The organism is Providencia heimbachae ATCC 35613 (assembly GCF_001655055.1).
Lineage (GTDB): Bacteria > Pseudomonadota > Gammaproteobacteria > Enterobacterales > Enterobacteriaceae > Providencia > Providencia heimbachae.
Window position 1 is genome coordinate 1 of record NZ_LXEW01000024.1, and the last position, 113,542, is coordinate 113,542.

Below are 113,542 nucleotides of genomic sequence, written 5' to 3' on the forward strand. Positions count from 1 at the left end.
ATTAATTTTAGGCTTATGGAAGAAAGGGCTAGTACTGTTAGGCGTTTCAATTGGTTTCGGTATTGTTCTTGCTATCATCGACACGATCATTGGTGGTATGCCTAATGGTGCATACACGGGGTTATCAGTCGGTGTGTCAGTTTTATGGGCGATGGTGGCAAACTATGCTTACTACTTAAAAGAGACCAACGGTTTAGATGGTTGGAACCCATTCGAAGGGATCCGAATGGTTTAAGCCTAACTACGATATTCAATTGGCGTTTTTCCATAAAATTTACGAAAAGCTTGGCTAAACGCTGAATGAGAATCATAGCCAACAGACAGGGCGATTTGTTCAACCGTGCTGTTGGTTAATAATAAACTTCCCGCCGCTTCCATTCGTTTTTGCAATAAAAATTGCATTGCAGTTAATTGCGTTTCTGACTTAATTTTTCGCTGTAACGTGCTCACTGATATGCAAAATGCGGTGGCGATATCTTCACAGCTGATTGGCAAGTGCAATCGAAGCTCAAGCCATTGCGTTAAGCTATCAAGCCATCGGTTTTCAGGCTTCAATTGTGCGAGTAATAAGCGAGTGACGGTGAAGTTTTGTTCCGGTGCTTGAGGGAAATTTTTCAACCAATTTAATAACCCTATTGCTGCCGGCGTTAACGAAAAATGCCCCATTTTCTCATTTAATGCCCATTGCGCAGTCGCTGGCATTTCGAGCACATAGTTTTGATTACCTGTTTGGCCACTAAACGCATGGCTAACACTCGGTGGGATCACCACGCCATTTCCTGCATTTAATCGAAAATGTTGCCGATGCATATTGATTTCCATCTCACCCGATAACGCAAAAACGACTTGCCACTGCCCATCATGTTGATGAGAAATAACTTCGTCAGAATATTGGCGAAAATGAAGTTCAGGTAATAGCAAGGGGGGACTCCTACTTATATCAATGATAGAAGTATACCCATTTTACTGATGAAAGGCAGCGAGGATATCTTGGGGAGCATACACAAGTATGTAACTAAGGCGAATACGCACAACCAATAACCTTGCGGCTTGAAATAGAATGAGTCACAAAATATACCGAGCGATACCCTGAATACTCTAAATAGTTCAAGTTGCAGCTAGGCGGCAAGTAAATGAGATCCTAGGAGCATACATAAGTATGTGACTAGGGCGAATGCACGCAGCCAACAACGCTGCGGCTTGAAATAGAATGAGTCACAAAATATACCGAGCGATACTCTAAATACTCTAAATACTCTAAATACTCTAAATAGTTCAAGTTGCAGCTAGGCGGCAAGTAAATGAGATCCTAGGAGCATACATAAGTATGTGACTAGGGCGAATGCACGCAGCCAACAACGCTGCGGCTTGAAATATGACGAGTATTTTTTAGGCTAAGCGGGAACCATTAGGTAATGGCAAACTAAACTCGGCTAAAACAATATCTCCGTTATCATCGGGTGCTCCAGTAATTAACACTTCTGATTTTACCCCTGCTATCCGCTTTGCTTCAAAATTACAAACGCATAGCACCTGTTTCCCGATTAACTGCTCTGGCGTATAGTTCACTGTAATTTGAGCACTTGAACGTTTAATCCCTAATTCACCTAAATCGACGTCCATTATATAAGCGGGTTTTTTCGCTTTGCTATTCACTTCTGCACTGACGATGGTTCCAACACGCATTTCTACACGGGTAAAATCATCCCACTCAATAATTTGCATACATAATTTCCTAAATTAAGCGTTTATACCCAAAATAATTCGAGTTAATTAGTTATTACGTTAGCATAGAAAGCATTGAAGCCTTTATCTTCAAACCTGCATTTTGTGTCGCCAAACAATCAATTTTTTTAATACGAAACATAATATAAAAAACCCTTAATAAAACATTAAGGGCATTGAATAAGATAAAGAGTGATCGATTAATAAGTTACATCGTTGAAAACGCATTCATAATGATACCGCCTGAAATAATCAGCCCCATAGCAAATACCGCTGGAAAATCTGGTTTTTGTTTATAGAGGATCATCGACACTAAGGTGACACCGACAATACCAAATCCACACCATAATGAATAAGCAACGCCGACGGGGATATACCCCATGGCACGAGTGAGTGCGAAGTAACACAGACAATATGCAAAGATAACTAATATTGATGGCGCTAATTTACTAAAGCTATTGGTTTTTTTAATCATTGATGTGCCCGTTATTTCAGAACCAATAGATAGTGCGAGCCATAAAAATCCAGTAAACATAATATTCCCCTTAACCTTTAAAATTAGTGAGCGGCTTTATTATTAATTGATGGTATGGCCGTTTGAATTTCTTTTTCCGGCTGTTCAACTTCTTCTGATTCCTCAGCGCCCATTTTGGAAAATAGATTCATAATAACAATTCCGCTGGCAATAACCGCCATACCAATCATTGCCGCAGTATCAGGATGCTGACCATAAAAAATCATTCCCAATGTCGAAACCATTAATATGCCAGTGCCTGACCATGTCGCGTAAGCGAGGCCAACAGGAATATATTTAACCGCACGTGAAAGTGAGTAATAGCAAATAATATAAAGTACAACGATTAATGCTAATAATAATGATTTAGTGGTTCCTACGCTGTTATCAAACATTTTTAATGTTGATGTTGCTGAGGTTTCGGAAATAATAACCGCCAGCATCCACAGCCAGGCCTTAGCTTTAGGGGACATAATTAGTGCTCCTACTCTATTAAGAATATATATACCTTTCATATTTCAAGTTGTAGGAATATTGAATTATTTTAGGTATAGATTGGATTGTTTCTATTTTTTTAAAGACTTCAAATAATCAGTTGCTGAATCAGTTAATTTATTTTTACTTGTGGAATATCCTCCAGGATCATTCATTACTTCATTTAAAGTAATATAGCGACTCGAGTTTATTTGGTTTGTTTTAGACTTTATATTTAATTCATTACTTTCTAATAACAATTTATTTTCAATATCATTAAATGAATCAAAGTTAATGCCTAATGATATTGCCTTATTTATATTATCTTTAATAAGGTTGTTATAGTGTTTATTTTTATTCAAACCTAAAACCTGACTTAATTCACTTTCAGGACAACAATGATATTTCAATGCCATAACAGGCATCGCTAACGCTAAAGCAGCTAAAGTAATCTGGCTTTCTTCACTGGTAAATAGACCATTTGCAACTTCCCCTACTGTCTTCGCATCAATAAAGGGAAGAAAAACAGCCTGATATTGCATCAACATATTTGTTTCAAATGTGCTCTTCGTGAGTATATTCCCCAGAGAACTCCACTTATCAGAACAAGGGTTAGCCAGCATCTCATTGGTGACATATACAGAAAAAGAAACGGTAGAAAGCTGCATTAAACGCTGGTAAATAGCCTGCTCATACCCCTGAGCGGGGGATAGCACCACTAAAACTTTCTTTTTGAGCGATTGTAAAACCTGCGCCACTATCTGCTCGATACGTTTTTCATTCATCTTGCCACCTTCCTATCAGCTAACAATAAACACGCTATCGCTATTACGTAAACCCGCCGCATTGGCTTCATCAGTATCGATATGAAACTCAAGGGAAAATCGCTCATCAATCCGCACCACAACTTCGTCAAAAATTAAGCTACGTTCCCCTTCAGTACGGATATGCACTTTTTGCCCATTCACCACATTGAGTGCTCTCGCATCCATGATGCTCATATGAATATGACGCTGAGCACAAATGACTTGCTCTTCAAGGTTTACATGGCCTGCGGGACCAATTAGCAGCGCACTACCCGAGGTACTCAAATCACCAGATTCACGTACCGGCGCTTTGATACCTAATGCAAAACAATCTGCTTTTGAGACTTCAAGTTGGCTTTGAGGACGTACAGGGCCAAGCACTCTTACCTTGCTAATTGACCCTTTCGGCCCAACCACCATGACACACTCTTTGGCCGCAAATTGCCCTGGTTGTTTTAAGTCTTTAAACGGTGTTAGCTGATAACCCTGACCGAATAAGGCTTCTACATCCTTTTGAGAAAGATGAACATGGCGGTTCGATATTCCCACAGGAATGGCGATATTACTTTCCAAACCCAGCGCAGGATTATGCGCTGATAGACGAGAAAGAATTTTGCCCATCAGTTGCTGATTAATCATTATTTCTTACCTTTATTCAGTAAGTTTTTAGGCTCTTTTATCACGTCAGTTTTTATTACCGTATCCATTTTTGTTGAATTTTCAGCTTTTATTTCGACAAGTTTATCTTCAATAGCAACTTGCGCCTTAGCTTCAACTTTATCGATACTTTTTTCTAATTCACCTTTTTGGCTTTTTACCGCTAATAACTTAGTAATAACACAAGGTTCTGGGCGTGCTATCACCAAAGAACCCACCAGCAATTGTTGATTAGCAATCACCTCAATGCCGTGATCGACCGCCGTACGCACGGCACTAATCTCCCCTTGAAAATAGACAGAAACTAATCCAGAGCCTATTTTCCGATAACCGACAATTTCAACACTTGCCGCTTTACATGCAGCATCAGCGGCTTGAATTGCCGATGTCAGCCCCCGAGTTTCAATCACACCTAAACTTTGCATTTGTCTCTCCTACTTAATGACGAACAAGTCGAATATCAAAATCGAATGTCTTAAAGAAAGCCTCGAGCTGGTCTAACTCTTCTGCACTGTAAGTTGGGTCTTTCTTCATGGGATAAATCATGTCGAGCTTGTCATATTTGCCTCGACCGAGTTGGTGGTATGGCAGGATATCAATTCGCTTCACATTGCCTTTTTTCGATAATTCGATTGCGTATTCAATAGCCCCCGTGATGGCATCAAATGAGTCGTTATAACCACGAACTAAAGGCATTCTCACCACCACGTTGGCACCAAGATCCACTAATCTTTCCAGATTACGGCGTACATTTTCATTACCAATACCAAATAAATTTTTGTGCTGGTGAGTATCAATATGTTTAATGTCGTACAAAAACAGGTCGACAACTTGCGCTAATTTTTCATAATTGGCTAACGATGTAGTGCCTTGAGTTTCTACTGCCGTGTTAATCATCATCTTTTTACATTCACGTAGCAGCTCTACCGCGAAATCAGTTTGTAGGCTCATTTCGCCACCACCAATTGTCACGCCACCACCAGAGGAAATATAAAAATCATAATCTTGCATAATGATTTCCATCATTTCGGCAACGGTCACATCTTTACCCATGATGTCTAATGCACCACCAATACAGACCTCTTCACACTTGCGGCAGCCAATACAATCGATATTACGATTCACTCGATGAACCTGTTCACCCTGCTCATTAGCGGTCATGTAATGAATACCCGTAGGGCACACATCCACACATTTGCCACAACTGACACATTTATCGTGGGAAAACATCACTTGAAACTGGCTACTCAATCCTTCAGGGTTGGCACACCAAGGGCAGCGAATGTTGCATCCTTTAAGAAAAATCAGTGTACGAATGCCATCGCCATCATAAATGGAGTATTTCTGGATATTGAATATCCGACCTTTTATTTCTGCCGCCGTACCCATCATCGCATCTCCAAAACTCACTAAAATTTATTATATTTATCTTGAAATGGCAGGCATGGGTCTCACACCTGCCAAGCTTGACTTAGAATTTCTCAATTACGGTACGGCTGATAATTTCATCCTGAACTTCTTTACACAGTTCAACGAAGTAGGCACTGTAGCCAGCAACTCGGACGATTAAATCACGATACTTTTCAGGCTCTTGTTGCGCTTTTTTCAGCATTTCATTATCAACATAACTAAACTGCATTTGACCGTTACCCAAGATGGATGCGGTTCTCAGCAAGGTAATCAGGCCATGGCAACCTTCAGGTGTATCTAATAACCCTTTCAGGAATTTGAAGTTATGCACCATACCGATATTCATGGTTTCAACATTCATTTTACTGATTGATTTAATGATGGCGGTTGGGCCTTGTTTATCCGCACCTTGTGTTGGGCTAATACCATCAGATAGCGGCATCCAAGCTAAACGACCGTTTGGTGTCGCCGCCGTTAGCTCACCAATTGGCGTGTTGTTTGAGATAGATAAGGTGCCGTGGCTCAATGTTGAATAAAGCATTTTGTATTGGCGACACTCACGCTCTGTCCATTCGGTAATATCCAATGCATATTGGTCAACATAATTGTCGTCATTACCAAATTTCGGCGCATTCAAGCAGTCACGACGTAGCTCTTCATAGCCTTCAAAGTTAGCTAATAAGCCATCACGAACCTGCTCAAGGGTATAGCGGCCTTCTTCGTAAACTAATTTTCGAATAGCGGCGATAGAATCTACATAAGTTGCTAACCCAGAGAAAATCAAACCTGGGCCGTGGTTAACCATTGCGCCACCTGCGGCAACGTCTTTACCTTGCTCCATGCAACCTTCAACAAACAGAGACATTAATGGTTTTGGTGCAACATCACGGTGAACACGCTGGCTGATTACCGTACCAATCGCGGATAAGCGAACAATATGCGCAATCTGTGCTTTCACTGCGTTATCAAAGTCTTCAAAGGTTTTTAAATCACGTAAATCACCGGTATCTAAGCCTTGATAGCTATCGAATAACACCATGCGACCACGATTTAAGACAAATTCAATAGCGATAGGCCATTGGGTATAACCTGTTGAAGTCCACTGATAAATACGACCTGATTTTTGTGGTTCAACACAACCCATCAAGCAATAGTCACGCGCATCTTCAAAATCAAAACCTTTGCGTAGCATCATTTTGATGTGTGAATCATCGAAGTGACAGGCCGGGAACCCCATACCGGCTTTGACCACTTCCACAATTTTTTCCATGTATTTTTGTGGGGATTGGTTGTGAATACGACAAGCCAGTGAGGGTTGGTACACTTTAACAAAGCGTACTGCATCCATAATCAGGTAAGTCAGCTCATTACAGGCGTCACCACCTGAACGTTTTTGCCCACCGACAGTTAGGTTGATAAATGGCTGATATCCTGCGAAATATTTCGCCCCTAATTCACTCGACATCCACATTAATTCGGCACATTTGATAATGAACGCCTGCATCATTTCCAATGCTTGGTCTTGGGTTAGGCGGCCTGTTTTAATGTCGTTTTCATACATAGGCAAACAATATTGGTCGACGCGTCCTAATGACAAACCCGTTTGGTTTTCTTCAATTTCAAACAGTGACTCGATTGTCCAAATACTTTGCAATGCTTCTTGTAACGTCGTTGGCGGATTAGCCGGTACATTTTGGTTAACTTCGGCAATCGTCAACAGTTCTTCACGACGTTTTTGATCGGTTTCTTTTGCCGCTAATTCACGAGCACGTTCCGCAATACGGTGCGCGTAAGCCACGACACCTTCACAAGTTTCAATAGAAGCCTTGTAGAAATAAATGCGGTCGATATCTTCTGGATTTTCCATGCTGAGGTTAGCCAAATGGGCTTGGGCATCCGCTTTAATACCATTCATCCCTTTGGTGAACAATAATACGTCGTAACCCGGACAAGTATCACCACCGCCATTAATTTGGTGATAAGACAAATCACTGACAAAGGTTTCGCCACTAAATTCCCATACTCCTGCTTCACGATATTGCGCTTCGCAGATTTCATCCAATGAGCGGTTTTCCCAGAATGGCGCTATCTCTTCGCGGATGACTTTTTTGTCTTCTTCAGAAACATAAAACGGATCTTGTGGCCGCGTCCCCATGGTATCGAGTTCTTCGACGACCCAGCGCCATGCAATATCAGGGGAGAATGCGCCTGCACGTGGCTTACCACATGGGTGACCAACAATTAACTCTTCTGCTTGAATCAAAATAGGCGCAGTTTCACATGCACGGCGAAACGCTTTGGCACGTAATAAAATTGTCGGTAAACCGGGGTTACTTTTCGCCACTTCAGTAAAAGCTAAAGCGCGATAAATTGAAACACTTGGGCGAGCCTCTAAATAACGGCTACGTAAACGCTGTAAACGAGGCGTTAAGCCTTCCATCACTTTAACGTCATTATCTTGCGCGACTGAAGGGGTAACATAGCCGGCTTGTGGTGCTGCATACTGGGGTTGAGTACTGGCTTGCCCACTGTATAAACGCACTTTTAACCCGCCGTTTAACGCAGATATATTTTCATTTGCTGACAGCAACATGGCGGATAGCTCATTGATGCAAAGACGCGGGTCATTGATATACACCCCTTGCGTCAATGCATCGAACATTGGGTAACCGTCAATCACTTTTGTCGAACGCACTTCGGATAATTCAGCCAGTTTTAACCATAAGCTTTCAACAATTTCATAAGCTTGTGATTGTGTTAAGCGACCTTGTTCAATATCACGTTGATAGAACGGATAAACCGCCTTATCAAATCCCATTGGGTTAACGGCATAACTGCCATTTTCCAGATGTAAGATAAGCTGCAATAAATAGAATGCTTGGCAGGCTTCTTTAAAAGTTTGCGCAGGGTTTGCTGGCACATTACGTAAAACCGCAGCACTGTCTAATAACTCTGCACGACGATATTGGTTACTCTCACTGGCTGCCATACTTTCAGCTTTAGCAGATAGCGATTGTGCAAAGCTGATTGCAGCATCACATGCATAAATTGCAGAGCGACAATTATTTGCCTCATCAATACTGTTACGGCTCACCGCACTGCCGATATTTCTGACTCTATTTTCTAACTGGCCTTTAATCGCGACAAAGCCCACGTTTAAAACCGTTAAATAATCAGGCGCAGCGATTGCGCTATCTCCGGCTAAAAATTCATAAATACTGCCGCTATGTATTTCATTTTCGGTATGGAAAATGGCACCGCGAGGTGTGGAAGATTGACTACCGATGATCAATTCATCTTGCCCGATAAATGCAGGAAAATTACGGATGAATTCATAAAAGCGTTGAGCTGGTTTAATCGCTTGTGGAACACCGGTTAATTGATTTCCCAGTGCTTCAAGAATATTTGCACGTTCAGTAATGATTGAGCTATTGCGGGCACTTAAACGTTCAGCCAGCATTTTTACGCGTGGGGTCAAAGCATATTTGGCCATGTTAGCCTCTCCTGATGTTCGTTATGTTTTTTAGTTCGTTGTTCATCACATAAAAGCGTTAACTACATAAAACCTTTATTTAAAAAGCGTTTCGATAGAGCGTTTCCAGTTGCTTCTCGTTAACATCCCGTGGATTAGTCGGGGTGCAACTGTCACGCAATGCCTGCCCAACCATTTCCCCTAAACGGGTATTAAAATCTATTTCACTGACACCTGTAGCCTGAATGCCTTTTGGCATATTCATTTCATCCTTCAACACATTGATTGCCACAATCAGGCTTTCAACACCTTCACGGACAGAAGACGAAGGTAAGCTCAAGTTTTTGGCGAGTGATGCGTAGCGTTTTGCCGCTTCAGTATCACAATGCCCTTCTAAATCCGCATTAAAAGCAACGACTTGCGCCATCAACAATGCATTAGCACGACCATGGGGAACATGGAATACCCCCCCTAATGCATGCGCTAAGCTATGGGTTATCCCTAAAGAGGCATTGGTAAAAGCCATACCTGCGATGCAAGATGCGTTATGCATTTTTTCACGAGCAAATACGTTGCTACCTTCACGATGACAATCAATTAGATACCCAAAAACTAACTGCACTGCTTTCTCTGCTAACGCGTCTGAAAAATCAGATGCTGTGCGCGAAACATAAGCTTCCAAGGCATGGCATAGCACGTCCATTCCAGTATCAGCTGTGATAGAAGCAGGCACTGACTTCACCAAAACTGGGTCAAGGATTGCCACGTCCGGTAACATAAACTCATCAACCAAAACTAATTTTTCTGATTGTGATTTAATCACCGAAAATGCGGTCACTTCTGAACCTGTACCACTGGTTGTCGGTATTGCAATAAACTGTGGTTTAGCTCTGTTTACGTCTTTGCGGGTATGCCAGAGGGAGTAGATAACAGCCTTAGCAGCATCGATAACCGATCCACCACCGAGTGCAATGACCAAATCTGGGTAATGCATATCCATGATTTTCATGCCATTAACAATGGCTGAAATATCGGGATCTGGCGCAACATCATCATAGATAGAAAATGCAATACCACGTTGCGATAACCGACGAGTCACTTCGTCCGCCAGCCCAAATTTCACCATGGCTTTGTCCGTCACGATAAACGCGTGTCGGGCACTCACTTGTGAGAGGTAATCCAATGCATTCGCACCAAATTGCACCCTCGGTTTGATCAGAAACTGATTCATACTGTTTTTACTCCCAAGGAGCTGTTAATCTTTGATGGTTCATTTTTGTTCGAATTAAAAGCATTTTAGTCAAGGCGGGAGACTCGCCGCCTAGTAACCTAGGCAAGAGGCTCTCAACGCAGAGAAAAATAAGTGAAACGCCTTTTAATCGAACCCGTAGGGCTACCGTCCTTTGTTGTTTTGCTTGAAATGACAATTTCATCGACAATTCAAAGCGCACAACAATTTCTTTACTTTGATTTTTATTCATAAATTACTGCAAAAATCATCAGCAAAGATCATCAGCTCCTGTTATTCCGATAAACCTTTTCCACAATGGCAACCACTGACATGGCCTTGTACTTATCTTTATTCAAAGCGAAGTACTCTTCGACTAAGACAATGTCATTAATACCTGCACCTACACTGTCCATTGCCACATACGTTTTGTCTTTCAACGGCTCAAGATCATCACCAAGGGCTGTAACCATCAGCAAATTACTTCCGCTGAGCTCTTGGCACTTCTGCGTTGCGACAACATGTCCGATTACCTTTGCAAGGATCATGGTTTATACCGCCTTATTTCAATGAGTTACTTATTGAGGCGTCCGAGAACCGCCTTGATAATTTGCTCGACATTCTCTTCAGTGATATCCCCTTGCGCGACAACCGCTTCGGCAATAGATGCGGTGTTAATTGCATGACCAAATCTGTCATCACTTTGCTGATAAGCTGCAGGTGCAGCAGCTGCCGGTACAACGGATGGGCGATGGAATCTATCATCATCAAGAATACTAACTTGTGGATGGCTTGCCGTTGCCGTCACCGGCTGAGCAGAACAAGTCGGCGCAGATACCTGTGCTGGCTGTTTGAGGTCATCAATCGAGCGCACGCCATATCCCACTTTACGTACATTCAATAAGTTCATTGGACCGACGTTATCAGAGCTCGAACCGCCACCTACTGCGCCACAACCTAGTGTCAGTGCAGGAGTAAGATTAGTGGTTGCACCAATACCGCCAAGTGCTGCTGGTGTATTAATCAGAATACGGTTAACTGGTTTTTCTAACGAGAATTGACGAATAACATCTTCGTTTTGTGTGTGGATCACCAACGTATGACCTAGGCCTTCGTTAGTCAGCAAATCAACCACTCGATGGCAGGCTGATTTCCAATCTTCTTCGATATACATGCCTAAGATTGGGCACAGTTTTTCACGTGAATACGGGTTTTTTGGCGAAACCGTCTCTTGTAGCGCGATCAATACGCTGGTATTGGCTGGAACAGTAAAACCAGCGCGTTGGCTTAGATAAATCGCGTCTTTTCCGACCACTTCAGGGTTGATAGTGCCGTTGGCTCGCAATAGCATGGATGCCATGCGTTTTGCTTCGTCTTCATTCATGAAGTAAGCGCCTTGGGCTAACAACTCACGATGTACTTCGTTGTAAATACAGCGTTCAACGATAATTGACTGCTCAGATGCGCAGATAACGCCATTATCAAACGTTTTACTGGTAATGATGTCACTAACGGCTTTCTTGATATCGGCACTACGTTCGATAAAGGCAGGACCATTACCCGGGCCACCACTGATCGTTGGTGTACCTGATGCATAAGCGGCACGCACCATCGCTTCACCCCCCGTCGCCAGAATCAAAGACACATCTTTGCTATGCATTAATTCTTTGGTCGCCTCTAATGTCAGCATAGTGACACCATCAACAATACCGGCTGGTGCACCCGCTTCTAAAGCGGCTTTCTTAACAATTTCTAAGGTGCGGAAACTACAAGCTTTTGCATTTGGGTGCGGGGAAAAGACGATTGCATTACCTGCCTTCAAGGCAATCAATGTCTTATAGATAATGGTCGATGTTGGGTTAGTTGAAGGTACTAATGCCGTAATAACCCCTAATGGAACGCCCACATCCATCACTTTATTGATTTTGTCATCATTGATGATGCCAACGGTTTTCAGATCTTTAATGTGTTCATAGACACGCAATGAAGCAAACGTATTTTTCAGGACTTTATCTTGCCATTTCCCGAAACCTGTCTCTTCATTGGCCATTTTCGCCAACTCTTCTGCATGAAGGGCGGATTCAATAGCAATGTGTTTAACGATACTGTCGATTTTTTCCTGCGAAAAAGTAGCAAAAACTTTCTGTGCTTGTTTCGCGTTTCTAACTAGCTCTCTTGCTAGTTGTCTGGATTGCAAATCTTTGTCTAATGCAACCATGTCTTCCCCCGTATCGGAGTCAAAAAATTAACTAAATAAACTGATTGTTTTTCTGCTAACAACTCAAGCTTTGTGTTGCTGTGCAATTTTGCCGATATCGTTATGCGGCCTTGCGATAACACGTGAAGTCACGACTGTGCCAACGCGTTTTGCAGCTTCAACGCCAGATTCAACCGCTGCATTGACCGCACCAACATCGCCTTTTACCATCGCAGTCACTAAGCCAGAACCTACATTTTCATAGCCAATTAACTCAACATTGGCGGCTTTACACATCGCGTCAGCAGCTTCAATACATGCTACTAAACCTTTCGTTTCGATTAGACCAAGTGCTTCTTTCATAATTAATTTCCTGTTTTATTCCGCAACTTTATACTGTGTGATTATTTTTTGGACATCGCTGTGAGGGCGAGCAATAACCAAAGAAGTCACCACAGTGCCAACGCGTGATGCAGATTCAACACCAGATTCAACAGCGGCCTTAACTGCGCCGACATCGCCTTTTACCATTGCAGTCACTAAACCTGACCCAACATTTTCATAACCAATCAGCACAACATTGGCGGCTTTACACATAGAGTCAGCCGCTTCAATGCACGCAACCAACCCTTGTGTTTCGATAAGACCTAATGCGTCACCCATATTTTTCCTCCAGGAAAAGTTATGCCTTATGTTTAATTACGATTTTGTTGATATCATTGTGCGGTCGAGCAATAACAAGAGATGTCACCACTTCACCAACACGTTGGGCAGACTCAACACCTGAATCGACAGCGGCTTTTACGGCACCAACATCGCCTTTAACCATCGCAGTCACTAGGCCTGAGCCCACATTTTCATAGCCAATCAATTCGACGTTTGCGGCTTTGCACATTGCATCCGCTGCTTCAATACAAGCCACTAAACCTTTAGTTTCAATAAGACCTAATGCATCACCCATTGTTATTTCCTCCGAGAAGCCGGTTTACGGTTTTCTTACTCTTAATCTCTCTATACCCAAAATAATTCAGGTTGCTTGTAAGCGCTGAGCGAAAGCTACGCCCAAGCAACTTGATGTATGACAGGTATAACTCGAGCCAATGTGCTTGCGTGGTGATTTATTGAACGCAGACCTTGGCTTCAAATTCACTATATCCCTCAAAAAACAAAACAAAATATAAATCCACAACACATAACTATTTAGAATTATCATCTGTTAATTAGACTGACAAACGCTACTTTCACATAACAATGCTGAATAATGAAAAAATTCACGTATCTGTATGGTGAGTAAAAATTAAGGGGTTTTAGATTTAGCGTTAAACAGTGGAATTGTTAACAAGATATTATTGAGCTGGAAAGGGTTGGTGATTTAGTCAATTCAAAGTGTGGAAGCGGTCACTCGTCTATAAGCTCTCTGGCATTTTATCGATGCACTGACTTCACTCAATAACACGAACCACATGCTTAGTGATCGGCTCATCGGGAGAGTTTAATTTGTTAGTAGTAACTAAGAAGGGCTGATGAGTGGATTATTGATTAAGATTCATGTTGCAGGTAGGCGACAAGCGAAGATAGCCCGATGAGCATAGGTTAGCTATGCGATTCGGGTAGCTAAGTACAGTCAACACCCCTGCAACTTGAAGTATGACCCATGGCGGGTATATGCCCAAAATAATTCATGTTGCAGGTAGGCGACAAGCGAAGATAGCCCGGTGAGCATAGGTTAACTATGCGATTCGGGTAGCTGAGTGCGGTCAACACCCCTGCAACTTGAAGTATGACGGGTATATCAATCAAACTTACTGCCGGGTTTAAGAGTGCAAATATAAAGAGGAGAATTGAGAGAGCTTAATAATATCGCTTTGTCATTAAGCTTTTGTGCATTTAAAAATAAGCCATCGTGGCTGTCTGACATCTCTCGCATAAAGTAAGCGAAAATAACATCGGGAGATTCATCAATAGAAGAGGCACTTGATTCCCATTGGCTCACATTATAATGTCGCTCAGTGGGCGAAACACGTTTAGTGGTGTAATTAAATTTCACATAGCGCTGCAAATAAAGCCATCCGGCTTTGGAATCGGTATATCCTTCAACCACGATAGAACCTTGTCCATTTGCGCTAAAATTAAAGTGAATATTGGCATTGACGTTCTCATCCGTCATATTTTCGAAACGCATAATGCCTTTCGTTGAGCAAACCATCATCCCATCATTTTTATTCGCAAATATCACTGATTGTGTATAAATTGCCACAATAATAAACAGTAAAGCACTTATTATACACAATACTTTTCCTGTCATTTTCATGATGGTTTCCAAGAATAATAAAAATAGTTATCACAGTAACTAAATGGATTATCTTCATTAACGGCACAGTGCGCTAAAAATACTCTACCTAATCCATTGGTTTGTAGCTTATCGCCATAAAAGAAAACAAAGCGTTCCTTATCAACACACTCTAGACTCAAATTATTTCGTACCGTATCAAAATTCTGTACATATTTAAGTGCAACGGTGCCATTGATCATCTTTTCATTTGACAAGACGTCACACTTATTGTGTTCCAATACAGTTAAACTAATCGGTTGTGATGGCTGATTTGATAAATAAGCCATCACCGCAAGTAAAACAGAGCAGAGAAGAAAAGTGGCGCTAGCTAAATACCAACAAATTTCTTTTTTCTCTTTGGTTAACGGGATGGCTTTTTCAGGAGTGACTATCGGGGAAGGCGTGAGCACAATATTAGGGGATGAAACCACCGTTGCTTCTTGTATCTCACTTAAATTACTAATATGTGCAATTGGGTCAAGTCCCTTTTTATCAATAAGCTCAACCGAAACTTCCGGGTTAAACTCTAAACGCCCCCGAGCAACAGTAACAATAATATTTTCAATACCATACTGGCGAAATGCTTTTCTCAATAAACTTAAATATTGGTTTAAATTACTATTGGATGAAACCAATCCGTTATCATCCCACACCGCGGTTAAAACATCATCACGAGAAATAACACCACGATTTTTCATAAAATAGACTAATAATGCGTTGGCAGTAATAGACAGCTGAGTATCCACCTGATCTTCCTTCAAAGATAAAGTGCCATCCGCTGGATCATAAATAATTAAGGCATTTATTTTGTATTTCACTGCCGCCCCATTCTATTTTTAGATTGATTTTATTTCGAGTATTACTGAATTTTTTCAAACGAAATTTGTGTTAGCCGGCTAACAATCGCATCTCGCTCTTGCTTGGAGAGAGTTTGCCCCTCCGTTAATGCAGAGAGCCATAGCCCATCAGCTGAATAGCGAACTAATGCACCCAAGTGGCTATTATCGAATTCATCCCCTTTCGCTAAATGCCCGATCACCCAGTCTCGCCAACATTTGCGTAATACCGGCTCTGTCGGCATGGCTAATGATAAAAAAGCGAGCTGAAAGCTCTCATCTGAGTCTTGTAATTCACCAATATAATGCAGATAAGCGCGAGAAAATCGGCCATAAGAATTCGGGTCATTCATCATGATGCCACTAATACGGTCATCCATAATGTTTAGTAATTGAATAAATAACGCATAGATAAGCGCTTGCTTACTTGGAAAGTGGTGTAATAATCCACCTTTACTCACACCGGCTTCACGAGCAACCGCATTGAGAGACAAAGAAGCGATGCCTTCTCTACCCGCAATCATACGTGCAGCTTTGAGTAAGTCCTCTTGCAGTTTTACTGGGTCTTTTTTTCTAGGTGGAGTAAGTCTATTCATGGGATGGATAATACCGACCAGTCGGTATGTTTCCTTTTGACTAAAATCAAGTAACCTTAATTTGTTAGTGGTTAAATCTAAATAGTGTAATTCACTTCACAATATCAATTTATGAATATCCATAAACACGTGATTTATTTAAAAAATAAAATAATTTTTACGGACTATATAATATTTATTCATTTAACTTAGTTTTGCAGACTTGAACATAATGATGTTTAATTATTAAAGTAGAGCGATATGTTCAGTTGTGATGAAAAATCTTCATAACCTGAATTTAAATCATCTGAAAAGGAGTTTGTACTATGTCCAGTCAATATAGTATTGGTGTTGTTGTTGGTAGCCTACGTGCCGATTCATACAATTTGAAAGTGGCTAAAGCTATCATTAAATTATTTCCTGCTAATTTCTCGTTCAAATTTATCAGAATCGACCAACTACCATTATATAGCCAAGATGCTGACCAAAATGTTCCTGCCGTTGTTGCTGATTTTAAAGATCAAATTAAAACTTGCGATGGTATTATTTTTGCCACACCAGAATATAACCGTTCAATTCCTGGTGTATTAAAAAATGCTATTGACCAAGGTTCTCGCCCTTGGGGGGATAACTCTTGGGAAGGTATTCCAGCAGGTCTACTAGGGGTTTCTATCGGTAATATCAGTACGGCCATTGCACAACAGCATCTGCGTAATAGCCTGACATTCTTGAATATGCCAACCATGAATCAACCAGAGTGTTTCTTAAAATGGTATGACGGTATGGTGGATGAACAAGATAATTTAGCGGCTAAAAGTAAAGATTTCCTCCAACCTTGGGCTGATACTTTTGCAAAGTTTGTTGCTCATAACGCAAAACGTTAATAACCGAAACAAGATGTTCTTTTAATAAAAAGGCACCGCAGAATATAATGCGATGCCTTTGGTTTGAAAAAACAGAATTAATTAACGTCCAGCTTTAAGCTTTTGAAAATACTCTTCATAAATGATATTCGTATTCCCCACGTCGCTTTGCCACTCACCTTTTTTCAGAACATCTTCACTTGGATAAAGAGAAGGGTCATTCGCAATTTCAGCCGGCAATAATTTTTTAGCTTCTAAATTTGGTGTCGGATAACCTATCGATTCCGCCACTTGAGCGGCAATTTCAGGGCGTAATAAGAAATTAATTAGTTTATGTGCGCCCTCGACATTTTTTGCGTTCGCGGGTATTGCTAGGCTATCCATCCAAAAAATACCGCCTTCTTTTGGCCAAATAACTTCAATAGGTAAGCCGGCTTGCCTTGCAACAAACGCTGAGCCATTCCACAACATCCCCACATCAACCTCACCTTCAATAAAGGGTGTCGCCGGGTTATCTGAGTTGAATGCTAAAATATTCGGGCGTAATTTTTGTAACTCATTATAGGCTTCTTCGATTTCTTTAGGATCTGTTGTATTACCGGAGTAACCCAGCTTATTCAGCGCCACCTGAAAAACTTCACGCGCATCATCCATCATCAATAAGCTATTTTTATATTCAGGTTTCCAAAAATCTGCCCATGAAGTCACCGTATCTGGCGCAATCGCTTCACCATTAATACCAATACCCGTCGCGCCCCAAATATAAGGAACTGAATAATCATTTTTTGGGTCGAATTCTTTATGGATCAGGTTTGGGTCAAGGTTTTTAAAGTTGCTAAGCTGGTTTTTATCAATCTTTTGCAACATGCCTTCTTTACTCATTTTAGAAATAAAATAAGTCGATGGAACCACCAAGTCATAAGCCCCTTCTTTATAGGTCTTCAATTTGGTGTACATGCTTTCATTTGATTCATAGGTGGAGTAGATCACCTTGATACCCGTTTCTTTAGTAAATTGCTCTAATAAACCGGGGGGAACATATTCTGTCCAGTTATAGAAATACAGTACGTTTTTATTATCGTCATCGGCAGTTGCTGTACCAATACTTGCCGCCATTAAGCCTGCGGCTAACAGATAGGACCATTTTTTCATGACTGAGTTTCCCTCAACAAAGTGTTTTGTTATCCCGTAACGATGACAGGTATATATCTTATAGACTCAATTGGAGCCCACCCTCGCGCCTAATGGCATTGGAAAAGAAGCTGCAATCCACAGCTTCTATAATTTATTGTGTTACTTACTGCGCTTTGAATACTTATCTCTCATCACCCATTGGCTCAGGCAGACTAAGATAAGCGACATCAATAATAATACCGTTGCTAATGCATTCACTTCAGGGGAAACCCCCACTTTTACCATTGAGTATATTTTCAACGGTAAAATTTCATAACTTGGCCCTGTTACAAAGGAAGAAACAACAACATCATCCATTGATAACGTGAAGCTAAGTAACCACCCTGCGACAACCGCAGGCAAGGCGAGTGGCAAAATAATTTTGCGTAAAATGGTAAATTCACCTGCGCCAAGGTCACGTGCAGCCTCAAGCATTTTCACATCAAAATCTTTTAATCTTGCATAGACCGTGACCACCACAAAAGGTAAACAGAAGGTGATATGTGAAAATAATAATGACCAAAATCCAAGGGAAACCCCAAGGATCATAAATAAAACTAACAAGGATATCGCCATGACAATATCGGGGGACATCATGACGACAAACAGCATTCCACCCACAAAAGGTTTCCCTCTAAAGCGATATCGAAATAGTGCTACTGCCGTTAATGTGCCGATAACCGTAGCAAACGTCGCGGAAAGAACTGCCATTGTCAATGAATGCCCCGCGGCCTCTAACAAACTATCGTTATGACTTAATAGTTCATACCATTTAGTTGAAAACCCTTGCCACTGAATACCAAAACGCGACTCATTGAATGAATTAACAATCAATATAATGATTGGGATATAAAGATAAGCGTAGATGATGGCCATAAAGCCACCACGCAATGTACGTCCGATCATTCTTCATACGCCTTTTTATTCAAAAGCTTAGCAGCTCGATAATACACATACAGCAAGAGCCCCATCATCACCGTTAAGAAAATACTTGTTGCGGCTCCAAATGGCCAGTCACGGATATTCAGGAACTGACTTTTAATGACGTTACCTATCAGGAGATTTTTAGCGCCTCCCATTAAATCAGCAACATAGAATAGCCCCATCGCAGGCAGTAAAACCAATAAACAGCCTGCAATAATCCCCGGCATGGTTAACGGAATAATGATCTTTATAAACGTTTGTAACTTGTTAGCACCAAGATCGCGAGCAGCCTCTAAATAAGATTTATCAAGCTTCTCGATGCTCGAATACAGAGGCATCACCATAAATGGCAGTAAAATATAAATCAGCCCTAAGATTACCGCTTCTTGCGTATACATAAGCCGAATGGGTTTATCGATAAGGCCAATCCACAGTAAAAAATCATTCATATACCCCTTGGTACTCAGAAACACTTTTAAACCGTAAATACGGATCAGCGAGTTAGTCCAAAATGGCACTATCAGTAAAAATAACATCAAGGGTTGTATACGTTTAGGCAGCTTTGCCAATATAAAAGCGAATGGGTAACCAATCACCAGACAAAAAAATGTCGCAATGAATGCCATTTTCAGTGAATGCAGCATCACCTCTGCATACATAGGATCAGATAAACGAATGTAGTTATCCCATGTAAAAACCAGATCAACTAAATTGGTATCGCTACGGGTGAGAAAGCTGGCCCCAATAATCATAATATTAGGCAAAAAAACAAACAGTATCAGCCAAGCAACAACACCGGTGATGATGACATTTTGCAAGATTTTATGTTTACGAATGATCATCCAGAACTACCTCCCAGCTTTCAACCCAAGTTACTGCAACCTTTTGGTTAAGTGAGTGGTCGACATCAGGATCATCTTCATTGAAGAATTCGCTAACCATAATAATTTTGCCATCTTCCATCTCAACCACGGAATCTAAAGTCATTCCCTTATAGTTACGTTCGCGAACATAACCAATCAAGCCAGGGTAATTATCGGCATCATTGACTTCTTCAACGCGCAAATCTTCAGGGCGTAGCAAAACATTCACATGTTGCCCTTCTTTGACGGAAAGTTCAGTGAAAATATCACATTCATGCCCTTCAACATTGGCACGAATACGTTTTTCATCAATGCGATATAAAACTTTCGCATCAAAAATATTAATTTCACCGATAAATTGAGCAACAAACAGGTTTTTAGGCTCCTCGTAAATTTCACGCGGTGTACCATCTTGCTCAATTTTGCCCTCTCGCATCACAATGATACGGTCGGACATGGCTAAAGCCTCTTCTTGGTCGTGTGTTACAAAAATAAAGGTAATACCTAATTTTCGTTGAAGGGCTTTGAGTTCATTTTGCATTTGTTTGCGTAATTTATAATCTAACGCAGATAAAGACTCATCCAGCAATAACACTTTTGGACGATTCACTACCGCACGGGCAATCGCAACTCGCTGCTGTTGCCCACCCGATAGCTGGTTAGGCTGGCGAGTGGCAAAGTCTTCAAGCTGTACCATACGCAAAGCTTGATCCACACGCTTTTGAATTTCAGCCGTGGGTGTTTTTTGCATGCGTAAGCCAAAAGCAACATTATCGAATACGGTCATATGCGGGAATAAAGCATAGCTTTGGAATACAGTATTCACAAAACGCTGTTCCGCAGGGATATCTGTAATATCCTGACCATCAAGAATAATTTGACCATCATCCACATCTTCGAGACCTGCAATAAGACGTAAAACCGTCGTTTTGCCACAGCCCGAAGGACCCAAAATAGTTAAAAACTCACCATTTCGGATGGTTAAGTCAAGATCGGAAATAATTTGTTTGCCATCAAAACCTTTGTTTAAAGATTTTAATTCGACGAGTGGTGTCAGAGAGGTTGTCTCAGTCATTTATAATACACTCTATCCCTAAGAATAATGCAGATAGAACCGCCACCGTTAAAGACTGTATAAGCTTGTCGGAGATATATTCTTCATACTTCAAGCTGCAGGGTTGTTAGCTTTTCTCTGCTACCCAAGTCACATACTTATGTATGTTCGTCGGGATATCATCGGTTGCTGTCTACATGCAACTAGAATTATCTTGAGTATATAAATTCGTCCCCAGCAAAGCCCAAACCAGTAGCGCCATTTATCGTTCAATAAGGGAATCATGATAAACACTGTTCCCCTAAATTGAAAGCCATTTTCGCCATTTCGTTTGGCTTTCATTATGAATTATCTATAAATAAAACTGCTTTTTAATAAAAACAAGCCTCATAGCAACTGAACTAATCAACACATCATTATGTATAGGTTTTCTCTATCTATAATATAAAGTAAAATAATTTAAATTATCTACAATTCATATGGTTATCATAATAATGGAATGACGCATCATAAAAAACAAATAAATATTTAATTTAATACAACGCGATTTTCAAATAGAAAAATTGACCTTTTGATTACACTCTATTTTGATTATCAACTCATGTTAATGAATAAATCAAAAATAACATAACAAGGAAAATACACATCGATAAATATGATAATTAACTATAAAAATACAAGTAGTTAAATAACATTTATAACAAATAATCAGAACCACAATTCACTCGATTATTTTGTGATTTATCTCAAATTTTTTGTTTCATAACCCTTTTTATCCCTATAAGTTTAACCAATATCATATTATCCCATGCATCCCTTTGAATATAATAGCCAAATTGGTATGATTTTAAGACTATGGCGTATTATGTAAATATTGCCACATAAACCAATCATTCGAACTATTTTGGGATAATTTTACATCCCTTTATTATTTTATTTTTGCTTCATTATTACACCTATAAATTTTTCTAAGCACTGAAATCGATTAAGAATAAACATAAACCTACGGGCAATTATTTTTTGGATATTCCACTGAAATTAATATGTGAGTGAACAAAATGGCTAATAAAGAGTTTTTCTATCAAGAACCTTATCCGTTATCTGAGGATAAAACCGAATATTACCAAGTCTCTGATAAATATGTTTCTGTAGAGCAATTTGCTGGAAAGCAAATGTTAAAAATTGAACCTGAAGCTTTAACGCTTCTTGCAGAGCATGCTATTTATGAATCCCAATTTTTTCTAAGAGCCGCTCACCAAAAACAAGTTGCCGCTATATTGCATGACCCAGAATCGAGCGAAAACGACAAATATGTCGCATTGCAATTATTACGTAATGCTGAAATTTCAGCCAAAGGCGTTTTACCAAACTGCCAAGATACGGGAACCGTTGCTGTAGTTGGCAAAAAAGGCCAGCAAGTTTGGACGGGCTGCGATGACGAAGAATATCTTTCTCGAGGGATTTATAACGTCTTCCAACACGAAAACCTGCGTTTTTCTCAAAATGCCCCGCTTGATATGTTCAATGAAGTTAATACTGGTACGAACCTGCCTGCACAGTTTGACATTTTTGCAACTACGGGGGATGAATACCACTTTCTACTAGTCAATAAAGGTGGCGGCTCCGCAAATAAATCAGCCCTTTATCAAGAAACAAAAGCGACACTAACCCCTGGCAAGTTAAAAAACTTCTTAATTGATAAAATGAAGAATTTGGGAACAACAGCTTGCCCGCCTTATCATATCGCCTTCGTTATCGGCGGAACTTCTGCGGAAACAACTCTGAAAACAGCCAAATTGGCTTCTGCAAAATACTATGACAATCTGCCAACCACAGGTAATGAATTCGGTCGTGCTTTTCGTGATATCGAGTTGGAAAATGAGTTACTAGAAGCTTCTCGTCATCTTGGTTTTGGTGCTCAATTTGGTGGTAAATATTTTGCTCACGATGTCAGAGTTATTCGTTTACCTCGCCATGGAGCCTCTTGCCCAATCGGTTTAGCCATTTCTTGCTCTGCTGACCGAAATATCAAAGCAAAAATCACTAAGGACGGATTATGGTTGGAGAAAATGGAACATAATCCAGCGCAATATATCCCTGAATCTCTGCGTCACCAAACAGAAGGGAAAGTGGTTCATATTGACCTCAATCGCCCAATGAAAGACATTTTGTCCGAGTTGAGTAAACACCCTGTATCAACACGAGTTTCCCTCAGTGGCCCACTGATCATCGCTCGTGATATCGCCCATACCAAGCTTAAAGAACGCTTAGATAAAGGCGAGGATCTACCGCAATATTTTAAAGATCACATGGTCTATTACGCAGGACCCGCGAAAAAACCAGAAGATATGGTTTCAGGTTCTTTAGGGCCCACAACGGGCAACCGAATGGATCCTTATGTGGACTTGTTCCAGTCCCATGGCGGTAGCATGATCATGCTCGCTAAAGGTAATCGCACCCAATTAGTCACCGATGCCTGTAAAAAGCATGGTGGCTTCTATTTAGGTAGTATTGGCGGTTCGGCGGCAATATTAGCGCAAGAATATGTGAAAAGCCTCAATTGCTTGGAATATCCAGAGCTGGGCATGGAAGCGATTTGGAAAATGGAAGTTGAAGGATTACCCGCCTTTATTCTTGTCGATGACAAAGGCAATAATTTCTTTGAACAAGTCCAAGATGAAAGCTGTAAGAAATGTATTAAATAGTAACTAAAATAAAGAAAAAGAATAAAATCACCCCAATCGTTGGATAACCAATTATTGGGGTGATTTGGACAGAATCTGATTTTTATAAGCACGAATAACTCAACTTAATTAAAAATTAGATATATTCAAAAACAAGTACACCACCACCATTAATATTACCAGCTGAAGGGTTAGCGACTTTCTTACCTAAATTCACATCAATTTGGACATTTTGACTCGTCATATTATTAAATGTCATTGTTGTGCGCTTACTTCCATTCATGGCGAGTTCACCATACCATCCTAGTCCCAAATCTGTACGAGTAGGATTTGCTGCATCATAGGCATTAGAGGGTTGGTAAGTGACTTTAATGTTACCCGGAGAAACACAACTTACATTCATACTTAAGCTTTTTGATGCAGTATCCGCAACAGACATAGGCAATGCACCAAAATTAAAGTTTAATTCATTCGTATTCACGCTACAGGTATTAGTCACTGTAACATAAAATGTTAATCGACTTGAATTTTTAGGGCTAATTTTCCCAAGCTGCGGCATCCAAACATTAGTTCCAGCCCAATCAGGATTTCGAACGCCAAATAATGTGGTATAGGCATCAATAACATGAGGTACATTTCTAATAGGTAAATTGGTTCGACTAATTAAGGTAATAGGAATACTGCCACCAAAAGCTTGTGGTCGATAAGGCGTTGAATTACAACTCGCTCCACCAACATTTGTGCTTGTACTTATTTTCGCATATTGAGAATTGGGAAAATCCGCAGTATTTAATGTTTGCCCTGAAGGTAGGTACAATTCAAACTGATAACGCTGACGCGTCTGTGGGTCTATATAATCTACTGTATTAGGAACAATAATATATTGGCTATTTGTCGAACCTCTAGTCCCACCAGAACCACCACAAGTACTGGATCCCCAAGCATACTCTGTCATTAATCCGCCTGAACTCCCTAACTGTGCAGTTAATGTTAAATTAACACCGTTAAAGTTAGCTCCCGTCCAAGTTGTGTTACCGCTAAATTGCGTATTTTGATAGCCCATAACACTCCAGTCATTCGGGTTATAGGCATTACTTAATTCTGAAAATAATAATACAGGTAATAGACATAAAACTTTTTTCATAACAGTGCCTTAATAAAAATTATAGATAGCTCATTAAGATCGCCACTGAACTGTCAAAATTACCTTCACTAAGAAGTGACTTATCAGGTGTGATTAATGTGGCTCGAAGAATGAATGTTCCTCGAATGTCATTCGACCCAAATGGAATCCATTTATTTAAATCGAGATTTATATTATCTTTTTTTAATGATATCCCTAATCCTCTCATAGAAGTATTTAATACATTACTGCCTAATTGAGTATAAGTCCCATATTTTGTTGGATATAAATATAGATTCATAACTTTATTTGCGGGAACTTGGTTTCCTTCACAACTATATTTTATGAGAATATCATTGTATGCGCTACCAGATTCAACCTGAGAAAAATCAACATTATTAAAATTAACAAATAGTGTTGTTTCATTATTTTGTCCGACCAGATTACAGACTGGAGCTACTATTGTTGCTGTAATATTAACCTTAACATCTGCACGTCCATTATTAATATCGGCAGAAAGACTAGAAAATGAAACACACAACAATAACAAGAGCATATTCTTTATTAATACCACCACAAACCTCTCTTATTAATTGTAGTTAACAATAATACTTGCAGTTCCATACAGAGACCCAGGTCTGGCAAAATCACCTTTTGTTAAATAAGCATTTAATGCTAAAACTGCTGTATTATCACTTTCTACCTGAACTTCCAGTGGTTTATTAAATGAAACCAATTCCCCATGGGTATTCTCTAGACCAACAATAAGACCCGTTCCGCCCTGTGTGTTTAAATAATCAATGTTATTTTTTTTATAAACATTAGTTGAATTCAATGATATAGATATCATTTTATTTAAAAGTGTTGGTGTACAATTATCAAACTCAACTTTAAACAGTTGCTTATCCGATATATTCCCACTAACTTCAATATAACCCAATGAATATGGTATAAATTGAACTGTAATATCAGACCGTTTAATATCACATTTTTTATCAACTAAATTACCATTGAAATTTACAAGTAAATCAGCGGAGTATGCAGGTATCATTACAAAGATACTCAATATGAATGGAAACACAAATTTAATCATATTCTAACTCCATAACAAGTGAATTTCCTTTAAACTTACTCTGTGGAATATATATATCATTGCTTCCAGAGGTTAATTTATAATCCATTTTTAATCCGCTTAGATAACGTTTGTCACTATAAATTAATTTAATCTTCGCCTGTAATGGAATTTTCATATCGTTAGTGTTAACTAGGCACTGATTCAGTTTAATAACCATTGAAGGGAAAATGTATTCTTCCGATGAAATAATACAAGGTGAATACATAATCCCTATTTTGAAATTTATTTTCCCACTAAGTTCTTTCATTTTGTTTGCTGAGGTTGCATCATGTAATGGAAAATAATGATTCTCTTCATATTCTGCTGACAACCCACTCAGCGGAAACAATAATATAAAGAACAAGAAAGAAAAATATTTCATCGTACCCTCGTTATTTTTAGTAACTACTTGTCCGCTTTACATAAAGAGGCATTACAACTAAATGAAATTGTTGGCCTTCCACCATAATCATTGATATAGGTTAAATATGGTTTTTTGAAGTGTGCTGTTTTTATTTCATGTGAACTAAATGGTTCAATCATCACCGCATCAAAAGCACCATTTTCAGACTTATTCTGATCGCCAGCCAAACCTATAACTGTCAAATAAAATGGTGATGTATTCTTAATGATATATCCATTATTTTTAACCTCTAACTCTAAATCTAATGCCCAATTAGTCTTAGATTTATCTAAGATAGAATCTGGTCGATAAAATAATTTAATCCTAGATTGTAATGCCACTTGCATAACATTCGGTTTATCACTTTTCGGTGGGATCTCTCTTAAATTAAAATAATAAATAGATTCTCGGTCAGTAGGTAATTTAGATATATCCGTTGTCGATATTCTAATCATGCTTTTTATTTTTGGCTCAAGTCGCTGTACTAATGGTGTTGCGATTAGTGGTTCTGTTGTTAATTTATTGCCATTTTTATCATCAATCCAAGCTTGAGCCAAATAAGGCAATGTATCACTTTGATTTTCAATATTAATAACGACAGGATTTGAACTCCCTTCAACAATCGCTCTCGTTCTATCCAAAGATACTGCTGCTATGCTGTTTTGTGCTACAAATAATAAGGAAACCAATAATAATTTATATTTCATAATAACTCTCTATTTTTCACAAATTAAGATAATCTGGGTAGCACCATCCAAAACAGGTAATGTAGTGCTACACTGGATTTTATTAGACCAATTAATATTTAATTGTTCTTCCGATTGAACAGCGGTTAACCAGACTAATCCATTGTCACTGACTATCCCGACTTCTCTTCCTTTTTCATTTAATACTTGAGCACCAAATGGAGGCGAATCTGAATTATCAGCCATTTTTATAATCGCGAATAATTTAAATCCTTTATCAGCACTAATTTTTCTATATCCAATAGCACCTTCTGTTAAAGCTATATCATAAATGTTATTTGATGATTCAATATTATTAGGGAGCTTACTCATATCAACGTTATAATTATTTTTATAGTAACTTGTTAAATTTGGAATAACGCCAATACCGTACCTATTAGTCACCGTTGTTCCATTATTTAACGGAACACCTTCAACATTGTTTGTATCAATCACTAAGCGAGCTGCTGATGAATATGAGGAACTATGCAAAGCTACGCCATGCTGAGTTAGTGTTACCCCACCATTCAGCCCCATTCCTAAACTTGTATCACCTCTATCAGAAATAGAAATATTACTATTAATAGAAGCATAACGTGTTGGTAAATCATACATACCAGCAAGGGTGCTCTGCGTTTTCTCACCTTTTCCGTAACTTGTTGATGCGCTTAAATTATAATAATCATTGTCTTCTGTTAAACTTGATACAGATACTCGGCTATTATAAGTATCATTATATTTTAGCGTATCAAAAGTATAAAACTGCTTACCAAATGGAACCGATAACATTAAACTAATTTGATCGTCATACTTTCCTTGGTAATAACTTCTATTAGCCGAAAGTGTTAAACTCCCACCCTGTAAATTTAAATATGGGATATTAATACTTTTCCCAACGTTCAAACCATATTGGTGTGTTTGCCCTCTATCCCAATATTGTTGTAATTGATAATTCAAATTTACACTGTATTCACCTAAGCGCTTAGAAAGGCTAATTTGATAACGTTCTTTTTCATTATCAATAGTCTTATAGTCCCTTAAATCTAAATATTGGGACATCGTTAAGTATTTTTTATCCGTAAAGCGATATCCTGCAAAGGTTAAATCCATATCATATTCATCAAAAGTTTTTGAATAATTTATACTATATGAATTACCTGATGGACTATCATTGTCTAACTGAGCAAAAGAGCGGGTGATATTAACCGATAAAGCGCCGAAGCGGTTCATAAAGCGTCCGATACCAAGAGAGACTTGCTGATAGCCTTGGCTAATATCACTCGCAGCATTTATTGACCAATCGTTATTCAAACCGTGAGCCGCTTCTCCCCTAAAGAAAAAGACGCCACCATATACAGAATGATCATTCTTAATCGGTTGCCCAACAGAAGCATTAAAACGCGTAAATCCAGGCCGAGTCAAATAAGGAACATTTGAACTATTAACCGTAAATTCTTGCTCAGTACCATCTTGCTCAATGACTTTTACATGTAATTCACCACGAGTCCCACTATTTAAAGATTGTATTTTAAATGGGCCTGATGGTACATTTCCGTCATATAAAACACGACCTAATTGTGTCACTACAACACGTGCATTTGTTTTTGCAATTCCTGTAATTTCAGGTGCATATCCACGTAATCTAGGCGGTAACATTGAATCATTAGTAAATAATGATAGCCCTGTAAATTTAATGGGTTCTAATATTTGCGAGGGCGTTGTACTCTCACCAATAACCAATTTTGCATCTAATTTTTTTATATTTCTATATGCATAAATTGAGTTAATTAAAAAATTACGGATTATAGAGGTTTCACCGTTAGATTGCTGTTTCTGATAATTACCATAATACTCTGCACGTAAACGCCAACTATTAATATTGGCTCCAAGGTATCCACTGACAGATGCAATCTGATTTTTTATACTATCTTGATCACTATATTGATAATTAGCATTATAATCGATTAATAAACCGCCAATACCTTCATCCCAAAGTGTCTTAGGTAACCAATTGACATCCATATATTCTAAATAAACTTGTGGTATATTTAAAGTAACTGTACCTTCTGATAAATTAGGAACAACACTCACACCTTCTAACTTTGAAAAATCAATACATTGGTTATTGTTCCAGTATAAAATTTCGCTGATATACTTTTCTTTTAAACCTAAACTATTAATATATGATTTATCAATACATACATTACTAGCAGAGGGCTCAGGACCTTCCTCTAAGATTTCTATCGGTGAAGGAGATTGTGTTAGTTGAGTATTATTAATTATGATATTAAAAAAATAGTTTCCTGGTAAAATAAAATTTGGATTTTTAAATCTTGATACATCTATATTAGTTTTATCATCACTATCAAGTATATCCGTATTAAATTCTACAGAATATGATACCTTGGCATAACAAAGTATCGAAACTATTATTATAGTAAATTTTTCTTTTATTGTTAACATCATAAATACTCATTAAATTAATAGTAATCAATGTCAAAAGTAATGATACTTGAAAACTCTCCAACTTGAGGTTTGACCCTATCATCAACAACAATTTCAGATATAAAATCCAATTGTTGCTCATTGATTGATTTCGTTTTTCCTGATGTTCTTTTTAGGTTAAAAATAGGATAATATATATTTGGTTTAATAACCGAAGTTCCATTTGATATATATATAGCTAAACCATCTGCGTTATCGAACTTAAATCCATTAGCATTATTTGTTGTAGCACCTGAAAATTTTATTCTTATTGGTGATTTATTATCATCAAAATAAGAATTTGATAATTGACAGTCTTTTAAAAAAATTTTGAATGCTTTTATTATTTTATTATCTTCTATTCTACCTAATGAGTGCTCACCAAAATCAATAATTTGATCTTTACTCGTTAATTGAATGGAGCAGCCTGATGCTAATATTTCACCTTTTACTGTCGCCTGTCCCCATGACATTGATGGCTCAGAAAAAGCCTGTGTGAGAGCAATTTTTGATAGCAAAATAGCAATAATTAACAAATTTTTCATAGTATTAGCTTTTTATTAGGTTATATGCTTCTTCATAAGGAAGGAGCATATAAAAAAACTACTGGTATGATATTTCGAAAGTAGAAATAGTCGTAAAATCACCAGCAGTCACAGCAGCTGCGCCAGCTTTTTTAACAAAAGCAGAATAAGTTAGAGTATTGTCACCATCACGAAGATTCAATGGAGATGCAGTACCGAACGTTATATTTTGGATACCAACAGCTACGTTAGCCGCGCTACCTGTAGTAGCTAATAAATTTTGACCTGCAACTTTATTAACGCCATCAAAAGTAATTGACGCTGTTTTTGTTACAGTTACTGGGTTTGCTGGATCGCTATTATCAACAGAAGTTAATTGGCAACCTTTTAAGTTCAGATCAAAATTCTTATATTTAGAATCACCATCGTTCAATTGGCTTAAAGATAATTGACCAAAATCAACAACTGTTGCAGTGCCGCCTTGACCTGCATCTAAGTTACATGGAGTATCGCGAACTTCACCTTTAAAAGTAACGGTTCCTACGTTTACATCTGCAAGTGAAGCAAAAGAAGTTGCTAAAAGAGCAGCACCGAGAACACTCATGCATTTATTCAATTTCATAAAAATATCCTTTCAATAATTTTTTATTTTAAAAATGGGCCAATAAATAATAATTTTACAATACAAATAATCTTATCTGTATTAATTTGAGCTATCATAAAAATAGTCTCAAATTAATTAAGATATAATTAATGGGTTAAATTAATTTAAAAAACAATATGACAATAATAAAAAACAAAAAACAGAATTAAATGCAATAAAAAATCAATAACTGCATTAATTATAGATGGAACAAGACCTGTAAATAACTACTTTAGTTATTAGACTTAAATTACATCCTTTTCATTTTTTAAATTTCAATATTTATCTTTACTTTCAAAAATATCATCTTTAAAGAAACTTATCATGTCAGTATTAAGAGCATCAGCAAGTACATGTAAATTTTCGAGGTTTATATTACACTCTCCTCTTTCATAGCGTGAAATTTGTTGCTGACTTACACCTATAAGATTAGCCAGCTCCATACCAGAAAGCCCTAAACGCTTTCTTCTTTTTCTTATTTCACTTCCTACTATTTGGTTTACATTTAACATTTACGATAACCTAAGGTAAATTTAAAGGAATATAATTTAATTATACTGCACAACATAAATATTTATTGTAAATCTTATATCTATTTAATTAATTATTTAATTATTTTTTATTGCTGTTTAAATTTAGGTTAATTATAGATTCCAATATTTAAAAGTAAAACTGTTTATAACTAATGATCCCTTAGATTAAGTTAAGTAATACCTATCAAAAAATGGATATTCATAAAAATGCACTATAATAATTTAGTTTACTCGCAATTTTCTAGTTATCCCAATACCTGAGCTGAAGTGAAAACTCCATTATCCATTTGATTTACAAAGAATTAGAAAACAAACAACTCTAAGTGGTAACACTTAAAAATGACCTAAACACAAACTAAAACTCATAAAACGAGTAAATGCAGCAATGAAACATCTTTCCCTTTGATTTGTATATAAATTATCAGAAATCAAGTTATAATATATAGATTAAATCTAAATTTTTATATTATTTTAATTTTACCATTAAAAATTGTTTTTTTGTTGGCATTAGTTTTTAGAAAACAATATAAAGAAGATGTGCAATACTCCAATTAGGAGTACGAAATATAAAAAATTTTGACATACCTTAAAAAAATTGTTTAATGAAGATAAAAACTATAAATTACATGCACTAAGAGAACAAAAAATATCAAATCACCTATATAGTTAAGTTTTAATGTTTTTCAAAACTAAAAATAATTTAGATTTATATTATTTTTCAATAGCTTATATTTAATACAAAATGTAACAAAATAATATTTAATATTAATTATAAAACATTAAAAACAATTAGTTACAAATTATAGATGCATTAAAAAAGACATAAACACACCTAATTAGATAAAACCATGATTATTCGTCATTGCAATTATCTTAAATGATAAATAATGAAACAAAGTCATAACAAAAAATCTTTATATTCAGAAGGATTTATGTCTTATTTCAAAAGGTACTTTATAAGACTATCTTTTATGGAGCACTATTTATATAGAGTTCGCTCTATATAAATAGATCTAGTTTCAGCCCAATAAATACTCACATTTGATAACCATAAGTTATTGAAGTGGAAAATTACTCATTATATTTAATAAAAATTTCATGTTGTTATCTCTTTAATACCAAAGGAGAACCCATGAAAACTTCGCATTCACTTCGTGTTGCAACCGTCCAATTTCAGCATAAGCCTGGGGACAAAGAATATAATCTTAAGCAAATTCATCACTTTATAGACAAAGCGGCACAGCAAAACATTCAAGTATTAGTCCTACCTGAAATGTGTATTACCGGTTACTGGCATGTCCCTAAGCTACCTGATGAGCAAGTCTATCTACTCAGTGAAACATTGCATGACAGCCCCTCATTGGCACTTATACGGCAACGAGCTATAGAACTAAATATGCTTATTGGCGTTGGGCTTATCGAAAAAGGCCTTGATGGTAAATGCTACAATACTTGGGTTGCTTGCATGCCTAGTGGGCAGTTCCATGCGCACCGTAAACTCCATGCGTTTGAACATCAATCCATATGCAGTGGTGATGAATATACGGTATTTGATACCCCGTGGGGCGTTAAAATGGGGATCCTTATTTGCTGGGATAATAATTTAGTTGAAAATCCTCGAGCCAATGCATTATTAGGGGCTGATATTATTTTAGCGCCACACCAAACAGGGGGAACACGTTCTAGTAGCCCACACAGCATGAAACCTCTCCCCCTTTCTTTATGGGAAAATAGGCATAAAGATCCCGAGAGCTTACGGGCGGCATTTCAAGGGGAACATGGTCGAGGCTGGTTATTACGCTGGTTACCTTCTCGAGCCCATGATAACGGTGTATTTTACCTATTCAGTAATGGCGTCGGCCTTGATGACGATGAAATTCGGACAGGGAATGCGATGGTTATTGACCCTTACGGCCGAATTATTGCAGAAAGTAATGCAATTGAAGATGACATGGTCATTGCTAATCTTGATTTAGACCTGCTTCCCATGTCTACAGGCCGCCGATGGCTTACCGGTAGGCGACCTGAATTATACCGAATATTGACTCAGACTATGGGTTATGAGAGAGATGCCCGTAGTGTCCGTTTCGCAACACAAGCCGTCAATATCACACAAAAAAGATAAAACAAGAAAATCTAGATTCAATCGACCTATCACCTATAATGAAAGATTATCAGTCATTGAACTGTCTTTTATAGTTAACTGAATAATGAGGCGATAATGGATACTCGGTTACTCCGTGCTTTTATTACATTGGCAGAAACAGAGAATTACCATGAGGCCTCATTGCGTCTGTTTATCACTCAGCCAGCACTCACAAAACAAATTAAGCAACTAGAAAAACAGCTTAATTTAACACTTTTTGAACGCGGCAGGCACGGGGCGAAATTAACGACTAAGGGGCAATTATTACTGCCAAAAGCAACACAGCTTTTAACTCAAACAACCGGCTTTCTAAGTTATGCTTCCGAGCTCAGTGAGCAATTACCTCAATCATTAAGTGTCGGTTTTGGAATTTCAACCTTCCATGAAGCTTCCTTTTTCGTTGCTCAACTACGTCAACAACTTGAAAAAATTAATATTTCTCTTGATGATATGCCATCATCAGAGATGGAAAAAAAACTCAACCTTTGCCAACTAGACATTGCATTTATCCGTAGGTCTAATCAACAACTCCCATCCAATCTTATCTCTAAAGCATTAACCTCAGAAGTACTCGCATTAGCTGTCGCCACCAAAGAGATAAAAAATCACACCATCGCCGATTATTTAACACAAAATCCGCTATTATTTTTACGTAAAGAAAGAGGCCCTGGCCTTAATGAGCAGATTAATCGCCTATTAAACCAAATGAATATCTCTGTAAAGCCGGCTCAAGAAGCTAATGATATACAAACATTAATTGCCCTTGTTGCTGCCGGTGTTGGCATCAGCCTTGTTCCTTATAGTGCACGACTTATTAGTCGAGAAGATGTGACGTTTATCCCTATCAATAATATTCCAGAGGCTATGTGGCATATCGATGTCATTTGGCTGGCATCATTACCGCAAGAATGGCAAAAACTCATCCCTAAATTAATACAAGAAACCCAACAACATTTTGCGAAGGATAGAGAAAATGAATAACTTCTCTATTCCTATATATTAACCCGTAGATCTCTGATATTTATTGTGACCATCTATGTTAGATAGGCTAAGCCACACATGTCCGAGAACAGGTCAATTGCACCGTTAAAAATTATCGCTTCAGGAATTGCACTGCCTGAAAATAAAATTTATTCATCTATGTTGGATGAAAAATTAAATAAAACCAAAGGGTTCGTCGAAAAACATTCAGGGATTGAATATCGTTTTCACGCAAATAACCATGATTCCCAAGCAAAACTTGCGGCTGATGCTATCCATCAAGCCCTAGCATCAAAACAGCTCGCAGCACAAAGTATCGATATGCTGATTAATGCATCCGCTATTCCTGTGCAAGCCTTGCCTTGCTCTGCCGCACATATTCTTGCTGAATCGAACTTAAGTGAAGGGATTGCTTGTTTTGATGTTAATGCGAGTTGTATTAGCTTTATTACGGCACTACAAGTTGCCGCTGGGTTACTTGCTACAAGCCAATATCAAAGGATCGCGATTGTTTCAGCGGACTTAGCTTCGCGCGGTATTGATTGGAACGATAAAGAATCTTCCCTCATTTTTGGTGATGGCGCGGCTTGCGTGATTGTCGAAAAAGGTGATGGGAAAAGCGGTATTGTGTCATATACCCATACCACGCATTCTAAAGGTCTTGATTTTTGTGAAATCCGTGCTGGTGGAACAAGACGAAACCCTCGCTCAGGCATGACTGATGATGATTTCCTCTTCCATATGCAAGGTAAAAAACTATTTCGTCTGGCTTCATCGCTTATTGAAGACTTTATGAAGAGAGTCTTTGACGAATCAGGCCTACAGCTTAACCAAATTGGTACCGTTGTGCCTCATCAGGCCAGTCATCTCTCCCTTGAGCATATGCGTCAACGTGTCGGGGTCAGTACTGAACAGCTTATTGATATCTATCGATATCACGGTAACCAAGTCGCTGCATCAATCCCTACGGCTTTACATGAAGCCATCATCAGTGGTCGTTTTTATGAAAAACCGAACGTGATGCTCATCGGTACGGCGGCGGGTCTTGCACTGTGTGCCATGGTACTTATTCCATGAAGGTATTGGTGACAGGCGCAACCAGTGGGCTTGGACGTAATGCAGTAAATTACCTTTTACCGCAAGGTATTCAAGTCGTCGCTTGTGGCCGTAATAAAATTGAAGGGGAAATACTGACTCAATTAGGCGCTAAATTTTACGCCATTGAGCTTGCTGATTTATCCCTTGCTGATGCAAAAAAAATGATGAGCGGGTGTGATGCTGTTTGGCACTGCGCTGCGCTGTCATCCCCTTGGGGAAAACGCCAAGATTTTGAAAATATTAATCACCATGCAACGAAAACCCTTGCCGATGCTGCCGGTGAATTACAAATTTCACGTTTTGTTCATATCTCTACCCCGGCGATTTATTTTAATTTTACCCACCAGCAAAATATTGTTGAATCGACCATAAACCGGCGGTTTGCCAATCAATATGCGCGAACAAAGTATTTAGCGGAAATAGCGATTGAACAAGCCGTTACCCGCTACCCATTGACTCAATATATTATTTTGCGCCCTCGTGGGTTATTTGGCCCCCATGATCGCGTGTTACTGCCACGTTTACTCGCACAAATTAAATCTCGTCAGGGTAAATTAGTTCTTCCCGCTGGAGGACAAAATACCTTTGACCTGACCTATGTGGGAAATGTTGTTCATAGTATGCAACTGGCGACAACAAAAGAAAATTTAACCAGCGGTGCTGTTTATAATATTACCAATCAGCAACCTCTCCCGTTAAAACAAACGCTACAACAACTTTTTAATCAATTAGGGATGAATTACCAAATTCGATCAGCGCCTTACCCTGTGCTGTATTCGGTGGCAGCCATGATGGAAGGAATTGCATACTTAACCGGTAAAGAACCGTTGCTGACGCGCTATAGTTTAGGTGCCGCTTATTTCACCATGACCCTTGATAATCAAAAAGCACAACAAGAGTTGGGTTACTATCCTATCTATAATATGGAACAAGCGATTCATTTAACTGCCCAATGGCTGAAACAACAGGAGAGCGCATGTTAACCATTCATCAGTTTGAAGTAGGTTACTGTACCCATCCAGGCTGTGTGGCACTAAAAGGCGCCAGTTTTAAGGCATGTAAATTCCCGGCAAGAGCTTGGTTGATTGAAGATGAAGGACAGCGCTGGTTATTTGATACTGGCTATGCAAACCATTTTTATGACCATACTCGCCGTGGCATCATGCGCTTATACCGTTCAGTTACGCCAGTTTACTTTGAAAGTAAAGACGCGTTAGTCAATCAGCTGGCTAACGATGGCATTAAACCTGCTGATATTAACGGCATTATTCTCTCTCACTTTCATGGTGATCATATCGCCGGATTACGTGATTTCCCTGATGTGCCGATTATTTGCTCTGGTGATGGTTGGGCTAAAACGCGTGGATTAACAGGCTTTTCCGCTTTAAAAAATGCCTTTGTGCGGGGATTAATTCCTGACGATTTTGAACAACGAACGGTTTTCTATGAAGGTTTCGAGCAAACAAGTTTACCTGCTGAGCTACAGGTTTTAGGTAATGGCTATGCCGTTAATTCACAAAAAACCTTATTGGTTGTCCCGCTTCCAGGACATGCTGCAGGCCATATCGGCCTGTGTGTTTTAACCAATAAAGGCTGGATTTTATTAGCGGGGGATGCAGCATGGTCTCCGACTAATTACCGTGAGTTACGCGGACCAATGGCAATTGCCAACATCATCATGGATGATAAGCAGGCTTATTATCAAACCCTTAATAAGCTTCATCAGATTGATAAACAAAACATTGAAATTCAGTTATGCCATGAAGGGGATCTGGTGTGATCCTCTCTATGTTGTGGCACTACTGGCGTGCCCGCCGTTTACATTTTAAAAACAGGGCTGAACTGGAAGCTTACCAGCTGCGCTGTTTAGCTAAATTTAAGCGTAACACACTCATAAATAGCGCCTATTTTCGTCCGTTTATCAATAAACCATTAGCCGATTTTCCGCTCATGAATAAGCAAATTATGATGGATAATTTCGATGCGATGAATACCGCAGGGCTATCGAGCAAAACCTTGCTTGATTGTGCACAAAAAAGTGAACAATCTCGTGATTTTACCCCCAAAGTCGGTAGGTTTAGCGTTGGGTTATCATCAGGAACTTCGCGTCGCCGCGGGTTATTTGTCGTCAGCCCACAGGAACAAGATATCTGGTCAGGCAGTATGCTAGCGAAAATGCTACCGAATGGTTTATTAGGAGGCGAGCGTGTTGCACTCTTTTTGCGCGCTAACAATAACCTTTATGAAAGCGTTAATAACCGCTCAATTTCACTGCGATTTTATGACCTTTACACCGATTTTAAAATGCAGCTAAAAGCCCTTGAGGATTATCAGCCCTCGATTATTGTTGCACCGGCTCAAGTCCTTTGCGCCATTGCTGACGCCATGAATCAGCAAAAAATTCACCTTAAAACACAAAAAGTGATTTCTGTTGCTGAAGTACTAGAGCAGCATGACAAAAAAAAGCTCCAACACTGTTTCCCGAATGTCGGTGAAGTGTATCAAGCAACTGAAGGTTTTTTAGGCTGCACTTGCGCCCACGGAACCTTACATCTTAATGAAGCCTTTTTACATATTGAAAAAAATTGGCTTGATGATGCACGATTTATGCCGATAATCACCGATTTCACACGTAAAACCCAGCCTATTGTTCGCTACCAGCTTGATGATATTTTAGTGGTTAAAAAAGAGCCTTGCCCCTGTGGTGACCCGCAACTTGCGATTGAACGTATTGAAGGCCGGTGTGATGATTTACTCCAGTTGCCTGATATAGAAGGTAATACTGTGACTATCTTTGCTGACCCTTGTGCTAGAGTGATCATTAATCACTTACCGGTTACCGCCGATTTTCGCCTCACTCAGCAAGGAAACCATCTCAGTTTACAGGGCGAATGTACTGATGCGGAATTGGCTCAATGTCATTACCAGCTTGAGCAATATTTTTCACGCCAACAGGTTGATATCAAATCACTGAGCTGGACGCTTATTCCTGCACCTATCGACCAACCGCTCTCAACCAAAAAGCGCCGAATTACGCGAAAGGAAGCTATATGAATAGTAAGGCGCTAATGAAACGGCTGCTATGTTGCTTAATCGGTTGGGGAACCGTGGGCATCGTGTATAGCTACACAGGGCAACTCACTGAAAAAGCGGCCTTATTAACACCAAGCATGGTTGATAATGCGTTTCACTTTTCAGTGCATGGCATTTGGCTGTACCTATCATTTTTTATTTTTATTCCGTTGGGCTATCTTTTTTGTCCACTCGAACGGTTATGCCCTTTAATGTATTCAATGCAGCTCTGTGCGCTTATTTCAGGAGCGATTTATTTGTTATTTCCCACCACGATGATTTATTCAAGCTATGACATGATTTCTGTTTCTGGCCGCTTATTATCCGCGCTTATCGATATCGATAGCCCACAAAATTTATTACCTTCTCTTCATGTCTCATTGACGCTTGTCGTGCTCAATGCATTATGGTCAAAACAACAAAAATATCGTACCGCGCTCTATTTATTTTGGGCGATCGCTATCTGCTTATCTGTATTAGTGCTGAAACGACATCTCTTTATTGATGTTGTGACCGGCGCAATAACCGCATTTGCCGCACTGTATCTCGTTCACCTCACTCGATACCGTGTCTGGAGTAAAGTTTTATGAATGAATTAACATTCCCGATTATTTTTATGCTTATTGTGGTGATTGGCGAAGGCCTTGTCATCGCTAAAACGCAAAAAGGGACGGTCAGTTGGCAAGAACTGGTCTTTAATCTCAATTCTGGCCACATTATGTTATGGCTATTTAGAGGGTTAGAGATTTTTTGCTATGGCTTTGTTGTCACGCATTACTCATTTAATTTAGTGGAAAATTGGCCAACGGCATTGGTTTGGATTTTTACTATTTTAGCGTGGGATTTTGGCTTTTATTGGTTACACCGTTTACACCATAAATATCGTGTATTATGGGCAGTTCACGTTGTTCATCACCAAGGGGAACACTACAACCTCTCTCTAGGCGTACGCAATTCTTGGTATTCATCGCTTACATCTATCCCTTTCTTTATGCTGCTAGCGCTGATGGGTGTACCACTGGAAATATTTTTGACCGTCTCTATTTTGCACTACAGTATTCAATTTTTTAACCACAGCGCGTTAATTCCTCGCCTTGGTTGGTTCGAAAAGTTCATGGTAACGCCACAGCACCATCGCGTTCACCATGTTAAAGAGGGGCATTATTCAAATCGTAACTTTGCGGGTAGTTTTATTTTTTGGGATAAACTATTTGGCACTTTTTCAAAATTGCCTGAAACAGAGCACCATTTTGGTATTAAAGGGGCGGCAGCCTCTGAAAATCCGTTTATTGATAGTAATTTACCATTTTGGCGAATAATCAAACGTAGCAAAACGTCATCAATCAAACCCACCCCATCCTATCGTGTTAACCAATTGGCTTTGGTAATGGGAACATTGTTATTATTCTCTCTCGTGATTGGTTATGTATTTCTGTATGGCTACGGTTACCAAGGAACCACCTATCAACAGGTTGTTTTATTTATTCTTCTAGCGCTAGGTACCGTGGCGTTATCAGCCATTTCTGATGGGCGAAAAGCGGGGCTTTGGAGCTGGTTTGTGATTGCCTCTATTTTGCTTATCTGCCTATTCTTGATTTGGCAGTGGGTAAATGCATTTTGGATTATCTTTGCTGGCGGATTATGGTTACATAGCCTATTGATGCTGCTAGGCTTTGGCAGGCAAACCATACAGGTGCAAAATGTCTCCTGAACCACTAAGACCCCTAGGCTATCAACACCGCCATGACCAAGACTTTCGCCGCGCACTCAATAATGCTGCGCAACAGTACCTTAATGACAAAAATGACCATCGGTTTGCTGATGTCCGCTTTTACTTGAAGAGCCTTATATTGCTACTGTGCTGCCTAGGCAGCTACCTGTTGGCTATTTTGGCACCAGTGCTAGGGTATTTCTTCGTTTTTTATCCACTGTTTATTTGCTTTGCACTCTTACTTGCCATCAATCTTGTGCATGATGCCTCCCATAATGCCATTTTTAAAAGTGCGAGAGCTAACGACTGGCTAAATTTTTGGGTGACCATTCCGCTTGGGTTAGACCCCGAATGTTGGCGAGTCAGGCATATTATTTTTCATCATGCCCATACTAATATTCGCCACTATGACTTGGATATCGAAGAAAACCATGTGCTCCGACAGACCCCTTATCAACGCTGGTATCCCTTTATGCGAGCCCAGCACCTTTATTGGCCACTGGTTGCCGCCATGACTTTCCCTGCACTCATTTGGTTTTTTGATTGGTTAGACAGGTTCCATTTCACTCGAGTAGCGCCGCATTTACGTCATCAAGGCAATCAGGGGGTGGTTTCATTTATCTTTGCCAAGTTATTACATCTTTTTGTGGCGATTGTTCTTCCTGCCTTTATGCTCGCTGACACTGGAATTGGTATTGGAACATTATTACTAACTTATCTACTCAGCCAAATGTTTGCTTCTTTGATATTCGTTGTACTGATACTTGGTACACACTGGGCAAAAGCCACTTTTTATACCCCACCGAAAGAAGGCAATATGCCACATGGCTTTTATACTCATACATTTTCAACTACTTACGATTGGAAAACAAAACCCTATTGGCTAACTTATTGGTTAGGTGGTTTAAATTTACATCTAACGCATCACTTATTTCCAAATTGGAACCACCGTCACTACCCTGCTCTTGCCAAAATTATTGAACGAACTGCCAAGCAATTTTCGATGGATTATCACTGTATTGATGCAAAAGCGTTGTTTACCTACCAACAACGCTTTTTGAAGGAAATGGGCTCAGGTAAGAAAGTCGATTAGTTATCAACGATAATATTTTGATTAAAGACACTTTTTTCGCTATTACCCACCATTTGTTCGAACTTACTCATCGGGTCTGTACGATAAGCATATAGCCGTTTTAACGCAAATGGGTTATCCCCTACTCGTACCTTTCCCTGAATTGTCGTCAAACCGAGATGTAGACCCGCTTGTTTTGCTGCATCCATTGCCGGTTGATTATAAGCCCCGAAAGGATAAGCCAAGTATCGTTGTTCAGGTTCAAACTGATTTAAAATAGCCATTGAGCGTTTGAAATCTAACATGATGGTATGTTCTTTTCGGCTAAAAACAACCGGGGTACTTCGCTTATCTAAACGATGCAAAAAGTGAGTATGTGACTGTATATTAAAAACACTTTGGCTATCTTTAATTTCCTGCTTACTCATAAATTGCAATGAATCTGCTGACCATTTTTGTGGGTGTATTTTAATTCGAGATGAAATCACAAACAGCGTTGCTTGTTGCTCATTATGTTTCAAAATAGGCAATGCATAGCGATACACCGATTTCAATCCATCATCAAAGGTAAGTACTACCGCTTTTCCCGGAAGGTTTGCAGATTTATTTAGGTAATCTTCAATATCTGCTAGAGACAGCGTTTGATAACCCTCTGTTTTTAAATAATTCATCTGGTTACGAAAGGCTTCAACGGACGTCGTAGTTGAGGTATCACGAAAATGTTTATTTTCACTATTTTTTAAAAGGTGATGATACGTGAGGATCGGGATCCCTCTATCGAGTGAAACATCATCCGAGCGAATATAGCCAAGCCTATCGCCAATACGTACGGTTAGCCATGCGGTTTTTTCCCCCGATTTATTGGTATTAATCATTCTTGCTAATACTGGATAGCGCAAATTTTCCCATAAAGAAGCAATCTGTTTCCCATTACTTTTTGTCGAATTATATACAGGGGTTTTTTGTGAGGTAATCAAGTAATCATAGATTGGATTTTGCAAGTCATTCAACCTATCTGCCTCGGGAACATAGCGTGGCTTTTTATTTGATAATTCTGTGGTCTTAACAAAGGCATAGTCATTGCCAAATTGCATTGCACAGTAATCCCCAGAAGGTGCATAAGCATAGAAGCCGTGATTGGCATTTAATTCAGCAACGGCACGCATTTCCCCAGCAATAGGGGCAAAAATAACTTCAGCATCTTTGGTTTGGACTAATTTAGGCTGAACATCAGCAAGCTTCCAATCTTTAGTATTGGTATCAACCTCGATGGCAAGAGATTGAGGCACATAAGTCATTAACAGTACAAGGAACATTAGAAATAATCGATTACACATATTTCATCCACTATGAGCCATAATTTAAACCAGCTTATTCTAAACCTACTCAATAATGAACCCTATACCCAGATATAAATTTTTATTTATTAATAAATTCAACTGATTAATATCATCAATACACTTTGGATCTTTTCAGACTGAAATTTATCCCGATCACGCGGTGTTCGAGATAAAAAACCAACACAAAGTTATTATACCAATTTGCATGTATTCCCCTGAGCTATCATACAAAATAAAGAGATCTAGCTCATAGTTATCATTAAAAAGCGTTTTCTAGACACAATCTGTAAATCATTTGACAGTTAATTCAGATCCTCACTGCTAGATTGACTCGAAATCAATTTTTAACACCAGGGGATCACAATGAAAATAAAAGAAATTAGTACCTTTATTATGCATGTACCGGTAACTAATGATCTAATCGGGGATTCGACTCATAACATTACACATTGGGGAATGCCCGGTGTGATGATCAAAACAGAGTGTGGATTAGTGGGTTATGGTCATACAGGGACACATGCTGATATCACGACAGACCGCTTAATCACCACCATTATGGAAGATGTTTTTGGTCCAATGTTGTTAGGTGAAGACCCAACTGAAGTGCGTTATTTACACAGAAAACTCAGCCGTAGCTCCACCAATATCTGGGTTGGCCGGGGTGGATTAATGCAAATGGCGTTATCTGCCATTGACATCGCATTGTGGGATTTAAAAGCCAAGGCCGCTGAGCAGCCTTTATGGCAACTGTTTGGTGGTTCTAAGCATAACAAAGTTAATGCGTATAATACTGACTGTGGTTGGCTGGTTCGTAGCCAACAAGATCTGGTCGATGATTGCAAAAAAATGATCTTCGAAGAAGGCTTCAAAGCCATCAAAATGAAAATTGGTAAACCCGATCCACGTGAAGACTTACAACGCATTGAAGCGGTGCGTAACGCTATCGGTGATGATATTGACCTAATGGTTGATGCAAATGGTAAGTGGGATATCAGTATTGCTAAGCAATATGGCCACCGCTTGAATGATTTCAATATCAAATGGTTTGAAGAGCCGCTTTGGCATGATGACGTTGCTAGCCATAAGCAACTTGCTGCCTATATGGATACGCCAATTGCCTTGGGTGAATTGCTTTATCACAATGATTCATTTAAAGAATTTGTACTTGCTGGCGCAGTCGATTACTTACAACCCGATGCAACCCGTTGCGGTGGCTTAACTGCGGTCTGGGAGATTGCTGATTTAGGTATGGCGTTTAATTTACCCGTCACCCCACATCATGGTGACATGATGCAAGCACAATTACATTTAGTCATGGCACACCCAGCCTGTTCTTTATTGGAGTTTATTCCATGGACACTGGATTGTTTTGTTGATCCTGTCGCAGTGGTTGATGGTATTTACACCACACCAACAGCACCAGGAGCAGGTACCACGTTAAAACCTGAAGCATTAGCTAAATTTAACGTTAAATAAAAATCATTCCCTTTTCTTTTATTTAATAAATATTCAAGAAAGGGGAAATAAATAAAAAATAGAATTATTCATTTTAATTTACGTATTCAATATCATTATTTTAGGTATATTGAATAAAAATAAAAAATAATAATGAATAAATATACTCAAAATAATTCAAAGTGCATGCCAGCAACCGACACAGATATCCGAGTCGTCACTATAAACAATGTGATGCGGGTAGCTGAGCGTGGTTGGCAACAAAGCAATTTGAAGTACCGCGGGTATAGCATCATTACCTTACAAAAATACTGGGGTGAACCATGTCCACCAATACTGACCATTTATCATCGGCTACCAGCAAAGCAATACGAAAAATAATACCAATGGTAGTATTAATGTTCATATTAGCTTACTTAGATCGTTCAAATATTGGGTTTGCTAAACAAGCATTTCAATCCTCAACTGGTTTAAGCGATGCCGCTTACGCATTTGGTGCAGGGATCTTTTTTATTGGTTATGCACTTTTTGAAGTACCCAGCAATATTCTACTTTATCGAATAGGCGCCCGTGTTTGGTTATCACGCATCATGGTAACGTGGGGATTAGTTTCGGCCTCAATGATGTTTGCTCATGATGAAACCACATTTATTGTCTTACGTTTCTTATTAGGTGTGAGTGAAGCGGGCTTTTTTCCGGGTGTTATTTTATATCTAACCTTCTGGTTCCCACAAAATATCCGTGCTCGTGTAACTGGCTATTTTCTATTTGGTGCACCACTTGCCTTTATTATTGGTGGCCCACTGTCAGGTTCATTATTATCACTGGAAGGCTCGTCCTTTGCATTGGGCTTATATGGTTGGCAATTAATGTTTGTCGTCGAAGGTTTACTGGCTTCCATTGTCGGTATTTGGGTTTTCTTCTACCTTGATGACCGACCAGAAAAAGCGAAATGGCTGACTGATGATGAAAAAAATGCCTTATCGGCGAAATTAGCGCTAGAAGAGGATGCGAAAAAAGGCCATAGCCCGAAAGGTGCGCTCAGTGCACTACTGGATATGCGTGTACTTTATCTGTGCTTAATTTGGTTCACTGTACAGGTTTGTGGGTACGGTATTTATTTCTTCTTACCAACCCAAATTGCTACTTTACTAGGTACAAAAGTGGGCATCTTGGTTGGGTTTGTCACTGCCATTCCTCCACTGTGCGCTGCGATTGCAGTTTACTATGTACCGCGTCTCTCTGAACGCTTAAGAGAAAGACGTAAAGTCGCATCCATTACCTTTATGTTAGGTGCCGCAGGTATCGCCGTATCAGGGCTATTCGACAGCATTCCGGTTATTGCCATTATCGCGCTTTGTGTTGCCGCCGCAGGTCACTTAGCCATGCAGCCCCTGTATTGGAGCTTCCCATCCGCTTATTTAGGCGGTACCGCAGCCGCTTCAGGTATCGCATTAATTAACTCCGTCGGTAACTTAGGTGGCTTTGTCGCACCTAACTTAAGAGTTTGGGCTGATGCAACATTTGAATCAGCCCGCGCTGGGTTATATTTCATTGCCTTAGTTGCTTTTATCGGTGGATTATTAATCCTGACGTTAAAACGATTGGGTATTGAAAAACGTTTTGAAGATTAAATGTGATTAAATAAATAAAACGCCTGAATATTCTGTATTCGGGCATTTTTATTTAAAGAGACTCCGCACTTTGAATTATTTTGTGTATAGATAAGTTCAACATTGAACATCACACAACCTGATGTCATGATGAGTCAATCGATTCATGCAGGGAGCATTCAGATGAATATATCAGTCCAAAATAGTAATCTCGTGCTAACTCATGGGAGTATTCTTGATGTATTACGAACAAATAGCTGGTTTAGTAATTTACCTGACTATTTAATTGATATTCTAATGCAATGTGGAACATTTCGTTTTTATAATGACAGCGATATGGTTCATTACCAAGGCGATCCTGCCCGAGGGCTTTACGCTGTTATTCAAGGTTCCGTCAAAGTGAGCTCCATTTCATCTGATGGCAAAGAGTCTGTCTTTCGCTATTTATCACCCGGAAATTGGTTTGGCGAAATTGCAATGTTAGATAAATCTGCTCGTACTCATGATGCAAAAGCGATCAGCCCCACTATTTTGCTAACCATATCCCCTAAAGATTTAACGCTTATCTTAGATAAATATCCGGTTTTTTATCAATCGTTGAATATTCTTTTATGCAAAGTTATTCGTAATGCTTTTACCATTATTAATGATTCTGCTTTGCTTTCTGTTTCTGCACGCTTAGCTAAACGCTTACTTAGCCTTGCTGAGGGCTATGGGGAACCTCATGAAAAAGGAACTCAATTAAGCTTATATTTAACACAAGATGATTTAGCCACCATAATCAATACCACACGACAAACCATTAATAAGCGTCTTGTGGCGTGGGAAAAATTAGGCTGGATAGATGCTAAATACGGGAAGATTGTGTTAGTAAATCTTCCCGCATTAAAGCAAATTTCTGAAGACGATGAAGAATGATTAGCCGTGAATATCAACGTTAGTCATTATTATCAATACTCGGACTATCTGCAAAAATATAGCGATCCATATTAAATTCAAAATCATCGCTGGTCGCGTTAAATAACATTTTCTTGGTATTTTCTAAATGCTGCCACATTGCTTGTCGTGCGCCTTTCGGATCTCGACGAGCCAAAGCTTGCAGAATTTTATCATGCTCATCACACCAACTTTCAATCGACCGATTGTCGATATGCTCGTGCAGTTTTATCCAATAAGGATTGCGTAATCGTTGACTCCACATTTGCTCGACAATCACCACCATCGCACTGTTGTGAGTCGATGCCGCAATCTGCATATGAAATTTAAGATCCCATAAGGAGTCCCTAAACCGATCTTCTTTCCGCGCATTCTTTTGAATTTCAAGCAATTTTAAAATATCTTCCTTGGTTGCTTGGGTAGCAGCAAATTCAGCGATATGGCTTTCGATAAGCTGCCTAGCTTGCAGTAATTCAAAAGGGCCACAATGACTAAATTCTAACTGATTTTCAGTTTTCATCGCGTTATTCGACACATTGCTAATAACATGTATACCAGAACCTTTTCTCACATCCACATAGCCTTCAACTTCCAGCATAATAATCGCTTCACGGATCACGGTTCGACTGACATTCATTTCATCCGCTAATAATCGTTCGGCAGGAAGTTTAGTCCCGACAGGGTATTCACTATTTTCAATTCGCTCCTTAACGATGGCAGCAACTTGTTGATATAGGCGTTGTTCGCTGTCTTGGGAGATCATTTATTTTTCCTTTCGCAATGTAAGTCCGCTAATACAACCCGATTATAACGAAATTTATCACGCATATCATAAATAACGCATGACAAAAATAGCGGATTACATTAAATTGGTATAACATCTTTCAAAGATATAAACCAAAGCCGATAATGATCGAAGCGCTATATCACCTATTTCTTTGTACCTAATTTTAACTAGGGATTAAAAAATGATAAAAGACATAATAAAAATACACCCTAATGACAATGTCATCGTTACCTTGATAGACCGTTCTGAAGGGGATCACATCACCATTGACTCGCAAACTATTACCTTAAAACAAGATGTGAACCGAGGCCATAAAATTGCAATCGCACCGATTGAAGTGGGTAAAAACATTCTTAAATATGGCTCTCCGATTGGCCATGCGACTCAACCGATTCAAATTGGTGAACATATTCACACCCACAATATCGCCACCAATCTCAGTGCATTAAATGAATATGAATACCACCCTGAGCACAATAGCCTTGATGCCACGCGAGTTGATCCTGATGTACAGATTTATCGTCGTGATAATGGTGATATCGCCATTCGCAATGAGATCTGGGTGATCCCAACGGTTGGATGCGTCAACGCACTCGCCAGAAAAATGATAGATCAGTTCAACAAGCAACATAGTGATGCATTAGATATTGATGGCGTTTATCTGTATAACCACACTTTGGGCTGTTCCCAATTAGGTGACGATCACCTAACAACCCGGACGATTTTGCAAGATCTGGTCAAACACCCGAATGCAGGTGGCGTACTGGTTATCGGTTTGGGCTGTGAAAATAATCAGGTCGCCGCATTTAAAGAGACTCTGGGCGAGCATGATAGTGAACGTGTTAAGTTTATGGTCTGCCAACAACTTGATGATGAAATCCAAGTTGGCATTGAACATTTAAACGAACTTTATCAAGTTGTTAAACAAGATAAACGTGTTGCAGGAAAGCTCAGTGAAGTCAAATTTGGCCTTGAATGTGGCGGTTCTGATGGTTTATCCGGTATCACTGCAAACCCATTACTCGGTGGTTTCTCTGACTTTTTAGTGAGTCATAATGGCACAACAGTATTAACCGAAGTACCGGAAATGTTTGGTGCAGAACAAATTCTGATGAATCACTGCCATGACACACAAACATTCGAAAAAACAGTCGATATGATCAATGACTTTAAGCAGTATTTTATTGAGCATGACCAGCCTATTTATGAGAACCCATCACCGGGTAATAAAGCTGGAGGCATCTCAACATTAGAAGAAAAATCATTAGGTTGTACGCAAAAAGCCGGCACAAGTCAGGTCATGGATGTACTCAAATATGGGGAACGCTTAACAACCACAGGCTTCAATCTATTAAGTGCGCCGGGTAATGATGCCATCGCCACCAGCGCCCTTGGTGCCGCGGGCTGCCACATGGTGTTATTCACAACGGGTCGCGGAACCCCTTATGGCGGGTTCGTGCCGACCTTAAAAATTGCCACCAATAATGAACTGGCTGCGAAAAAGCCACATTGGATTGATTTTAATGCTGGTGCATTATTAGCAGGTAAAACCATGGATCAATTATTGAATGATTTTATTCAGCATGTTGTGAAAATCGTCAATGGTGAACCCACAAAAAATGAAATTAATGATTTTCGCGAATTAGCTATTTTTAAAATGGGTGTCACTCTTTAAATTAAATTCTCAAGATAGCGTGAGGCTACTTGCGCTATCTTGAGTTTTAAATACACAGTAGTAAGCATAGATAATAAAAAGTCCCCATTTCGCTACCCCTGATATATGGTAGGATTACTTCCAGTATGACTATTCTCAACTTATTAGCAGGGTAAACGATGATAGATCTAAAACTTCGAGAATCTAGAGATAGCCTCTCAACGAAAGAAAGCCAAGTTGCAGAGTATATTCTTGCTAATAAACGGGATATTCAAAGTATGAGTATCCAATCTCTTGCGCAAGCAAATAAAGTGAGTACTACAACCATACTGCGTTTATGTCATAAACTCGGCTACCAAGGCTTTAGCGAGCTTAAAATTGATTTAATTTCCTCAATTAATAACAAATCTTATGGAACCCTTCTCCAGGAGGATATTGATATTAATGACCCAATAGAAACCATTAACTATAAAGTTAGCCAAATTGAGAAATCATCGATAGAAGAAACTTGCGCTTTGGTTAATTTAAATACCTTTATGCAAGCTAACGAACTGATTAGTAAAAGCCAAAAAATTGTTATTTATGGGGCAGGAAGTAGCGGGCTTGTCGCAAAAGAGTTTGAATATCAGCTAATTAAAATTAAAAAAGATATTAACTGTCATCTTGACTACAGTATTCAGTTTAGCATCGTCAATACATTAAATGAAAATGACCTTGTAATTGTCATTTCCCATTCAGGTGAAAACCATGAATGTATAAAGCTGCTAACGCTCGCCCGTGAGTTAAATGTTCCGACCATTGCGATTACCAAAATGGGGCAAAGCTCAGTCTCTGCTCTTGCAGAAATTATTTTACATACGACTTCCACGGAGAATATTTCACGTATTATTCCTATCCGCTCAAAAATATCACAATTAACTGTGATTAATATGCTTATCACTAACTTATTTGTTGGGCAATATGATGAAAGAATTTCAAAGCAAATCAATACACGAGCAGAACGTTTCTCTCGCCTAAATAGTAATAATTAAACCGCCTCTTCAACTTCTTAACGCTCTTCACCCGCTGACTTATTTAGGTGGCACGCCATAGCCACCTCGATCTTGCTCACAAAAATGATCCTTTCTTCTTACCTAAGACTATTCACAATATATTTTTGTGATATTGTTACCTTGAATTAAACATAAAAAAGTAATTTTATTACTTAGAATGAAAAGGGAAAAAAATGAGCTCAGAAATTCCAATCATATTGGCCAGCCATGGCCAATTTGCTCAAGGGTTACTCGATTGCGCCGAGATGCTTATCGGTGAACAAGAAGACATTACCGTCATTTCAATTGATCGAGAAAGTAATATTAATGATGTTAGAGAACATCTGATTAATACGTACCAAAAAATGAACAAAGGGCAAGGCGTTCTTATTCTGGTTGATTTACTCGGAGGTTCTCCTTGCAACTTAGCCAGTGAGTTAGTGCTGACACAACATGATGGTGCCCTTTATTGCGGTATCAACGTTCCTACATTACTCGAGATTTTAAGTAATCGTGACTTACCGTTAGATAAGCTTCACTCTGTCATTATTGACGTATTTCCTGACAGTTGCTTTAACGTAGGGGAAAAACTCAAGCCAGTACAACAACACGATAGTGAACTTTAGGGGATCATAATATGCCAATTAATGTTGCTCGAATCGACGATAGACTTATCCACGGCCAAGTCATTACTACTTGGGTTAAAAATTTCGATATAGAACAAGTCATTATCATTAATGACAAGGTTGCTAATGACACCGTTCAACAGTCTGTACTAACTATGGCTGCGCCACCCGATCTGAAAATTGTCGTTTTTGGTGTTGATAAATTCATTGATGTACTAAAAAAAGCTGAAATTAAACGACGTACCATGCTGCTATTTACCAACAGTATTGACGTAAATAAATTAGTAGAAAATGGATTAAAACTAGAAAAATTGAATGTTGGTGGCATGCGCATGCAAGAAGGTCGCCGCAATCTATCTCGAGCCGTTGCTGTCACACCAGAAGAAGAACAAGCCTTTAAATCACTTATCAATAATAACATCCTCATTGAAATTCAAATGGTTCCTAAAGATCCAATTGTTGAATTGAAAACATTACTCAATTAATCCATTTGCTAAAACTTATTTTAATAATAAGCGAGGAGTTCATTATGTTAGTTGAGGCCATTTTAATCGCTATATGGGCGGGAATATGCTCATTGGATGATGTCGGTCCACAAATGTTAAGGCGTCCATTATTAACCGGAACGGTAGCGGGTATTATTATGGGGGATATGGTTCAAGGGTTAGCGATCAGCGCAACTTTAGAACTTATGTGGATGGGTATTGGTAACGTAGGTGCTTACTCCGCACCTGATATAATTGCTGGTTCAATCATTGGTGTTGCTCTTGGGATCGCTTCCAATGGTGGAATTGCCGCCGGTATTGCGCTTGCGGTTCCTGTCTCAATACTCTGTCAGCAATTGCTTATTATCTGGCGCTCATTTGCTAGCTTCCTGAACGTATGGGCCAGTAAATCAATTCTGGATGGTAATTATAGCGGTTTAACGAAAGTACATTATTTCTCAACCCCTCTGTGGTTTTTTATTCGTGCAATTCCCTGCTTTATTGCGGTGTATTTCGGTAGTGATCTTGTCAATAGTATTTTAAATGCCGTTCCTGAAAGTATTTTAACGGGAATGGGTGTGGCATCTAAATTAATTCCCGCAGTCGGTATCTGTATCTTATTATTGATGTTGTTAAAAGGAAGAATGTGGTTTTTCTTTTTACTCGGCTTCATGCTCACCACTTATCTAAAACTACCCATTATTCCTATTACCTTTATTGCCCTCGCATTTGCGGTTCTCTATGACATGGCATTTGCCAATAGCATGCGCCAGCAATCAGATGAAAAAGAACAACCAGCTTCCCGTAATAATGAAGAAGAGGAGTATGACCTATGAATGATGTCACCCCATCCGAGACTAAAAAACTCACCAAGAAAGAGTTAAATGGTATTTTTTGGCGAATTCAAACAATGTCATTTTCATATAACTATGAAAAGCTACAAACCATTGGTTTTGCTCATTGTATGGTGCCTGTGCTTGATAAGCTTTACGAAAAAGCAGACAAAGAAACTCGAATTAAAGCCATGCAAAGACACTTTGAGTTCTTTAATACACAAATAAATGCAGGGGCATTAATTCTTGGCGTCACCGCAGCACTCGAAGAAAAAACAACTGAAGAAGAAAAAGAAGCGGTTATTTCTGTTAAAGCAGGGTTAATGGGGCCATTTGCAGGGCTCGGCGATAGCCTATTAAAGTTTACTTGGCTACCGATATGCGGAAGTATAGGTGCAGCATTTGCACTACAAGGCAACATTATTGGCCCAATATTAATGTTTATCTTATTTAATATCGTCAATATCGGGACTAAATATTTCTTTATTCATTATGGCTATAACAAAGGCGTAGATTTAATCGAACAATCTAAAAAATCTAATATTATTCAACGTATTACTAATATGGCAAACGTCGTCGGGGTGATGGTCCTCGGGTCTTTAATTGCCACAACGGTCAAGCTATCGACACCTTTAACCATTTCGGTTGGAGAGCAGTCGATTAAAGTTCAAGAGATGTTTGACAAGGTTATCCCTAATTTACTTACCCTACTCTTTGCTTTGGGTATCTTTTTTCTTGTACGCAAATTTCAAGGAAAACACACTGTCGCGCTTATTGTGGCCATGATGGTTCTTGGTGTTATCTGTTCAATGTTCGGAATTTTAGGATGAAAAAGGAAAATATATGGAAATCGTTATAAATAGAATTAATGAATCCACACTAGAACTTAAATTTGATGAAATACCAAAAGGTGAAATCGCATTATATTGGTCAGATAAACCTGATACTGAAATTATCCCAAGTCACTTTATTACCGATCGCCTTGAAAATAATTTAACCGTGCAGGATCCATTTTCTGCAAAACAACGCGTCTATTTTATTCTACAGCAAGGAAATAACCGGCTTCTCTTTGCGGAAAGAACATTACCCATCGAAGGAATGAATAATTTTCGCGATTTTGGTGGTTACTTTACCGCCGATAATAAGCAAATAAAGTGGGGTGTTCTGTATCGTTCAAACCACTTATTTAATCTCAGTGATAAGGCAATTCAATATCTGTCTCATTTAGGGATCAACAGTATTATCGATTACCGCACACAAAATGAGATTGATAAATCACCTAATTGCTATATTGGTGAAAAAAGAACTTATCACCTTGATGCAACAGCACAAACCGCAGAGCTAGCGGCACAATTTGCCGCATCTCCTAGCGATGAAGACAAAGCGTTAATTGAAGGAGTACTAAATAATATTCCTAAACAATTTATTAATGGTGAAGGCCTGCAAATTTTAGAGCAATATCGACAGTTTGTCGTCAGTAAGAAATCTAAAATCGCATTTCGTCAAATGATAAAGACCTTACTCGATAGCAAAAATAGTCCAAGTATTCAACATTGCCGGGGAGGGAAAGATAGAACCGGTTATGGAGCATTATTAATTTTAGCAATGCTTGGCGTTCCTAAAGAAACGATTGTACAAGATTATATGTTAACTCATCATAATCGTTTGGCTCGTAATGAAATTAAAATGAGGTCTTATCGAAAAATCACTCAAGACCAAAACGTTCTTGATTATTTACTTTCATTAATTGATACCAAAGAAATATTTATCATTGAAGTTTTTAAAGCCATGGAAGACACTTCAGGCTCTGTTATTAATTATATTAAAAATGAGCTTAATTTCACTGATGAAGATTTCAGTAAACTGAGAGAAATTTATTTAATTTAAGTTCATCATCCCAATAAATTAAAAAACAAAGTAGGTTTACCTCGATAATACCTAATGATTTCTATTGCAAAAATAGCCACATTCATGATTTGTGGCTATTTCATTGATATGTATAAAAATAAATATCAGAATTAAAAACTGAAAATATTTATATTAAATTTAATTAAAATCGGTGACTAGCGCGAATGAACTTAGTCACCTTAACAAAGCACTGCAACTTGAAGTATGACGAGTATATTAGTTTTGCCCGTAATAAGCGTCCTTACCATGCTTGCGCAAATAATGCTTATCCAATAATTCTTGCTGCATGGCATCCACTTGTGGCACTAATTGGCGGGTATGCAAATTCATATAAGCAATTTCTTCAAGCACTACCGCATTATGTACCGCATTATCTGGGCTTGTTCCCCATGCAAAAGGGCCGTGGCTATTCACGAGTACCGCGGGAATATCTTTGGCTGAAATGCCTTTTTCTTTAAAAGTTTCAATAATGACATTACCGGTTTCCTTTTCGTAATCTGACGCGATTTCGCTGTCGGTCATTTTACGTGTGCAAGGGATCTCACCATAAAAGTAGTCTGCATGGGTTGTACCTAGTGCGCTTAAAGGTAAACCGGCTTGTGCCCAAATAGTGGCATGACGTGAGTGAGTATGTACTATTCCACCAATTTCTGGGAATGCTAGGTAAAGCGCAATATGCGTATCAGTGTCAGATGATGGTTTATATTTCCCTTCGACCACTTCCCCTGTGCTCAGCGAAACCACCACCATATCCTCTGCTTGCATGGTTTCATACTCAACACCTGATGGTTTAATCACCATCAAGCCACTTTCTCTATCGATACCGCTAACGTTACCCCAGGTAAAGGTAACAAGGTTATGTTTTGGTAATGCAAGGTTTGCATCGAATACTTGCTGTTTGAGTTTTTCGAGCATTTCAGCCCCCTGATTTTAAAATTTTCTTAAATATCAACAACAAAAATTCATTCAATTACGCCGTTTCTGTTTATTGACTACCGATGTCTTAGCATTAAGGTAAACAGATTTTGCTTATTTAAAAAGCGTGCACCTTTACAAATTAATAACAAATAGCCAAACTCGGTCATATTCAGGCATTAACGGTCATAAAACATCAACTTTGATACGTAAAATAGTGACCGAATAAGACCGATGTTTTTTATCTAATCAGAATACGGTGACTTAATAACAACATTAAGGTGACTTAAATCACTTTAATTGATGTTATGGATTAGTTTGTTGCTTTAAATAAGTGATCATCATCACCATAAAAACCTTTGTTTTTTTGTAGCGAGTATTACTTGAATCTAATCACGACAATAAAAAAGGAATACAGGCAGAATAAATATCGTGGAAAGAATAGGAGTTAAATATGTTACAAGCCGAACGCCATAAATTAATTTGTTCTCATGTATCCAAAAATGGTTCGGCATTAGTGCGTGATTTATCTCAGTTATGCCAAGTTTCACAAGAAACAATTCGCCGAGACTTAACCACACTTGAGCGTAAAAATAGAATTATTCGTAGCTTTGGCGGCGCAGTGGCCATTGACCAAGAAGATATCCCAACACTGAATGTGATGCCATCTTCGGTCAAACTCAGTCAAATGGTGGATGGTGCAGAATCATTTCGTAAAAGAACGGAAGAGCACCCGGATGCGAAAATGAAAATTTCCAAGGCCGCGCTTAAGCTTATTCAGCCGGGCGACTGCATCATGTTAGATAACAGCAGCACTTGCTGGTTTTTAGCAAGACAAATACCAGATATTGATATTACTGTCGTAACAAATTCAGTCAAAATCATTCAGGCCTTGGCTTGTCGTGATAGAGTTCGAGTTATCGGTATCGGTGGAGAATATTCAGAGCGTCATGATGACTTTCATGGTCCTATCGCCGAAAGTATTATTCGTAGCTTTCAGATAAAAACATTATTTTTATCTTGCCAAGGATTTAATATTGAAAATGGTATTCGTGATGGTAGCGAAATAAACTCAAAACTAAAAAACATTATGTTACAGGTATCTGAGAATACCGTTTTACTCGCAGATAATAGTAAATTAGGAAAGTATGCCTTTAGCCAAGTTTGTACTTTTGATGATATTAATGTGTTAATTACCAATAAACTTAATGATAAAGAATTTAACACTCAATTTCCTAATTTAAATATTATTGAATGCGATAAATAATTTAAAAAATGTTATCAATAAAACAATGACATTGTAGTCACTATTATTAAATAGCTTTATTAATTAACTGTATTAAAGAAATGCAGGGATATTCGCTATTTTAAATTACTCTGCAGCTAACCACTTAAACCTAAAATAATACTGTATTGATGAGATAGATTTAGTCTCCGCCTACACTAAGGAATACAACATGAACATGAAGAAATTAGTTTTACCTTGTTTAATGAGCGTTGCATTATTTTCAAATGTCGCGATGGCTGAATCACAAAAAGCACAGAAACCTTTTACCATGGGTGTTGTTGTAAAAGTGGGTGGTATTCCTTGGTTTAATGTAATGGAACAAGGTATCACTGAAGAAGGTAAAAAATTGGGCGTGAACGCATTTCAAGTTGGCCCAACAACCGCAGATCCTGCCGAGCAAGTTCGTGCTATTGAAGATTTAATTGCCAAAAAAGTCGATGTGATCGGTGTGGTTCCTAATGATGCAAAAGTACTTGAACCTGTACTAAAACGCGCTCAAGAAGCCGGTATTAAAGTAATTACCCACGAATCACCGAATCAGCAAAATGCAGATTGGGATTTCGAATTACTGGATACCCAAAGCATGGGTGCTAACCATATGAAAGATATGGCGGCATGTATGGGAGAAGAAGGTAAATATGCCATGTTCGTGGGCAGTTTAACGGTGCCTTTAGTTAATGAGTGGGCTGACGCGGCAATCGCTTATCAAAAAGCCAATTACCCAAAAATGCAAATGGTTGATGACCGTTTTGGCGTCGCTGAATCGGTTGATGATTCAATGCGTACCGCTAACGATCTGTTATCAAAACATAAAGATCTGAAAGGTATCATGTCATTTGGTTCACAAGGCCCTATCGGCGCGGGTCGTGCCATCGACAAACGTCGTAAAAACGATACCACTTGCGTGTTTGGTACTTTTACCCCAGGCCAAGGTATTAAGTTACTTGAAAAAGGCGCCATTGATGGCGGTTATATTTCCAACCCGAAAGTAGCTGGACAGGTTTTCGTTCAAGTTGCTACCGCGATGATGAACGGTGAAGAAATTAAAGACGGCGTGTCTATCGGTGATATGGGCCAAATCAAAGTCAGCGGCAACACCATTTTAAGCGATAACCCAGTTGAATTGAATGTCGAAAACACCAAAAAATTAGTCGAAGTCGGTTTGTAATTACTCACTATAAAAATGAAATTTAGAATAAAAACTTATAAATTTTTTTGAAACTTTCAGCCCTAAATAATTTGCATTTTAGCAAGGCGGCAAGCGAGGTTGCCCCAAGGAGCATACATAAGTATGTAACTTGGGTGACTGAGTGAAGCCAACGCAGATAAAACGCGAAGTATGACGGGCTAGCCAATACCAGTTTTTATTATCGCCGCAGGAACTGCATTATGACAAACACCTCCAAAGCTGACAAATCTGACCCCCTAATCACTTTGCGCGATCTCTCCAAAAGTTTTGGTGGTCACCGTGCATTGCGCAATATCGATTTGACACTCAATAAAGGTGAAGTGCACTGCTTAGCAGGCACCAATGGGTGCGGAAAAAGTACACTAATTAAAACGATTAGCGGCGTTTATGCGCCTGATGAAGGAAGTAAAATTGAAATTGATGGTAAAAGCTATAACCGTTTAACACCTGATAAAGCGCGTGAATTAGGTGTACAGGTTATCTACCAAGACCTCTCTTTATTTCCTAATCTAACCGTTGCTGAAAATATCGCTTTTGAATTAAATCTCAAAGGCTATTTTGGTTGGTTTCGCAAAAATCAACTCAGAGAAAAAGCACTGCAAATTCTAAAAGAATTATCTTTCAATATTAACCCTGATACACCCGTTCAATTTTTACCGATTGCACAACGCCAACAAGTGGCTATTTGCCGTGCATTGGTGGCAGATGCCCGTTTGGTTATTATGGATGAACCCACAGCATCCCTTACCAGAACAGAAGTTAATCAACTTCTATCTACGGTTAATTACCTCAAAGATAAAGGCATTACGGTTGTTTTTGTCAGTCATCGCCTCGAAGAAGTCAAAGAAATCTCTGACCGTATTACGGTTATCCGTGATGGACAAAAAATTGGCACTTGGCCCGCTGAAGGGTTAACAACGCGTAAAATCACCGAACTCATGACAGGCTTAGATATCGTCCATGAGCGTAAACCGCCTAATAATGCAGAAGACCGTCGTACGGTACTTGAGTTAAAAAACCTGACTCGAGCAGGCCAATACCATGATGTTTCGTTAACGCTAAAACGCGGAGAAGTCCTTGGTCTCTGTGGTTTATTAGGTTCAGGGCGCACTGAGCTGGCGCTGTCTCTTTTTGGTATTACTCGCCCGGATAGCGGTGAGCTATATATTGAAGATAAACCTATCAAGCTAAAAAATAATACTCATGCAATAAAGCAAGGTATTGGCTATGTTTCCGAAGATAGATTGACCCTCGGCGCCATTTTACCGCAGTCCATTGCCGACAATATGGTGATCTCCATTTTAGATCGCTTAAAAACACCCCTGCATTTAATTGATGAACAAAAATGCCAAGAGATCGTTCAAGAGTGGATCGCCGATTTAGATATTAAAGTAACTGACCCTAACAATGCCCTTTCCACCCTATCAGGCGGGAATCAGCAAAAAGTGGTATTAGCAAAATGGATATTGACCCGTCCTAAAGTGTTGATTTTGGACTCCCCGACCGTCGGCGTCGATGTTGGTGCAAAAGACAGTATCTATAAGTTAATCCATCGTTTATCTGGTGTAGGAATTTCCATCCTACTCATTACCGATGAAGCCTCTGAAGCCTATTATAATTGCGACCGTATTTTACATATGAAACAAGGGTCTATCGTCAAAGAAATTGTGACGGATTCCATGACTGAGCAACAATTGGAGGAAATCATCAATGGTTAATTGGCAAAAGCTTAGACCACAATCTGTCGAAGGCTGGTTGGTATGGGTCATTTTTATTATGGTGGTTTTCTTCACCACAATGAGCCCACAATTTCTCACCATTCAAAACCTGCTTGATTTAAGTGAAAGCTATGCGGTGACAGGTATTTTTGCGCTGGGACTTTTTGTTGTCTTAGTCACTGGCGGTATCGATATTTCCTTTGCAGCCGTTGCATCAGTGGTGCAATACGCTATTGCGACTTGGCTATTACAAGGTTTTATTGCCAGCCCAACATTAAGTATTACCCTTGCGATTCTGATTGGTATTACTTTTGGCCTCATCAATGCAATTTTAATTTATTCACTGAATGTCGTTTCGATCATTATCACCATCAGTATGCAATCACTGCTATTCGGTATGTTGATGTGGCTGACCAATGGGCACAGTATCTATGATCTTCCTGACTGGTGGGTCGATCCTGTCACGATTCTCCCCTTTGAAGTTGATGGGGAGTCTTACCAAATTGGTTTACCGCTTATTGTGATGCTTGGGATCGCCCTATTGACCTGGGTTTTAATGAATAAAACCCACATTGGTCGCCAACTTTATGCGGTTGGAGGCAGCCAAGAATCCGCATCTCGTATTGGTATTCGTGTTTCGGTTATCTACCTGTTTGCTTACGGTTATCTCGGTGCAATGGCGGCTATTGGCGGTATGTTACAGACCTATCGCATGAGTGAAGTGGTACCAAGTGCATTAGTGGGCGGTGAACTGGATGTTCTTGCGGCAGCCGTGCTGGGTGGTGCAAGTTTATCTGGTGGGCGCGGTTCCGTTATCGGCACACTGATGGGCGTTTTCCTGATTGGTATCTTAAAAAATGGCCTTAACCTAATTGGTGTCTCTAACTACTTTGTCAACATCGTCATCGGTATGGTCATCCTCGTTGCGATTTGTATTACCCACTACAAAAAACGCAAAGAGACGGATGTCGGTTTTGTTTAACAGGAATATCACCATGAAAAAACAAGCTTTTTTTAAAATTGATGGCGCTGTTATCGGACTGCTTTCAATCTTTTTATTGGCCATTGCCGCTTTTAGCATCGCCATGCCGGGGCACTTTTTTACCCAGAATACATTTTTAAGTATCACCTTCCAGTTACCTGAACTGGGTTTACTGACGTTTGCCATGTTTGTTCCCATGTTAAGTGGCGGCTTAAACCTTGCGATTATCAGTACCGCCAACCTAACTGGTTTGTTTATGGCTTGGGTATTTATCAATTATTTACCTGTTGATGCGGGCACTGGAACACAATTAATGTGGCTATTTTTCGCCCTTATCGGTGCCACCGTGATAGCCGTGATTATCGGCTGCCTAACAGGCTTGATGATCTCCCATATTGGTGCTCACCCGATTCTAGTCACCTTAGGAACAATGACGATTATCAGTGGTATTGGGGTTTATCTCACCAAAGGTGCGGCACTCAGCGGTATGCCACCCATTGTGAGAGCCATCGGCTCAGACACTTTATTTGGTATACCGATTGCCATGATTATTTTTATTGCTGCCGCCATCGTGTTAGCCCTCTTTTTAGGATGCACGCGATTAGGCAAAAACATCTATATGAGTGGCAGCAACATTAATGCGACTTGGTTTAGTGGCATACGGACTGACCGTGTGATGATAGCGATTTATACCATTTCAAGTCTGCTATGTGTACTTGCTGGCTTGATCATGATGGCGCGTTTTAACTCTGCACGAATGGGCTATGGTGACTCCTATTTATTGCTCACTATTTTAGCCATCGTACTGGGTGGAACTAACCCGTTTGGCGGTGTTGGTAAAGTAAGCCGCGTCTTCTGTGCCTTGCTTGTTTTACAAGTTATTGCAACCGGCCTGAGCCTACTTGGTGTGAGCTTGCACTTTAATCTAGCCGTTTGGGGGATCACCCTAATATTGGCATTAGCATTCAAATTCTTTAAAGAAAAATGGAGTGCAAAACGCGCCATGAATCGCAATCAACGACTTAACAAAGCCTCATCACAAGCTTAAATTTTCAGGGAGAATAAAATGCGCAAACACCCGATAGGTATCTACGAAAAAGCCTTACCAAAAGAGAGTCGCTGGTCTGAAAAACTCGCCATAGCTAAAGCCGCAGGCTTTGATTTTGTTGAAATGTCGATTGATGAAACAGATGAACGTCTTGCACGATTGGATTGGACACAAGCGGAACGCTTAGCACTGGTAGATGCTATTCAACAAAGTGGCGTTCGTATCCCAACAATGTGCTTATCGGGTCATCGGCGCTTCCCTTTTGGTAGTCATGATGCTGATACCCGAAAAATGGCTCACCAGCTCATGGAAAAAGCCATTAAATTGGCACAAGATTTAGGTATTCGCACCATCCAATTAGCCGGATACGATGTCTATTATGAGCAACAAGATGCCGAAACGATTAAACGTTTCGAAGAGGCAATGCTTTGGGTTTCTGAATTAGCGGCGGCTTCACAAGTTATGTGTGCCGTCGAAATTATGGATACCCCCTTTATGAATTCCATCACAAAATGGCAAGCGCTATCCGGTAAAATTCGTTCGCCATGGTTTACTGTTTATCCTGACGTTGGGAACTTAACCGCATGGGGTAATGATGTCGAAAATGAATTCTTACAAGGTATTGAGCATGTCGTTGCGCTGCATCTAAAAGATACTTATGCCGTGACCGAAACCTGTAAGGGTCAATTCCGTGACGTGCCTTTTGGCGAAGGGTGTGTGGACTTTGTCAATCTATTCAAATTATTAAAACGTTTAAATTATCGTGGCACTTTCCTGATTGAAATGTGGACCGAAAAAGCAGATGAACCCCTTGTCGAAATCATCAAAGCACGCCATTGGATAGAAGATAAAATGCAACAGGCGGGTTGGCATAACGCCTAAAGGAGCAGGTAATGAATGCATTTTTTATGGGAGTTGATCTTGGCGGTACGGTTATCAAAGCCGGGATCTACTCACCTGAAGGCCAAGAAATTATTGTTGCTGAGCACCCTTTCCCGACAGAAAGCCCTGAGGCAGGTTTCAGTGAACGGAATATGGAAGCGTTGTGCCAAGCTACCTGTGGCGTCATCCGTGAAGCCATTAATAAAAGCCGTTTGAATGCCTCACAAATTACCGGGATTAGCTTCTCATCTCACGGTAAGGGGCTATATTTACTCGATAAACACGGTAAGCCTGTCAGAAACGGTATCGTTTCATCAGACTCCCGAGCACAATCGATTGTTGATGAGTGGCATCAAGACGGCACCGCAGAAAAAGCTTATCCATTAAGTCTACAGCAGCTGTGGCCTTCTCACCCGGTGTCATTACTGCGCTGGCTCAAACAACATGAGCCAGAGAGCTACCACAACACCCGCTATGTATTGATGGTGCATGACTATATTCGTTATCGATTGACTGACCAAATCACTTGCGAAGAAACCAATATCTCCGGCAGCCAGTTGTATAACCCGACCACCTCAAGCTATGACCCAAAACTATGTCAACTCTTTGGTATTGATGAGGTCAATGACAAGCTAGCGCCGGTGATTAACTCTGCACAATTAGCCGGAACCGTAACAACTCAAGCCGCTGCGGAATCTGGTCTTGTGGAAGGGACCCCTGTTTTTGGCGGGTTCTTTGATGTCGTCGGTGCCGCATTGGCTTCGGGTGTTAGTCAAAAAGATAAACTCAGTGCCGTTGCAGGAACTTGGACTATCTCTACTCGAGTTTTTGATGAAATCGTTCCTTCAGACTACCCTTATGTGTGGAGTAAATACTGCATTCCAGGGACTTATTTTGTACATGAAGGCAGCCCAACTTCTGCCAGTAATTTGGCATGGTTTACACGTCATTTCTTTAATCAACGCTTCCAAGACTATGATGTGCTTAATCACTGCGTTGCAGAAGGGGCGACAAGACAAAACGATATCCTGTTTTTCCCATGGTTATATGGCTCTAACTACCACAGTAACTTGCAAGGTGGGTTACTTGGACTAAGTTCCCACCATACAGATGCGGATATTATTTATGCTATTTATGAAGGCATTGTCTTTTCGCATCTATTACATCAAGACCGTATTATCGGTATTGATAACAACACAAAAGCCATTCGCTTTACCGGGGGGCCAACGCAGTCCCCACTGTGGATGCAGATGTTTTGTGATGCCAGTAATCTCCCTTTAGAAGTGGTTGATGTGCAGCAATCTGGCTGCCAAGCCGCCGCTTTATGCGCCGCAGTTGGCACGGGTTATTACGCTGGCTTTGATGTAGCCATCGCCGCAAGTACTCCGAAAATCATTCGTTATCAACCTAATGAAATAGCTCACCAGCAATTGCGTAAAAAGTTTGCCCGCTTTAAATCCGTTGCAGATGCATTAAGCCAATAGCCACCCTTTTTAAGATCAAATAAAAGCAGAATTCACATTGATTGAATTCTGTTTTTTTTTTGCCTCGGTAATTCTCCCATACATCACTTACATTTAAGTTGTGATAGAGATCGGTTATTAAGTCTTTGATCGATCTTGATTAGTGATATAGCTCTAATTTTCATCCTTCATCTCTAGAAATCAAAATGGAACCGGTTCCATAATGAGTTATTAGAAATAATAAGGGCATTGACCCGATAAATTTTAGACCGAGGAAATCATGAGCAAAGAGATCATAAGTAAAGAAATAATTGTCGTGACCGCCGCTTTTGGCGCCAACACCGTCAAACAAATGGGTGGGCAGCAAGCCTTGCTGGATATCATTCATAGCGCTAAAGCTGATGGAGTTGAAATTCGTCAAGAACTGTTATTAGCAGGCGATAAGCTTGATGAAATTTCAGCAAAGCTGCAATCACGTCAGCTTAGTGCGGTTTATTCCGTCCCTGACACCCTGTTTCATGAGGGGGCGCCAATTAATGCATCAAAAATACAACGCTACTTAGACGATGCCAAGCAATTAAAAGCACGCTTTCTTAAGCTCTCCTTGGGCGATTTACCCAAAAACTATGATCTCAGCGCAATAATTGAAATTCTAAATGCTTATTCTGTACAGCTCGTCATTGAAAATGACCAAACAGAAGCTGGCGGGCACATTGAGCCACTGAAACGTTTTTTTGCTGATGTCTCCGCCAAAAAAATGCCCATTAAGATGGCATTCGATATGGCAAATTGGTATTGGCTCAATGAGGATCCTCTTAGCGCAGCACAATATTTTGCCCCCTTCGTTGCTTATATTCATGTAAAAACCTGCCAATCTCGCGCTGGAAAAATGGCTGCTATTGCACTCGATAATAGCGATGGATCTTGGAAAAAAGTGATACAAGCACTGCCAGCCGATGTGCCTCGTGGCATTGAGTTTCCTTTAGAAGGCGATGATTTGCGTGCAGTCACTGAACACTATGTTTCTCTGCTCAAGGAGATTTAACACCATGAATAATAAACTCGATGTGGTCACGTTAGGTGAAGCAATGATGATGTTTGTCGCAACACAAACAGGGGAATTGCATGAAGTTGAACAGTTTGTTCGTCGAGCCGCCGGTGCAGAACTCAATGTCGCTATTGGTTTATCCCGTGTTGGATTGAGAAGTGGCTGGGTCAGCCGCATTGGTAATGATTCTTTTGGTCGCTTCATCCAAGCAACCTTAGAAAAAGAACATGTTGATTACGAATGTGTTTTGATTGATTCAGAGCATGCAACGGGTTTTCAATTGAAATCTAAAGCCGAAAATGGAACCGATCCCAACGTGGAGTATTTTCGTAAAGGCTCCGCTGCAAGCCATTTAGATTTAACCGATTTTAACGAAGACTATTTTTATGGTGCTCGCCACTTGCATCTTAGTGGCGTAGCCGCCGCACTGTCATCCACCAGCTATCAACTTTCATTATATGCGGCGAAATGGATGCGAAATGCCGGAAAAACACTGTCATTTGATCCAAATTTACGCCCTTCCCTCTGGAAGAATGAAGCTGAAATGGTGACACAATTAAATCAGCTCGCCTTTCATGCTAATTGGGTACTCCCAGGGCTAAAAGAAGGCAAAATTCTAACCGGTTATGATAAGCCAGAAGACATTGCCGATTTTTATCTCTCCCAAGGCGTAGAAGTGGTTGTTATTAAAACCGGCGAGCAAGGGGCTTATTATAAAACGTCAGAAAACCAACAAGGTATCGTTCCAGCCTTACGCGTAAAGCAGGTCATTGATACGGTCGGTGCTGGCGATGGTTTTGCTGTGGGGGTGATCAGCGCGCTTCTTGAAGGCCAACCACTTCATCAAGCAGTCGAAAGAGGTAATTTTATTGGTGCTAGAGCAATTCAAGTGATTGGCGATAGCGAAGGCTTACCAACAAAAATGCAATTACAACAAGAAATGTTGCAACCACAAGCATCGGCTACAGCCTCTGCGGTCTAGGAAGGGACAATATTATGACAATCAAGAAACCTGCGATGTCACGCTGGTGGCATATCATGCCAATTGTGTTTATCACCTACAGCCTTGCCTATTTAGATCGCGCTAATTACAGCTTTGCCGCCGCCGCAGGTATTAATGCCGACTTGGGGATCACCAAAGGCATGTCTTCGCTGCTGGGCTCCCTGTTTTTTCTTGGCTATTTTTTCTTTCAAATACCCGGCGCCATTTACGCGGAAAAACGCAGTGTTCGTAAACTTATTTTTGCCTGTATTTTCCTTTGGGGGCTATTTGCTAGCTTAACGGGAATGGTCAGCAATATCCCCATGTTAGTGATCATTCGCTTTAGTCTTGGGGTTGTTGAAGCCGCCGTCATGCCTGCGATGCTGATTTATATCAGTAACTGGTTTACACAATCAGAACGCTCCCGGGCGAATACGTTCTTGATATTAGGCAACCCAGTGACGGTACTGTGGATGTCTATTCTCTCGGGCTATTTAATTCAAGCACTTGGCTGGCGTCAAATGTTTATTATCGAGGGTGTGCCTGCCATTTTATGGGCTTTCTTTTGGTGGAAAACGGCGCGCGATAAACCAAGCCAAGTGAATTGGTTGAGCCAACAAGAAAAAGATGACCTTGCACAAATTCTTAGTGATGAGCAAAAAAATATTAAACCAGTGCGTAATTACCGTGAAGCGTTTAAATCACGTAATGTTATTTTACTGTGCGCACAATATTTTTGTTGGAGTATCGGGGTTTACGGTTTTGTGCTGTGGTTACCTTCGATTATTCGTGGCGCATCAAATTTAGGGATGGTTGAAACAGGCTGGCTTTCTGCGGTGCCTTATCTTGCAGCAACCCTTGCGATGGTTTTAGTTTCTTGGGCATCTGACCGCATGAATAACCGCAAACTCTTTGTTTGGCCTATGCTGCTACTCGGTGCTATCTGTTTCCTTGGTTCATTCTTACTCGGTAGTTCAAACTTTTGGTTATCTTATACCCTGCTAGTGATTGCAGGCGCTGCGATGTATGCTCCTTATGGCCCATTCTTTGCCATCATCCCGGAGATGCTACCAAAAAATGTCGCTGGCGGTGCGATGGCATTGATTAATAGTATGGGTGCGTTAGGATCATTTGTTGGCTCTTGGTTTGTCGGCTATCTCAATGGTGCAACGGGTAGCCCTAGCGCATCTTATGTCTTTATGGGGCTTGCGCTTTTAGCTTCGGTATTCTTTACCCTCATCGTCAAACCGAATCAAGAAAATAGTGATTCAAACCCTATTCCTGAACACGCTTAAAGGTGGATCTTATGAAAAAGAATGTGATTTTGTATAAATCGATACCCGCAGATCAACTTGAGCGTTTGCAAAAACAGTTTAACGTCACGCGCTTTGAGGGCATTACTCAAGATAATTATGCGGATTTTCAGCACGCTCTCACCACTGCTGACGGCATAATTGGGGCGAGTTATCCAATTACCATCAATGAGTTAGCCATTGCTAAAAATTTAAAAGTGGCTTCCACCATTTCGGTCGGCGTTGATCAGTTTGATGTTGCCGCAATGACATCACGAAATATCGCACTGATGCATACCCCGAATGTTTTGACCGAAACCACCGCAGACACTATTTTTTCACTGGTGCTATGCAGTGCTCGCCGTATCATCGAAATGGCGGAAATGGTTAAAAGTGGGCAATGGACAAAAAGTATCGGTGAAAGCGAATATGGTTCGAATGTAAATGGTAAAACCATTGGTATTCTTGGTATGGGGCGCATTGGCACTGCCGTGGCTAAACGTGCCCATGCCGGTTTTGGTATGTCAGTGTTGTATTACAACCCTCACATTAACCCAGAAGCGGAAAGCCAATTTAATGCCCGTCGCTGCGATCTGGATACATTACTTGCCGAATCTGACTTTGTTTGTTTGGTACTCCCTTTACTGCCTTCGACAGAAAAGTTAATCGGTAAAGAACAACTGCAAAAAATGAAGAAAAGTGCATTCTTAATTAATGGCTCAAGAGGCAAGATTGTCGATGAAGCAGCATTAATTGAAGCGCTAGAAGCGGGTGTGATCCGTGGTGCGGGGCTAGATGTATTTGAAGTCGAACCGTTACCCGTAAACTCAAAATTACTAACATTACCCAATGTGGTTGCATTACCCCATATTGGTTCCGCCACCCATGAAACTCGTTACGCCATGGTTGAATGCGCCGTTGATAACCTGATTGCGGCACTCGAAGGGGATCTCACCGAAAACTGTGTTAATCCAGAGGTTAGTCAATAACAATTAGCATGGCTGAGTAGTCGATAAGCTCGCTTTCGGCTACTCACACTGACACTAAATTCTTTATAATGTCGTTGAGTTTCGAACAATCAATTCCCCATGAAATAAATACTGAGTTGGGGCTTTTTCGGGGTTTTCCAGTTTTTCTAATAAACATTCGACCGCTTTATGGCCCATTTCAGCGGTAGGCTGGGAAATTGAGGTAATGCCTTGCCCTGCTAACGATGCCCATTCCAAGTTATCAAAACTCAGAAAACCAATATCAGCTCCCCAGCGTAAGCCTAATTTATTAAGGGTATAGGCTAACTGCAAAGTCAGCACACCATTGGCGGCGACAATCGCTTTACGCATACCTCTTTTTGATGCGCAAAAATCAGATACTATGGTTTCCAAAGCATCGGCATCCGGCAGTGAGACTTCATAAGACTCACCTTTAATTTGTGGATTAGCTTGTCGTATTCTTTCAAAAGTTTGAAGACGCTCTTGTCGAGCACTGTTATACACAATCGGCTCAGTGACAAAACAAATAGCTTCAAAATCTTGTTCTATCAAGTGGTTAAAAGCCATTTCAGCAGAAGCTGGGTTATCTAACCCCACCATATCGCAAGGAAAATTATCGATTTTTCTATCTAATAAAACAAAGGGTAATGTGGTGTCCTGTAATACTTCAATGAATTGTTGATTAACCCCTGCCGAATTAATAATTAGCCCATCAACACGGTAGCCTTTTAATAATTGAATAAACTGGCATTCAAGCTCAATACTATTATTGGCATTACAGACTACCGTCATAAAACCTTGCTTGATTGATTCTGCTTCGACCCCTTTTAACACTTCCACTGAAAAAGGGTTTCCGATATCGGCAATAATTAACCCAATTAGCCCAGTACGCCCATGCTTCAAACTTCGCGCCATTTGATTGGGTTGATAATTTAATTCGCGAATTGCCACTTCGATACGTTGACGAAGGTTATCTGACAATAAATGGAATTCACCATTTAAATAACGAGAGATACTTGTTTTACCTGCCTGTGCTTTGGCAGCAACATCTTTAATGGTTGCAACTTTTTGTGATTTAGGCGCCATAGACACAGATTTATCCATAAAAAAGGAGAGATGATACTCATCTTATCTTACCTGAATAAGCGTAATTTTACCCGAAAAATGCGGTTAAACTGGTAAGTGACTCAATATTGGCTCATCCAATTATCATCAATTTACCTGTTTTTTCAGCCATTCAATGAAAATATCCGCTTTTGGGTTACGATTTTCGTTAAGCATCGCAAAATAATGGCGCTGCTGGCACTGTAACGGAATATCACCAAACGGCATCACCAGCTCTTGCCGCTCAAGGCGTTTTTTAACCAACTGCTTACGTCCCATGGCAACACCTGCATGATTCATGGCAGCAACAATAGCTAAATCAGAACGATCGAAACACAAATTTCGTCGATGAGGAAATAATGATAGCCCGTAGTGTTCACTCCATGCTTTCCATTCATCATAGTCCGAGTTACTGCTCCATGCCTGCCTATCGTGGAGCAACGTACAGTTTTTTAGTTGATGGGGATTATTCAATAAATCCTGCTGTTTCGCGTATTTAGGACTACAGACGGGTACGATAGATTCTGACATCAAATCTTCACAATAAAGATTAGGTCGAGTGATATCATCATAATAAATCGCAATATCAATACCATATCCACGAAAATTAACGTCATCATTTCCCGTTAAGACATTCACTTGAATGGAAGGGTAAAGATTAGCAAAATTCGCTATTTTCGGCACTAGCCAACATTGTGCAATAGAAGGCCGTGAATAAACCGTCAGCTCACCCGAAATTTCCTGATTTTTGATATCCAAAATTTCCTGATTAATGTCATCAAGATTTTTACGCAATGCCCAATAAATTCGCTCGCCATCTAAAGTAAGTTCAATTCGCCGATGAAAACGTTCAAATAGTTTAAAACCCAGCTCAGTTTCTAGCGTATTAATTCGATGGCTCACCGCACTGGGGGTTAACGACAATTCTTGTGCCGCCAAGGCAAAAGAGCTGTGACGTGCTGCCGCTTCAAAGGTATGTAACCTCGATAATTGATAACTGGATAAGCGTTTATTCCACTGAATAAACCCAGATTGCTCAAAGTGATTCAATGTTGGCAACATGACAACTCCCTACTGCATTATTAAAGAATAAAAAACGAAAGGCTAAACGGTATTTTTAGCAGAATAACGTATTTAAGATGAATTCATATGATTCAAACCATAAGTATTGATATTTATATGATACGTATCACCATTTTGAGTTAATTCAATTCATCTAAAGGCTGATTTTCATCGTTTGTCACTACTGCATATTTATTATCCAATAGACGGACAACAACAAAATAATCAGGGGTAGGATATGGACTCAACAATGTGGATGCTGGGGACTTTAGTGATCAGCATCTTGCTAATCATAGTCTCAATTATTAAATTTAAGTTTCATCCCTTTTTAGCGCTTTTACTCGCCAGCTTCTTTGTCGGTATTTCCATGAAAATGAATCCACTCGAAATGGTGAGTGCGATTGAAAATGGGATTGGCGGTACACTCGGGTTTTTAGCTGCCATTATTGGATTAGGCACCATTCTTGGAAAAATGATGGAAATATCCGGTGCCGCAGAACGTATCGGAATAACATTACAAAAAAGCCGTTGGCTATCGCCCGATGTCACCATGGTATTAATTGGCTTAATTTGTGGTATTACACTGTTTGTTGAAGTCGGTGTGGTATTACTTATTCCACTCGCTTTTTCGATCGCGAAAAAAACCAATACTTCACTATTGAAACTCGCTATTCCATTATGTACTGCACTGATGGCGGTTCACTGCATCGTTCCACCACATCCAGCGGCTTTGTTTGTTACCAATGAGCTAGGCGCCGATATTGGTACGGTTATCGTTGCAGGGCTGGTTGTTGGTTTAGCGGCATCTTTAGTGGGTGGCCCCTTATTTCTTAAAGTCTTGGGTGACCGCTTACCGTTTAAAACCGTACCCGAAGCCTTTTCCAATATGGAAGTGCGTGAAGAAAAAGATTTACCCTCTTTAAGCGCGACCTTATTTACAGTGTTGCTCCCGATCATTCTGATGTTGATAAAAACTGCAGCAGATTTGAATATGAGTAAAGACAACTCGTTATATACCTTTTTACAATTTATCGGTAACCCGATTACGGCCATGTTTATTGCCGCGTTCGTCGCTTATTACATATTGGGTATTCGTCAAAATATGGGGATGAGCACCCTGTTAGCAAAAACAGAAGAAAGCTTTAGCTCGATTGCCAATATTTTGCTGATTATCGGTGCTGGCGGGGCATTCAACGGAATATTAAAAGGCAGCGGCTTGAGTGATTCTTTAGCTTTAGTCCTATCCGGTATTGATCTGCACCCCATTCTGCTCGCTTGGCTGGTGGCGATTATTCTTCATGCTGCCGTCGGCTCGGCCACTGTCGCCATGATGGGGGCAACCGCTATCGTTGCGCCATTGATGCCAATGTACCCACATATTAGCCCTGAAATTATGACGTTAGCGATTGGCTCTGGGGCTATTGGTTGTACCATCGTCACTGACTCCTTATTTTGGTTAGTGAAGCAATACTGTAATGCCACCTTGGCAGAAACATTCCGTTTTTATAGTGTCGCCACTTTAATTGCATCACTTGTTGCCCTTGGCGGTACTTTCTTACTTTCATTTGTGATTTAAAAGAGATTGATTATGACAACGATAAATATTGATAAGTTAAAAACTGACTTCCCTTTAGTTCAGGACTTAATCGATTTAAAACAAGTCACTTGGTTTAACCCTATGGTAACCACCACTGACGCGGGTTTACCTTATGTAGGGTTGGATTTAGATGACGTGAAAGATGCCCAAGCACGCCTTGAACGTTTCGCACCTTATTTAATGAAAGCCTTTCCGGAAACACAGGTAACGAAAGGGATTATTGAATCTGAGGTTGTCTCAATCCCGACCATGCAAGTCGCATTAGAGGCTCGATATCACACCCCGATTACTGGAAAAATGTTGCTTAAAAAAGATAGTCACCTGCCAATTTCAGGCTCTATTAAAGCTCGTGGTGGTATCTATGAAGTGTTGACTCATGCCGAAAAACTGGCGCTAGAAGCAGGCTTGTTATCGACTGAAGATAATTATGAAATTCTATTTTCAGATAAATTTCGTCAATTCTTTAGTCAATACAGCATTGCGGTGGGCTCAACCGGAAATCTCGGGATGTCGATTGGTATCATGAGCGCTAAATTAGGCTTTAGCGTCAGTGTGCATATGTCTGCGGATGCAAGACAGTGGAAGAAAGAGAAACTTCGTGCCCATGGTGTCAATGTGGTTGAATACGAACAAGATTACAGTATTGCGGTTGAAGAAGGCCGTAAAGAAGCAGAAAAAGACCCTCGTTGCTTCTTTATTGATGACGAAAATTCAACCACGCTATTCTTAGGCTACGCGGTTGCCGGTTTACGCCTTAAAGCCCAGTTTGCGGAGCAAGGAGCTATTATCGATAACGATCACCCGTTGTTTGTTTACTTACCTTGCGGCGTTGGCGGTGGGCCTGGAGGGGTTGCCTTCGGTCTAAAGCTGGCATTTGGCGATGCCGTTCATTGTCTATTCGCGGAGCCTACTCATTCCCCTTGCATGCTATTAGGTGTGCATACCGGGCTACACGATGCAGTCTCAGTGCAAGAGATTGGCATTGACAATATCACCGCCGCTGATGGCCTTGCTGTTGGACGAGCTTCCGGTTTTGTGGGTCGTGCAATGGAACGTTTAATTGATGGTTATTACACTATTGATGACCAAGAAATGTATAACTTGATCAGTTTACTCGACCAAACTGAATCAATAAAATTAGAACCTTCAGCCCTTGCAGGCATGACTGGCGCGGTGCATGTCACGCAAAATGCAGATTATCTGCAAGCTAAATCATTCACTCCAGCACAGATGAAAAATGCCATTCATCTTGTTTGGGCGACCGGTGGCGGTATGGTTCCGCAGGATGAAATGCAAAAATATTTGTCTCAAGCTAAATTAGATTAGTGTCTACAATTAACCTTCTTCTGATAAACCAGAAGAAGGTTTTTATTGCGGCTAAAAAATTACTGCCCCGGCAATGGCACTAAATCACTTTCAATATAGTGTCTCACCAAGGTCGCTAGCGCCATTAATGAATCCACATGAGTTCTTTCCCAACCATGGGAACTATCAAGGGCAAAACACGCTAATGCGGCACGAATATCCCAGCCCGCATCAATCGCAGCGGCGCTATCTGAACGATAATGCTTAAAGGTATCTCTAACATGAGGAATATCATGTTGCTGGCATAATTTAAGCAAGTGGCGGGTGATGGCTAAATCAAAAGGCCCTGTTCTATCACGAAATGCCAGTGTTAGCGCATCATCACGGGTGGTTTGGTCAGGAGCAGAAACTGAATTATCTATCGCCAAAAGCTCTTGCACTTGTGCGCCAAAACCATGGGTTCCCCCAATGCCGACTTCTTCCGAAATAGTAAACATCACTTGGCATGAAACCGCAGGGATAACCTTGTCATCTACCAGCGACTTGAGTGCGGCTAACATCACCGCACAGCCGGCTTTGTCATCCAAGTGACGTGACACAATAAAGCCGCTATCAATGAATTCGGGTTGTGCATCTACTGCAACCATATCACCGACATTCAAGCCATGTGCCACTAAGTCAGTCTCGTTATAACAGGGTGCATCAAGGCGAATTTCTAAATTATCCCAATCGGCAATCTGGGTATCGACTTCGGTATTAAAGCGATGCCCTGAAGCTTTTAATGGCAAAATGGTGCCACGATATTGTTTATCATCACAAAACACGGTGACTCGAGCGCCTTCCGCGAAGCGTGCCGCCCATGTACCTGTATTGCGCAGTGCCAGACGCCCGTTAGATTTAAGCTGAGTTACCATAGCGCCGAGGGTATCCAAATGTGCAGCTAAAGCGCGTTTTGGCGCATCATCACCCAATGTAATGTACAGCACACCACGGCGAGTATATTGCGGTGTAAAGCCAAGTTCAGTTAACCATTGGTGAGTTTGAGCAACCGCTTTTTCGGTCATGCCAACCGGGCTTGGCGTCTGTAATAAAGTTTTCAATACAGAGGTCAGGTATGCTTTATCTATCATTTATAATTACCTATCTTCACTTAAAAAACGTTCTTGTAACGTGGTTTGCAGCGACAACATCGCCTGTTCGGCGTAATCCATGTGCGCTTCCATAATTGCCTGTACTTTTGCAGCATCTTTTCGACGCAATGCATCGATTAACTGGTACTGGTAGTCAATACCTTGACGACGATCGACCGGCTCTGGCTTCAAATAAATATCTTTGCAAACCGCTAAATCTTTGAGTAGCCGCTGTAAAAAATGGCAGATAAAAACCAATAAAACATTATTTGAATAACTCGCGACAACCGTATGAAAATCCAACTCTGCCATACGTTGCTGCCAGCGTTCTTCTTCATCGGCAGGTTCATGGTCATAAATAGCGATGGTGTCATACAGTTTTTGAATACCTGCACTGTCAATATTATCAATCGCACTGACCGCCACGACGGGCTCAAGTAATTTTCGTAGCGTATAAATATCCTTGATGGAAATATCTCGAGTGAATAAATAGTTCGATAGCAAGCTCATTGCTCGTGACTCTGTCATCGAATCAATAAATGCACCACCACCCGGCCCTGTTTTGGTTTTGATTAATCCTTGAACTTCCAACGATTTTAAGGCTTCCCTCACCGTACTTTTGCTGGCGCTATAACGTTCAATAAGCTCTTTTTCTTGCGGTAAGCGGTCGCCGGGCGTGAGGTTGTTCGCCATAATAGTTTCTTTGATGGCATTAACGATTTCATCCGTTCGTTTTATTCGAACCGTTTCGATCATCGGTTGCTTATCTGTGTTCATTTTTATATTCCGGCTGTGTTAGGTAAAAATCTTGTATCATATTGATGACTCAAGACTAATACGTGGCGCACTGGCAAGTAAGTTTTGGGTATAGCTGTGCTCAGGTGCCGCGAATAAGCTCTCGGTTTCGCGACATTCTAACAAATCACCTAAATAGAGCACGGCAACCCTATCCGCTATCGACTCAACCACCGCCAAATCATGGCTAATAAATAAGTAAGATAATGCAAATTGCTGTTTAAGCTCTTGTAATAATAACAAAACTTGTGCTTGAACAGAGACATCTAACGCGCTAACCGGCTCATCCAGTACCAAAATACGCGCATCCGCAGCCAAGGCACGTGCTATCGCTAAACGCTGCGCCTGCCCCCCTGAAAATTCATGGGGATAACACGCCAATGCATCAAGGGGCATATGTACGGCTTCAAGCAATTCCGCCAACCTTGCCGCGCGCTGGGACTTATTCATATGCTTCAGGTATTTCAGCGGGATCGATAAAGTTTCACCAATCGTTTTGCGTGGGTTGAGTGAGGCGACCGGGTCTTGAAAAACATATTGAACCGCTTGACCGAAAGCACGCGCACCTTGCTTTTGCCATTGACGACGCGTTTGCCCCAATATGGTAATATTACCGGTGGTTTCTTGTTCCAATCCAACCAAAATACGCGCCAATGTACTTTTACCCGAGCCACTTTCCCCAACAACTGCCAGCGTTTCTCCTTCATAGAGATCTAACGAAATGCTTTTTAGTGCCTGCACTTCCCTGCTGCTCGGGTGAAATAGCCCCGGAGGGTGACCAAATGTTTTGACCAAATCATTGACTTCAATCACTTTATTCATTAAGCCTCCTTCGCCTTGTCACTGTATATCTCGGCCACATGGCTTAAAAATGCTTTGCCTTCCCCAAGTTTCGGTACACTGGCAATCAAGCGCTGCGTATAGGGGTGCTGAGGCTGTTGTAAAACGGTTTGAGTCGTCCCCGTTTCGACAATATTGCCTTGCTGCATCACCGCAACCCGATCGCAAATTTGATTAATTACGGCAAAATCATGGGTAATAAATAACAGCGCAACACCACGCTCACGACGTAATGTATTCAGCAATTCTAAAATACGTGCCTGCACAGTCACATCCAATGCCGTGGTGGGTTCATCGGCAATAATCAAAACCGGATCGTTTGCCAACGCCATTGCAATCCCGACTCGCTGACGTTGTCCCCCCGATAATTCATGCGGGTAAGAATGATAACGTTCCGCTGCGTCAGGAATACCAACACTATCAAGCAACTCAATCGCCTTCACTTTCGCCGCTTGATTGGAAATACGTTGATGTGCCGTAATCGCTTCTTGTACCTGAACCCCAACTGTAAATTGTGGGTGAAGTGTTGTTAGAGGGTCTTGAAAAATATAAGAAACCCGCGCACCACGACGTTGTTGTATTGTTGATAATGGCAATGACAACATTTCTTCATCTTGCACGTACACCGCTCCGCCAGTAATTACCGCAGGTGGTGAAGCTAGCAGCCCCATTATTGATAACGCCGTGACACTTTTACCTGAACCACTTTCGCCGATCAGCCCTAAGCATTCACCCGGCTCAACCATAAAGCTAATGTTATTAACGGTTGGGCGTAATTGGTTTCCCTGACGAAAAGCAATAGAGAGGTTTTTAACTTCAAGTACCGCATTACTGTTCACCGTTTGCGCAGGAATTTCAGCACGTTGAGTTTGAGTCATCGGCTGAGAACGCTGTAATGCACCTGATTTTAAACGTGGATCAAGAATATCGCGTATACCATCACCTAATAGATTAAAGCTAATAACGATAAGAAAAATCATCACTCCAGGCACTAGAGCCACATGAGGTGCGACGAACATTTGTGCTCGCCCTTGCCCTAACATCGAGCCTAAATCCGCATTAGGTGGCTGAGTCCCTAGGCCTAAGAACGATAAACCGGCCGTTTCTAAGATCATCCAACCAATCGTGGTGGACATTGTCACCACAATGATCGGTAACACATTCGGTAAAACTTCAGTTAACAATACTTGCAGATGGTTTTTTCCTGACAATCTTGCCGCTTGAATAAAATCCCGATCTCGTAAGCCTACGGTTAGCCCACGAATATTACGTGCAAAGAAAGGAATATTCACTAATGCGATAGCATACAAGGCGTTGAGTAAACCGGGGCCCAGCACCGCAACAATCGCCAATGCCAATAAGATGTATGGAAAGGCCATCAACATATCAATGCAGCGCATCAATAATGTATCGGTTTTATTACCAACGTAACCGGCGATCAAGCCAATTAATGTGCCGAAAACCGCCGCAATTAACGTTGCAGAAATACCCACCATCAATGAAACCCGTGTACCCCACAATAAGCGCGACAAAATATCGCGACCAAGGTGGTCAGTACCCAAGATATGCCCCGATGAAAACACCGGTAATAATCGGTTAACTAAATCGGTTTCATCCGGATTCGGTAACGGCAACCAAGGTGCTAGCAAAGCAGATAGCATAATAATCACGAGTATGATCAACCCGATGGATGCCAAACGGTTCGCCAACAATAGCGACGTGATTGATTGACGATGGCGATGCGCAGTAACAGGGGGAGTTAACTGACTCATGATTTCAACCTCGGATCCAGTAGCGCCTGCATCAAATCCGCAAACATATTAATAAACACATAGGAGGCTGCGGCAATTAACACACCACCTTGCACTAAGAACAAGTCACGAGTTGCCACCGCTTTCACTAACATCGCCCCTAAACCAGGCCATTGGAAAACGGTTTCGATATATACCGCGCCGCCAAACACAAAGCCTGCCTGAATACCAATCACGGGGATCACTGACACTAACGCCATTCGAAATGCATGACGAAAAATCACTTTGCGCTCACTGAGCCCTTTCGCCCGTGCAGTGCGAATAAAATCAAGGCGTAGTACTTCCAACATCGCGGTACGGGTCAATCGTGCAATCACCCCCGTCGCCACTAACGATAAAGTGATCGCGGGTAAAATAAGATGATGCAAAAGATCGCCTAAACCGCCACCCTGCCAAATGGAATACATCCCTGAAGCTGGGAACCACTGTAATTGCACTGAGAAAGCCATTATCATCAATAAACCAATCCAAAATGATGGCATCGAGATCCCTAGCAATACTGCAAGAGTGATGGTTCTATCGCTCCAACTAAATTGGCGAATAGCCGAAATAATGCCCGCTAATAAACCGAGGATTGAGCTAAGTAATAATGCACTTCCCCCCAAAATCAACGTAGCCGAAAAACGCTCTAACACTTCGTCGGCAACGGGACGATTTAACACAAATGAGCGGCCAAAGTCGCCAGAAAGTAAGTTATTCATCCAAATAAAATATTGCTGATATAAGGGCTTATCTAAGCCAAGTTCACCTTTGACTCTTGCCACATTTTCAGGTGTCGCCCATGGTCCAAGCAAAGCTTGAGCCGGATCGCCCGGTATCATTGCCATAATAAAAAAGACAATTAAAGTGAGACCAATCAAAATTGGAATAGTCGCTAAAATACGTTTTAAACAATATAACCACATAGGCTTTTCCCCAGAAAATCAATTCACTCGCTGCCTTAGCAACATGAAGTCAATCAATTAATCTTTACGAACATCTTTAAGTAATAAATTAAAATTTGGCTGTAGCTTAAAATTGCTAATTCGCTCACTTGCCACGGCATTTTGTTTCCAATTGGCAACGAATAACCAAGGTGCATCGCGATGAACAATTTTTTGTACTTGGCGATAGAGTTGTGCCCGTTCAGCCAAATCATTACTCACTCGTGCTTTGTCGAGTAACGCATCAAGTTCTTTATTGCTGTAATACCCTGAGTTAAACCCACCTTTCTCAGGCCATGAGTTAGAATGCAATGTGAGGAACGGCAAGGTATCGGGATCATTGGTCATCCAAGCCATTTCGGCCATATGGGCTTGTTTTAATCCTGAATTGACTTTTGATAAGTAGGTATTCCACTCAAATGTTTGTATTTCAACGGATAACCCGACAGCTTTTAAGTCGGCTTGTATTGCTGTCGCCATTGGGATCGGATCCAACATACCGGATCCCCCTTCGGTGACATAAAACACAATTTTTTGCCCTTCTGCGCCCGCCGCTTTAATTAGCTCACGAGCTTTTTGCGGATCATAAGGATAGGCTTGGGTTTCTGCGTCGAATGCCCAATCAAATGCCGAGGGTATTGGCCCTTCGGAAACATCAGCCGAGCCCTGAAGAATATATTTAACGATATTATCTTTGTTTACTGCGTAATTCACGGCCTGCCTAACCCGTACATCATCAAATGGGGGCTGTGACGTATTCAGCATGCCATACCAAACATGAGGGCCTGTTGCTTCATACAACCGAAAGCGTTTATCTGATGAAAACAGCGGGACATTATCGGCAGGAACTTCCACCATGGCATCGATGCCACCTGAAAGCATCTCTGCGACCCGAGTATTCGCATCCGTAATCGGACGAAATACCACATAGTTCAGGGTCGGACGCGTATCCCAATACTCCTCGTTTGCAGCCACAACAACCCGCTGATTAGCGGTCCATTCGGTAAATTTAAACGGTCCAGTTCCACTGGGATGGCGGCTAAAATCCTTATCGTATTGCTTTACCGCTGCTGGAGAGACAATCAAACCCGCCGGCGTGGCTAAATTAGATAAGAAAGGGGCAAAAGGCTCTTTAAGCTTGAATACCACGGTTTGGTTATCGGGGGTTTCAATCTTATCTATTGCTGAAAAGAAAAACGAAAGCGGGAAAGGCCCCGTGTGATAATAAGGGTGTTTGTTGTCTAACATACGTTCAAAAGTAAACTTCACAGCTTGCGCATCAAACGAGCTACCATCATGAAATTTAACGTTATCACGTAAATTGAAGGTGTAAGTCAGCCCGTCATCACTCACCTTCCATGACTTTGCCAACGATGGCTCAAGGGTTAATGAACCATCCCCATTACGGACAAGCCCTTCATAGATATTAACCAATATACGTGAGTCATTTGCCGCTGTTGCAACTTGAGGATCTAATGACTGCGGTTCAGCCACCTGCCCCAACAGTAAAACATCACCTTGGCTTGCAGAGCATGTTGGTGACGACGAAAAGATAGAGAGAAGCAAAATGCCTGCTATCCACCTGCAAAAACGCATTTTCATAAAAATCTCCCTAGTGCCGTTATTGATGTGTGACATGTGTCAATTTTGTTAATTATTATTTATTTTTCCCTATTTATGATGATAAATTACCTTTCCTGCAATAATTTATAATGATAAATTTGATCAATGTCTAATTTATGAGGTGTAAAATGACTTTTTCTATTGTTGCTCGCTGCCCACAAACACAAATTATTGGTGCAGTAACAGCAACGGCAGGCCCGGCAGTTGGCGCTTTAGTACTTCATGGTGCGAGCCAATCTGGTGCAATTGCGACACAAGCAATGACTAATCCTGTTTTAGGCTTGGATGGAATTGAATTATTGAAAAAAAATTTATCTGCGAAAGATTGCCTCAATTCGTTATTAGCTAATGACGGATCCCCTTTCGTTAGGCAGCTTATTGTACTTGATGCACAAGGAGATAGCGCGAGCTGGACAGGCCAAGAATGTTTACCTTGGTGTGGGAGTTTGTCCGAAGCTGATCTCGCCATTGCGGGTAATATGCTAGCCGGTGAACAGGTTTTAGCCGCTATACATGAGTCTTATCATCAAAATAGTAATATTCCTTTGGCGGATAGATTACTCTTAGCAATGCAAGCTGGGGCTAAAGCGGGAGGAGATTATAGAGGCATACGCTCTGCGGCATTAAAGGTGTGGAATAATAGAAAATATGCCGATATTGATATTCGAGCTGATTGGTCCGAACAGCCATTATCTGATTTAACCGCTATTCTTCATCAAGTTCGTTCTGATAACTATGCCAATTTTTTTGCACAAATTCCGACCGGAATGGAAAAGTAACAAGTTAAATAACGAAAATTGTGCGTATTCGCTATTTGTTAAATAAGCACCAAGAATATGCACTCTAAAGATAATGTTATTTTATGTTCAATTTTTCAACATAATTAAACAATTATTCAGTGTTTGATTTGTGAATAATATCACATTATTTTTTACAGAATCATTATTCGTTATTATGAAAAACAAATTTACCTTGGCTTAAACTTAAAATTAAAAAAATAGTTCAATATATATCCACAGAATTCATGTCACTATTATTTTTTGGTGGCGTAATATCGTAAACTCTAAATCAACCCGTCTATTTTCCACGCTAGATAGTTATACTAAATTGGTTCCCATCCTATAAGTAAAAATAACCATAAATAAGGAACGGTTATGATTAATATTTAAGCATTAATCCATTAAAAATAAAATAATCAATATTATCAATTGATTACTAGTTTTTTCGTGTTCAAATTATTTTAAAAAAACAACTTACATTATATTATTTGATTACTTAACCCCATAAACTTAAATGATTAAAGAATACTCAAACATTTCTTAAATAGCTTTAGTATTAGCCATAAGTTTCACGATTTTATCTTAACAACCTAATCATGACTTAATTTAAATTTAGCACATTCTTCTGCGAACAAAGATTAACCATCATGGCAAATTTAATTAAATTTAACCTGACTTAAACCCAAAATTAGTGTTTACACCTGTACACTTTTAATGACATTAACAATTTAAAAATCCCATTTGAATAATAAATAAAATAGGTCTATGCACGGCAAACCCTTTATAACACTGACAAAATCTATTTACCGATCAAATCATTTCCCTCATTTTTATTAACAAATGCTAACCATGCTTAACAATTTTAAAATATATGATAATATAATAATCGAATTTTGAAATTATTTACTATATAAAAACTAATGTTATTATTGAGGTTGTAGATGAAAATCTCGAGAAGAAAACTATTATTAGGGGTTGGTGCTGCTGGAGTATTAGCAGGGGGTGCTACGGTTGTTCCAATGATCCGTAGAGAAGGTCGCTTTGAATCGACTAAATCGCGCGTTGCTGCTGTTGCTGGCACTGAAGGCGCATTACCTGATTCAGCGGATGCCGTTATCATCGGTGCGGGCCTTCAAGGAATAATGACAGCGATTAACCTTGCTGAAAAAGGTCTAAACGTTGTTATCTGTGAGAAAGGTGTTGTAGGGGGTGAACAATCTGGCCGTGCATATAGCCAAATCATCAGCTACAAAACATCTCCAGCCATTTTCCCATTGCACCACTACGGTAAAATTCAATGGACAGGCATGAATGAAAAAATCGGTGCTGATACTAGCTACCGAATTCAAGGCCGCGTAGAAGTACCATCAAGTGAAGAAGATTTGGAAATTTCGAAAGCGTGGATTAAAAGCGCGGCAGAAAATCCAGGTTTTGATACCCCGCTTCGTACCCGTATGATTGAAGGTGACGAGCTAGCAAAACGTCTGGTGAATGCGCAAACTCCATGGAAAATCGGTGGATTTGAAGAAGACTCAGGGAGTCTTGACCCAGAAGTTGTTACGCCAACAATGGCTAACTATGCAAAATCAATTGGCATTCGTATCTATACCAATTGTGCAGTGAGAGGCTTTGAAACTGCAGGGGGTAAAATTTCTGATGTGGTTACCGAAAAAGGAGCAATCAAAACTTCTCGTGTCGTTCTGACCGGGGGAATTTGGTCTCGCTTATTTATGGGTAACCTCGGCATCGATGTGCCTACACTGAACGTTTACCTGTCTCAGCAACGTATCACTGGCGTACCGGGCGCACCGAAAGGTAACGTTCACCTGCCAAACGGTATCCACTTCCGTGAACAAGCAGATGGCACCTATGCAGTCGCTCCACGTATCTTTACCAGCTCTATCGTTAAAGATAGCTTCTTGCTAGGTCCAAAATTCATGCACCTATTACAAGGTGGTGAACTGCCATTAGAATTCTCTATCGGTAAAGATTTATTTAACTCCTTCATGATGGCAACTTCATGGAATTTAAATGAAAAAACACCTTTTGAAGAATTCCGTACCGCAACAAACACACCAAACAACGAACACTTAGATGCAGTACTTGAAAGACTGAGAGCCGAATTCCCAGCCTTTAAAGAGTCTAAAGTGGTTGAGCGTTGGGGTGGTACAGTTGCACCAACGGATGATGAAATTCCAATTATTTCAACAGTCGAACAGTATCCAGGTCTGGTTATCAATACCGCAACGGGTTGGGGTATGACAGAAAGCCCTGCTGCTGGTCGATTAACGGCTGAATTGTTAATGGGTGAAACACCTTTCATCGATCCAACGCCGTACAAGCTTTCTCGTTTTAGTTAATAAAACGATATAATGCGTTTTTTACTGAGAGCCTGCTAAGCTTCGTGAGTCAGCCAAGGGGTTACTCAAAATAGTTCAAGTTGTAGGTAGACGGCAAATGACATTATCCCTAGGAGCATACAAAAGTATGCGACTAGGGGAATGGAAAGCAGCCCCCCTACAATTTGAAAGATGAAGAGTAAACAGGTTCTATTTTACTTTGATAATGTTAAGGAGTTTACATGCGCTATAAAACTTTATTACTTTCTCTGCCTTTCATTTTAGGCGTAGCAAGTGCAAATGCAGCAGATGATGTTAAACGCGTTCCAGTGAAAGGATTCCCTATCTCTGAATCAGTAGAAATTAACGCAAGCAGCAGCCTTATTTTCCTAAGCGGAAAAGTACCATCAAAAATCACTAAAGATGCGCCAGAAGGTGTTTTAGCGTCTTACGGTAACACTGAAGCGCAAACTATCAACGTGTTGAAACAAATCCAAGCAACGCTTGCTGATATGGATTTGACAATGAATGACGTTGTTAAAATGCAAGTTTTCTTAGTGGGTGGTGACGAAACTAAAGGTACTATGGACTTTGCTGGCTTTATGGCGGGTTACAACAAGTTCTATGAAACTGAAAAAATCACTAACTTACCTGCTCGCTCTACTTTCCAAGTCGCTAAACTGGCCAACCCAGCATGGCGTGTAGAGATCGAAGTCACTGCAGTACGTCCAGCTAAAAAATAAGTTATTTTGATATAACCAAGATGATTTCAATAACGAGGCACCACTGTGTGCCTCGTTATATTTTGTTCCTCAAATAAATCCTCTTCTGTATTACCGCTTTCAGGTTATTTCCTATCTCGAACATTATTCAACCAGTACATCATGTAAATATGGTATTATTTAACTTATCTTTGGTAAAAATAAAGTTCGATAAATAAGAGAAATAACATGATTAAAGAGTCTCTAAAGATCCATGGTAAAAGACAATTTGAAATCAAACAAAAGGTCCTGTTTCCACGTAAATCTAAAGAGATCCGCTATCAAGTTGAAACCTTTTTCTTTTTACCTTCTTCGCTGCAAGTTAACCCTGATCTGTATACGCCATCAAGCCTACAGCGTAGCCTAAAAAATTATATTAGATTGCGTCCACCGATTGTTAAGCTGTCATCGTTATCGGCTGAAAATGGGGTATTAGATAAGTTAAAACAGTGGATGGAGCAGCTCAACCCACAAGATCCCCCTTCACTAGATGAATATGAAAATAAGCTAAAACGCTATACGCTAACCTATAAAAGAACAGTTCGCTTAAATATCAAAATGGTGACTCAAACACCACAACGGCAAACCCCTGAACATATCGCGGGTTTACTTGCTGATATTGAAAACTGCCTCAGTCGCTATCGTGCGCTCGCAAGCTATGCCGCCGAGATTGAAAAAATAATCCACTCCAATGCATTTTCTTACTGTGATGAGTTTATGGCTTACTACACCATGAATTATTTACGCACCTTATTAAACGATAAGCACATACCGCTGCGTGAAGAAATTCGTCATTACTGGTATCAGGAGTTACGTTATCTTCAGAAACACTATCCTGACAGTTTTCCAAATAATGAAAATGACGCAGAGCTGGTCACCTACCGCCGAAATTTATTGAAAAAATACATTAATCGCTATCTTTATTTAGAAATTCGCCATAAGCGTGGAGCGCCACTATTATTGCACTCTATTTATGGTATTGCGGCTGCTATCTCAATGATTTTTGCGACTTTAATCGCCTTTATGTGGCAGGGTAAATACGGTGCACTGAGTGCAAATTTATTTCTGGCGATGGTCGTCGGTTATATTTTTAAAGATAGGTTTAAAGAAATCGGTCGAGAGCAACTTTACCGGTTATTCCAAAAATGGATCCCCGATCGTCAATTGCGAATTTATCGTGAAGGCGTTAAAGCCCCTGTCGGTATCTGTAAGGAGTCTTTTCGTTTTCTCAATGAAAATACGCTTTCCCCTGATATTCGTGAGATGCGCCAAAAGTCACATTGGGTCAATTTAGTGAATGTGCAGCGCGTCGAAGATATTCTTTATTACAGGAAGGATGTTCTTTTACATAATCGACCAACGGTATTTGAACAAGCACAATCTTCAATTGTCGATATTACCCGTTTCAATATCTCTGATTTTCTTAAATACATTGATATCAGTTATGAAGAACTTATGGTTAATGACGATGAGCCAACGATTATGGGTGAGAAGGTTTACCATATTTATATTTGTCGCCGAGTGACGATGAATAAGAAGACCTACAACGAACTTGCCCGATTGGTTGTCAATGCTGATGGCGTGAAACGCTTAGAAGTACTACAACCACTACAAGTGCTCAATACTAACGAAGATATTGAAATTCCACCTCAGTAAGCATTTAATTTAAAAACCTTTTTTCCAGCTTCATTATCACTTAAATAATTCAGACTACAGCAAGAAGAAAATTTCTTAGTCATATCCTAAATAGTTCCAATTGTAGGTAGGCGGCAAATGAATGAATCCCTAGGAACATAGAAAACTATGTGACTAGGGTGAATGAATGTAGCCAACACCCCTACAATTGGAACTATGACGGATATTAGTAGTAAAGGGCGATATGTTGATTAGCTATCTCCCGAATCTCCACCGGCGTATCAAAAATATCCTCTATAATCTCTGCTTTCATTATCTCTGCTGGGGAGCCGTGATAGGATAATTTCCCGTTTCTTAGTGCCACAATATAGTCTGAATAAACAGAAGCAAAATTAATATCGTGGATCACTAAGATGATGGTTTTACCCAATTCATCGGCTGCACGACGCAGTAATTTCATCATGATAACGGCATGCTTCATATCGAGGTTATTTAGCGGTTCATCTAGCAATACATATTCGGTGTCTTGGCAAAGTACCATTGCCACATAAGCACGCTGGCGCTGCCCACCCGATAATTCATCTAAATAGCGATGGCGCAAATCTGATAAATTTAAAAACGACAGTGATTCATCAATTTTTTGTTTATCGGCAACATTTAAGCGCCCTTTTGTATAAGGATAACGACCAAACCCGACAAGCTCTTCAACCGTTAATCGGCTAGCAAATTGATTTTCTTGACGTAAAACGGATAAACATGTGGCTAACTTATCACTAGGCGTTGTGGATACATCTAAGTCATTCACTTTGACATAACCGCCCTCATCAGCCACTAATAAGCGCCCAATAATCGATAATAATGTTGATTTACCCGCGCCATTTGGCCCGATGATCGAGGTAATACCGCTATTTTTAATTGTTGTTGTGACGTTATCTAAGACTTTAGTATCCTGATAACTTTTCGATATCTGACTAATTTCAATCATACTAAAACCTTCTTAACACCATATAAATGAAGAATATTCCACCAACGAATTCAATCACGACAGATAAGGTTCCTGCCATATTTAAGCCGTACTCTAAGATCAACTGCCCACCGATTAGCGCAATAACACCTAATAAGAATGATACGGGCAATAAGTAACGGTGTTGGCTACTGCCACTGACAAAATACGCTAAGTTTGCCACCATCAACCCTAAGAAGGTTAAAGGCCCAACTAAGGCGGTTGAAATCGCAACCAGTATCGAAATCAGCAGTAAAATAACCGTCACTTGATGGCGATAATTAATCCCTAAATTAACCGCATTTGCCTGCCCGAGTCCGATTACATCAAAGCAATAACGCATCCGCCATAACAATAAACCGACAACAACCGTAATGGCTAACGTAAAGAGGATAAGCTCGGGAGTTCCCTTGGTAAAGGTTGCAAACATACGGCTTTGCAAAATAGAGAATTCATTTGGATCCATTAAACGCTGCAGTAAAGTTGCGACACTACGGAATAATGTTCCAAGAATAATCCCCACCATCAAGACGAGGTTAATATTCATTTTGACAGAAACAAATAGCCAGCGGTAAAGCAATACCGAGAATAAAACCAGCAATGAAGATTCGAGTAAAAACTTACCAATATTCAACAGCCATGATGCAGGAAAGCTATCGGTATAAAAAATAAAGATAGTTTGTAGTAATACAAATAGTGCTTCTAACCCCATAATTGATGGGGTCAGTATCTTATTATTAGCGATAGTCTGAAACAGGACGGTCGACACCCCCGAAGCAAAAGCCACGACGATCATCGTCAGAACAATGTAACCACGATGCGGTAAGATATAAGCGAGGTTATTCCCCAAATTAATCGTCATATAAAGTATGACCGATAATATTGACAGTGCGAGTAGTATCCATATCCGTTGTAACGGCGTGATACCCTTTTTAACCGCCAGCGCAGGCGCTATTGATGTATTAACTTTTTGCATAACGTTGCTGCTTCAACAGTAAATATAAGAAAATAATAGCGCCCACCGCGCCTAAAATAACACTGGCTGGGATCTCGAATGGGTATCGTATTAAACGTCCGATGATATCGCATAGCAACACTAACCCACCACCCGCAAGACAAATCCATGGAATGGTTTTGCGGATATTATCCCCCATAATGAGGCTAACTAAATTTGGAATGATTAATCCAAGGAACGGTAGTGCCCCCACGACGACAACCACAACACCACTAATTAATGCAATAATAGATAACCCAATGGTCATCACCTTGCGGTAATTTAACCCAACATTAATGGAAAATTCACGCCCCATCCCCGCAACCGTAAAGCTATCGGCAATCCAGCAGGCAATAAGTGTCAAAATACCCACTAGCCATAACAACTCATATCGCCCTTGTAAGATGCTAGAAAAATCGCCACTCATCCAAGCGCCAAGCGACTGCAATAAATCAAAATAGTATGCAGTGAATACCGTTAACGCACTAATAACAGCGCCAAGCATGATACCAACGAGAGGAACGATCAGGGCAGATTTTAGGATAACTCGGCGCAATAAAACCATAAATAACATGGTGCCAAGAAGTGCAAAACCACTAGCAACCACCATTTTGGTCATAATACCTGAGGCGGGAAAAAAGGCCATTACGATCAATAAACCTAAGCTAGCGGATTGCGTTGTGCCAGCAAGAGACGGCTCAACAAAGCGGTTTTGTGTGAGAAGTTGCATGATAAGGCCCGCAACGCTCATCGCGCTACCGGCTAAGATCAAAGAGACAGTTCTAGGAATTCGGCTGATAAAAAAGATGTCTTGCATCTCTGGATCGGTGAAAAGCGAAACGGGTGATACGTCACCCGCTCCTATAAATAAGCTTAATACCGCTAATACCAATAATGCGATAATTCCACAAAAAAAATAAAGCGTTTTCATGGGTTAATTAGATTTACTCTTCTCTAATGCGTTATTGATATCATCCATTAATTTGGAATAAGTCTGTATGCCACCCGCAATATAAACAGCTGAGGAATCAAGGTAAGCAATTTGGCCTTTGTTCCATGCGGCAGTTTTTCTAACTAATGCGTTATCAAGCACTTCAGCTGCAGGTTGTGCGTCAGAGCGGGCAATTGCGCTGTCACGGTCGATAACAAATAACCAGTCAGGATTAAGTTTTACCAGTAACTCGGCATTAACGATGTTACCGTGGCGACCTGTATCTTCTGGGAATACATAAGCAGGTTCAAAACCTAGCTCATCAAAAATAAAACCAAAACGTGAACCTGGGCCATAAGCAGAAATTTTACCGCCACTGACTAAGATCACCATCGCTTTACCTGAATTTGGTGTTTTTGCTTTGATATCGGCAATTTTGCCTTTGAAGTCGGTGATGATTTTATCGGCTTCTTTCTCTTTACCGAAGATCACCCCTAATTCTGTTGTACGTTCCGTTAGGCTATCGATAAAACGTTTATTATCAATATCCATTGAAATTGTTGGTGCAACACCACTGAGTTTGTCATAAGCATCGCGAGAGCGGCTTCCACCTAGGATTAAATCAGGCTTAGCGTTACTGAGTGTTTCATAAGCAGGCTCAAACAATGTGCCCGCATTAACATAGTCTGTGCCGCTATATTTAGATAAAAATTTCGGTAAGTGGACGTTAGTTTGTGGCAGGCCAGCAACAGGTACACCAAGAGCATCGATGATGTCCAATGTCTCCATGTTCATAACGATAACTTTTTGCGGATGGCGAGGAATTTCTGTTTTGCCTTGGGCATGTTCAACGGTAATAACTTGCTTTTCAGCGACTTGAGAAGTCCCTGTGGTTTCTTTTGCATTATCGCAGCCCGCTAAGACTAACGCTGACAGTAATGCGATACCTGAAACTAATGATTTTGCAAACATCCAATTTTCTCCATCTTTCTTTTAAAGTACCGATAATAAACAGACTAACGACTCGAAGATGGCAGTATCTTACACGTTATTAAGCGCTAATGATATTAGTTTGCATTTGCATTTGATCGCAAAAATGTAAGAAAGCACGAATACGTCAATTTATTGCATCTATCGCACGTATTTATGCCCTAAATAATGTATCAGTTTTATAAAACATGAGGGGAATTAGCCAAATGAGCGTATATGATATGTGTATAAATAAGCGTCTATAGCAAGCGGATTGATACTTTAAAAATAACCAGGTTGAGTCACGCCATCGCCGAGCTTCTGTAACAACCTCAACCTGTTATTAATTAGAACTCACTAAAATTCCTGTCATTATTCATTTGGGAACTAATATCTTCTAAGAACCAATTAATTGGGGTTCCCATTAAGAATGCGAGTTTAAAGAGATGGTATAAGTCAATTTTTATTTTTCCCCTTTCATAGCGAGAGATTTGTTGCTGACTTACACCCAATAACTGGGCTAATTGATAGCCGGTATAGCCCAATTCTTTTCGTTTTTCTAAGATCCGCTGACCTACCATAAAATGGATTTTTTCACTGCTATTTTCTGAATACATATCGACCACCATTTATTAAGGCATGGTTAAAATTAAAGATGCGGCACCATTGAAAGCACCTGGAGCAACACGCCCACTGGTATCCAATCGCGCTTTCAGTTGAACGGTACTGGTACCACCGCCAGGAACATAAAGGCTCTGACCAACTTCACCCGGTCTATTATTAGGGCCTAAGAATAAACTTGCGTTTAAGCTGTTATCATTACGTAATCTAACTCGACCATTATTTGTACCAGAAGCAATCACCAGAACACTCATAGGCAAGTTACAGGTCACGCTTACAGTCACTTCTTGCATTAAACCATTTAAGCTCGCTTCATCAACTGAACCAAAATTAATATCGGGGATATTATTATTGATACGACATGCGCCTACCGGTGGTGGAGCGATCCCACATAATGAGCCAGGAAGCAAACCACCTCTTTGGGAGCCGGTTTCGTAAAATAACCCAACGCATTCCTGGTTAGATTGCAAACGCATCCCACGGTGCTGTGCAATCATAGGTCCAATAGGAAAGCCGACCTTACTCCTTGCAAATTCCTGAACTTGCCACATATATTGGTAGCCTCGGATACTTCCTATCGTTAATGTTGCACCGCCGGGTGTCCCTGCTGTCGTATGCTTATGATTAACACTGAGATTACACATTGCAGCACCATAACAAGGATTCAACGTACCACGAGGCTCGTCATCCCAACGTTCAATAATAAAGGTATAATCGGCATCACCCGTGGTACCAATCGGCTTAGATTCTGTAATATAAGAAAAAATTGCCGCTGATGCAGAGGATGAGACCATGGCTGCACCCAATAATAGAGAGGATAAAAATTTCATATTAGTTCACAGCCTTTATTATTCGTAATCTAATTTAAATGTTGCTGTCGCGTTATAAGGTCCAACTTTAATTGTCTTATTACTAATTGCGTCAGGTTCACCTTTTAAAAATGCTTGGAAATGCAATTGGGTTGCGCCATTTTGAAGCGCAATTTTTTCACCTTCCTGAGCAATATCTAAGGGAGAACCATCGGAATTTTGGATCCCAATGGCAAAGCCTGATGCAGTACTACTGTTAGACAATGCAAGGAAACCTGGTAATGCAGGACTTGGTGTCCCCGAGAAAGTCACTTTGACCGATTTACCAATACTGGTATCACAGTCAGATAACTTAATGACAAAATCCTTGCTTGCGGTATGACCATTCGCATAAAAGTTTTTTTCTGGTGTATCCCAAAAAATTAATGAAATCTTTTCATCGCCGGGCAAAATCGTGCACGGTTCTTCCACCAAATTACCCCGAATTTGTAGGTTATTAGGGATCGCTAGCGCACCGCTACCATAAGGTAATAGGGTAATAATTAAGGCTACTTTCGTCAGCATATTCATTATTGGTACTCCGCTAACAATGTCGCCGTAACTGAAAAAACCCCTTCCGGCAACGTTGAACCCGGTCGTTTTACAGGAACGACTTCGAGTATAGGAGGTTGGCCATAATTAATTTTTATCGGCTTATTAAGCTCAAATCCTTGTCCATTCTGGGTAATTCGCATACCGAGATCACGAATGTTAGTTTGCAATGCCGAGTCATCAAACCCCGTTTTAGGACCTTGTATTGATAACATCAGATCCCAACTGTGCATATTAGGGTCGCATTTCAAGCCATAATCGATAGGTTGGGCATAGTTGATACCATCAATTTTATGTAAGCCAATATCCTTATAAATAATCTCAATAATGCCATCATCATGAATAGTACATGGAGGTGGAATCAGTAATGTTCCATACATTTTCATGTTATCGGCTAAAACCATGCCTGTAGGAATAAAAAATAAGCTGACCAACAGTGGGATTTTTTTCATTATCTTATTCATCTTTATCCTCACTGGTACTCAATCATTAATGTAGCAACAGATTCAAATGCACCACCTTTAAGCGTTTTGGTTAGATCACGCACAGGCACAACTGAAAACTGAGGAGCATTTGGGTAAGTAAAGCGAATTTCTTCATTTAAACTGAGCTTACGCCCCCCATAACGGAGGGAAACACCTAACCCATCGATATTTGTCTCTAATGATTGGGTATCAAATGATGCTCGATTCCCTTTCACAGACATTTTCATTAGTTGAGTTGGCATTTTGGTACATTCAATTCTATAGTTAATCGGTTTTTCGTAAGCCACACCATCAACGCGTGTACTCATTATTTCGCCAAAATTAACTTCAATCAGTTCACCGTTGTTAATTTTGCAAGGTGGAGGAGCAAGTACAATCCCCCTAATTTGCACATAAACAACACCGGGAATAGCTCGAGTATTAGCTTGCGGATTAATACGCGTTTCTGGTAATCCTGCCTGTGATGCTGAAGCGAATAAGATCCCAGCGAGGCATGGCGCTAGTATGTATCGCGGCTTATTAAAATCAGTCATAATCCACCTTAAAGTCCATCACAGCACTGAAATTCCCTTCAGTCAGTTTTTCGGGCGTTCTCACCGGGGCAACAAAATAATTGAGAGAACCTTGTGGTGATGCTAAAAATTGGGGACGCCCGCGGCTGCCTAAACGAATATCTTGATCCTGTGCATCCTTCACTTCTAAAGCCACGCCAGATACACCTTTAACACTCAACATTTGTGGAAAATGTTTATCAGCGACACCAACAAAAGAGACCGTTATCACAGGCTGCATCGCATCCCAAGTCGGCGTATCTGTTCTGACATCTCTCGAGCGACTTTGTGTTCTAATACAGTTTTTAAACTGCAATTGAAACTGCACCGGTTCCGCCCTATCTCCAACTTTACGCAGCGAATATGACGGTATATCCCCAAGCGAAATCTCTTGTCGCTCTGACCTCGCCACATCCATAGTACAAGGTGCTTCCGTCATAAAACCTTTTACGACTACTTGTCCATGTAAGCCATCTACCTCCCAGCTATTGATACCAGATGCCAACACTGGGGCTAAACTGAATATGATCGTGCTGAACAGGAGAGTCCTTTTCATGTTTTTCTCCGTTAATTCTCTGTCGCTGATGCGACTTTACAGTTTGAACCGCTACAACTGAATGTCAGTTTAGGTCGTCCACCATAGTCATTGATGTAGGTCAGAACCGGCGCTGCACCCATTGCACTCGCACTTCCTTTTATTGTGCTACTGCTTTTTGGTGAAACCATCACAGGTTCAAATTTACTGGTTGTTTCTCCACCCACTTTAGAGCTGGCATCCACGATAGTGACAAAATAAGCCGTTGGGTTATTCACCTCATACGCATCACCTTTACGCGTTAAGGTTATTTGCTCTTGCCATGGATTAGACAGTTCTGTGCGCGTTGCATACAACGCTTTTGGTCGATAAAACAACTTAATACGTGTTTGTAGCGCAATCTGTAGAACGTTGGGTTCAGTACTGCGTGGTGGAATCTCACGTAAGTTAAAATAGAAAACACTTTCCCTATCCTGTGGTAATTTAGTGACATCAGGAAGTGATTGGATTTTCACTTGGCTACTTTCACTCGGCTCAACACGTTGTACTGGCGGTAATACCGCGAGCGGGCTTTCAATTTTATTGCCGCTAACATCTTCAATCCAACCTTGTGCTAAGTATGGTAATTCTTTGTTTTCATTCTTAATATTTAGGCTAATTGTTTTTTCATCACCATTAAAAATGACGCGAGTCCTATCTAAAGCGATTGCCGCCAACGCTTGGCTGCATAACACGGTTGATAACGTGACTGTTGTTGTAAAAAGCACAATTTTTTTCATATTCATAAGTACCAATTATTTTAAAAATCTAATAACTCGGATAATTCAGTATTAACCGCATCATGTTTAATATCTGGTGGCTTCAACAACCAACGTTGGCTTGGTGAAACACCTTGTTGAATCGGCGCTGGTTGACTAACCTGAACAGGCTGGTTCACCGCTGGCACATTTGACACACTTGGATTCATTGAACATGGAAGTAATAACGAATTAAATTCGACGCTTTCAATATTCTCTGGAATTTGGATCTTGCACTGAGCGCTTCCATTCCAGTGAACCTCTAGCACTTCATTAGGTTTTATACCGGAGATATACACAGAACCATTATCAGTAACGATCCCTAGTTCTCTGTTTTTATCGCTTCTCACGGTTGCGCCAAACGGAGGATAACTGCCATCAGCCAATGCCAACCTAACCATCGTTTTCAGTCCAGAAAGCACTTCAAATTCACGGTAAGCAATTGCGCCTTCGGTTAAGGTAATCTGCTGTGTTGAACGCATTGCTTCTATGGTATCGGGTAATTTATTAACATCGATTGATGCACTTGTACGGTAATAATCACTGATATCCGCAACCACCGCTTTACCAAATCGGTTTGTGTGTGTATTTGCACCAAAACCTTTCACTGGAACACCAGCTGCACCATCTGTGTCGACCATAATTCGGCTTCCACCCGGTGTATTAATTCGGTGTAATGCCACACCATGACCTGTTGCTGTTGCGCCGCCTTGTAAAGATAATGCCGCTGAAGCGGTATCCCCATTGATATAGCTAGTACTCGCAGTCACCGTTGCCATATCGGCAAAACGGGAGTAATACCCATCAACGGTTCCTCGTCCTCGGGTGCTTAAGCCCGTACCCACTCGGTATGTGCTTTGCTCATCAATACGGTCATAGTAGTTAACGTTATGTGAGTTACCATTTTTCGTCACCATGTTGTTGTAGCTGACGGTTGCTGCATCTGCCCATGGCATTGAAAGGTTCATGTACACGCCGTCATCATTTTTACTGTTTTCAAATTTGTTACGAAACGCCGTCAAACTGATATTGATATTTTTAAAACGCCCAAGATCGAAATATTTCGCAATCGAAACGTTATAGCGCTTTGTTGCCGGTTTATTCCAATAGGTTTCGTGGCTATAGTTCAGATAACTGGTTAGATCGACACTGCTAAAATGTTTATTAAACGTGATGGTATACAGCTCTTTACTGTTATCTAATGCGGACTCTCTATAACGACGGTCGAGATATTGGTTCATACTCATAAAGTCACGTTCAGAGAAGCGATAACCGGCGAAAGTGACTTGGCTATCATAATCTTCAAAACGTTTTGAATAACTTAAGCGGTATGAGCCGCCCGTATAAATTTTGTCATCACCGCGTAATTTGGCTCGAGACTCGGTCACATCGAATGAAATAGCACCAAAAGCAAGTAAGTCTCGACCAACACCCACGGATAATGCGTTATAGTCACCAGCGCCTAATGCCCCACCAAACAATGACCAACCGTTAGAGATACCCCACGTAAATTCACCAAGCACAAATCCTTGTCCTTCAGTATGGTGCTCCATATTGCTTGGACGTCCACCCGCCAGCTTAAATAACACCGTTCCAGGACGTGTCAAATAGGGAATGGATGCTGTATTCATTTGGAACTCTTGGACTGAGCCGTCTTGTTCTTCAACGCGGACATCTAACTTACCGCTTACTGCATCGCTTAAATCTTGGATACGGAAAGGTCCCGGCGCGACCTGAGTTTCATAGATAACTCGGCCTTGCTGAGTAATGGTCACTTTTGCATTTGTTCTTGCCACACCAGTGACTTCTGGTGCATATCCGCGAAGGTTTGGCGGCAGCATTCTGTCATCAGAGGCTAAACTTGCGCCTAAATAACGGAATGAATCAAAAATACCAGAACGCAAATATTGCTCACCCATCGTTAGTTTTGCATTTAATTCTTTTACTGCACGATAGGCGTAGTATTGGCTCCAATCCCAATTACGATCTGTCGCTTGGCCATTAATACGATTATAACTTGCTTGCCAATCGGCACGAAAACGCCATGCGCCTAAGTTAAAGCCTGTGACACCATTACCCGTAATACTTTGAGAGTTTGCAGAGTCTGCCGGGCGAGTCACATTAGCATTCAAGTTATAGTCAAAGAATACAGCCGGAACCCCTTCATCCCAACGAGAAGGTGGATCCCAATTAGTAGAGGTATATTCTATGTAAGCCTGCGGAATAGTAATGGCGATAGTTTCTTTAGGAAGCGAGCCACTTACTGTTATCCCTGGAATCGAATCAATATTTAAACATTGCCCATTATGGGTATATTGAACTTTTTTCTGCCATTCACTGCGTAATGAAATATGCTCGACTAACTCGGGGGTTAGACAAGGCACCGTTATACTGTCATCACCATCAACAGCCATATATTCAATGTCATAAATCGTTGAAAGTGCTTGGCTATTTAATGTTATTTTAAATGGATATACACCTGGCATGACATAGCCAGCGCGTGAGAATTCACTTAAAGAAATATTTTCCCTATCCTGTAGGTCTAAAATATCAGTATTAAACTCTATATCTTGGTTTGCGTTCGCGACATGAATATGCGCAATCGCAATGAGCACCATAGCGGCAACAGGCGTTAGAAAATAACTGACTGAGTTAGGAAATACTTTATTTTTACTTTTAGATAACAGAGCCATAATAGTCCCTTAGCGATAACTCAGTAGTAATCCATTTTAAAACGGATAGTTGCCTGATAATTCCCTGATTTTAAATGCTTATTATTTGCAACTACACGTACCCCATAATTAAGGGTTGTTTCCCCAGGCTTAATTGCTAAATCAGCCATTGGTTTTCCGGGTATTGCCGTATTTCCATCAGAGTCAGTAATTTTCATCGATAACCCGTTTGCATGACCAAATACATCAAAATTACGGCCATCAGTAGGACCATCAAATGTTATTCTGAAAGATTGCCAGTTAGGTTTTCCAGGCATTATTGGTGTTAGAACACAGTTGATAAGACGTATAGAGAAATGGCTTATTGGGCTTTCTCTATCCTGTATTATTTGGCTAACGGGTACAGTTGTTATGCTAACTGACTGGTCACGGCTACCTGCATCAATCGCACACGGGGCTTCAATAATTGAGCCATCTAAACTCACATATCCGATAGGTAGTTCCTGTGCCCGGGACATTTGCCCTTGTGCGTTAGCAATCGGGATAAACACCATTCCTGAAAGCACCATGACAATTATGCCAAAGTGATTCATAGCTACTCCATTTCAATTTAATAACGAATCTCAACGCATTAAAATTAAGCCCATACATCCCTGTATGGGCTAAACCAATTATTGGTAGGTCAAAGCAAATGTTGCGACTGCATCAAACTTACCTGGAACCGCAGGGTTCGCTGCATCACCTTGCAAGTACGCTGCGAAACGCAGTGTGTTTGAACCAACCAGTAATGTTTGCTCAGCTGTTTTTTCACCCAGTTTGATTTGGTTTCCACCAACATCAGTAATAACAACAGCCGCATTTTTACCAACACCATTGATTGCTAATGAACCAGTTTTGATTGGGCTTGGAACACCAGTGAATGTTGTAGTGACTGTTTTTAACGTAGCGATATCACACTGCTCTAACTCAAGTTGGAATGGACGAGGAGTACTAGAACCACCCGCGTTTAACAACGAAGTTGCAATTGATCCTAGTGGAACATTTTGTTTTTCTGAGCTTGGTGAAATTGAGCATGGTGCATCAATAATAGTTCCTTCAAATGTAACTACACCACTACCTTGGTTTGCAGCAGCAGAACCTGCAGCGACAGCCAGACCAAAACCTAATACTAAAGCGAGTTTATTCAATTTCATTTTATATATTTCCATTAGATAAAAAGACGACACAAATTAAAATAACGAGTTATTATTAATCTGATTATTTTAATTTTTTCTTAAACTATATTTGGATAGTTGATTCATTAAAATTGATACTGATAAATTTTATTAGGAACATTAAATCCCATAAATAAATCTAACAACTAAAAGGAGTACCAATGAGGGTCATTATTCTATTACATTAATCTTATGTCAAATAGCTTAAATAAAATGAAAATTAATGTCTAAGTTGGTGATATATATATATTAAGCAATTATCCACCATCTATAATTACTCTATAATGGGATATATACACACCTAACCTTCAATTAAAATGCAGATTATTAAGCAAAAAAAAATAAAATATAAACAATCAACATTAATAAAGTATTTTACACTCGTTTTAGGTGTTTTTTTTAGAATAAAAAATCATTAACCTAGAACTTTTGATTGCGTCAATTTAATTAAACCATTGAATCATGCTGATAATTAATTTAATTAATGAGATGAGTCTTAAAAATAAAAAATAAATCATTTCATAATGTTTCGTTATTAACTTACTGTTACATACATAATTTATTTTTATATTAAAATAACAAAATACAATATAAAACAGATACAAAACAAAATATTACTCAAATAAAATCAATTAGATACATGAAATAAAAGTTAAACAAAAAATATTAATAAAAAAATATCAAACAAAAAATCATTTTTATAAAATGATAAAAATAAGATTATCCTCCCCAAGATAAAACCGATTTAAATTACAAGGAAAATCAGAACAACTTAAATTCACAATAAAATTGTATAAAAAATATAAATTTATATTTCAAGTTACTTCAAATGGTAAAAAAATGTAATATTAAACATATAATATTGTCATGTTTTTATTTTAATTATCCATACTAATTATTCATCGATGAAATATATTAACGCTATTTAAGGTAACGTTAATGCCATTTAGGCTCTATAACTAAAAATACAATTTATTTTCTCTCAATGATTTAATGAAAAATTATCATTCTCATCCCCCCCCCTGACTTCATCATTTTAAATTTATTTCCATTAGCACTCTTCATCATTATCTTTAACTAACTCCGCTTATCATTAATTAAATTTCATAACACCAAATTAGTGTAAAGTTTCATTTTAATAATTTAATCATGCAAAAAATAACACCAAAATGAATTTCATAATGGTGCTAAATAAATGGTTTGATAAAAATGAAAGAAAAAATTTAAAGTTAAGCCATTAATGGGGATGGAGTGGGTGGTCGCTCATCATTGATAACTCGGCCAAATCGAGTGCCACCGCTGTTCCAATCATCAACAGCAGCAATAATCTCTGCTTTTGTACGTCCTACAAAATTCCACCACATCAACACAGGCTCATTTAAAGGCTCACCACCTAAGAGTAAAATATGGCTTCCAGCAGGAAGCTGAATTGATACTTCAGTACCATTATTACCTAGGTAAATAAGTTCATTTTCATTATAAGTTTGACCTTCAATGATACCCTTCCCCTTAATGATAAAAATACCATACTCAAAATCAGGGCGTAAAACTAAAGCCTGCGTTGATAGACTATGTGCAACGATATCCAAACCAAGTAAAGGGGAAAAAGACAAGGTTGGCGCTTTATAAGAAAGATATTCACCGACTAATAGGTGAAAATTAGCGCCCTCTTCCGACCAATGAGGTAAAACAGGGTAATGGTCAAAGCGAGGGAGAGTCTCTTTAACCACTTCCGGCAATGCAATCCATAACTGAACGGCATGCAATTTATGACTTTCACCATGAGTATCTTCTGAATGACTAATTCCATGACCCGCTGTCATTAAATTAACTTGTCCAGGGCGAATAACTTGCTCAAAACCTAAGCTATCACGGTGAAGAACTTCACCTTCAATCATCCAAGTGAAAGTCTGTAATCCGGTATGAGGATGCGGTGAAACGCGCATTCCTTCTGAATCACCGTTAAAAACTGTCGGACCTGCATGATCGAGAAAACACCAAGCACCAATAAGACGCCGTTCTTTAGTGGGTAAAACTCGAGCGACAGGGATACCACCAACATCTTTAAGTCGTGCTTTTATTATCTGTAAACCCGACTTGTCATTATGATTATGAATGCGCATTTCTACCTCATGTTCATGGCTCAAATCTTCATGTATCGATGAATATCAATGGCGAATATCATTATATTCTGGTGTTCTATCAAAGATAGCTTTGGCAAATGGGCATAGCGGGATAATTTTACGCCCTTCAACACGCATCCGCCCCACTACCTTAGCAACTAATTGTTTCGCAATCCCTTGCCCTTTCAAACTTTCATCGACAACAGTGTGATCAATAATCGTCAGCTCATCACCGGTATAGACAAAGGTAATCTCCGCAAGACGAGTTTGCTTGTCATCGGATAAAACAAAAAAACTATTATGGTCAGATTGAATGTTATGCATAAGATCCTCTCTCTCGTTAGTCACTCTTAGATTTAGCCTAAGTGAGTTACTGCTAAAAGACAATCATCCGCTTTCGTTGGTGTGATTCAAATATTTTGACATTATTTATTCCACATGCAGTGATTGCTTTATATACATTAAAAATCACAATCATTAGAAAATGATTATTCCTATAGAAGTTAAAGTTATATTGAAAATACTATTAATTATATTTAAATTTCTCAATAAATTATTAACCTGAAATATCAAAGCAATCATTTTTAGATATGATATGAAATAAAAACCCTAAATAAGAGTGGGTGCACTATTTAAAACTAGATTATCAAATTAAAATAAAACTAAAAAAAAAGCCAAAAAACATTTGTTAATATGTGCGAATTAAATTTAATTCAATTCAGTTTATCTTAATTTAATGTTATATTTTATTTAATAAATTAGTATTAATTATTATAGGAATCATTATAACTAGCTGATTTAGAAGAAGAATAAAAACAACCCACAATAACTAAAGTTAATTATTACCAAGTAAACTATTAACTTTAGTTATTATCAAGAAATAAAGACTTGTCTATTGGAAATATTAAATAGTATATAGAGAGCACATTGTTATTATTACTCATTGAAATCATAATATATTAAAAATCAAAGTGAATTATCAAAATAACCCATGAGGATATTAAATTGTCAAAAATAAATAAAGAAGTTATTGAATTAATAACTTCAGGTTATTTTAATGACCCTTTTTCAGTATTAGGAATACATAAAACTAATAATGAATATTCACTTCGTGCATTTTATCCGAATGCACTCGAAATTTATGTATTAGATAAAAAATCATCTGAGATCTTAGTAAAATTAGAACAAATCAAACAAAGTGGTTTCTTCATTGGTTCTTTGGCTGCCTATCCAGAGAATGGCTATAAACTCAAGATCAACTGGGGAGAGGCACAGCAAATTATTGAAGACCCTTATCGGTTTGGCACTCTAATACATGACCTCGATGGCTGGTTACTCGCAGAAGGCAAACATTTACGCCCTTACGAGTGTCTTGGTGCGCATCCAGCTTGTCTTGATCATGTTCATGGTATCGTTTTTACCCTTTGGGCGCCTAATGCACGAAGGGTATCTGTTATTGGCGATTTTAACTGTTGGGATGGACGTCGCCATCCGATGCGCTTACGTAAAGAGATCGGCATTTGGGAGTTATTTATCCCTGATATACAGGTTAATCAGCTATATAAATATGAACTTATCGACCATAAAGGCCACTTACGTTTAAAAACTGATCCCTATGCGTTTAAAAATAGCTTATTTCCGCATGCTGCCTCGGTAATTTCACCATTACCCTTATGTAAACCATCTGTAGAAAAAGAAACTCAAACAAATCAAGCTGTCGTGCCCATCTCTATTTATGAAGTACATTTAGGATCATGGCGACGACATGCTCATGATAATAGCTGGTTAAGCTATCGAGAACTTGCTGAGCAATTAATTCCGTATGTAAAAGAAATGGGCTTTACTCACATTGAATTAATGCCAATTAGCGAGTACCCCTTTGATGGTTCTTGGGGTTATCAACCCGTTGGTTTATATGCACCAACATCGCGTTTTGGCAGTGTCGAAGATTTTATCTATTTCATTGATACTGCACATAAAAATGACATAAAGGTACTACTAGATTGGGTACCTGCGCATTTTCCGAGTGATGAATGTGGCCTCGCCGAATTTGATGGGACAGCACTCTATGAATACGCTGATCCACGGGAAGGTTTTCATCAAAACTGGAATACCTTGATTTATAACTATAACCGCTACGAAGTTGCGAATTTCCTTGCGGGTAATGCCCTATACTGGTTAGAGCGTTTTGGTATTGATGGGTTAAGGGTTGATGCTGTTAGCTCAATGATTTATCGAGATTATAGCCGTGAAGACGGTGCTTGGATCCCAAATAAATTCGGTGGAAAAGATAACCTCGAAGCCATTGAATTTTTGCGTTATACCAACAATGTTATCAAAAAAAATTGCCCTAATGCCATCGTTATTGCCGAGGAGTCAACTGACTACCCTAAAGTCACTCACCCGCCAGAAAATAGCGGATTAGGCTTTGATTTCAAATGGGATTTAGGCTGGATGCACGATACCTTAAAGTACATGGCTTTAGATCCTATTTATCGACAGTATCATCATAATCAAATGACTTTTGGCATGCTCTATGCGCACAGCGAACAGTATATTTTACCGCTTTCTCACGATGAAGTTGTCCATGGTAAAGGCTCTTTGTTGGCCAAAATGTCCGGTGATCATTGGCAAAAATTCGCAAACTTACGAGCTTATTATGGCTTTATGTGGGGACACCCGGGTAAAAAATTACTGTTTATGGGCAATGAATTTGCTCAAGGACGTGAATGGAACCATGATATCAGCCTCGATTGGCACTTATTAGATCCTATCCATAATGGTTGGCACAATGGCGTACAAAAGCTTGTTCGCGATTTAAACCATTGCTACCAGCAAAATAGCGCTTTATATCAACTCGACTATTCCCCTGAAGGCTTCGAATGGCTCGTTGTTGATGATCATAAAAATTCAGTGTTTGCTTTTGCTCGTCGAGATGAACAAGGCAATGAAATCATCGTTATTGCTAATTTCACTCCCGTTATTCGTGAAAACTATCGCATTGGACTTCATAGAGAAGGAAAGTATTCAGAGATCATTAATACCGATTCTGAATATTACCGTGGCAGTAATGCTGGCAATATGGGCGCGATTAAAACTGAACCGGTTGCTTGCCACCATAAGCCCCACTCTCTTTGTTTAATTCTGCCTCCTTTAACAACTTTATATTTAAAAAGGGAGACAAACAGTGCAAAAAATTGATTTTGAATTACAAGCTGGTCACCCATTTCCGCTTGGCTGTTTGGTTGACGATGAAGGCATCAACTTTGCCCTTTATAGCCAACAGGCGCAAAAAGTTGAATTATGCCTGTTTGACTCACAAGGAAAGGAGAAACGTTACCCATTAATGCAAGGTGAAAATGCTATTTGGCATGGTTATTTGCTTGGTGCCATGGCTGGACTCCATTATGGATATCGCATACATGGCCCTTGGCAGCCATCAAAAGGGTTGCGCTTCAATCCCAATAAATTGCTTATCGACCCTTATAGCCGCGCGCTGAGCGGAAAAGTTAATGATTACAGTCAATTTATTGATAATTCAGACAACATTAGTCTTATCGACAATGGAGCAAGCGCACCAAAATCGATTGTTATAGATGAATTTTATCAATGGGGAGCTGATAAGCACCCGAACATACCTTGGTCAAAAACCGTTATTTATGAGGCTCATGTTCGTGGTTTAACTCAACAGCATCCCGATATACCCGAAGCGATCCGCGGTACTTACGCGGCTATCGCTCATCCAGTCATGATCAACTATTTGAAAGCGTTAGGGATCACTGCTCTTGAGCTACTGCCCGTGCAATATCATCTCGATGAACCTCGTTTACAGAACCTCAATCTCACCAATTATTGGGGATACAATACGCTGGCACCTTTTGCTATTGAGCCATCTTATTGGTCAGAAAGCCCAAATAGTTCACCGCTTTCAGAATTTCGTGACATGGTTAAAGCCTTACACAATGCTGGTATTGAAGTCATTTTAGACATCGTTTTTAACCATACTGCCGAGCTCGATTTAAATGGACCAACCCTATCGTTTCGCGGGATTGATAACCAAACTTATTACTGGCTAACAGAAAATGGTGACTATCAAAACTGGACCGGTTGTGGCAATACGTTGCGTTTATCTCATCCCACAGTGAAACAATGGGTGATTGATTGCCTGCATTTTTGGGCTATCGAATGCCGTGTTGATGGTTTCCGTTTTGACTTAGCCAGTGTGCTGGGTAGAACACCTGAATTTTCACCTAACGCGCCACTCTTATCGGCGATCACGCAAGACCCTATTTTATCTAAATTAAAGTTGATCGCCGAGCCGTGGGATATCGGTATAGGCGGTTATCAGCTTGGTCATTTTCCCGCACCATTTGCTGAGTGGAATGACCGATTCCGCGATGATATGCGCCAGTTCACGTTAAATGGCGGTATTTCTCTCGCCAATTTTGCTAACCGTTTTGCGGGTTCGAGTGATATTTATCAGCCGAGTCAACGTCTACCTTATGCATCAATCAATAAGATAACTTCACATGATGGTTTCACCTTAAGAGATCTGGTTAGCTTTAACCATAAGCATAACCAAGCTAATGGTGAGGAAAATCGCGATGGTACCGACAGTAACCACAGTAATAATCATGGTTATGAAGGGTTAGATGCCCCTTTGCATATTCAGCAATATCGCACTCAAAGTTGTAAGCACTTACTCACATTCCTGATGTTGTCACTCGGAACACCGATGTTGCTTGCGGGAGATGAGTTTGGAAATAGCCAACAAGGCAATAATAACGCCTACTGCCAAGATTCCCCTTTGAGTTGGTTAGATTGGCAAACTCGAGATGAGCGTCTTTTTCTATTTACCAAACAGCTCATTGCACTGAGAAAAAAAATCGCCACATTAACCGAAGGTCAATGGTGGACAGGCGAAGTTTTACCCAATACAGGGAATAAAGATGTTGAATGGCTCAATCAGCAAGGAGAACCCTTAACGACCGAACAATGGCATACGGTATCTCCCTTACAAATATTGCTCGATGGCACATGGCTATTGATTATCAATTTAACAGCACAAACCCATTATTTAAAACTCCCCGTTGGTCATTGGGTGAGCGTCGCAGGCTTTGAATGTGCCAATGAGGCTATTAACACGGAAAATCATCAAATAAATTCCTTTAGCATCAATTTATTAACCAATTTCATTCATTAAGAATTTTTAGAGGCAATTTATATGCTTGAAGAAATGTTAGCGCTTTCTCATTCAAATTCAGCGCAACGCTTAATGCTAGCAAAACAATTACCAAATAAAACGGTCGCACTTATATTAGCGGGCGGGAGAGGAACACGCTTAAAAGCGCTGACGAATAAACAACCCAAACCATCACTTTTTTTTGGGGGAAAATTTAGAATTATTGATTTTACATTATCGAATTGTATTAATTCAGGTATCTACCGAATTGGCGTATTAACGCAATACTACTCTCATTCATTAATTCAACATATTCAACGCAGTTGGTCATTTCTAAATGATAAAGAAAATGAATTTATTGATATTTTGCCCGCACAACAAAAACAGGGAAATGATGGGTGGTATCAAGGCACTGCAGATGCCATTTTCCAAAATTTAGATGTGATAAGTCAATATGATGCGAAATATATCATCATTTTAGCTGGGGATCACATCTACAAAATGGACTACTCCCAAATACTACTAGACCATGTGGAAAAAGGCAGTAAATGCACGGTTGCTTGTATCGAAGTACCGAGCGCAGTGGCATCTGGATTTGGCATTATGGATATTGATGAAAGTGAGCGGATTATTAATTTTATTGAAAAGCCTTCACACCCGCCCTCAATCCCTGGAAAACCGGGTTTTTCATTAGCGAGTATGGGGATCTACGTCTTTGATGCGCAATATTTATATCAACTTTTATCTGAAGAAAACACGGTTATCGAAACCCACCATGACTTTGGAAAAGATTTAATTCCAAAGGTCGTTGAGCAAGGTGCCGCGTGGGCACACCCATTTAGTCGGTCATGTATTTCTTCTGAATTTAACAGTGATGCACCGCCTTATTGGCGTGATGTCGGCACGATTGATGCCTATTGGAGTGCAAATCTTGACTTAGTCTCCACAAAACCAGAATTGGATATGTATGACCACAATTGGCCGATCCGTACTGCGATGCCATCATTACCACCGGCAAAATTTATTCAAGATAGTGCCCAGATGCAAGGCGTGATCATTAATTCTCTGATTAATTCTGGCTGTATTGTTTCCAACTCCAAGATTATTAATTCAGTTTTATTTCAAGAGGTTAGAATTAACCAACTTTGTCATATCAACGCCGCCGTGTTGCTCCCTGAAGTTCATGTGGGATCGGCTTGTCGCTTAAAGCGCTGCATCGTCGAACAAGGCTGCAGACTGCCAGATGGATTGATTGTTGGGGAAAACCCTAAAGACGATGAACGACGTTTTTATCGTTCCGAAGGGGGAGTGGTGCTCATCACTCAAGATATGTTGAATAAACTGTAAAAAGGATAGAGATAAAAATGCGAGTGTTACATGCATGTTCAGAGCTATTTCCGCTGCTAAAAACGGGAGGACTAGCGGATGTATTAGGTGCGCTTCCTCAAGCACAAATTGCCGCTGGAGCAGACGCACGTTTAGTCATGCCTGCTTTTCCTGCTTTACTCAACTCAATAGAAAATAACATTATAATAAACAGCGTAGAAACGTTTGCAGGTCAGGTTGCGCTACGCTTTGGTGTCTATGATGGCATCGGAATTTATCTCATTGATGCGCCGTACTTATATCAGCGAGAAGGAAGCCCTTACCACGATGACGCATTACATGCCTATGCCGATAATTATAAACGTTTCGCACTACTCGGTTGGATGGCTTGCGAGCTTGCGTGTGGCCTTGACCCACAATGGTGTCCTGAAATTGTTCATGCTCATGATTGGCACGCAGGGTTATCCGCAGCTTACTTAGCGACTAAAGACTACCCTGCCCGCGCCGTTTTAACTGTGCATAATTTAGCTTATCAAGGGTTATTTTCCGCTAAACACTTTGATGAACTTCAGCTTCCTAAGCATTTTTTTACACCGGAAGGTCTCGAATTTTATGGGCAAATTTCCTATCTGAAAGCAGGAATTGTTTATGCTAACAAAGTGATATTTGTCAGCCCAACCTATGCCAAAGAAGTGGTCACCGCCGAATATGGTTGTGGGTTAGAAAACTTACTCAAACAATGCCAATCTCAAGGCAAGCTCGTCGGCATTCTCAATGGTGTCGACTACCAAATTTGGGATCCTAAAATAGATACGCTGATCCCAAGTAACTACGCACTTAGAGATATGCAAGGCAAGCTTAAATGTAAAATTGCCCATCAAACAGAAAACGGCTTAACAGTGACGGATAAAGTACCATTATTTGGTATTGTCAGCCGCTTAACCTCCCAAAAAGGCTTGGATTTGTTACTGGCAGCGATACCCAATTTATTAAATTTGGGAGGACAAATTACCCTATTAGGCTGCGGTGACCCTAATTTACAAGAAGCTTATCAATCACTCGCACAAAAATATCCAAAACAAATCGCTGTGCGGATTGGTTATGACGAAGCTTACGCACACCAACTGATTGCAGCCGCTGATGTTATTTTAGTACCAAGTCGCTATGAACCTTGCGGGCTAACACAGCTATATGGTTTAAAATATGGCGCAATTCCTCTAGTTAAGCATACAGGCGGTCTTGCCGATACCGTTCGCGACTGCTCCCTTGAAAACCTTGCCGATAAGTCAGCTACGGGTTTTGTTTTCTATGACAACCACGACGTCCCATGCCAGCACAACAATGTACCCCAATACAACCAAATAACGGAATTAAACCGAGCCATTCGTCGCGCTTTCGCACTTTGGGCTGATCAAGCTAAATGGCGACGTGTTCGGCGCCAAGGCATGAGCATGAACTTTAGCTGGCAATTGTCTGCGGAAAAATATCTTTCTTTATATCAAAGTATTACATGATTTATTCGTCAGGAAGTTTTATTCATTATTCACATGCATATATACCCAAAATAATTCGAGTTTCAGGTAGGCGACAAGCAAAGATAGCCTGATAAACATAGGTTAACTATATGATTCAGGTAGCTGAGTGTAGTCAACAACGCTGTAACTTGAAGTATGGCGGGTATATACCCAAAATAATTCGAGTTTCAGGTAGGCGACAAGCAAAGATAGCCTGATGAACATAGGTTAACTATGTGATTCAGGTAGCTGAGCGTAGTCAACAACGCTGTAACTTGAAGTATGACGGGTATAAGGGAAAGGAAAATATGGATACAATATTTAGCATCAAAACTAAAGAAGAACGCATCAATATTTTAATCGATTCTATTCAACAAAAATTAAAATTTATGGTTGGTAAAGATCCAGCCATCGCCACTAAGCACGATTGGTTAAATGCCATTTCCTATGCGATACGCGATTTAACGGTTGATCGATGGCTACAGTCTATTCGCACATCATTATCACAATCTGGTCGTACTGTGGCCTATTTATCCATGGAGTTTCTTATTGGGAGAACCTTATCCAATACATTATTGAATTTAGAAATGTACGATGATGTTGCTGCTGCACTCAGCAAAATGGGGTTTAAATTAGATGAAATTGCCGAGGAAGAAGATGACCCCGGTTTGGGAAATGGGGGGCTAGGAAGATTAGCAGCATGTTTTCTTGATTCACTTGCAACACTCAAAATCCCCTCTGTCGGGTTTGGCATTCGTTATGAATATGGCATGTTCCAACAAAATATTATTGATGGCCAACAAGTTGAATCAATCGATAGATGGTTACAATATGGGAATGCATGGGAATTCCCACGCTATAACTTGTACTATAAAATCAAATTTGGTGGCCGTGTTCAACTAGAGGGTAAAGTCGCTCGCTGGATTGAAACAGAAGAAGTGTTAGCGCGTGCCCATGACCAAATTATTATGGGATATGGTTGCCATGCAACAAATACCCTACGCTTATGGTCAGCCCATGCCACCAACGATATGAACCTAAGTAAATTTAATCAAGGTGACTACTCTGCGGCAGTGGAAGACAAAAATTTTTCAGAAAATATGTCTCGCGTACTTTATCCAAATGATTCCACTGAATCCGGCAAAATATTACGCTTAGGACAAGAGTATTTTCTAGTTTCCGCTACCCTACAAAACATTCTTCATTTTCACTATTTAGTGTATGAAACCTACGATAATTTAGCAGAAAAAATCGCTATTCATCTCAATGATACACACCCAGTTTTAGCGATCCCTGAGTTAATGCGTTTGCTAATTGATGAGCATGAATATGCTTGGCAAGACGCATGGGCTATGGCAGAAAAAATTTTCTCTTACACCAATCATACCTTGATGAGTGAAGCACTAGAAAGATGGCCAGTCGATTTACTTGGTCGAGTTTTACCGCGCCATTTGCAGATTATCTTTGAAATTAATGATCATTTTCTTAAACAAATTAAACAACGTTACCCCAACGATCCTGACTTACTTACCCGACTATCAATTATTGATGAATCCCATGGACGCCAAATTAGAATGGCGTGGTTAGCGGTTGTCGGTAGCTATAAAGTCAATGGCGTCTCGCAACTTCACTCCGAGTTAATGACAAAAGAAATATTCGCTGATTTCGCCAAAGTATTTCCAGAGCGTTTTTGCAATATAACCAATGGAATCACTCCGAGACGCTGGCTAGCTTTGTGTAATAAGCCCTTAGCTGGACTTATCGATGATACAATAGGCAAAGAGTGGCGCAAGGAGTTAACCCTTTTATCTGAATTAAAACAAAAAGCAGACTACCCTTTGTTTATTGAAAAAATAAAGGCCTGTAAATTTGAAAATAAAGTTGCTCTCGCGACATATATTGCAAAGAATCTGAATATCATTGTTGACCCTAATGCCCTATTCGATGTGCAAATCAAACGTATTCACGAATATAAACGCCAATTATTGAATATCCTGCAAGTTATTGGGCGCTATTATCGAATACTCCAATCACCCGAAAAAAATTGGGTACCAAGAGTGGTTATTTTTGCGGGAAAAGCTGCGTCATCTTACGTTAATGCAAAAATGATTATTCAGCTCATCAACGATGTAGCAAAAGTGATCAATCATGACCCGAGAATAAAAAATAAACTCAAAGTGGTTTTTATTCCTAATTACGGTGTCAGTTTGGCGCAACTGATTATTCCAGCGACTGATTTATCTGAGCAGATTTCGTTAGCGGGAACAGAAGCATCAGGAACCGGCAATATGAAATTTGCCCTAAATGGCGCACTCACCATTGGTACTCTTGATGGTGCAAATGTCGAAATTAGAGAACGAGTCGGTAAAGACAATATTTTTATTTTTGGCAATACCACCGAACAAGTTGAAGAACTACGTTCAAAAGGCTATGACCCACGCAAAATTTATGAAGAAGATGCCGAGATCCATCAGGTATTAAACTCCTTGGTTTCAGGAATTTTTAGCCCCGAAGATCCGAATCGTTATTACCCTTTATATGACTCATTAGTTAACTTTGGAGACCATTACCAACTATTAGCTGATTACCGTTCTTATGTAAAAGCCCAAGATGAAGTCGATAAACTTTATCTAAAACCTGACTTTTGGGCACAAAAAACGGTCTTTAATATCGCCCAAATGGGGTACTTTTCATCTGACCGCACGATCCAAGAATACGTCGATAAAATTTGGCAGGTGAAACCAACTTTGTCGTCTTGTTAAAATAATCAATCGCGCCGTATTGTTATTATTGCGGCGCGATTTGATGGTTATTATCAGTTACTCATTTCGATATTCTTTTGGCGTCATACCGCACTCTTTTTTAAAGATAGAATAAAAATATTGCAGCGAGGGATACCCACACATGACAGATATTTCTTGTACCGGCAAAGAGGTGGTCATCAGTAAATTTTGCGCGCGCTTGAATTTTTCTTCATAAATAACAGTATGAATTGTTTTTCCAATTTCTTTTTTAAAGCGTTGCTCTAAATTCGATCGAGACATATTTACAGCATCAAGGACTTGCTCTGTTTTTATTCCTTTACAGGCATTGTAATAAATAAAATGCATAGCTTGGACTACGGTAGGGTCTTTAAATGAATGAAAATCGGTTGAACGCCGCTCAACAATTTTAACCGGAGGCACAAGAATACGTTGCAGTTTCTCTGATGGATGCCCTTCTAATAACTGATGTAATAGCTTTGCGGCTAAATAGCCCATTTGTCGAGAACCTTGTACCACCGATGAAAGTGCAATACGCGACAAATAACGCGTCATATCTTCATCATCAATACCAATAATACTAATTTCTTCGGGCACATTAATATTTAAATTATCACAAACTTGAAGAAGGTGGCGTGCCCGTGCATCCGTTACAGCAATAACCCCAGTTTGTGGCGGTAATGTTTGGATCCAATCTGCTAATCTATTTTGCGCGTGTTGCCAGTTTTCCTGTGTAATATCCATTCCATTATAGATGATCCCAGGATATTTCTCGCTCGTCACCAGTTGGCGAAATGCGTATTCTCTTTCATTAGACCAATGCGGATAGTCTTTAATAGGTAGGCCATAAAAGGCAAAATGCTTTAACCCTTTTTGCTTTAAATGTAAAAATGCCTGATAAACTAATTCATTATTATCCGTTGCAATATAATGAACAGGTGGATATCTCTGAGCCTCGTGAAAAGATCCCCCAACACCAACTACCGATAATGTTGACTGACTTAAATGTGAAGCAATAACCGGGTCATCAAAGTCGGCAATAATACCGTCGCATACCCAATTATTAATATTATCAAGGCGGGTTCGAAAATCTTCTTCGATAAATACATCCCAATGGCACTGTGATGCTTGAAGGTATTCACCAACGCCTTCAACCACTTGTCTGTCATAAACTTTATTTGCATTAAATAACAGTGCAATTCGATAATATTTATCTTTTTTCATTTTTTATTTCCCTTGCCCGTCTCTATCACATTGAGCCATACCTGCAACTCTATCAAAATTCACTCACTATGCTATACCCCAAAATAATTCGAGTTGCAGGTAGGCGACAAGGGAAGATAGCCCGGTGAGCATAGATTAACTATGCGATTCGGGTAGCTGAGCGCAGTCAACACCCCTGCAGCTTGAAGTATGACGGGGGAGGTGTGATGACTATCACACAAGCTAAATTTCATAATACCAAAGCAAAAAATAGGAATAACCAATAAAAAATACAAAGCGTATTTTGTCTTTAACTATATTGCCGAAGAGGTGTTCCATGTACCACGATAATTTTAATAAAATAATTTCTAGGCAAAATACCTATAGTGCAAAATGGTGCCATAATAATGCCAATATCATTCCTTTGTCTGTTGCTGATATGGATTTTCCTGCTCCTGAGTTTATTATTAATAAGCTTGCAGAGTTTAATCATAAAGGAATCTATGGCTATACAAGTCTTAGCCATGATTGGAACAATGTTGCCGTAAATTGGTTTAAAACACAGTATCAATGGACAGTGAATCCCGAACACGTTGTTTTTTGCCCGCGAATTATTCAAGCCGTCTCCCTGTTTATGCAAAATTTCACCGGTATTGGTGATAAAGTGACGACCCTTTCACCGGCTTATCATCCGATAAGTAATGCCGTCAACGTCAATAATAGAGAATTATTAGAAAGTACACTCATTTACCATGATGGAAAATATTCCATTGACTTCGATGACTTAGAAAATAAATTTAAACAGTCTGTCTGCTTTATTTTATTATCACCTCATAATCCTACAGGCACTGTTTGGCAACATGATGATTTATTAAAAATTGCTGCTTTAGCCGAAAAACACCAAGTCTTTATTATTTCTGATGATGTTCACGCTGACTTTATTTTTGATGACTTTGTTTATTATCCAATCTCGTCTTTGAATAGTTATGTGGAACAACATTCGTTTATTTGCACTTCTCCTGCAAAAACATTCAATTTAGCCGGGCTAGAAATCGCCAATATTATTATTGCTAACACGGAATACCGTCATAAATTTATCCATTGTTTAATCGCCGCGGGTATCCATAATCCCGGCTATTTCACTGTGCCGGCTTTTCTTCAAGCCTATACCTTTCAAGGCCAACAATGGATTGGCGAGTTAAAGCAATATCTCACCGATAACCGACGTTGGGTACAAGAACAATGCCAACGTTATTTCCCTGATTGGGTTATTACCCAAAGCCATGGCACTTACATGCTGTGGATTAATTATCAAAAAATGCAGTTAACCGAAAAACAACTTAAACATTGGTTTATTTCATTAGCCGAAGTAGAAATGAGTTGGGGAAGTGGATTTGGTGTCGCTGGTGACGGCTTTTTCCGTATTAACATCGCAACGCCACGTTCAACTTTAGAAACCGTATTTACTCGACTTATTCGTACTTTACCCTACGCATGCTCGGAATAAATAAAAATGAAAACAAAAAAAACACCTAGGACGCCTACATTACTTGAATCACTCTTTCCTATTTTAACCATGGTCGTGTTACTCGGAGGAGGCTATGCGGCCTTTGATCTTCCTCCTGAACCATTAATGGTTCTTTCTACCGTTGTGGCTGGTTTATTGGTTAAACCCG

General features: G+C 39.9%; 106 protein-coding genes and 1 pseudogene. 47 read left to right on the plus strand and 60 right to left on the minus strand.

The window, feature by feature from the left end; all coding sequences use genetic code 11:
- Window positions 1–235, plus strand: a 235-nt coding sequence (locus M998_RS07905; protein ID WP_156510940.1) for a DUF2628 domain-containing protein, incomplete at its 5' end; no start/stop codon positions are given.
- 2 nt (window positions 236–237) lie between these two features.
- On the opposite strand, the gene M998_RS07910 is transcribed toward M998_RS07905, so the two are convergent.
- The 19 genes from M998_RS07910 to M998_RS08000 form a co-directional block, all read right to left on the minus strand.
- Window positions 238–921, minus strand: a complete 684-nt coding sequence (locus tag M998_RS07910; RefSeq protein WP_068440385.1) for a helix-turn-helix domain-containing protein — start codon at window positions 919–921, stop codon at window positions 238–240.
- A 468-nt stretch (window positions 922–1,389) separates the two neighbouring features.
- Window positions 1,390–1,725 (minus strand): tRNA-binding protein, encoded by a 336-nt coding sequence (locus M998_RS07915; RefSeq protein ID WP_068440382.1) that lies wholly within the window; start codon window positions 1,723–1,725, stop codon window positions 1,390–1,392.
- A 208-nt stretch (window positions 1,726–1,933) separates the two neighbouring features.
- Window positions 1,934–2,260: a DMT family transporter gene (locus M998_RS07920; protein WP_068440380.1), complete on the minus strand. Its 327-nt coding sequence runs from the start codon at window positions 2,258–2,260 to the stop codon at window positions 1,934–1,936.
- A gap of 23 nt (window positions 2,261–2,283) precedes the next feature.
- The gene (locus M998_RS07925) at window positions 2,284–2,712 is read right to left on the minus strand and encodes a DMT family transporter (protein WP_068440378.1); all 429 of its coding nucleotides are present in this window, start codon (window positions 2,710–2,712) and stop codon (window positions 2,284–2,286) included.
- A gap of 93 nt (window positions 2,713–2,805) precedes the next feature.
- Window positions 2,806–3,498, minus strand: coding sequence for a hypothetical protein (locus tag M998_RS07930; RefSeq protein WP_068908329.1), 693 nt, complete (start codon window positions 3,496–3,498; stop codon window positions 2,806–2,808).
- Window positions 3,499–3,513: 15 nt separating this feature from the next.
- The gene (locus M998_RS07935; RefSeq protein ID WP_068908331.1) at window positions 3,514–4,158 is read right to left on the minus strand and encodes a phosphate propanoyltransferase; all 645 of its coding nucleotides are present in this window, start codon (window positions 4,156–4,158) and stop codon (window positions 3,514–3,516) included.
- Complete coding sequence (locus tag M998_RS07940; RefSeq protein ID WP_068440371.1) at window positions 4,158–4,601, minus strand: BMC domain-containing protein; 444 nt, start codon at window positions 4,599–4,601, stop codon at window positions 4,158–4,160. Before M998_RS07940 ends, M998_RS07935 begins: the two co-directional genes overlap by 1 nt.
- 13 nt (window positions 4,602–4,614) lie before the next feature.
- The gene (gene cutD / locus M998_RS07945; RefSeq protein WP_068440368.1) at window positions 4,615–5,565 is read right to left on the minus strand and encodes a choline TMA-lyase-activating enzyme; all 951 of its coding nucleotides are present in this window, start codon (window positions 5,563–5,565) and stop codon (window positions 4,615–4,617) included.
- A gap of 82 nt (window positions 5,566–5,647) precedes the next feature.
- On the minus strand, window positions 5,648–9,079 hold the full coding sequence (gene cutC / locus M998_RS07950; RefSeq protein WP_068908332.1) for a choline trimethylamine-lyase: 3,432 nt from the start codon (window positions 9,077–9,079) through the stop codon (window positions 5,648–5,650).
- 79 nt (window positions 9,080–9,158) lie between these two features.
- Window positions 9,159–10,289 (minus strand): 1-propanol dehydrogenase PduQ, encoded by a 1,131-nt coding sequence (locus M998_RS07955; RefSeq protein ID WP_068908334.1) that lies wholly within the window; start codon window positions 10,287–10,289, stop codon window positions 9,159–9,161.
- Window positions 10,290–10,296: 7 nt separating this feature from the next.
- A complete protein-coding gene (locus M998_RS07960) occupies window positions 10,297–10,539 on the minus strand; it encodes a hypothetical protein (protein ID WP_068440359.1) in 243 nt (80 codons plus the stop codon).
- Between the two features lie 31 nt (window positions 10,540–10,570).
- Complete coding sequence (locus M998_RS07965; RefSeq protein WP_068440357.1) at window positions 10,571–10,834, minus strand: EutN/CcmL family microcompartment protein; 264 nt, start codon at window positions 10,832–10,834, stop codon at window positions 10,571–10,573.
- Between the two features lie 26 nt (window positions 10,835–10,860).
- A complete protein-coding gene (locus M998_RS07970; RefSeq protein ID WP_068908336.1) occupies window positions 10,861–12,504 on the minus strand; it encodes an acetaldehyde dehydrogenase (acetylating) in 1,644 nt (547 codons plus the stop codon).
- A 63-nt stretch (window positions 12,505–12,567) separates the two neighbouring features.
- Complete coding sequence (locus M998_RS07975) at window positions 12,568–12,846, minus strand: BMC domain-containing protein (RefSeq protein ID WP_006658501.1); 279 nt, start codon at window positions 12,844–12,846, stop codon at window positions 12,568–12,570.
- Window positions 12,847–12,861: 15 nt separating this feature from the next.
- On the minus strand, window positions 12,862–13,146 hold the full coding sequence (locus M998_RS07980) for a BMC domain-containing protein (RefSeq protein WP_068440349.1): 285 nt from the start codon (window positions 13,144–13,146) through the stop codon (window positions 12,862–12,864).
- 19 nt (window positions 13,147–13,165) lie between these two features.
- Window positions 13,166–13,444 carry a BMC domain-containing protein gene (locus M998_RS07985; RefSeq protein ID WP_004249182.1) on the minus strand — a complete coding sequence of 93 codons (279 nt, stop codon included), beginning with the start codon at window positions 13,442–13,444 and terminating at the stop codon, window positions 13,166–13,168.
- A gap of 831 nt (window positions 13,445–14,275) precedes the next feature.
- Window positions 14,276–14,794, minus strand: coding sequence for a FidL-like protein (locus M998_RS07990; protein ID WP_068440347.1), 519 nt, complete (start codon window positions 14,792–14,794; stop codon window positions 14,276–14,278).
- On the minus strand, window positions 14,791–15,633 hold the full coding sequence (locus M998_RS07995; RefSeq protein ID WP_068908338.1) for a transcriptional regulator: 843 nt from the start codon (window positions 15,631–15,633) through the stop codon (window positions 14,791–14,793). The genes M998_RS07990 and M998_RS07995 overlap by 4 nt, the downstream gene beginning before the upstream one ends.
- Window positions 15,634–15,674: 41 nt before the next feature.
- Window positions 15,675–16,247 carry a TetR/AcrR family transcriptional regulator gene (locus M998_RS08000; protein ID WP_068440339.1) on the minus strand — a complete coding sequence of 191 codons (573 nt, stop codon included), beginning with the start codon at window positions 16,245–16,247 and terminating at the stop codon, window positions 15,675–15,677.
- A gap of 305 nt (window positions 16,248–16,552) precedes the next feature.
- Here M998_RS08000 and M998_RS08005 point away from each other — a divergent pair, with 305 nt between their 5' ends.
- Window positions 16,553–17,110, plus strand: a complete 558-nt coding sequence (locus tag M998_RS08005) for an NADPH-dependent FMN reductase (RefSeq protein WP_068440336.1) — start codon at window positions 16,553–16,555, stop codon at window positions 17,108–17,110.
- Between the two features lie 81 nt (window positions 17,111–17,191).
- On the opposite strand, the gene potD is transcribed toward M998_RS08005, so the two are convergent.
- The 4 genes from potD to potA all read right to left on the minus strand — a co-directional run bounded on the left by potD (window position 17,192) and on the right by potA (window position 21,124).
- A complete protein-coding gene (gene potD / locus M998_RS08010) occupies window positions 17,192–18,241 on the minus strand; it encodes a spermidine/putrescine ABC transporter substrate-binding protein PotD (RefSeq protein ID WP_068908340.1) in 1,050 nt (349 codons plus the stop codon).
- A 141-nt stretch (window positions 18,242–18,382) separates the two neighbouring features.
- Window positions 18,383–19,168, minus strand: a complete 786-nt coding sequence (potC, locus tag M998_RS08015) for a spermidine/putrescine ABC transporter permease PotC (protein ID WP_068440329.1) — start codon at window positions 19,166–19,168, stop codon at window positions 18,383–18,385.
- Window positions 19,165–20,028 carry a spermidine/putrescine ABC transporter permease PotB gene (potB, locus tag M998_RS08020; protein ID WP_068440326.1) on the minus strand — a complete coding sequence of 288 codons (864 nt, stop codon included), beginning with the start codon at window positions 20,026–20,028 and terminating at the stop codon, window positions 19,165–19,167. The genes potC and potB overlap by 4 nt, the downstream gene beginning before the upstream one ends.
- On the minus strand, window positions 20,015–21,124 hold the full coding sequence (gene potA / locus M998_RS08025) for a spermidine/putrescine ABC transporter ATP-binding protein PotA (RefSeq protein WP_068440323.1): 1,110 nt from the start codon (window positions 21,122–21,124) through the stop codon (window positions 20,015–20,017). Before potA ends, potB begins: the two co-directional genes overlap by 14 nt.
- 1,037 nt (window positions 21,125–22,161) lie before the next feature.
- On the opposite strand from potA, the gene M998_RS08030 reads away from it, so the two are divergent.
- Window positions 22,162–23,808: a fumarate hydratase gene (locus tag M998_RS08030; RefSeq protein ID WP_068440320.1), complete on the plus strand. Its 1,647-nt coding sequence runs from the start codon at window positions 22,162–22,164 to the stop codon at window positions 23,806–23,808.
- Between the two features lie 115 nt (window positions 23,809–23,923).
- On the opposite strand, the gene M998_RS08035 is transcribed toward M998_RS08030, so the two are convergent.
- The 9 genes from M998_RS08035 to M998_RS08075 all read right to left on the minus strand — a co-directional run bounded on the left by M998_RS08035 (window position 23,924) and on the right by M998_RS08075 (window position 31,315).
- A complete protein-coding gene (locus M998_RS08035; protein WP_068440317.1) occupies window positions 23,924–24,931 on the minus strand; it encodes an MrpH family fimbial adhesin in 1,008 nt (335 codons plus the stop codon).
- A gap of 19 nt (window positions 24,932–24,950) precedes the next feature.
- Window positions 24,951–25,487, minus strand: a complete 537-nt coding sequence (locus tag M998_RS08040; RefSeq protein ID WP_231906700.1) for a fimbrial protein — start codon at window positions 25,485–25,487, stop codon at window positions 24,951–24,953.
- A gap of 12 nt (window positions 25,488–25,499) precedes the next feature.
- Window positions 25,500–26,003, minus strand: a complete 504-nt coding sequence (locus M998_RS08045) for a fimbrial protein (RefSeq protein ID WP_068908342.1) — start codon at window positions 26,001–26,003, stop codon at window positions 25,500–25,502.
- The gene (locus M998_RS08050; RefSeq protein WP_068908344.1) at window positions 25,996–26,406 is read right to left on the minus strand and encodes a hypothetical protein; all 411 of its coding nucleotides are present in this window, start codon (window positions 26,404–26,406) and stop codon (window positions 25,996–25,998) included. The genes M998_RS08045 and M998_RS08050 overlap by 8 nt, the downstream gene beginning before the upstream one ends.
- A gap of 23 nt (window positions 26,407–26,429) precedes the next feature.
- Window positions 26,430–27,134 carry a fimbrial biogenesis chaperone gene (locus M998_RS08055; protein ID WP_068908346.1) on the minus strand — a complete coding sequence of 235 codons (705 nt, stop codon included), beginning with the start codon at window positions 27,132–27,134 and terminating at the stop codon, window positions 26,430–26,432.
- 9 nt (window positions 27,135–27,143) lie between these two features.
- Window positions 27,144–29,618, minus strand: a complete 2,475-nt coding sequence (locus tag M998_RS08060) for a fimbria/pilus outer membrane usher protein (RefSeq protein ID WP_068908348.1) — start codon at window positions 29,616–29,618, stop codon at window positions 27,144–27,146.
- 14 nt (window positions 29,619–29,632) lie between these two features.
- Window positions 29,633–30,181, minus strand: a complete 549-nt coding sequence (locus M998_RS08065; protein WP_068440302.1) for a fimbrial protein — start codon at window positions 30,179–30,181, stop codon at window positions 29,633–29,635.
- 58 nt (window positions 30,182–30,239) lie between these two features.
- Complete coding sequence (locus M998_RS08070; protein WP_068440299.1) at window positions 30,240–30,782, minus strand: fimbrial protein; 543 nt, start codon at window positions 30,780–30,782, stop codon at window positions 30,240–30,242.
- Window positions 30,783–31,078: 296 nt separating this feature from the next.
- Entirely contained in the window at window positions 31,079–31,315 is a 237-nt protein-coding gene (locus tag M998_RS08075; protein ID WP_068440296.1) for a helix-turn-helix domain-containing protein, read from the minus strand.
- Window positions 31,316–32,468: 1,153 nt separating this feature from the next.
- Here M998_RS08075 and M998_RS08080 point away from each other — a divergent pair.
- The 9 genes from M998_RS08080 to M998_RS08120 all read left to right on the plus strand — a co-directional run bounded on the left by M998_RS08080 (window position 32,469) and on the right by M998_RS08120 (window position 41,437).
- Window positions 32,469–33,461, plus strand: a complete 993-nt coding sequence (locus tag M998_RS08080; protein ID WP_068908349.1) for a nitrilase family protein — start codon at window positions 32,469–32,471, stop codon at window positions 33,459–33,461.
- Between the two features lie 96 nt (window positions 33,462–33,557).
- On the plus strand, window positions 33,558–34,463 hold the full coding sequence (locus M998_RS08085) for a LysR family transcriptional regulator (protein ID WP_068908351.1): 906 nt from the start codon (window positions 33,558–33,560) through the stop codon (window positions 34,461–34,463).
- Between the two features lie 78 nt (window positions 34,464–34,541).
- Window positions 34,542–35,540, plus strand: a complete 999-nt coding sequence (locus M998_RS08090) for a 3-oxoacyl-[acyl-carrier-protein] synthase III C-terminal domain-containing protein (RefSeq protein WP_068908352.1) — start codon at window positions 34,542–34,544, stop codon at window positions 35,538–35,540.
- Window positions 35,537–36,544, plus strand: a complete 1,008-nt coding sequence (locus M998_RS08095) for an NAD-dependent epimerase/dehydratase family protein (protein WP_068440285.1) — start codon at window positions 35,537–35,539, stop codon at window positions 36,542–36,544. The genes M998_RS08090 and M998_RS08095 overlap by 4 nt, the downstream gene beginning before the upstream one ends.
- Window positions 36,538–37,341: an MBL fold metallo-hydrolase gene (locus M998_RS08100; protein WP_068908354.1), complete on the plus strand. Its 804-nt coding sequence runs from the start codon at window positions 36,538–36,540 to the stop codon at window positions 37,339–37,341. Before M998_RS08095 ends, M998_RS08100 begins: the two co-directional genes overlap by 7 nt.
- An 8-nt stretch (window positions 37,342–37,349) precedes the next feature.
- Window positions 37,350–38,615, plus strand: a complete 1,266-nt coding sequence (locus M998_RS08105) for a F390 synthetase-related protein (RefSeq protein WP_197713333.1) — start codon at window positions 37,350–37,352, stop codon at window positions 38,613–38,615.
- Complete coding sequence (locus M998_RS08110) at window positions 38,612–39,223, plus strand: phosphatase PAP2 family protein (RefSeq protein ID WP_068440277.1); 612 nt, start codon at window positions 38,612–38,614, stop codon at window positions 39,221–39,223. Before M998_RS08105 ends, M998_RS08110 begins: the two co-directional genes overlap by 4 nt.
- Window positions 39,220–40,344, plus strand: a complete 1,125-nt coding sequence (locus M998_RS08115) for a sterol desaturase family protein (protein ID WP_068908357.1) — start codon at window positions 39,220–39,222, stop codon at window positions 40,342–40,344. Before M998_RS08110 ends, M998_RS08115 begins: the two co-directional genes overlap by 4 nt.
- Window positions 40,334–41,437 carry an acyl-CoA desaturase gene (locus M998_RS08120; RefSeq protein WP_068908359.1) on the plus strand — a complete coding sequence of 368 codons (1,104 nt, stop codon included), beginning with the start codon at window positions 40,334–40,336 and terminating at the stop codon, window positions 41,435–41,437. Before M998_RS08115 ends, M998_RS08120 begins: the two co-directional genes overlap by 11 nt.
- Here the strand turns inward: M998_RS08120 and M998_RS08125 are convergent.
- Entirely contained in the window at window positions 41,434–42,753 is a 1,320-nt protein-coding gene (locus M998_RS08125; RefSeq protein ID WP_068908361.1) for a polysaccharide deacetylase family protein, read from the minus strand. The genes M998_RS08120 and M998_RS08125 overlap by 4 nt on opposite strands.
- Before the next feature lie 366 nt (window positions 42,754–43,119).
- On the opposite strand from M998_RS08125, the gene M998_RS08130 reads away from it, so the two are divergent.
- The 4 genes from M998_RS08130 to M998_RS08140 all read left to right on the plus strand — a co-directional run bounded on the left by M998_RS08130 (window position 43,120) and on the right by M998_RS08140 (window position 46,742).
- Window positions 43,120–44,232 carry a mandelate racemase/muconate lactonizing enzyme family protein gene (locus tag M998_RS08130; RefSeq protein ID WP_068908363.1) on the plus strand — a complete coding sequence of 371 codons (1,113 nt, stop codon included), beginning with the start codon at window positions 43,120–43,122 and terminating at the stop codon, window positions 44,230–44,232.
- Window positions 44,233–44,364: 132 nt separating this feature from the next.
- Window positions 44,365–44,592 carry a hypothetical protein gene (locus M998_RS19650; RefSeq protein WP_169817210.1) on the plus strand — a complete coding sequence of 76 codons (228 nt, stop codon included), beginning with the start codon at window positions 44,365–44,367 and terminating at the stop codon, window positions 44,590–44,592.
- A gap of 17 nt (window positions 44,593–44,609) precedes the next feature.
- Window positions 44,610–45,845: an MFS transporter gene (locus M998_RS08135; protein WP_375342647.1), complete on the plus strand. Its 1,236-nt coding sequence runs from the start codon at window positions 44,610–44,612 to the stop codon at window positions 45,843–45,845.
- 162 nt (window positions 45,846–46,007) lie between these two features.
- Window positions 46,008–46,742 carry a Crp/Fnr family transcriptional regulator gene (locus M998_RS08140; protein WP_231906699.1) on the plus strand — a complete coding sequence of 245 codons (735 nt, stop codon included), beginning with the start codon at window positions 46,008–46,010 and terminating at the stop codon, window positions 46,740–46,742.
- 19 nt (window positions 46,743–46,761) lie between these two features.
- Here M998_RS08140 and exuR read toward each other — a convergent pair whose 3' ends face one another.
- Window positions 46,762–47,523 carry a transcriptional regulator ExuR gene (exuR, locus tag M998_RS08145; protein ID WP_068908366.1) on the minus strand — a complete coding sequence of 254 codons (762 nt, stop codon included), beginning with the start codon at window positions 47,521–47,523 and terminating at the stop codon, window positions 46,762–46,764.
- 205 nt (window positions 47,524–47,728) lie between these two features.
- On the opposite strand from exuR, the gene M998_RS08150 reads away from it, so the two are divergent.
- The 7 genes from M998_RS08150 (at window position 47,729) to M998_RS08180 (ending at window position 54,063) form a co-directional block, all read left to right on the plus strand.
- Window positions 47,729–49,222 (plus strand): UxaA family hydrolase, encoded by a 1,494-nt coding sequence (locus M998_RS08150; RefSeq protein WP_068908368.1) that lies wholly within the window; start codon window positions 47,729–47,731, stop codon window positions 49,220–49,222.
- Window positions 49,223–49,380: 158 nt separating this feature from the next.
- Window positions 49,381–50,232 (plus strand): MurR/RpiR family transcriptional regulator, encoded by an 852-nt coding sequence (locus tag M998_RS08155; RefSeq protein ID WP_068908370.1) that lies wholly within the window; start codon window positions 49,381–49,383, stop codon window positions 50,230–50,232.
- A 194-nt stretch (window positions 50,233–50,426) separates the two neighbouring features.
- The gene (locus tag M998_RS08160; protein WP_068908371.1) at window positions 50,427–50,858 is read left to right on the plus strand and encodes a PTS sugar transporter subunit IIA; all 432 of its coding nucleotides are present in this window, start codon (window positions 50,427–50,429) and stop codon (window positions 50,856–50,858) included.
- 11 nt (window positions 50,859–50,869) lie between these two features.
- Window positions 50,870–51,343, plus strand: coding sequence for a PTS sugar transporter subunit IIB (locus tag M998_RS08165; RefSeq protein ID WP_068908373.1), 474 nt, complete (start codon window positions 50,870–50,872; stop codon window positions 51,341–51,343).
- A 44-nt stretch (window positions 51,344–51,387) separates the two neighbouring features.
- Complete coding sequence (locus M998_RS08170; protein ID WP_068908375.1) at window positions 51,388–52,179, plus strand: PTS mannose/fructose/sorbose/N-acetylgalactosamine transporter subunit IIC; 792 nt, start codon at window positions 51,388–51,390, stop codon at window positions 52,177–52,179.
- Window positions 52,176–53,006, plus strand: a complete 831-nt coding sequence (locus M998_RS08175) for a PTS system mannose/fructose/sorbose family transporter subunit IID (protein ID WP_068908377.1) — start codon at window positions 52,176–52,178, stop codon at window positions 53,004–53,006. Before M998_RS08170 ends, M998_RS08175 begins: the two co-directional genes overlap by 4 nt.
- Window positions 53,007–53,019: 13 nt before the next feature.
- On the plus strand, window positions 53,020–54,063 hold the full coding sequence (locus M998_RS08180) for a tyrosine-protein phosphatase (RefSeq protein ID WP_068908378.1): 1,044 nt from the start codon (window positions 53,020–53,022) through the stop codon (window positions 54,061–54,063).
- Between the two features lie 237 nt (window positions 54,064–54,300).
- On the opposite strand, the gene araD is transcribed toward M998_RS08180, so the two are convergent.
- Complete coding sequence (araD, locus tag M998_RS08185) at window positions 54,301–54,999, minus strand: L-ribulose-5-phosphate 4-epimerase (RefSeq protein ID WP_068908380.1); 699 nt, start codon at window positions 54,997–54,999, stop codon at window positions 54,301–54,303.
- Between the two features lie 454 nt (window positions 55,000–55,453).
- On the opposite strand from araD, the gene M998_RS08190 reads away from it, so the two are divergent.
- The 11 genes from M998_RS08190 (at window position 55,454) to M998_RS08240 (ending at window position 67,880) form a co-directional block, all read left to right on the plus strand.
- A complete protein-coding gene (locus tag M998_RS08190; RefSeq protein WP_068908381.1) occupies window positions 55,454–56,266 on the plus strand; it encodes a DeoR/GlpR family DNA-binding transcription regulator in 813 nt (270 codons plus the stop codon).
- A gap of 196 nt (window positions 56,267–56,462) precedes the next feature.
- Complete coding sequence (locus M998_RS08195; RefSeq protein ID WP_068908412.1) at window positions 56,463–57,455, plus strand: substrate-binding domain-containing protein; 993 nt, start codon at window positions 56,463–56,465, stop codon at window positions 57,453–57,455.
- 221 nt (window positions 57,456–57,676) lie between these two features.
- Window positions 57,677–59,194 carry a sugar ABC transporter ATP-binding protein gene (locus M998_RS08200; RefSeq protein ID WP_068440246.1) on the plus strand — a complete coding sequence of 506 codons (1,518 nt, stop codon included), beginning with the start codon at window positions 57,677–57,679 and terminating at the stop codon, window positions 59,192–59,194.
- Window positions 59,187–60,176, plus strand: coding sequence for an ABC transporter permease (locus tag M998_RS08205; protein WP_068440244.1), 990 nt, complete (start codon window positions 59,187–59,189; stop codon window positions 60,174–60,176). Before M998_RS08200 ends, M998_RS08205 begins: the two co-directional genes overlap by 8 nt.
- A gap of 13 nt (window positions 60,177–60,189) precedes the next feature.
- Complete coding sequence (locus M998_RS08210) at window positions 60,190–61,224, plus strand: ABC transporter permease (protein ID WP_068440242.1); 1,035 nt, start codon at window positions 60,190–60,192, stop codon at window positions 61,222–61,224.
- A gap of 18 nt (window positions 61,225–61,242) precedes the next feature.
- Window positions 61,243–62,106 (plus strand): L-ribulose-5-phosphate 3-epimerase, encoded by an 864-nt coding sequence (locus M998_RS08215; protein ID WP_068908383.1) that lies wholly within the window; start codon window positions 61,243–61,245, stop codon window positions 62,104–62,106.
- Window positions 62,107–62,117: 11 nt separating this feature from the next.
- Window positions 62,118–63,590: an FGGY-family carbohydrate kinase gene (locus M998_RS08220; RefSeq protein ID WP_068908385.1), complete on the plus strand. Its 1,473-nt coding sequence runs from the start codon at window positions 62,118–62,120 to the stop codon at window positions 63,588–63,590.
- A 259-nt stretch (window positions 63,591–63,849) separates the two neighbouring features.
- The gene (locus M998_RS08225; RefSeq protein ID WP_232007518.1) at window positions 63,850–64,614 is read left to right on the plus strand and encodes a sugar phosphate isomerase/epimerase family protein; all 765 of its coding nucleotides are present in this window, start codon (window positions 63,850–63,852) and stop codon (window positions 64,612–64,614) included.
- Between the two features lie 4 nt (window positions 64,615–64,618).
- On the plus strand, window positions 64,619–65,599 hold the full coding sequence (locus M998_RS08230; protein WP_068908387.1) for a sugar kinase: 981 nt from the start codon (window positions 64,619–64,621) through the stop codon (window positions 65,597–65,599).
- A gap of 14 nt (window positions 65,600–65,613) precedes the next feature.
- Window positions 65,614–66,894, plus strand: a complete 1,281-nt coding sequence (locus M998_RS08235) for an MFS transporter (RefSeq protein ID WP_111750974.1) — start codon at window positions 65,614–65,616, stop codon at window positions 66,892–66,894.
- 11 nt (window positions 66,895–66,905) lie between these two features.
- Window positions 66,906–67,880 (plus strand): NAD(P)-dependent oxidoreductase, encoded by a 975-nt coding sequence (locus M998_RS08240; RefSeq protein WP_068440230.1) that lies wholly within the window; start codon window positions 66,906–66,908, stop codon window positions 67,878–67,880.
- A 63-nt stretch (window positions 67,881–67,943) separates the two neighbouring features.
- Here the strand turns inward: M998_RS08240 and M998_RS08245 are convergent, their stop codons facing one another.
- Window positions 67,944–68,966 (minus strand): LacI family DNA-binding transcriptional regulator, encoded by a 1,023-nt coding sequence (locus M998_RS08245; protein ID WP_068440227.1) that lies wholly within the window; start codon window positions 68,964–68,966, stop codon window positions 67,944–67,946.
- A gap of 126 nt (window positions 68,967–69,092) precedes the next feature.
- Window positions 69,093–70,046 carry a DNA-binding transcriptional regulator DsdC gene (gene dsdC, locus M998_RS08250; RefSeq protein WP_068440224.1) on the minus strand — a complete coding sequence of 318 codons (954 nt, stop codon included), beginning with the start codon at window positions 70,044–70,046 and terminating at the stop codon, window positions 69,093–69,095.
- A 238-nt stretch (window positions 70,047–70,284) separates the two neighbouring features.
- Between dsdC and dsdX the strand changes: the two genes are divergently transcribed.
- Both dsdX and dsdA read left to right on the plus strand, forming a co-directional pair.
- Window positions 70,285–71,622, plus strand: coding sequence for a D-serine transporter DsdX (dsdX, locus tag M998_RS08255; RefSeq protein WP_068908388.1), 1,338 nt, complete (start codon window positions 70,285–70,287; stop codon window positions 71,620–71,622).
- A gap of 12 nt (window positions 71,623–71,634) precedes the next feature.
- A complete protein-coding gene (gene dsdA / locus M998_RS08260; protein WP_068908390.1) occupies window positions 71,635–72,969 on the plus strand; it encodes a D-serine ammonia-lyase in 1,335 nt (444 codons plus the stop codon).
- A gap of 59 nt (window positions 72,970–73,028) precedes the next feature.
- Here the strand turns inward: dsdA and M998_RS08265 are convergent, their stop codons facing one another.
- Genes M998_RS08265 through M998_RS08290 form a run of 6 tightly spaced genes read right to left on the minus strand, consistent with a single transcriptional unit; the run spans window position 73,029 to window position 80,049 of the window.
- On the minus strand, window positions 73,029–74,078 hold the full coding sequence (locus M998_RS08265) for an osmoprotectant NAGGN system M42 family peptidase (protein WP_068908392.1): 1,050 nt from the start codon (window positions 74,076–74,078) through the stop codon (window positions 73,029–73,031).
- 6 nt (window positions 74,079–74,084) lie between these two features.
- Window positions 74,085–74,855 carry a FadR/GntR family transcriptional regulator gene (locus tag M998_RS08270; protein ID WP_068908394.1) on the minus strand — a complete coding sequence of 257 codons (771 nt, stop codon included), beginning with the start codon at window positions 74,853–74,855 and terminating at the stop codon, window positions 74,085–74,087.
- Window positions 74,856–74,891: 36 nt separating this feature from the next.
- Entirely contained in the window at window positions 74,892–75,695 is an 804-nt protein-coding gene (locus tag M998_RS08275; protein ID WP_068440213.1) for an ABC transporter ATP-binding protein, read from the minus strand.
- Window positions 75,695–77,485 (minus strand): dipeptide/oligopeptide/nickel ABC transporter permease/ATP-binding protein, encoded by a 1,791-nt coding sequence (locus tag M998_RS08280; protein ID WP_068908396.1) that lies wholly within the window; start codon window positions 77,483–77,485, stop codon window positions 75,695–75,697. Before M998_RS08280 ends, M998_RS08275 begins: the two co-directional genes overlap by 1 nt.
- Entirely contained in the window at window positions 77,482–78,429 is a 948-nt protein-coding gene (locus tag M998_RS08285) for an ABC transporter permease (protein ID WP_068440208.1), read from the minus strand. The genes M998_RS08280 and M998_RS08285 overlap by 4 nt, the downstream gene beginning before the upstream one ends.
- 57 nt (window positions 78,430–78,486) lie before the next feature.
- Complete coding sequence (locus M998_RS08290) at window positions 78,487–80,049, minus strand: ABC transporter substrate-binding protein (RefSeq protein WP_068908397.1); 1,563 nt, start codon at window positions 80,047–80,049, stop codon at window positions 78,487–78,489.
- Between the two features lie 149 nt (window positions 80,050–80,198).
- On the opposite strand from M998_RS08290, the gene M998_RS08295 reads away from it, so the two are divergent.
- The 4 genes from M998_RS08295 (at window position 80,199) to M998_RS08310 (ending at window position 85,605) form a co-directional block, all read left to right on the plus strand.
- On the plus strand, window positions 80,199–80,849 hold the full coding sequence (locus M998_RS08295) for a DUF1028 domain-containing protein (protein ID WP_068908399.1): 651 nt from the start codon (window positions 80,199–80,201) through the stop codon (window positions 80,847–80,849).
- Window positions 80,850–81,790: 941 nt separating this feature from the next.
- Entirely contained in the window at window positions 81,791–83,209 is a 1,419-nt protein-coding gene (locus tag M998_RS08300) for an NAD(P)/FAD-dependent oxidoreductase (protein ID WP_068440196.1), read from the plus strand.
- Between the two features lie 221 nt (window positions 83,210–83,430).
- A complete protein-coding gene (locus M998_RS08305) occupies window positions 83,431–83,931 on the plus strand; it encodes a RidA family protein (RefSeq protein ID WP_068440193.1) in 501 nt (166 codons plus the stop codon).
- Between the two features lie 207 nt (window positions 83,932–84,138).
- The gene (locus M998_RS08310; protein WP_068440190.1) at window positions 84,139–85,605 is read left to right on the plus strand and encodes a hypothetical protein; all 1,467 of its coding nucleotides are present in this window, start codon (window positions 84,139–84,141) and stop codon (window positions 85,603–85,605) included.
- A gap of 205 nt (window positions 85,606–85,810) precedes the next feature.
- On the opposite strand, the gene M998_RS08315 is transcribed toward M998_RS08310, so the two are convergent.
- The 16 genes from M998_RS08315 to M998_RS20060 all read right to left on the minus strand — a co-directional run bounded on the left by M998_RS08315 (window position 85,811) and on the right by M998_RS20060 (window position 100,203).
- A complete protein-coding gene (locus M998_RS08315) occupies window positions 85,811–86,569 on the minus strand; it encodes an iron ABC transporter ATP-binding protein (protein WP_068908401.1) in 759 nt (252 codons plus the stop codon).
- A 1-nt stretch (window position 86,570) separates the two neighbouring features.
- The gene (locus M998_RS08320; RefSeq protein WP_068440184.1) at window positions 86,571–87,563 is read right to left on the minus strand and encodes an iron chelate uptake ABC transporter family permease subunit; all 993 of its coding nucleotides are present in this window, start codon (window positions 87,561–87,563) and stop codon (window positions 86,571–86,573) included.
- Window positions 87,550–88,512, minus strand: coding sequence for an ABC transporter permease (locus M998_RS08325; RefSeq protein ID WP_068440182.1), 963 nt, complete (start codon window positions 88,510–88,512; stop codon window positions 87,550–87,552). Before M998_RS08325 ends, M998_RS08320 begins: the two co-directional genes overlap by 14 nt.
- A gap of 3 nt (window positions 88,513–88,515) precedes the next feature.
- Window positions 88,516–89,484 (minus strand): siderophore ABC transporter substrate-binding protein, encoded by a 969-nt coding sequence (locus M998_RS08330; RefSeq protein WP_068440180.1) that lies wholly within the window; start codon window positions 89,482–89,484, stop codon window positions 88,516–88,518.
- 344 nt (window positions 89,485–89,828) lie between these two features.
- Window positions 89,829–90,098 carry a helix-turn-helix domain-containing protein gene (locus M998_RS08335; protein WP_068440177.1) on the minus strand — a complete coding sequence of 90 codons (270 nt, stop codon included), beginning with the start codon at window positions 90,096–90,098 and terminating at the stop codon, window positions 89,829–89,831.
- Between the two features lie 15 nt (window positions 90,099–90,113).
- Complete coding sequence (locus M998_RS08340; protein WP_068440175.1) at window positions 90,114–90,932, minus strand: MrpH family fimbial adhesin; 819 nt, start codon at window positions 90,930–90,932, stop codon at window positions 90,114–90,116.
- Window positions 90,933–90,950: 18 nt separating this feature from the next.
- Window positions 90,951–91,481, minus strand: a complete 531-nt coding sequence (locus M998_RS08345) for a fimbrial protein (protein WP_068440172.1) — start codon at window positions 91,479–91,481, stop codon at window positions 90,951–90,953.
- The gene (locus tag M998_RS08350) at window positions 91,481–91,966 is read right to left on the minus strand and encodes a fimbrial protein (protein ID WP_068440168.1); all 486 of its coding nucleotides are present in this window, start codon (window positions 91,964–91,966) and stop codon (window positions 91,481–91,483) included. Before M998_RS08350 ends, M998_RS08345 begins: the two co-directional genes overlap by 1 nt.
- An 8-nt stretch (window positions 91,967–91,974) precedes the next feature.
- Window positions 91,975–92,520 carry a fimbrial protein gene (locus M998_RS08355; protein WP_068440166.1) on the minus strand — a complete coding sequence of 182 codons (546 nt, stop codon included), beginning with the start codon at window positions 92,518–92,520 and terminating at the stop codon, window positions 91,975–91,977.
- Complete coding sequence (locus M998_RS08360; protein WP_068440163.1) at window positions 92,513–93,094, minus strand: fimbrial protein; 582 nt, start codon at window positions 93,092–93,094, stop codon at window positions 92,513–92,515. The genes M998_RS08355 and M998_RS08360 overlap by 8 nt, the downstream gene beginning before the upstream one ends.
- A gap of 11 nt (window positions 93,095–93,105) precedes the next feature.
- Window positions 93,106–93,858 carry a fimbria/pilus periplasmic chaperone gene (locus M998_RS08365; RefSeq protein ID WP_068440160.1) on the minus strand — a complete coding sequence of 251 codons (753 nt, stop codon included), beginning with the start codon at window positions 93,856–93,858 and terminating at the stop codon, window positions 93,106–93,108.
- A gap of 14 nt (window positions 93,859–93,872) precedes the next feature.
- Entirely contained in the window at window positions 93,873–96,563 is a 2,691-nt protein-coding gene (locus M998_RS08370) for an outer membrane usher protein (RefSeq protein ID WP_068440155.1), read from the minus strand.
- A 20-nt stretch (window positions 96,564–96,583) separates the two neighbouring features.
- Window positions 96,584–97,135, minus strand: a complete 552-nt coding sequence (locus M998_RS08375) for a fimbrial protein (RefSeq protein WP_068440151.1) — start codon at window positions 97,133–97,135, stop codon at window positions 96,584–96,586.
- A 78-nt stretch (window positions 97,136–97,213) separates the two neighbouring features.
- Entirely contained in the window at window positions 97,214–97,735 is a 522-nt protein-coding gene (locus tag M998_RS08380) for a fimbrial protein (RefSeq protein ID WP_068908403.1), read from the minus strand.
- Window positions 97,736–98,985: 1,250 nt separating this feature from the next.
- Window positions 98,986–99,879 carry a pirin family protein gene (locus M998_RS08385; RefSeq protein ID WP_068440145.1) on the minus strand — a complete coding sequence of 298 codons (894 nt, stop codon included), beginning with the start codon at window positions 99,877–99,879 and terminating at the stop codon, window positions 98,986–98,988.
- 45 nt (window positions 99,880–99,924) lie between these two features.
- Entirely contained in the window at window positions 99,925–100,203 is a 279-nt protein-coding gene (locus M998_RS20060; protein ID WP_068440142.1) for a GNAT family N-acetyltransferase, read from the minus strand.
- A gap of 681 nt (window positions 100,204–100,884) precedes the next feature.
- Between M998_RS20060 and glgB the strand changes: the two genes are divergently transcribed.
- The 5 genes from glgB to glgP all read left to right on the plus strand — a co-directional run bounded on the left by glgB (window position 100,885) and on the right by glgP (window position 110,663).
- Window positions 100,885–103,080, plus strand: coding sequence for a 1,4-alpha-glucan branching protein GlgB (gene glgB / locus M998_RS08395; RefSeq protein ID WP_068908405.1), 2,196 nt, complete (start codon window positions 100,885–100,887; stop codon window positions 103,078–103,080).
- Window positions 103,067–105,082 (plus strand): glycogen debranching protein GlgX, encoded by a 2,016-nt coding sequence (glgX, locus tag M998_RS08400; protein ID WP_232007519.1) that lies wholly within the window; start codon window positions 103,067–103,069, stop codon window positions 105,080–105,082. The genes glgB and glgX overlap by 14 nt, the downstream gene beginning before the upstream one ends.
- A gap of 21 nt (window positions 105,083–105,103) precedes the next feature.
- Window positions 105,104–106,408 carry a glucose-1-phosphate adenylyltransferase gene (glgC, locus tag M998_RS08405; RefSeq protein ID WP_375342648.1) on the plus strand — a complete coding sequence of 435 codons (1,305 nt, stop codon included), beginning with the start codon at window positions 105,104–105,106 and terminating at the stop codon, window positions 106,406–106,408.
- A 17-nt stretch (window positions 106,409–106,425) separates the two neighbouring features.
- Window positions 106,426–107,901: a glycogen synthase GlgA gene (glgA, locus tag M998_RS08410; RefSeq protein WP_068908407.1), complete on the plus strand. Its 1,476-nt coding sequence runs from the start codon at window positions 106,426–106,428 to the stop codon at window positions 107,899–107,901.
- 308 nt (window positions 107,902–108,209) lie between these two features.
- Window positions 108,210–110,663, plus strand: a complete 2,454-nt coding sequence (gene glgP, locus M998_RS08415) for a glycogen/starch/alpha-glucan family phosphorylase (RefSeq protein WP_068908408.1) — start codon at window positions 108,210–108,212, stop codon at window positions 110,661–110,663.
- Between the two features lie 57 nt (window positions 110,664–110,720).
- Here the strand turns inward: glgP and M998_RS08420 are convergent, their stop codons facing one another.
- Entirely contained in the window at window positions 110,721–111,887 is a 1,167-nt protein-coding gene (locus M998_RS08420) for a XylR family transcriptional regulator (RefSeq protein ID WP_068908410.1), read from the minus strand.
- A gap of 316 nt (window positions 111,888–112,203) precedes the next feature.
- On the opposite strand from M998_RS08420, the gene M998_RS08425 reads away from it, so the two are divergent.
- Window positions 112,204–113,373: a MalY/PatB family protein gene (locus M998_RS08425; protein ID WP_068440128.1), complete on the plus strand. Its 1,170-nt coding sequence runs from the start codon at window positions 112,204–112,206 to the stop codon at window positions 113,371–113,373.
- A 6-nt stretch (window positions 113,374–113,379) separates the two neighbouring features.
- Window positions 113,380–113,542, plus strand: a pseudogene (locus M998_RS20065) (Na+/H+ antiporter NhaC); the annotation flags it as partial.

Bases quoted from the DNA above. Each gene is read 5' to 3' on its own strand.
- M998_RS08420 (WP_068908410.1), bottom strand. From the start codon at position 111,887: ATGAAAAAAGATAAATATTATCGAATTGCACTGTTATTTAATGCAAAT.
- M998_RS08365 (WP_068440160.1), bottom strand. From the start codon at position 93,858: ATGAATATGAAAAAAATTGTGCTTTTTACAACAACAGTCACGTTATCA.
- M998_RS07975 (WP_006658501.1), bottom strand. From the start codon at position 12,846: ATGAAAGAAGCACTTGGTCTAATCGAAACGAAAGGTTTAGTAGCATGT.
- dsdA (WP_068908390.1), top strand. From the start codon at position 71,635: ATGACAACGATAAATATTGATAAGTTAAAAACTGACTTCCCTTTAGTT.
- M998_RS08085 (WP_068908351.1), top strand. From the start codon at position 33,558: ATGGATACTCGGTTACTCCGTGCTTTTATTACATTGGCAGAAACAGAG.
- M998_RS08130 (WP_068908363.1), top strand. From the start codon at position 43,120: ATGAAAATAAAAGAAATTAGTACCTTTATTATGCATGTACCGGTAACT.
- M998_RS08335 (WP_068440177.1), bottom strand. From the start codon at position 90,098: ATGTATTCAGAAAATAGCAGTGAAAAAATCCATTTTATGGTAGGTCAG.
- M998_RS08140 (WP_231906699.1), top strand. From the start codon at position 46,008: ATGAATATATCAGTCCAAAATAGTAATCTCGTGCTAACTCATGGGAGT.
- M998_RS07920 (WP_068440380.1), bottom strand. From the start codon at position 2,260: ATGTTTACTGGATTTTTATGGCTCGCACTATCTATTGGTTCTGAAATA.
- glgA (WP_068908407.1), top strand. From the start codon at position 106,426: ATGCGAGTGTTACATGCATGTTCAGAGCTATTTCCGCTGCTAAAAACG.
- M998_RS08200 (WP_068440246.1), top strand. From the start codon at position 57,677: ATGACAAACACCTCCAAAGCTGACAAATCTGACCCCCTAATCACTTTG.
- M998_RS08305 (WP_068440193.1), top strand. From the start codon at position 83,431: ATGCGCTATAAAACTTTATTACTTTCTCTGCCTTTCATTTTAGGCGTA.
- M998_RS08325 (WP_068440182.1), bottom strand. From the start codon at position 88,512: ATGAAAACGCTTTATTTTTTTTGTGGAATTATCGCATTATTGGTATTA.
- M998_RS08110 (WP_068440277.1), top strand. From the start codon at position 38,612: ATGAATAGTAAGGCGCTAATGAAACGGCTGCTATGTTGCTTAATCGGT.
- glgP (WP_068908408.1), top strand. From the start codon at position 108,210: ATGGATACAATATTTAGCATCAAAACTAAAGAAGAACGCATCAATATT.
- M998_RS08115 (WP_068908357.1), top strand. From the start codon at position 39,220: ATGAATGAATTAACATTCCCGATTATTTTTATGCTTATTGTGGTGATT.
- M998_RS08425 (WP_068440128.1), top strand. From the start codon at position 112,204: ATGTACCACGATAATTTTAATAAAATAATTTCTAGGCAAAATACCTAT.
- M998_RS08370 (WP_068440155.1), bottom strand. From the start codon at position 96,563: ATGGCTCTGTTATCTAAAAGTAAAAATAAAGTATTTCCTAACTCAGTC.
- M998_RS08105 (WP_197713333.1), top strand. From the start codon at position 37,350: ATGTTGTGGCACTACTGGCGTGCCCGCCGTTTACATTTTAAAAACAGG.
- M998_RS08295 (WP_068908399.1), top strand. From the start codon at position 80,199: ATGACTTTTTCTATTGTTGCTCGCTGCCCACAAACACAAATTATTGGT.
- M998_RS07925 (WP_068440378.1), bottom strand. From the start codon at position 2,712: ATGTCCCCTAAAGCTAAGGCCTGGCTGTGGATGCTGGCGGTTATTATT.
- M998_RS08270 (WP_068908394.1), bottom strand. From the start codon at position 74,855: ATGAACACAGATAAGCAACCGATGATCGAAACGGTTCGAATAAAACGA.
- M998_RS08350 (WP_068440168.1), bottom strand. From the start codon at position 91,966: ATGAATAAGATAATGAAAAAAATCCCACTGTTGGTCAGCTTATTTTTT.
- M998_RS08285 (WP_068440208.1), bottom strand. From the start codon at position 78,429: ATGTGGTTATATTGTTTAAAACGTATTTTAGCGACTATTCCAATTTTG.
- araD (WP_068908380.1), bottom strand. From the start codon at position 54,999: ATGCTCGAAAAACTCAAACAGCAAGTATTCGATGCAAACCTTGCATTA.
- M998_RS08050 (WP_068908344.1), bottom strand. From the start codon at position 26,406: ATGAAATATTTTTCTTTCTTGTTCTTTATATTATTGTTTCCGCTGAGT.
- M998_RS08230 (WP_068908387.1), top strand. From the start codon at position 64,619: ATGAATAATAAACTCGATGTGGTCACGTTAGGTGAAGCAATGATGATG.
- M998_RS07955 (WP_068908334.1), bottom strand. From the start codon at position 10,289: ATGAATCAGTTTCTGATCAAACCGAGGGTGCAATTTGGTGCGAATGCA.
- M998_RS08075 (WP_068440296.1), bottom strand. From the start codon at position 31,315: ATGTTAAATGTAAACCAAATAGTAGGAAGTGAAATAAGAAAAAGAAGA.
- M998_RS08315 (WP_068908401.1), bottom strand. From the start codon at position 86,569: ATGATTGAAATTAGTCAGATATCGAAAAGTTATCAGGATACTAAAGTC.
- M998_RS08090 (WP_068908352.1), top strand. From the start codon at position 34,542: ATGTCCGAGAACAGGTCAATTGCACCGTTAAAAATTATCGCTTCAGGA.
- cutC (WP_068908332.1), bottom strand. From the start codon at position 9,079: ATGGCCAAATATGCTTTGACCCCACGCGTAAAAATGCTGGCTGAACGT.
- M998_RS08235 (WP_111750974.1), top strand. From the start codon at position 65,614: ATGACAATCAAGAAACCTGCGATGTCACGCTGGTGGCATATCATGCCA.
- M998_RS08210 (WP_068440242.1), top strand. From the start codon at position 60,190: ATGAAAAAACAAGCTTTTTTTAAAATTGATGGCGCTGTTATCGGACTG.
- M998_RS08265 (WP_068908392.1), bottom strand. From the start codon at position 74,078: ATGATAGATAAAGCATACCTGACCTCTGTATTGAAAACTTTATTACAG.
- M998_RS07960 (WP_068440359.1), bottom strand. From the start codon at position 10,539: ATGAATAAAAATCAAAGTAAAGAAATTGTTGTGCGCTTTGAATTGTCG.
- M998_RS08080 (WP_068908349.1), top strand. From the start codon at position 32,469: ATGAAAACTTCGCATTCACTTCGTGTTGCAACCGTCCAATTTCAGCAT.
- M998_RS08165 (WP_068908373.1), top strand. From the start codon at position 50,870: ATGCCAATTAATGTTGCTCGAATCGACGATAGACTTATCCACGGCCAA.
- M998_RS07940 (WP_068440371.1), bottom strand. From the start codon at position 4,601: ATGCAAAGTTTAGGTGTGATTGAAACTCGGGGGCTGACATCGGCAATT.
- M998_RS08385 (WP_068440145.1), bottom strand. From the start codon at position 99,879: ATGCGCATTCATAATCATAATGACAAGTCGGGTTTACAGATAATAAAA.
- M998_RS08100 (WP_068908354.1), top strand. From the start codon at position 36,538: ATGTTAACCATTCATCAGTTTGAAGTAGGTTACTGTACCCATCCAGGC.
- M998_RS08150 (WP_068908368.1), top strand. From the start codon at position 47,729: ATGATAAAAGACATAATAAAAATACACCCTAATGACAATGTCATCGTT.
- potD (WP_068908340.1), bottom strand. From the start codon at position 18,241: ATGAAAAAATGGTCCTATCTGTTAGCCGCAGGCTTAATGGCGGCAAGT.
- M998_RS08095 (WP_068440285.1), top strand. From the start codon at position 35,537: ATGAAGGTATTGGTGACAGGCGCAACCAGTGGGCTTGGACGTAATGCA.
- M998_RS08205 (WP_068440244.1), top strand. From the start codon at position 59,187: ATGGTTAATTGGCAAAAGCTTAGACCACAATCTGTCGAAGGCTGGTTG.
- M998_RS07980 (WP_068440349.1), bottom strand. From the start codon at position 13,146: ATGGGTGACGCATTAGGTCTTATCGAAACACAAGGGTTGGTTGCGTGC.
- M998_RS08280 (WP_068908396.1), bottom strand. From the start codon at position 77,485: ATGAGTCAGTTAACTCCCCCTGTTACTGCGCATCGCCATCGTCAATCA.
- M998_RS08125 (WP_068908361.1), bottom strand. From the start codon at position 42,753: ATGTGTAATCGATTATTTCTAATGTTCCTTGTACTGTTAATGACTTAT.
- M998_RS08175 (WP_068908377.1), top strand. From the start codon at position 52,176: ATGAATGATGTCACCCCATCCGAGACTAAAAAACTCACCAAGAAAGAG.
- M998_RS08120 (WP_068908359.1), top strand. From the start codon at position 40,334: ATGTCTCCTGAACCACTAAGACCCCTAGGCTATCAACACCGCCATGAC.
- M998_RS08355 (WP_068440166.1), bottom strand. From the start codon at position 92,520: ATGACTGATTTTAATAAGCCGCGATACATACTAGCGCCATGCCTCGCT.
- M998_RS08345 (WP_068440172.1), bottom strand. From the start codon at position 91,481: ATGAATATGCTGACGAAAGTAGCCTTAATTATTACCCTATTACCTTAT.
- M998_RS08190 (WP_068908381.1), top strand. From the start codon at position 55,454: ATGTTACAAGCCGAACGCCATAAATTAATTTGTTCTCATGTATCCAAA.
- M998_RS07970 (WP_068908336.1), bottom strand. From the start codon at position 12,504: ATGGTTGCATTAGACAAAGATTTGCAATCCAGACAACTAGCAAGAGAG.
- M998_RS08215 (WP_068908383.1), top strand. From the start codon at position 61,243: ATGCGCAAACACCCGATAGGTATCTACGAAAAAGCCTTACCAAAAGAG.
- M998_RS08065 (WP_068440302.1), bottom strand. From the start codon at position 30,181: ATGAAAAATTTGTTAATTATTGCTATTTTGCTATCAAAAATTGCTCTC.
- M998_RS08155 (WP_068908370.1), top strand. From the start codon at position 49,381: ATGATAGATCTAAAACTTCGAGAATCTAGAGATAGCCTCTCAACGAAA.
- M998_RS07965 (WP_068440357.1), bottom strand. From the start codon at position 10,834: ATGATCCTTGCAAAGGTAATCGGACATGTTGTCGCAACGCAGAAGTGC.
- M998_RS08225 (WP_232007518.1), top strand. From the start codon at position 63,850: ATGAGCAAAGAGATCATAAGTAAAGAAATAATTGTCGTGACCGCCGCT.
- M998_RS07985 (WP_004249182.1), bottom strand. From the start codon at position 13,444: ATGGGTGATGCATTAGGTCTTATTGAAACTAAAGGTTTAGTGGCTTGT.
- M998_RS08320 (WP_068440184.1), bottom strand. From the start codon at position 87,563: ATGCAAAAAGTTAATACATCAATAGCGCCTGCGCTGGCGGTTAAAAAG.
- dsdX (WP_068908388.1), top strand. From the start codon at position 70,285: ATGGACTCAACAATGTGGATGCTGGGGACTTTAGTGATCAGCATCTTG.
- M998_RS08005 (WP_068440336.1), top strand. From the start codon at position 16,553: ATGTCCAGTCAATATAGTATTGGTGTTGTTGTTGGTAGCCTACGTGCC.
- M998_RS07915 (WP_068440382.1), bottom strand. From the start codon at position 1,725: ATGCAAATTATTGAGTGGGATGATTTTACCCGTGTAGAAATGCGTGTT.
- glgC (WP_375342648.1), top strand. From the start codon at position 105,104: ATGCTTGAAGAAATGTTAGCGCTTTCTCATTCAAATTCAGCGCAACGC.
- M998_RS08135 (WP_375342647.1), top strand. From the start codon at position 44,610: ATGTTCATATTAGCTTACTTAGATCGTTCAAATATTGGGTTTGCTAAA.
- M998_RS08070 (WP_068440299.1), bottom strand. From the start codon at position 30,782: ATGAAATTGAATAAATGCATGAGTGTTCTCGGTGCTGCTCTTTTAGCA.
- M998_RS19650 (WP_169817210.1), top strand. From the start codon at position 44,365: ATGAATAAATATACTCAAAATAATTCAAAGTGCATGCCAGCAACCGAC.
- M998_RS07930 (WP_068908329.1), bottom strand. From the start codon at position 3,498: ATGAATGAAAAACGTATCGAGCAGATAGTGGCGCAGGTTTTACAATCG.
- M998_RS08045 (WP_068908342.1), bottom strand. From the start codon at position 26,003: ATGATTAAATTTGTGTTTCCATTCATATTGAGTATCTTTGTAATGATA.
- M998_RS08330 (WP_068440180.1), bottom strand. From the start codon at position 89,484: ATGTTTGCAAAATCATTAGTTTCAGGTATCGCATTACTGTCAGCGTTA.
- cutD (WP_068440368.1), bottom strand. From the start codon at position 5,565: ATGGGTACGGCGGCAGAAATAAAAGGTCGGATATTCAATATCCAGAAA.
- M998_RS08160 (WP_068908371.1), top strand. From the start codon at position 50,427: ATGAGCTCAGAAATTCCAATCATATTGGCCAGCCATGGCCAATTTGCT.
- M998_RS08375 (WP_068440151.1), bottom strand. From the start codon at position 97,135: ATGAATCACTTTGGCATAATTGTCATGGTGCTTTCAGGAATGGTGTTT.
- potC (WP_068440329.1), bottom strand. From the start codon at position 19,168: ATGATCGGACGTACATTGCGTGGTGGCTTTATGGCCATCATCTACGCT.
- M998_RS08310 (WP_068440190.1), top strand. From the start codon at position 84,139: ATGATTAAAGAGTCTCTAAAGATCCATGGTAAAAGACAATTTGAAATC.
- M998_RS08290 (WP_068908397.1), bottom strand. From the start codon at position 80,049: ATGAAAATGCGTTTTTGCAGGTGGATAGCAGGCATTTTGCTTCTCTCT.
- dsdC (WP_068440224.1), bottom strand. From the start codon at position 70,046: ATGTTGCCAACATTGAATCACTTTGAGCAATCTGGGTTTATTCAGTGG.
- potA (WP_068440323.1), bottom strand. From the start codon at position 21,124: ATGACTGAGACAACCTCTCTGACACCACTCGTCGAATTAAAATCTTTA.
- M998_RS08030 (WP_068440320.1), top strand. From the start codon at position 22,162: ATGGCTAATAAAGAGTTTTTCTATCAAGAACCTTATCCGTTATCTGAG.
- M998_RS08195 (WP_068908412.1), top strand. From the start codon at position 56,463: ATGAAGAAATTAGTTTTACCTTGTTTAATGAGCGTTGCATTATTTTCA.
- M998_RS07935 (WP_068908331.1), bottom strand. From the start codon at position 4,158: ATGATTAATCAGCAACTGATGGGCAAAATTCTTTCTCGTCTATCAGCG.
- M998_RS08380 (WP_068908403.1), bottom strand. From the start codon at position 97,735: ATGAAATTGAATAAACTCGCTTTAGTATTAGGTTTTGGTCTGGCTGTC.
- M998_RS08360 (WP_068440163.1), bottom strand. From the start codon at position 93,094: ATGAAAAGGACTCTCCTGTTCAGCACGATCATATTCAGTTTAGCCCCA.
- M998_RS08300 (WP_068440196.1), top strand. From the start codon at position 81,791: ATGAAAATCTCGAGAAGAAAACTATTATTAGGGGTTGGTGCTGCTGGA.
- M998_RS08240 (WP_068440230.1), top strand. From the start codon at position 66,906: ATGAAAAAGAATGTGATTTTGTATAAATCGATACCCGCAGATCAACTT.
- M998_RS08275 (WP_068440213.1), bottom strand. From the start codon at position 75,695: ATGAATAAAGTGATTGAAGTCAATGATTTGGTCAAAACATTTGGTCAC.
- M998_RS08000 (WP_068440339.1), bottom strand. From the start codon at position 16,247: ATGAATAGACTTACTCCACCTAGAAAAAAAGACCCAGTAAAACTGCAA.
- M998_RS08180 (WP_068908378.1), top strand. From the start codon at position 53,020: ATGGAAATCGTTATAAATAGAATTAATGAATCCACACTAGAACTTAAA.
- M998_RS08055 (WP_068908346.1), bottom strand. From the start codon at position 27,134: ATGAAATATAAATTATTATTGGTTTCCTTATTATTTGTAGCACAAAAC.
- M998_RS08245 (WP_068440227.1), bottom strand. From the start codon at position 68,966: ATGGCGCCTAAATCACAAAAAGTTGCAACCATTAAAGATGTTGCTGCC.
- M998_RS08035 (WP_068440317.1), bottom strand. From the start codon at position 24,931: ATGAAAAAAGTTTTATGTCTATTACCTGTATTATTATTTTCAGAATTA.
- M998_RS07990 (WP_068440347.1), bottom strand. From the start codon at position 14,794: ATGAAAATGACAGGAAAAGTATTGTGTATAATAAGTGCTTTACTGTTT.
- exuR (WP_068908366.1), bottom strand. From the start codon at position 47,523: ATGATCTCCCAAGACAGCGAACAACGCCTATATCAACAAGTTGCTGCC.
- M998_RS08340 (WP_068440175.1), bottom strand. From the start codon at position 90,932: ATGAAATTTTTATCCTCTCTATTATTGGGTGCAGCCATGGTCTCATCC.
- M998_RS20060 (WP_068440142.1), bottom strand. From the start codon at position 100,203: ATGCATAACATTCAATCTGACCATAATAGTTTTTTTGTTTTATCCGAT.
- M998_RS08170 (WP_068908375.1), top strand. From the start codon at position 51,388: ATGTTAGTTGAGGCCATTTTAATCGCTATATGGGCGGGAATATGCTCA.
- M998_RS08220 (WP_068908385.1), top strand. From the start codon at position 62,118: ATGAATGCATTTTTTATGGGAGTTGATCTTGGCGGTACGGTTATCAAA.
- potB (WP_068440326.1), bottom strand. From the start codon at position 20,028: ATGATCATTCGTAAACATAAAATCTTGCAAAATGTCATCATCACCGGT.
- M998_RS08060 (WP_068908348.1), bottom strand. From the start codon at position 29,618: ATGATGTTAACAATAAAAGAAAAATTTACTATAATAATAGTTTCGATA.